A 115,343-nucleotide genomic window follows, 5' to 3' on the forward strand; every position below is an offset into this window, starting at 1 on the left:
GTCATACCGTTGCCGCTGTTCACCCATGTGAACACCTCCTTAGATATCTTCATTATCTTAATCTCTTAACGAGGTGTCCACTTTTAATTCTAGCTTCAAAATCCCGCTAAGTTACGTCGAAGAAGCATAAAGAGGAGCACTTATACCCCAGAATTGGCTAAATAGCGTTGCGGAAGCTGAAAGAGGGGTATAAATACCCCAGAATTGGTGAAATAGCGTTGCGGAAGCTGAAAGAGGGGTATAAATACCCCAGAATTGGCTAAATAGCGTCGCGGAAGCATAAAGAGGGGTATAAATACCCCAGGATTGGTGAAATAGCGTCGAAAAAGCATAAAGAGGGGTATAAATACCCCAGAATTGGTGAAATGACGCCGAAGGAGCAAAAAGAGGGGTATAAATACCCCAGAAATGGCAAATTAGCGTCGTATAAGCATAAAGAGGGGTATAAATGCCCCAGAATTGGCGGAATAGCGTCGTAGAAGTAGAAAGAGGGGCATAAATCCCCCAGAATTGGTGAAATAGCGTCGTAGAAGTAGAAAGAGGGGCATAAATCCCCCAGAATTGGCGGAATAGCGTCGTAGAAGTAGAAAGAGGGGCATAAATCCCCCAGAATTGGTGAAATAGCGTCGAAAAAGCATAAAGAGGGGTATAAATACCCCAGAATTGGTGAAATGACGCCGAAGGAGCAAAAAGAGGGGGTATAAATACCCCAGAATTGGCGAAATGACGCCGAAGGAGCAAAAAGAGGGGTATAAATACCCTAGAAATGGCGAATTAGCGTCGTAGAAGTAGAAAGAGGGGCATAAATCCCCCAGAATTGGCTAAATAGCGTCGCGGAAGCAGAAAGAGGGGTATAAATACCCCAGGATTGGTGAAATAGCGTCGTATAAGCAAAAAGAAGGGTATAAGTGCCCAAGATTTGCAGAGTCTAGCTCGTACAACCGAGAGTAGTTGAAGCTTGGATAAGGTGCTTATGAGATTATGTCTGGACGTAGCTTTTTATGCATCTGTCGAATCTAGGCGGCGGGTTAGAATTTAAACTAACTAATCATTAATCAAATCACTTGATATGATTTGATTAAGTACGGTGACTTTTTTGTTATTTTTGGAAGACTCCTCGTCTTGCGGTACAATAGATGCATGGAAGAAGATGAATCGGAGGAACATTTATGATACGTACACTTGCGGTGACGCATACGGGTGAGGTGCTGACAGAGATACCTCTGCAAGATATCCGGCGGGAGGATTATGCATGGATATGGGCAGACTTTGCTACACCTACGGCAGAGGAGACGCTGTTGCTGGATCACTATTTTCATTTCCACCCTTTGGCGATAGAGGATTGTATGCATGTATTACAACGGCCGAAGCTGGATTATTATGAGGATGTGCAGTTTTTTGTGCTGCATGCGCTGAATGAGGAGACGCTGGATGCTGAAGAGATTGATCTTTTTTTGAGCGCAAATTACCTCGTATCCTATCATCATCAGGAAAAAACAGAGATGAATGAAGCTTGGGAACAGGTGAAGCGTGGAATACATAGTCGTAAAGGCTGGTCGGGTGGTCCGATGGCGGCTGCATATACAGTAATGGACAAGCTGGTAGATAAGTATTTTCCATGCCTCTACAGTTTAGAGGACGAGCTTGCGGATCTGGAGAGCAGCGGCAGTAGTGAGTCGGTGGAGGATTTGATGAGCCAAGTGTTTAATGTGCGCGGAAGGCTGCTCAAGATGCGGCGGACGATTGTCCCAATGCGTGATTTGATGTACCGGATCGTGAATTCGCAGCATGTCCAGAGTAACGGTGAGGAACGGATTTATTTTGGCGATATTTATGACCATTTATTAAAGTTGTCCGATATGATTGAGGCTGACCGAGAAATGACCGCGGATTTACGGGATAGCTACATTTCCCTCAATTCCAACCGGATGAACTCGATCATGAAAACACTAACAGTAATCACCACCGTATTCATGCCGCTGACGCTGATCGCCGGGATCTATGGAATGAACTTCGTGGTGATGCCTGAACTCGAATGGAAGTATGGGTATTTTGGCGTTCTGCTGTTTATGCTGGTGGTGGGTGTTAGCATGTTCAGATGGTTCCGGCGCAGTGGATGGTTTAAGTAAAAATAAAAAACGTCACCGCTATTTGCGGCGACGTTTTCCGGTAGAGGGAGTAGAGCGCCGGCGTGTGGTTGTAGTAGATTTGCGACGCCCAGAGGTGGAGCGTCTTTTTTTGCGTCGACTCGGGCTGTACAGTGCGGCATCCTCTTCGGCTGCCAGTGCGCCTGCTGCTCCTTTTCCTTTGCCGAAGCTACCCATGAAGAGCTTAACCATCGGAGCCATCTGCTGGAAGCCGGACATCACCTTCTGCACTTTACCCATGGAGTTTACGATCCCGTCAATACCGCCCATTCGGTCAATGATACCTTTGATTTGCTCCATGTTCCCACCAATTCCGCCACCGCCGCCTAAGCCGCTAAGCAGTCCGGCAAGCCCGCCGCTTGCCTTTGTTGTAGCTTCAGCAGCAGGAAGCGCTAGCGCAGTTTCGGTGGCAGCTTCTGCTCCTAAAGCGGGAAGGATTCCGCTCTCTGCTGGGAGGGATGAAGGCGCATAAGGACTGAGGCCGGGGTAGGCAGAGGCATTATAAGTATTGGTCAGTGAACGCTGGTTCCGGCGGGAATGATTATAGTAATGATCAGACATAATATCACATTCCTTTGTTAGTGGTTTGCTATACTGTATGTCATGGGCGAACATACGGTATAGACTAGTGCCCGGGTTACCCGTGATAGGAGCGGAAAAGGGCGAATGCCTATAATCGAGCTTGAGAAGTGAAAAAAGCGTGTACAAGCTTGATTTTCAGCGCTTTTGTAGTACTATAGTGTAGGTGCTATTTCTTATGTAGGAAGAAACAAACGTAGTATGGTTCATATTTAGTGTGCGCCACTGGTGGACGTTTGTCCATCATTTTCGCTCTTTACAGCGTGAAATCGTTAATGCTTGAAAAATGCGCTCCAGTGCAATATAGTAGAGCAAGAAAGACACATTAGGGGATGATAATCTTATGCAGCTGAAGAAGCTAAATGATAAAAGTATCGACCAATTATTTGAAGCTATTTTAACGTTAAAAAATATGGAAGAATGTTACGTGTTCTTTGATGATTTGTGTACTGTGAACGAGATTCAATCGCTGTCGCAGCGACTGGAAGTAGCGCGTATGCTCGGCAAAGGTTCCACTTACAACCAGATCGAAGCAGAGACGGGTGCAAGCACAGCTACGATATCCCGTGTAAAACGTTGCCTGAACTACGGCAATGACGGTTATAAATTAACGCTGGAACGTTTGGGACGCTAATTTATGGTACCGGGCGTACTTATTATCAGTCATGGCTCTCGCGACGAGGCTTGGGTATCGATCGTAGAGGAAGCCGTAAGCGGATTATCGCTAGGTGAAGAGATTCCTGTGGTGGTCTCTTTTTTAGAGCTGGTAGAGGGCCGTCTGATTCAAGATGGAATAAATGAGCTGGAACACGCAGGGGTCACAGATATTATTGTGATCCCATTGTTCGTTTCCTCGGGAAGCACACATGTCGATGAGATAGAATATGCACTAGGCGCCAAACCTGAGCCTGAACGTGAGACGGATTTAGCGCTGTTCTCAGTGAAGGCTAAAGTTCACTACGGTGATCCTATCGACGATGATCCAGACATCGCTGTAATGATCTGGGACAAGCTACGTGAGCTGTCTACGGAACCGAAGCGAGAGATGATTCTGCTTGTGGGTCATGGCAGTGTATATGATGGCTTCCGTCAGCGCTGGCAGCAAGGCATATCTTCGCTGGCGGAACGTGTACGTGAGGTAAGTGGCGTAGCGGCGGCCGACTATGGTCTGCTGAGTCCGGATAGTGTAAGAAGCAAGGTAGAGTATTGGCAGGAGCTGGGTCACGAGGTACTGGTGGCGCCGCTTTTTTTGAGTGAAGGCTATTTTACTAAGTATGTGGTTCCGAACAGACTTAAAGGGTTAACCTATAAGTATTCTGGTCAAACGCTTCTGCCCCATCCCCTTCTTCCGCATTGGATTGGGAGACAGGTAGAGACACTCCTCGAACAGATTCGAAATAAACGATAAAGCACCTACCCCTGAGCACACTTAATCATAAAAAAAGTGCCCACATCCGTGGATAATACAGGATTTGTTGCATACATATATAAATAGTTGTTTTTCTTTAACTTAGTGTCATTAATTGCTGTATAATGGAATATTTGCATGAAAGGGCCTTTAACATTGATTGTAGTGGTCCGAATTAGGTATAATCAATTAGGTTATTCTATTATAAAAACAGGTGGCGTTCCGGTAATGAAAACTGCGAGATTGATTTATAATCCCACTTCTGGACGGGAAGAAATGAAGAAGCGGCTCGCCGATATTTTGGACCGGCTGGATATTGGTGGCATTGAAGCCACCTGCCATGCAACAACCGGAGAAGGCGATGCTATGCTAGCTGCTGCAGATGCAGTAGAACGCGGTTATGATTTGATCATAGCAGCCGGTGGCGATGGCACTTTAAATGAGGTTATTAATGGTATGGCGGAGAAGCCTAATCTTCCCCCGCTCGGCGTTTTGCCGCTTGGTACTACTAATGATTTTGCACGTGCAATGGGGATCCCGAAGAACTGGGAAGATTCCTGTGATCTGATCATTCGCCAAGAGACACGTACGATTGATATCGGTAAGGCAAATGATCGTTATTTTATTAATATCGCAGGCGGCGGTAGCCTAACCGAACTGACATATGAAGTTCCTAGTAAGCTGAAGACCATGATAGGGCAGCTTGCATACTATTTAAAAGGTATTGAAAAAATGGTCAGTCTGTCACCTCAGGAACTAATCATTCGTGCCAATGGGCAGGAAGTTATTCATGATGAGTTCATGCTATTCCTGATTGCAAATACGAATTCTGTTGGCGGCTTTGAAAAGCTTGCTCCTGGCGCTCGGATCGATGACGGTCTATTAGATGTTATAGCGGTTAAAAAATGCAACCTGGCAGAGTTTGTCCGTTTGGTCAGATTGGCTCTTCGTGGTGAGCATTTGAATGATAAGAAGGTTATTTATTTCCGTACGGATGCGATGGATGTAATCTCTCCAGGACATGTCCAGTTGAACTTGGACGGCGAACTGGGTGGAGAGCTGCCAGGGCGATTCCGGATTTTGCCACAGCATTTACGGATTTTTGCTGAGAATAACTGAGCTAAGAGCGATTGTAGATGATTGTGGGATATATAGTTAAGATAATGATTGAAGATATTGTGGGTTTATACAGCGATGATAATGAAAGAAGTGAACTATAAATAATGAGTAAACACCGCAGTGGACGCAGCACCAGCCGCCCAGTCGGCAAGGCGCCTGTCGCCGGACTGCCTGTGAATAAAAATGATGAGGTTATGCTCGATATCATCGGCATGACCCATGAGGGTGAAGGGGTAGGCCGCGTAGAAGGCTTTACCCTTTTTGTGCAGGGAGCTCTTCCCGGAGAGAAGGTCCGGGCAAAGGTGCTCAAGACGAAGAAGCAGTATGGCTACGCCAAGCTGCTGAATTTAGTAGAGGCGAGCAGCGCCCGCATCGCGGCGCCTTGCGAGATCTATGACCAATGCGGCGGCTGCCAGCTGCAGCATATGGAATACACTGCACAGCTGGCGTGGAAACGGCAGCTGGTGGTGGACAACCTGGAGCGGATTGGGAAGCTCCGGGTGAGTGGTGCTGGCGAAGACGCTGGAACGGAACAGACAGAGGGCATTCTCGTCCGCCCAACACTGGGCATGGACGAGCCTTGGCGCTATCGCAACAAGGCTCAGGTGCCAATTGGCGTAACGGAGGGTGGCCTTGTGGGTGGCTTTTACGCCCGGGGAAGCCACCGGATCATCGATATGGAAACATGCTTGATTCAGCATGAAGATAACGATGATGTTGTGCGCAAAGTGAAAGATATCGGACGTAAGTTTGGCATTACTGCTTACGACGAAGAATCCGGCAAAGGCTTACTGCGTCATGTCGTAGTAAAGAAAGCCTTCCGTACTGGTGAGATGATGGTTGTCCTTGTCACTAATGGCGAACGCATCCCGCATTTGGACGAATGGATCACTGAGATCCGCCGTGAAATCCCAGCTGTTACAAGCATCTGCCAGAATGTGAATACTAAGCAGACGAACGTTATCTTCGGTGATACAACACGTACCCTTTGGGGGAACGACGTTATTTACGATTATATCGGCGATGTGAAATTCGCGATTTCTGCCCGTTCTTTTTATCAGGTTAACCCGGCTCAAACCGAGGTTCTCTATGGTAAGACTGTGGAATATGCAGGACTTACGGGAAACGAGACTGTTATAGATGCTTATTGTGGCATCGGAACGATTTCATTGTTCCTTGCGCAGCATGCTAAACAGGTCTACGGTGTAGAGATCGTACGTGAAGCGATTGAGGATGCGCGGGCGAATGCCACTTTGAATAGTATGGATAACGTAGTGTTTGAGGTAGGTGCATCTGAGGATGTAATCCCTAACTGGAAAGAGCAGGGGATTACGGCGGATGTTATCGTGGTCGATCCTCCGCGTAAGGGCTGCGATCCGCGGTTGTTGGAGACGATTCTGGCGATGAAGCCGGAGCGTGTGGTGTATGTGTCATGTAATCCATCGACACTGGCAAGGGACTTGCGGGTGTTGGAGGATGGCGGGTATAAGACAGTGGAGGTGACTCCGGTGGATATGTTCCCGCATACGGTGCATGTGGAGTCGGTAGCGTGGATGACTCTAAAAAAATGATGTCATAAAGGAGCCAAACCGGCTCCTTTTCGACTTGTTATACGAGGATACACCTTTCTTCTCTTACTTATGACGGTATAAATTGTTATTCCCAATACGGAACACCTGTGAAGAGAAACGATTCATTGTTTACATAGGCATTTATTTCTCTACTGGCTAATTTACTGATATGGTTTGGTAACCACTCCTGTGAGTCGGGCAGACCCAGCCAGAAATTCATGGTTTCAAGCTGTGCTGCAACGAAAAAACCTTCCAATAGCTCAATATAGTTATCCGGTAATGAATGATACTTAGAATATGATTTCAGTAACTGTTCTCTGAATGAAGGGTGTATATATGAGAACGTCCAGCCCAGATCAACCAAATAGTAACCAAACCCGCAAGCGCCAAAATCGATGGGCCGCGCCTCGTTTTCATGAAACACAATATTACTTGGAATCAAATCGGCATGAATCATTCCCCAATTACCGGACGTTCTCTCAATAGAGTTCATCATTGTAATTACCTGCCCACCTGCAATCTGAAGAAGTTCGGTATCACTTGTATTAAGCAGACCTGCATTAGCCCACTCTCTAAGCTTGCCCAGTGATTGTAATATACGGGAACTATCAAAGACAGGACGTTCAAATAAACTTGGGATTTGCCAGTTAGAGGCTTGCCTATGTAATTTACCGGTCATTTCACCTATATATTTAGCGTCATCTATTGTAAGGATAAAAGGTTTCTGCTCACCTTCCACCCATTTCAACAAAGTGCAGCTTGTATTGTTTACGTTCGTAATCAATTCTCCGCAGGTATTCTTGTAAGGTGAAGGCAGGGTTAAATCTGTATCTAATGCTAAGGCGTGAAGCCAGACCATTTCGGAATGGATCACTTCCTGCTTACTCCAAAAACTTTCAAGAGCGTCACCCTTGGATATATGCAATCGGAGGCTATAACTTTTGTTATCCAGGTCAGTGATTTTGTAGATCGTATTTCCGCTTTGTGCAATGAAATCAATCGATTTACATGTTATTGAGTAGTTACTTAATGCTTCCTTTGCTATACTTAAGTTTTTATCCAATCGCAGATCTCTCCTCGTTATCATTGTATAAAATTACAATAACACATCTATTTTTTGGGAAAAATGTATTGGTTAATTATATTTGTTTTTGACTACTTCCTTTTTTGTAAAAAAGGTGAAAACAGCCACATCATGAGATCCAAGGCGAAAAATACGAATAGCTTCTCCTATTTTATTCTTTACCCCCCGTCCCTAAGCATAAAGAATAAGCCTGCTGGATGGCAGTGTCTTTGCCGTCCAGGGGGCTATTAGTGTTGGGAACTTTGTGACCGGTCTATTTATCTTACAGTACTCCTACTTCGACCTTTCCTTTTTTCGGATGTACATCGCCTTCGGCCGTAAGAACGCCTATATGTTTTTTGCGACTGTTGTACATCTCTACCTCTCCATGCAGGGAATCCTTATGATAAAACTTGTCACCATCCGTATAGATTCTCTCCTTCTTCCACTCTGTTTTTACTTTCATTGCACTTCTCTCCTTGAACTTGTCCCTGCGCCATGCTTCCGCAATTTGCGGAAACAAAAAAAGCCTCATATGTTAACCTCGAAGGTTCCATATGGGGCTGACTTTTTGCAGGATCATTAATAAATGAGAAAAATCCCTCACGGATAATAGGCATAGACCTACTTCGTAAGAGCTTTATTATGCAGATATGTGGTTGGCGAACGCTTCTAATTAATGGCCAGATATAATGGAAAGGCATATAATTGCCAAAATTTTTACAAATAGGTAGGACCTAAGGAGGTAAGCGCTATCTATATACCTATAAAAACGCGACGTAAAGGCCTTCATGTCAACAAGTGTATACCCAATGTCATTAATTATCTATTTGAAAGAAAGGCCACTTTTCATAATGTTACTATAAGGACATTGACATTTGTTATAAGCTTCTATGACGTGTCGGAATCTCGGAAGGAGGAAAGAGCATCGAGGTAAGCTGAAATGGAAGCACATACCATTTAGGAGATTGATGTTTCTTGACTCAAGAATCAGAAGGGAGTTAGTACGATATGAAGAGGAGTAGAAAATGGGTAGCTCTCGTCATGGTTGCGATCATGATCGTAACCATGATGCCGATCGCGCAAGCGGAAGAGGCGCTGCCGCCTACACAGACAAAGGACCAGACACCAGTGAACCCGCCGGGCGAAGCCGATCCGGTCGAGGTGACGAATCCATCAGACCTACCGGGAGCGGGTACGGAGGGTGTTATTGCGTCAGTGTATGGGGCAGTATATCACAATCTTGCAGCGGGCTTATCATATGAGTGGTCGCAAGAGCCGGAAGCTTCCTATCCGGATGAAGGCAACACACTTACGGATGGTATATATGGGGCAAGCAATAGATCCGACGTAGCATGGGTTGGACATCATTTGAGTAAGACACGCGAAGTTGTGTTTGATTTGGGGGCAAAGAAATCCATCACGGGTATTAAAGCCAATTTCCTCGAAGATTGGCCAACGAACAATGTACTCGTGCCACTCACGGTATCGATGTACGTCTCCGATGACAAGGTGAACTGGGGACTGCTCAAAGACAATGCCACGCAGAAGCTGTGGAATGACGGCAAATACACGGAGACCTATGTGTGGGACGGCAGCAAGGACGGCATTAAAGCGATCGGCCCAGATGCGAAAATCGCGTATGCTCGGTACGTCAAAGTGACGTTCTCCATGCATCCTTCGGCGATGACGCTCGTGGATGAGATTGAAATTATCGGTCAAGACGGGCAAGCAGCGGGAGCGGTAACCGTGCCGACGCAGGTGGCGAAGCTCCTGGCGCCTGGCGAAGCGACGGCGGGCATTCAGGATCTTGGACTGCTCTATAACGGACATTATGCGGATAAACCTGGAATAGGGAATTGGAAGAAGGACCGGATTATTCCGAATATCAGTTACGTGGATCAGGATAATAATCCGACGGCATGGCTCTTCGACGGCATCCTCTATCTCGGGACGAACTCTCCAGAAGGACGCAGTTTCGGGGCGGGTTCGGGTAATCCGTCCATTCTTGCAGACTGGAAATGGTATTTGGAAAAAACGTTTGCGGCAACTGGCGATATGCAGCAGTTGAATGAAGCGACAAAAGAAGTCGGTCAGAAGCTCGGCGAACCGAATCATAAGACAAAGGTTGTTCTGATGATTCCGTATCCGGATGAGGGTGTGGTCAATTTCGGAGATCTCGGTGACGGAAATCTCAACTTTACTGGCCACGATTCGCAAGCGCTTATAAATCGTGCGAAGGCAACGCAGTGGTATATCAATGAGGTGAAGTCGCTCTGGCCTGAGGGGAAATATCCGAATCTTGAACTGGTAGGCATGTACTGGCTGGAAGAACAAATCGGCATCGATGCAGCCGGTCCGGACTTGGTGAAAGCTGTAAGTGAGCAAGTGCATGCGGAGAATATGAAATTTTTCTGGATTCCGCATTCCTTGGCGTACAAGGCTTATATGTGGAAGGATGTCGGCTTCGATGCGGTAGCGCTCCAACCGAACTATTTCTTCGCGCCGATAGGTTATGATCGTTTGGAAGATGCTTCGAACATCGCGAAGCTTTATGGGATGACTAACGAGTTCGAGTTCGATGATCGGATGCTGACGGACGGTGTGTTCCGGGAGAGGTATATCGATTATTTGAACAGTGGTGTGGAAACCGGGTTAATGGAACATGGCTTCAACGCTTACTATCAAGGTAATAATGCCGTTTATGATAGCGCCGTGAGCACAGACCCGGCCAATCGGATCCTGTATGACTGGCTGCATCAATATGTCAAAGGAACTTATACAGTCAACAATGCGGCTCCGCCTGAAGTGGAAGTGCAGATGAACGGTGAGCCGTTTAAGGCAGGGGAAGTTCTAGCAGACTCCAAGAAAGTGAAATTTACATGGAACCTTAAAGATGTTGCCGATCCAAGTGTGATCAAAGTTTCTGCGATGTATGATGGAAAGCCTTACACGGTAGGGACGGAAATCACGTTAAAGAATATGCTTGGCAAGCATGTGTTGGATGTTACCGTCTCTTCGGGGAAATCGAAGAAAACATCGTTTACGTTCGAAGTGAAGACGGATGCCGCGACAATGATTGCGCTCGTGGACATTTACGTCAATGACAAAAAAATGAATAACAACGATGCAACGGCCCTTAAAGTTTACCTCGATGCGATGAAACAGGCGGAAGGCGTCAACCCAGCCGAATTCACGAAATCGCTGAAGAACTTCAATGCGAAGCTGGATCAACTGAAGCAGAACATTGCGGGCGATGCCTATACGATGTTGAAGGAAAGCGTCTATTACCTGGCAGGCAGTCTGGCTCAAGGCAAACCTGTTGAAGTATCGTCGATTGAAAATGGTGGTCCGAATTATATTCCATCCAACGCGGTGGACGGATTCCAAGCGACACGCTGGGCGAGTCACTATGATGATGCGAACTGGTTCCTAGTCGACCTGGGTCAGCCTACGGCGATGGATACAGTTCGCATCAGCTGGGAAGGTGCTCGCGCCGACACGTATAAGCTGCTCGTATCGGACGATAAGAAGATTTGGACCAATGTAATGCCGAATGACGGCATTATTAAAGCGCAGGATGGTAAAGAAACGGTTCAATTTAAGCCGGTTACGGCGAGATACATCAAATTCGAAGGCGTAAAGCGGGCGACATTCTACGGTTATTCCTTCTATGAGTTCGGTGTATATTCGCTTTATAGTCAGCCGGCATCTCTGGAACGCAATCTTGCGCTAGGGCTTCCTTATAGCTGGTCGCAGGAGCCTGAGGCAGCGTATCCGGATGATCAGAAGGAACTGACAGATGGTAAATACGCTAAGTTGGATATTAAAGATCCGGCGTGGGTCGGACATCTGCGGAAGAAAACTCGTGAAGTCGTGTTTGATCTAGGTGATAAGAAATCGATCTCGAAGATCAAAGCGCATTTCCTGGAAAGCTGGCCAACCAACAATGTGCTCGTGCCGCTGACCGTCTCGATGTATGTCTCCGATGACAAAGTGAATTGGGGATTGCTTAAGGACAGCGCGACACAAGAACTCTGGCGAGATGGAACGTACGATGAGACCTATAAATGGGATGGCAGTAAGGACGGTATCAAAGCCATCGGCCCAGATGCGAAGATCGCCCATGCTCGCTATGTGAAAGTGACATTCACAATGCATACGCGTGCAATGACCTTCGTGGATGAGATTGAAATCCTCGGTGAAGACGGCAAAGCTGCCGGAGCCGTAACTGTTCCAACGCAGACGCCGAAATTCTTGGCGGCAGGCGAAGCGACAGCGGATATCGAGCATCTTGGACTTTTGTATAACGGGCAATATGCGAATGACTTAGGCACCTGGACGAAAGAACGGATCATTCCGAACATTAGTTATGTCGATAAGGACGGCAAGATTAAGGATCGACTCTTCGACGGCGTCCTGTATCTTGGCATTAACTCTCCAAATCCAGGTCGTGATTTCGGCGGGCGGGCTTATCTGGAAGATTGGAAATGGTATCTGGATAAAACCTTTGCGGTAGGCGGCGATATGGATGCGTTAAACGCAGCGGCTAAGGAAGTATCCGATGCGCTGAACGAGTCTGGCGTGAAGGAAAAGGTTGTCCTCATGATTCCGGATCCAGGTGAATCGATCACTAATTTCGGAGCTATTGAACAAGGTGGAGAATCGCTGAACTTCAATGATTCCGTTGGCAAAGAGAAAGCCCTTGCGAACCGTGAAAAAGCAGTTCAATGGTGGCTGCAGCAAGTCAAATCGAGATGGGAAGCAAAAGGTTACGCTAACCTCGAGCTTGTAGGTATGTACTGGTTCGAAGAGCAAATCAGCACAAGCCAATCCGGACCGGATCTGATCCGTTCGGTGAGCAGCACCCTGCATGACATGCAAATTAGCGGCAAGGACCTGAAGTTCTTCTGGATTCCGCACTTCTTCGCTTATAAAGCGTTCATGTGGAAAGATGTCGGCTTCGATGCGGTGACGATCCAGCCGAACTACTTCTTCGAGCCGACGGATATCGAGCGCTTGGAGGATTCTGCGAATCTGGCGAAGCAGTATGGCATGTCCAATGAACTCGAGTTCGATGATCGGATGCTGACGGACGGCGTGTTCCGCGAGCGGTATATCGATTACTTGAACAGCGGTGCGAAGACAGGGCTTATGAAGGATGGCTTCAAATCGTATTACCAAGGCAACAATGCAGTCTATAACACCGCGGTAAGTAAAGATCCAGCGACGCGCGTTCTTTACGACTGGCTGTATCAATTTGTTAAAGGAACGTATCAGGTCAACGAGGCTCCGCCTTCCGAGGTAGACGTGCAGATGAACGGCAAGCCGTTCCAGAGCGAGATGAAACTGTCGGATTCAGAATCCGTATCCTTTACATGGAAGCTTAGAACGGATGATGGTCTGACGAAAGTGACGGCGACGTATGACGGCAAGCCTTATACAGCGGGTACCGTTATTCCGCTTGCAGGCAAGCTTGGCAAGCATGAGCTTAACGTTACCGTTACGGCGGGGCGTATGGTCACAAAGTCATATGTTATCGAAGCAACGACGAATGCATCTGGTATGAAAGCGTTAGTCGACCGCTTCGAAAAAGCGAAGCAATTTACGAATTCTGCAACGGTGCGTTCTTTGAACAACTATTTGGAAATGATGAAGCGCTATGAAGGGAAAGATGCAGCGCAAGTCACCAAGTATCTCAAAGGCTTTAACGCAAAGCTGGATGAATTCAAGAAGGCGGGTACGATAAAAGATGAGGCGTACAATACGCTGAAGGAAAGCGTCTATTACCTCATAGGCAATTTGGCGCAGAATAAAACGGTAGAAGCTTCGTCGACCGAAGGCAATAATGCGAATTATGCACCGGCTAAAGCCGTCGATGGATTCCCTGCTTCAAGATGGGCGAGCGAATACGTGGACAATACTTGGTTCCTGGTCGATCTCGGTGAAGTGAAGGAAATGGATACGGTTCGAATCGATTGGGAATATGCTCGTGCAGATAAATACAAACTTTTTGTGTCGAACGATAAGCAGAACTGGATCAATGTCATGCCAAATGACGGAATTATTACCGCGCATGATGGCAAAGAAACGATTCAGTTCAACCCGGTCAAGGCAAGATACATGAAGTTACAAGGCATAAAAAGAGCAACCGATTACGGATATTCCATCTACGAGTTTGGTGTCTATAACCTCTCGGGCGCTGTAGACGTGAAGGGCATTGAGGGCATACAAGTAAAGGTTGACGAGGAAGCGAAAAAAGTAACAATTGATGGGTTGCTGATGAATGGCGTCCTTACAAATGTGAAGTTGAAGGTGCTTGATTCGAAAGGCAAGGTTCATCTCGAAGATGAGACGAAGAGTACAGTCGCGGGAAGCTTCCAATTCACATTCAAACTTACGGGTAATTTAAAGGGAACCAATGAGGCGTATCTATCAACTGGCTATATGAGCGAGCCTGTAAAAGTGACCTTTGAATACTCAAAAGAAAACCCGGGTAAAGGTCACGATAAGTAATGGAGAAATAATCCATCCAAGCAGCAATACGACCCGCGCTGAAACTTCCTGTACCGGTTATCGAATTATCTGTCCGAGTAAGACTAATAACCGAAGTAAGAACGTTTGAGGCGTAACATAACAAGCCGATTAGGTGCCAGACCACGGGGTCTATACCTAATCGGCTTGTTTCTATGTACAGAGGTGATGACAAGACGGGATCTCTTCTTTCTTAAACGGGAGAATCATCTGTGGGAACGATCTTCAAGGCTGATGCGAACAAACTAACCAATGTTCCCGCATACGGTGCACGTGGAAGCAGCTTGTTCGTTGGTATATGAGGTTATATCAAGATATTATTCAGGTTTTAGTGGGATTGTATTATGTATTGTATAATAGAACGACTGCCTCAACAGGTATTTATAATATAGAACATAGGAGGATCCATGTCCTGGAGCAAATTGAAGCAACAACTGGAGAGTTTTCTCTGTCCTGCGTTATACGGCAGGGTTGAATATCGCGCAAGCAGTTATCGTTATTTACCTGATAAATCAGGGAATTGTTATATTTCGGTAGATAAAAAGAATGTACTCAATATGAATGATAGAACTAGCTCAATCAGATGGTATCAGACGGAGCAGGAGATTAAGAATGATTCAGATCTCCAAATTCCTGTTAACCAAGAAGAAATTGAAGCGGTTAGAAAAGATAGTAAGGGGACCATCCCGGAGGATCGGCTAATAGTAATTGCAAGAAGCAGAAAAATATCAGAAGTTGCAAAGGAGCTTTTGTCAGCACAGACATCATTAAGTAAATCAAATTTTATCGTTGTAGCTAATAAGTTTTTATCTACTTCTATAGAGGAAAGCATAGAGAGCAATGATATCTTATTGAATATTCTAGCTTTAGTGGACAGACGAGTTGGAAAAAAGCGGATTTTAAACATGAGCGAGAAGATGAAGTTAAAGCATCCAATTGTGCAATATTTTTATGAACTAAGGCGTAGTACATTATAAAAATAAATACATGATAATGAGAGGGATGTTCGCATATGGTGCATATGGAATATGAGTGTGTCGATCTACTGGTAAGCAAGGATACAGTGTGATGAATCCTTATATTTATTGGACTTTACGGTCACGTATGAGACAAAATCGTTATTGAAGAGATGGCATCGTTGCCGTCTCTTTTTTGTTTCTTTGGTCACTTTTTTTAGCATTGCCCTGACTCTGGTTTTGGTTCCTGCTGCCGCATCCTACGATCACAAGCATGAAAGACTGCACGGGAATTAGCGTTGATGCTACTTTATTTTCATGGTTAACCCCTTTCTGCTCTGCTAGGTGACGGGCATCATAGACGTACTTGCGTGAGGTTGCTACAATGTTCCATGGAAATCAAGTGAAACTAATCACAGGGAATTACAGAAGGAGTCATTTATCGTGAAAAGAATCGTAACACTGAGCACCCGCAAACTGATGGATACCGCAAAACACGGAGGATGCGGCGCATGCCAGACCTCTTGCCAGTCCGCTTGTAAAACTTCCTGCGGCGTTGCAAACCAGAAGTGTGAAAATGCAATGAACAGATAGGATTCGGAATTTTACCGCCCATTGCTCTGCTGATGGGCGGCTATTTTTAAGAAATGGACGCTACCTCTACAGGATGGCAAAGCCGTTTCTACTTGTGTGTAAAAGGAGCCTGATTAGCAAGTATGATTCATCAATATAAACTAAATGGTTACAACATCGTGCTCGATACCTACAGTGGATCGGTACATGTTGTTGATGACCTAGCATATGAAATTATAGCGGATTATGAGAAAACTTCTGCCGAAAAAATCGTGACAACGATGTTGGATAAATATAAAGATGATTCCAGCATTTCCGAGAGCGACATTCGAGAAACCATCGCGGATATCGAGGAGCTTAAAAATGATGGCCAGCTCTTTACAAAAGATGAGTATGAGAACCTCTCTCTCGATTTAAAAAAACGAAAAACTTATGTCAAGGCACTCTGCCTCAATGTTGCGCATACCTGTAATCTATCCTGCGACTATTGCTTCGCCAGCCAGGGGAAATACAACGGAGATAGGGCAATCATGAGCTATGAGGTTGGACAAAAAGCTATTGATTACCTGCTTGAAAATTCGGGCCATCATCGAAACCTGGACATCGACTTTTTCGGCGGGGAGCCGCTTTTGGCCTGGAAAGTGGTTAAACAGATCGTAGCTTATGCAAGAAGCAAAGAACAAGAATACAAAAAGAAGTTCCGCTTCACCTTCACGACGAACGGAATGCTGCTGAACGATGAGGTCACCGAGTTTTTAAATCAGGAAATGTACAATGTCGTATTAAGCCTGGATGGAAGACAAGAGGTTCATGACCAACTTCGCAAAACGGTTAACGGAAAAGGCAGCTACGAGCATATTGTTCCGAAATTCAAGGAATTCGTTCGTAAGCGCGGAGACCAAGAGTACTATGTAAGAGGAACCTACACCCGTAACAATGTCGATTTCACCAATGATATATTTCATATCGCTGACCTTGGTTTTGACAAGATCTCGATGGAACCGGTCATCTGTGATCCAAAGGAACCTTATGCACTTACCGAGGAGGATCTCCCGGAGATATACAACCAGTACGAAATTCTCGCCAAGGAAATGATCGGGCGTGGTGAGCAAGGCAAGGGATTTACCTTTTATCACTACATGCTTGACCTCTCGGAAGGACCTTGCATACAGAAAAGAATCACTGGCTGTGGTTCAGGAACCGAATATCTTGCTGTCACTCCGTGGGGAGAGCTTTTTCCTTGCCACCAGTTCGTTGGGGATGAAGAATACAGCATGGGAAACATCTGGGATGGTATCACAAAGCCTGGGTTGCAATGTCAATTTAAAGAGAGCAACTGCTACTCGAAGCCGGAATGCAAGGACTGCTGGGCGAAACTCTACTGCAGCGGCGGTTGTCCAGCGAATGCACTTCACGCGACAGGTTCTCTGGGCGGAACCTATGATTTCAGCTGTGACGTCTTCCGCAAAAGAGTCGAATGTTCCATGATGGTGAAGGTGGATGAGTCTATTAGAGCGATGGAAGGGCAATCTAGCTAGTTAACGTAACGGATGAATAAACTGTAACCGAGAAATAGACACTTTTAAATAAAGTGCTCTTTCTCGGTTTTTTTATTAACTCTAGCTTTCAGTCGGTGATGTAGGATGAGGAATTCAAGTCTAATCTGTTTTAGTGGACAGAGAGGGCTTTTTTTATGTGAAAATCCCGGATTTTTGCTTAAGTTAAAAATACATATGACAAAAGATACATTAAATTCGAAATTCAATAGTTTTATGTGTCTAAAAATAAACTTTTCTCTAAGAAATGTCGATATAATAGGATAGAAATCTGCTTTTCTGTATTAACTGCAATTACGGAAGCGTTAACAATGATATGAATAGTCATTCGACAAGGAGGAAAGCAATGTTAAAAAAGTTAGGCAAGATTGGATTGGCTTTTATATTAGTCATTGGGCTGCTGCCGATGATCTCACTCCGGGCATACGCTGCCACACCTTCATTCACCAAAACGGTGGACTTTCCCATTCAGCCTCCAGTTACAAACGCCTCGGGTAAGAATGTTTCTGATGTTGATGTTCTTCCTGACGGAAGTACCGCAGTAGTGTTGAACACCTTCGCTTATCAAGGTTATTCCTACGTTTATTCTTATTTTTTGAAGATTTTTGACAGCACGGGAGCTCCTAAAGCGGATGTTCCTCTAAGTAACTTAATGGATACCTATTACCAAATGACTGATGTGAATATGCTTGCGCTAAGTGACGGAAGGATTCTGATTACTTACCATAAAAGCGACAGTAGCCCTAATAATTTGCAATTGGGGGCCGCTAAAGAGAACACTCCCAATGCCTATTTCATGGTGCTAAACCAGTCCGGACAAAAGGTGGTCGGTCAGACACAGATTAATACATACTCTGCCGCCAGTACCCCGGCACTTACGCGCTTTGTCTCTATAACAGAGTTGTCTGACGGCAATATAGCCTTTTCCTGGCAACGAAACGACAATATTAGCACGGCTACGCGCGTGTTCACTGTTGAGGGCGACCCAGTTTCGGGAGAAACACTTCTGGTTTCCCATAATGCAAGCATGTCTTATGTATCCGCTGGAGACGGTGTATATATGGTTGCTTACAATTCGGGAGTAGGACCTCAGTCGGATAAAATTTATTTGAAAATATTCAGTAATAATGGAGATCTCATAAATACAATTGATAAAGGAATAAGAACGAATGAAAAACAGCTCTACTTGTCTACGTTGAACAACGGGAATTTCATGTTCAGCCAATATTATTATGTAACGGACTCATCAACGGTTTCTTTATATGATAAGAACGGTACGAGTAAGGGTGATTTTACAGTAAGCGGCTCTCTAGGCGAATCTTCGGCTGCTATTTATAGGAATGGTGCAAATCCGGGATTTGTAACCGTAAGTATGGACCCCACTTCTACAAACGCTATCAATGATGCGTACAACAACTTTAAAGAATGGTCGGGAACGCAGTATGCTTACCTGAATTATTATGACAATGACGGTAGTTTGGTCTTTACATCGGATCAGCCGGTGGATTCCGCTCCGGTGGCTATGCAGGGTTTCAATGAAGCAACTTGGATGTACGCTGTGGAATATTATCCAAGCTTCCGATTGTATCCCACCTTTGGCGACAAGCTTGTCTTGGTGACAACCGATAATACGGATGCTGATCATTATAGAATAACTGCCAAAATATTTGAGACAGGAGCTCCGGCACCGGCAGCCATCATTGACTATGCAGCTGAACAACTGACCGGACTGACGCCAAACAGCGCGTACTCGGTTAACAACGGTACGGCGGTAACGGCGACAGCAGATGGTAAGCTGGCTATAGACATCAGCTGGTTTGGAACGTCAGTGAGCATCGTGAAGAAAGGCGATGGCTCGACGACAACGGATAGCCCGGCACAAACGCTGATTATTCCATCCCGTCCAGGGGCGCCGACTGGTGTTACGGCGACGAATGAAACGGCGATAAGTGCTAAGGATGGTACATTGACTAACTTAACAACTGCGATGGAGTACAAGAAGGGTGTAGCGGGTACTTGGACGAATATTTCAGGTGCGACCGTAACGGGACTTGTTCCTGACATGTACTATGTCAGGACAAAAGCGACGGTGACGGCGTTTGCGTCAGAAGCAAAGAGCGTTACGGTGGCTACGTTCGTGGCAACACCGGAAGTAACACCGGCAGCCATCATTGATTATACGGCAGAGCAGTTAACTGGTCTGGCGCCAAACGGCGCGTATACGGTGAACGGTACGGCAGTAACAGCGACAACAGATGGCAAGCTGGCCATTAACAGTGGTTGGTTGGGAACGTCGCTGAGCATCGTGAAGAAAGGTAATGGCTCTACGACATTGGATAGCGCGGCGCAGACGCTAAGCATTCCGCCCCGTGCAGGAGCGCCGACTGGTGTGATAGCGACGGATGAAACGGAGATCAGTGCTAACAATGGTACATTGACGAACGTGACAACCGAGATGGAATTCAAGAAAGGTACAGCAGGTGTATGGACGAGTGTAGCAGGTGAAACCGTAACGGGACTTGATCCGGACACGTATTATGTGCGGACGAAAGCAACGACGACGGCATTTGCTTCAGAAGCGAAGAGCGTGACGGTGGCTACGTTTGTGCCAACGCCGGAAGCGGCACCGGTAGCCACCATTGATTATGTGGCAGAGCAGTTAACAGGCTTGACGCCAAGTGGCTCGTACACGGTAAACGGCACTTTGGTAACAGCGACAGTGGATGGCGAGCTAACTATTGATAGTAGTTGGTTGGGAACATCACTGAGCATTGTGAAGAAGGGCAACAGTTCTACGACTACGGATAGCACAGCGCAGACGCTAAGCATTCCGATCCGTCCAGGGGCGCCGATAGGTATAACGGCGACGGACGAAACAGCGATAAATGCTAATAATGGTACATTGACGAACGTGACAACCGAGATGGAATACAAGAAGGGTGTGGCGGGTGCGTGGAAGGATGTGCCGGGTGAAACCGTAACGGGACTAACTCCAGACACGTACCATGTGCGGACGAAAGCGACGGGGGCGGCATTTGCGTCAGCTTCAGTGCAAGTGGCGGTGGTTGCCTTTGTGGCAACACCGGAAGTGGCGCCGGCAGCCGTTATTGATTATTCGGCCGAACAACTGACAGGTCTCACGCCAAACGGCTCGTACACAGTAAACGGGGCTTCGGTCACAGCGACAGCTAATGGCAAGTTAGCTATTGGTAGCAGTTGGTTGGGAACGTCGCTGAGCCTTGTGAAGAAGGGAAATGGCACGACGACAACGGATAGTGCGGCGCAGACGCTAAGCATTCCGTCCCGTGCAGGGGTGCCGACTGGTGTAACGGCGACGGATGAAACGGCGATAAATGCCAACGATGGCACATTGACGAACGTAACAAACGCGTTGGAATACAAGAAGGGCACAGCAGGTGCATGGATAGATGTGTCGGGCACAACCGTAACAGGATTAACTCCAGACACGTATTATCTCCGGACGAAAGCGACTATGACGGCATTTGCGTCAGAAGCGAAGAGCGTGACGGTAGCTACGTTCGTGCCAACACCGGAAGCGACACCGACAGGCATCATTGATTATGCGGCAGAGCAGTTAACAGGCTTGACGCCAAGTGGCTCGTACACGGTAAATGGTACAGCGGTTACGGCGACAGCAGATGGTAAGCTGGCCATTAACAGTAGTTGGATAGGAACATCGCTGAGCATCGTGAAGAAGGGCAACAGTTCGACGACAACGGATAGCGCGGCGCAGACGCTGAGCATTCCCTCCCGTTCAGTGGCGCCGACTGGTGTGACAGCAACGGGTGAAACGGGGTTGAACACGAACGATGGTGCGCTCCTCAACGTTACTCCTGCGATGGAATACAAGAAAGGTACAGCAGGTGCATGGTCAGATGTACCTGGTACAAGCGTGACGGGACTAACTCCAGACACATATTATGTGCGGACGAAAGCAACAGCGACGGCATTTACCTCGGCTTCGGTGCAAGTGACGGTATCGGCATTCACGAAAACGCCAGAAGCGACGCCGGCGGCCGTCATCGACTATGCTACTGAACAGTTGGTGGGCCTGACGCCAAGTGGCACATACATGTTAAACGATACAGCGATTACGGTGCCAGTAGATGGCAAGCTGGAAATTGATAGCAGTTGGTTGGGCACGTCACTGAGCATCATTAAGATAGGCGACGGTTCAACAACTACGGACAGTGCGGTACAGACGTTAAGTATTCCATCTCGTGCAGCGGCTCCGGTAGGTGTGACTGTTACGGATGTAACGTACAATGGGGCTAATAATGGCACCATTCAGAATCTGACAGTTCACATGGAGTACAAAATAGGCAGCACTGGTCTTTGGACAGAAGTTACAGACACAATGATTACTGACCTTGCGCCAGACACGTATTATGTTCGGGAAAAGGCAACGGCAACAGCATTCGCTTCTATTGCTGCTCAGGTTAACGTTCATGACTCGAATGCGGTCATTCCGTACGCGCCTGAAGTCACGGCTGATGATCAGAACAATACGATCGTTGGTCTGGACACAAGTATGGAATTTTCAGTGGACGACGGACCTTACGTACGGTACGACGGAACTAACTTGCCAGACTTGAGTGGTGAGCACAACGTTAAGGTACGGGTGGTAGCTAGCGGGTCCGTTCCGGCGGGACCGGCAACTACGCTGATCTTTACAATTAATTTGCTTATCCCTGCGGGTGGCTTGAACGTGAGTGCCATCGATCCAAGTGGCTCGGCAAATAATGGCTATACGCAAATCACCGTTACGCCTACACTGGCTGAAGGACATAAGCTCTTTTATAAGAACTTTGGCGCTGGTAGCATCGTCGTACCCAATGTGGGAGATGTCCTGATTGGATACACGCTTGTAGGCAGTGAGGGATTGGTTCCTGCGGCCAATGGGGATACGATTGGGATTGCAGAGGTAGATGCTGACGGCAAGGTGGTTAAATACGGTAGTGCAACAGCAGCTGTGGCGGCTGATACCGTAACACCTGGTACTGATCCGGTCAGCCCAGGAACCGGAAGTAACTCGAATAGCGGAACAACCACCGGTAATGCGAACACAGTTGTTACCGATGTGATCGTCCTTGTTAACGGTAAGGAAGAGAATGCGGGCAAAGCAACAACAACGACCTCAGGAAACGTGAGAACAACTATTATCGTCGTTGACCCAGCTAAACTCCTAGCGAAGCTGGACGCGGAAGGTAATGGAGCGGTAGTTACCGTTCCGGTGACGTTGGATTCCAACATCATCGTCGCTGAGTTAAACGGTCAAATAATTAAGAACATGGAGAACGCATCGGCTACTCTAGTGTTTCAGACAAGTAAAGGTACTTATACTTTGGCAGCCGACGAAATCAACATCAGTGCGTTAGCTAAGAAACTTGGAAATGGCTTGAAGCTGGAAGATATCACACTGAAGATTACGATCAGTGAGACCTCGGCATCCATGAACCAGGTAGTGGCGGGTGCGGCAAGTAGAGGTGGCTTCACACTCGTTGCACCGTCACTAGATTTCGTTGTTACCGCTACTTACGGTACATCGACAGTGGAAGTGAGTCAGTTCAATGCTTACGTAGAGCGGATAGTGCCACTTCCAGGTGGTACTGATCCGAACCGGATTACGACTGGCGTCGTTGTGGAGCCAGATGGCACAGTGCGCCATGTACCGACCAGATTCGTTCAGAAGGACGGCAAATACTACGCAGTTATTAAGAGTGTGACGAACAGTTCGTATTCGGTGATCTGGCATCCGCTGACTTTTGCGGATGTGGAGAATCATTGGGCGAAGGACGCAGTGAACGATATGGGATCTCGTCTAGTGATTAATGGAGTGAACAAAACGACGTTTAACCCGAATGCAGATATCACCCGGGCAGAGTTCGCGGCGATCATTGTACGCGGTCTGGGACTGAAGCTTGGGGAAGGGAAGACAGCATTTGCGGATGTAGCGGCGAATAGTTGGTATGCAGGAGCGGTTGAAACGGCATATGAGTACGGTCTGATCACTGGTTTTGAGGACGGCACATTCCAGCCGAATGCTCCAATCACTCGCGAGCAAGCCATGAACATTATCGCTAAAGCGATGAAGTTAACCGGCCTTGCGGACCAGACTGGTACAGTGGATGCGACAAGCATACTCGCTGCCTTTACAGATGCCGGTAACATAGGTGTCTGGGCTAAGGATAGTCTGGCGCTTGCGGCCAAGGCTGGCTTAATTAGCGGTCGTGGCGACAATAAGCTGGAGGCAAAGGCTAATGTCACCCGCGCGGAAGTGGCAGTTCTGATTCAGCGGTTGTTGCAGAAGTCGGGGCTAATTGATTAAATTGAAATGAGTAACGGAAGAGCGAATTCGGTGTAGAGCTGAATTCGCTTTTTTTGTTTGGTTAGCTCATTTTCTGGGTTGTCATTATTTCTGAACTCACCGACAACACTAGAGCTTACAGGAGAATTTGTTATGCTTAATGGCGGGGAACAATCGGGTCAGTATGAAAAGCTAGTTTATATTCGTAATGAAATTATTAAGCAATTTGAAAAGATTATTTCATTTTCCGATAGATTGTCCGAAGGTAATTTTTATTTATACCATTGTGGAATATAGAGCTTTGCTTTCCATTGCATCCCATAGCGTCTTTATTTTTTCGCTTCTGGTTAGCTGACTGGAGGGCATGGCCATGAAGGTAAGGTATACCCAGTGCCGATAATCCGTTTCTTCCGCGTTCCACAGAGTACGTTATCTAATATTTTAAGCTCTGCTTATATAGAGGGAAAATATTGAAAAACGTCGAATATATAAATTCAGAAAAAAGGAGGATAATCATGTTATTTGTCAGAAAAAAACGAAATCAGGCGGTTCGCAGTCCTCGTATGCGCATCATACATTATACTGTCCTCTTCGTACTGCTATTCGGAGTTGTAAGTACAGGGTTATTTAGTGCAACGGGCAATATTGTCGCAGCAGATGCAGCCAGTGAGGGGACCGGGTACACCTCAGACCAACTAGAAGGTCTACAATTCCTCAACGAGGTGAGAACCCGAGCGGGTATTCCGCCTGTTCAACTGAATGCAGCGATTACTAAGGCGGCAATCTCACATGCTGAATTTTATAATGCCAATCAAGCAGATCTTCCAGGCCTGAATGCTCACTCCGAAATATCGGGAAATCCTGGCTATACTGGCCAGTCGGTAATGGCACGGATGAAGGCGGCGGGTTGGGTGTCGGGATCGCAGGGTTATGCAACGGGAGAGGTTATGCACTTCCAACAAAAAAGCAGTAAAGCAGCTATTCAAGGGTGGCTCGATACAGCCTATCACCGTGACATTATACTGGACCCCCGCTATACAGAGATTGGAATTGGCTTGGCTCAAGGAACTGCCGTCCTGGATGCCGGAGGTCCTGGAAAGACACAGCCTGTAGGTGGAGGCATCTCCGTGTACCCTTACGATCAGCAGACAGACGTACCTGTCGGGTTCTATGGAAATGAAATGCCGAATCCACTTAAACAATTTGATGTTGATTACTCGGGGTATATTATATCTGCGGCTACAGATAAGGATATGATCTCGCATAAAGCGGTGATTACCGATGAGAAAGGAACAGAGATTCCTTATCATGAAGAATTTAAAGGCGATGATACTCTTTTCATATATCCCAAGTCCATATTAAAGGGTAATCACAAGTACACCGTCTCTCTGGAATATCAAGCAGAAGGCGCTTTGGATACCCAGACGAAAGTATGGTCTTTCACCACTGGAAAGGGGCATGTACTAACACAACTGGTTCCAACTTATAAAGAAATCGTGATAAATGAAGGCGGGCAATTGCAGCTTCAAACGGAAGGCAAATATGATGATGGAACAACGGATGTGCTGTTAGGCGATGAGGTCAAGTATTCCAGTAACAAGATCAATGGTCTAAGCACATCTTCCACCGGAGCTATACTGGGTGTTAAAACAGGGGATTACACCATTACAGCATCTTCAGGTGCCCTATCTTCACAGTTCAAAGTGAAAGTATATCCAAAATTAAAATCAAAGGTCTACCCTGCTGTCGACCCAAGCAAGCTGACGGATATTACGGGGAACAAGGCATTACCAGCCATTGAATGGGCACTTAAAGCAGGCATCATGACTGAAGCGGGAAAAGGTCTCTTTAAACCCGATGCGACGGTAAGCGAAGCTGAATTCTGGACCATGCTCCTAAAAGCATATAAAGTTAATATTGAAGCTTACCAGCAAGCCAAAATAAAGCATTGGGCAGATGCGGCTTACCTTATAGCCAAGGAGCGTAATTTCCCGCTTAATGGTTTATCCAATCTGTCCGCAAGGGATAGTCAAATCACTCGGCTGAAGATCGCTGAGATTATAGCCGCAGCAGACGGGCTGAATTTCAAAAACTATGATGCTGTGAAGTTCGTGCTTGGGAAGGATTATGTGCGGGGCGTAACGGAGCTGTCATTGTCAGGCTATCAGGGGGATAAAGGGATTACCCGTGCAGAGGCTGCGCAGATCCTTCAGTATTTGCGGCCCAAGCTTACTGAATTGCGGGGACGGCCGATTAGTGCAACACCGAATTCAACGTTGCCAGAGCTACCGCCAAAGGTAGTGTACGTTAAGCCCGATACGTTCAATGATCGATCGTTCTTTTCGGAATTCCGCGAAGATTATACGCTTACGGTTGAAGGAAAGTTCACCCAATTCGCTGGTCAAACTCTCAAGGTGCGTGTGCAAACAGGGGGGAAGAGTCCTAAACAGATAGAAGACTTGAGTGTAACCTTAGACAGTGAAGGAAGGTTCAAAGTGGAGTCTGGTCCCTACGAACAAGCTTCTCTGAATTTATATTTGGCAACTCCCGGCGTTAGTTACTGTTTAAATGTACAGTATAACACCATGAATGAGAACCAATATACTAGTACAGCATCAGATTTTAAATAGTTAATTTATGGTAGATGCGATATAGTCGAGAGAAAAAGAGGTATCGACTATTATGAAGCAGCAAGAATTTAGGGGTTGCTTGACCGCGGATCAACATGGGGAGATAAACCGTAATACTTCCGTCAATTGAGCATCGACATGGCCAAAGAAGGATTCAAAGGTATCGATATTAATATGGGTTGTCCTGTAGCTAATGTAGCAGAGAACGGGAAGGGTAGCGGCCTGATCTGCCGTCCAGAACTCGCAGCGGAGATCATCCAGGCGGCCAAAGCCGGGGGACTGTCTGTCAGTGTCAAAACAAGGCTCGGTTTCAGCAGCGTAGACGAAAGGCGCGGCTGGTTAACCCATATCCTGAAGCAAGACATTGTGAATCTGTCCATTCACCTGCGCACAAGAGAGGAAATGAGCAAAGCAGATGCACACTGGGAATTGATTTCTGAGATTAAAAAGCTTCGCGATGAGGTGGCACCAGATATCCTGCTGACGATTAACTGGAATATCCCTGACCGCCAGAATTGCCTCAGGTTCGCTGAGCAGTACGGTGTGGATGGGATTATGATTGGGCGCGGTATTTTTCATAATCCGTTTGCTTTTGAGCAGGAGCCGAAGGATCACAGCAGTGAGGAATTGCTTGATCTGCTGTGGTTGCATCTGGATCTCTATGATCAATATTCAGGACTGGAACGTCGTTCGTTCAGCCCTCTTCAACGATTCTTCAAAATCTATGTCCGCGGATTTCGCGGGGCAAGTGAATTAAGAAATAACTTAATGAATACAAAGTCTACGAGTGAAGTGCGTGCGTTGCTCGATGAATTTGGAAATAAGGAGCCGATGGGGCCGAGGGACTTGGGGATTAAGTTGCTGAGTTTGTAGAAATCCGTGTAGAAAATAGAATAGACGCTAAAAGAGTGAGGATCGGATGAATGGAGAAGGGGCAAACCCGGAGCCAACAAGCCTGTCCTCTGTTTTGTTATAGAAGGTGGAATTACATGTCCCAGAGCAAATTGAAGCAATAACTGGAGGGGGTTCTCAGTCATGCGCTAGAGGGAATTGGATAAAATGTGAAAAATATATGCCCAGTTGTAATACTTTCACCATGTTCATTACTCCCAAAATAAGCAAATATAGATACAGAAGCTGATACGAAAATGCAGCCGCTTAAAAAATTATCGAGCTGCTCCGATTGTTATTGAAGGAATTATAGGAAGAGGTGTTGTGAACGATGGTTATTTTCTTCGATAGAGTTAAACGGCCACTTTGGGAGGGCAGACCCTCCATTTACTCCCATATTCAGGGACAAGGGGAATCCGTGGACGGATCGCTGCCGGATGACGAAGAATTCTGGTCCGGTGATAAAATCAGATGGGTAGCGGGCGGTATGGATGGAGCATTCGGACATCATGCCGAAGCTGCTAAGATGACGGATGAGGCACGAGAGCTGGTTCACCTGCTGGCGAAGCAATCCAGAAAGCCTAAGAATTCAACAAGAAAGGCCCTATATGCTAAGCTTGTGAAGACAGATATAGGAGGAATGATGGATGTCGTTCTGGATGAGGTACGCAAGCAGCCCGGGATACAGCCGGACTCCGTATTCCATGAAGCGAAATGGTTAGCGGAGAATGCGGCGCACCGAAATGTCGTCAAATTCGGGATTGCCTTACTGGGCCTTTTTCAAAATGAGCAAGTTAAGGATTTGCTTCTAACCTTGGGGAGACATGAGGAATTTACGCTTTATGCCGTGGTTGCGATTCATAATGGAATGGAAGACAGTAATCAAGTTTTATTTGAATTGGCTCAACAGGTTCATGGATGGGGGAAAATACATATTGTCGAGAGACTTGACCCTGCTAGTCAGGAGATAAAAGATTGGCTGCTGCGGCAAGGATGCCACAACAACGTCATGAACGAATATTTAGCCTGTATTTGTGCTAGAAATGGTGGCTTGCGGGAGGCACTTTCTGCTGACCAGGTAGATAATGCATTATTGGATGGGGCAGCCGATATCATTGAAGCGCTATTGAATGGCGGGCCTGCTGAGGACATAGATGATTATGAGCATGCTCCACAGGTGTTATTTGATTACGTGAGGCTCACTGGGAAGATAGGGGGAACTGCAAAGCATCTGTCAGCTATATTTAGCATTTACGATTTCCTGGCTGAGGATGAGGAGAAATGGACCGTACGGATGTCTGCAGGCTGGAGCGAGCAGTTAAGAAGCGATATCAGCGATGCTTGCCAATCGATTGTGGCTAACATCAAGTGGATGAGTATAGTTATGGATGCTGTTAACAGCGGTGATTCGCCGGACTGTTACTATGGCGTAGCTTGTGCTGAAAAGCTTGGCATTGATATTTGGGACACTCTCTACAATCAGCTTGCAGCCAACCCGCTACAGGATTTCTATTACTATCAGCTCATGAAATCGAATGATCCAGACCGAATTCATAGGTTTGTACAATTCGCCATCGAACACCTTCCCTTGCAGCAGATCGCCACTGGCCCCGGAAATGAAATGGGATTCGGTGAAGAATATGCAGCACATAGGAAGCTGGGCGCAATCTTGCAAAGCTTGGACCGGTTCGAGGGGATAGGGAGAGAATTGATCTTCACTGGTCTGAACAGTCCAGTGACCTCCAACCGGAACATGGCGATTAAGACATTGGAGAGCTGGGACGTTTCATCCTGGGGGGAGAAGCTGGTTCACGCAGTCTCTAATTTATCAGTAGTTGAGCATAACGACTCGGTAAAAGAACGGCTAGACCAACTCCGCGAGGCAAAGGGGTTGTAAGTATGAGGAATATTCATGATGGAGGAGCTGATGGTTGTATTATATAAAAAGAACGTGCTATTGTATTGAATATTCTGGCTTTGGTGGACAGAAGAGTTGGTGAGAAGCGGTTTTTGAGCATGGCTGAGAAGATAGTGTTGAAGCAACCGGTTGTGTGATGTTTTTATGAGTTGCGGGGTGGGACGTTAAGCAATAAGAGTGAAGTTAAGGACGTGGTATGCTTTCACGCCCTTTTTATTTTAGAGTGAGTATGTTAAACGAAATTGAATAGACGATGTGGTTTTCTTATTTTCGGTAATACAACTTTAACCTACTGTGGAATTCAGATTAAATTAAACACAAGGCGATTATGTCAGCCAATAGATTGTAAATACCCCTTTAGTTCCTCCCATCCCCCGGTTTCATCATTAGATTTGATGCGGATCAACTTGAATTCAGTGTATGAACATAAATCATCTTTCATTTTGTCATTCAAAATTGTTTTTGGATCCCGGCGATGATAACTTCCGTCGTATTCAATAGAGCAGAGCGGCTGCAAAGATTCCCTTTCGTAAATAACAAAGTCCATGTGACTCGAAAAGTAGAAGTTTTTTAAAGAATAGTCTAATGGTAGATTGATTGATAATACATCTTTTATGGGGACTTTAGGAAAGACAAGCAAAGGCATACCGCCAAGGAATATTAGCAGTTTATTATAAATCATCCGCTCACCTTCATGCATGAGCTTAATACGGTTTTCTTGCCGGATAATCTGGTTAAATGCAATGGATAATTCAATTGAGGGGCGATGAAAATTGCTTGCTTCAATTGTATAAATATAACGGCTCAATTTAGTTAAATAACCTTGCCCGTTATCAATTTGTGCAAGATTTCCGACAAGCATGAAATAATCAAGTGCACGGGTAAGGGCTACATTAATTAACCGGTAGCTGTTCTGTACAAAGTTAATCTGAAAAGATGTTGAACCTTGTGAAATCACTGTGCTGAAAATAATAGCCTTACATTCACCGCCTTGAAACGTATGAACAGTTCCTATTTTTATATTAGGTTTTCCGCTGAACATTTTTATGAGATGTTCTTTCTGAGCTGAGAAAGGTGTTACGATACCGATCTGATCAATGCCATTTTGTTCAAGTTTATTCACGATTGTATGGATTTCATTTAATTCATGATGATTGATCGTTCCTGATACAGAACCGTATACATTAGTAGAATATATTCCGGCTGTATAGGGTTGTCTCTCTGGTTCATGACGCATCATCCGTAAGCGGTTATGGTAAAATTGCTGATTGCTGAAGGACGCAATGGATGGAATGCAGCGATAGTGATAGTTGAGGAGGTGTGTACCCCCTTCGCTTAGTTGGCACGCCTGTTCAGCTCTTTCGAATGCAGAATTATTCAGATAACAATAAGGTTCAGGGTCTATTCCTGGCGCATGTGTTTCAAACAAGTTTCTGCTAAAAGTATCCTCAATCGAAACAATATGACTCAATTGATTGGTATCCCCGAATAAACAGGCCTTACGTGCAGACTGGAGCAAGCAAAAAATACTTGGAATCGAACACTGGGATGATTCATCTATGATAGCAAGATCTAAGGACATTCCGGCTGGAATACAGTTGCGTGCAGATAGACTGCTAACGAGGAGTACAGGGAACAGTTTAAGGAAAGAAGGAAAAGCAGACGAGCTGTTTCTAATATTTCCTTTCTCACGCAGCTCTTGAATAAGCCCTTTGATTTTTTGGAGCTCTTTCATATCTTTGAGAACAGGACTGGCACTGTGAAGCCACTGGTACTGCAAAAGGTGCAGGTCAATTTCATTTTTCTTCTTATATAAATTCTTCAGGTCAACTGAGGCATCCTGTTGTTGTTTCTTTATCGAAGCCAGCTCTTCTACAAGTTGAGAGCAGCGTAATTCAAGGTTGATAACTTTGATAATCTCCTCACAGAAGGCCAGGGATTGAACCGGGGTGCTGCTGTCAATATGCTCCCAGAGCTGTATTGCACCAATGGACCTTAGCTGCTTTTTCATACGGAATTTCAAATAGGTATGTATTCTTCCGGCTATGTATGAACGAAACCTTCTGAATATATCATTGCCGTACAGTTGCAGCGGTTTATCTAACAGTTCACGTAAACGAAACTCTATTTTTTCATTGGCGATTGAAATGGACTTTAAATCATTTTTCATAGGGATCAAGTGATTCAGACGTAATCTGTCATTTAGAACATTAATTAGGTCTTGAAGCTGATTAATTGTGCTGGTCATATCAATAATTTGGTTCTCTATTTGTTCAGCACGAGTTATTTCATCCATTAAGGCTTGGCTCTTATTTTTATAATCTGAGTAAGTCTCTGCAGAAAGCACATTATATTGATTGTTGTTCACTATCTCTATCATACGGTCTAAAGCAGACTGAAGCGGTACTGCAGCTTCTTTGTTTTTTGCAATATTTCCTAAACGGACGTAGCCAAAGAAATACTTGCTTATTCCGTTAGCATCGAGTTTCTCCACAATATTATCTACGGCCTGGTTATTTGTACTTGCAATGACACAAGTTTCTTGATGATTGACCTGATTGGCGATTAAGTTCAGAATAGTCTGTGTTTTGCCGGTGCCTGGAGGTCCTTTAACAATATTAATCGTATGATTTATATCATGCAGAACAGTATTTTGAGGGAGATTACCAGGTACAATATGAATTAGCATTTGATCGTCAGACATATTTGGTACAGCATAGCTATGGTATAGATAACTCTTTAAAACGGGACTCGGTTCAAACTTATCGTTCAAGATCCCCTGAATCTCTTGTGAGATATGGTAATTACTAAAGTCAGAATTCTTTGCCTGGAATACAGTATAGGCTGTTACGATTCTTGTTTCTTCGAGATCTGCAATCTCAAGCAGTTGTGTAATCATAGTATTGTCATCCAAAAAACAGGTAGGATTTGAGGAGAATTGTTCTTTTAGGTTAGTGAGGATGTTTAGAGACTGCTTATCAGCCAATGATTTATACACTTCCTGATGAAATCCACATTGATCAGCTTTATAAAGATTATGATCTGATAGGAATGTTGAATTACTCCACAGAATTAATGGGAGATAAATAAAGCCGCCTTTCTTATTTACTCTCAATAGAGGGTAGCCAAACATAATTGTTTGATCGTCTTTTAAATCATGGCTTAGTTTTTCATACCGTTCAACGACAAACTCTATGTTTAATGGATCTATTTGAGCCTGGTTTAGATCGGAAGGTTTGAGTTGGGTTGAATAATAGCTTTCATATTTTAAGCATTCTAAATAATACTGGAGCAGGTTCTTGGTAATCATTTAGTTCTCCTTATGGGAAATAAAGTATGTATATTTATATTATCCTATAAAAGTAATGAATTTGATATGGGGTAATCAACATACAGATTAGGAGTTGCGTGTACTACAGGTGATTTTAGAGATAATTGGCGGGAGTTGCCCAGTACGTTATTCTGATAATCTGATGATACCTGTGCCGATATAAAAAGCTGGTGAGTAGCGGGAACAGGATAGTGGAAATTATTCCGATAAAGACCTTCCTGGATTATATTATAGGTGAGGTGAGCTTAGCTTAGCGTAAGCGATTGAAATACAATAATGGGCGTTACTCCTAAAATGTGCAGTTATCTTTTTTGGTACTTTGATAGTAATACAACAGGTGGAAAAGCTCTATAGAACAGCGTAACTTATTCATGCTGGTTAACGCTGTTCTATTTTGTTATTATAAATATACGAACATTAGTTTTTATTAAGGTTAAAATTTGATTGAGGCAGGGTAACAATAATGAATAAAGCACCAACTATTTTTTCATTTTTTTCGGGAGCGGGATTTTTGGATCTTGGCTTTGAAAAAAGTGGATTTAATGTTGCATTTGTGAACGAATATCATCTGCCATTTATGGAGACATATCAGTATTCCCGTAATCACATGGGGATGTCACAGCCGGAGTACGGGTATCACTTAGGAGATATCACCGAGTTTGAGCGTAATCCTAAAAGTGAGCTCTTGTCAAAATTGATTAACCAAACCAAAAGTGAGGATCGGCTTGTTGGATTCATTGGCGGACCTCCATGCCCCGACTTTTCAGTAGGCGGTAAGAACAAAGGGCATGAAGGGGAGAATGGGAAGCTGTCTGCAACTTATATTGACTTAATTTGTAAACAATCCCCTGACTTTTTTTTATTTGAGAATGTTAAAGGGTTATGGCGTACCAAAAAACATAGGGCTTTCTATGAACTGATGAAAGATAAGCTACATTCCCACGACTATGTTACAACTGAACGGTTAATTAATTCCATTGAATATGGTGCACCTCAACTCAGGGAACGTATTATATTAATCGGCTTTAAGAAAAGCTTGTTGAATAAGCTCGGGATTGAGTTAGAAGCAGGTCAGACACTCACTGATGTGTTCCCATGGGAAGATCATCTTAAATATCACATTGAAGAAATTAATGCAATGCCATGGCCGGGAATGGAACCGTTCGCTGAGAATGGAAAACGTGAAAGACCAGCCGGCATCAGTGAAGAATTAACCGTTGATTTCTGGTTTGAGAAAAATGATGTCGGGAATCATCCTAATGCCCACCAGCATTTTACCCCACAGGCTGGATTGGCCAGGTTTTTAACCATTCCGGAAGGGGATGATTTGAAGAAGTCTTATAAGCGGCTGCATAGATGGAGACCTTCTCCGACTGTGGCTTACGGTAATAATGAAGTACACCTTCATCCCTATAAAGCCCGCAGATTATCTGTTGCTGAAGCATTGGCACTGCAAAGTTTACCAAAGGAATTTCAATTACCTCAAAACATCACGTTATCCAACGCATTCAAAACAGTAGGTAATGGGGTTCCTTATGAAGCATCTAAAGGAATTGCTGTAACTATTCTGGATTTTTTGAAGGTGGGAGAGTATGGAGAAGCTAACCGCAGCTAATCTTGTACATGAAATTGGTATGTTACCAAGGGATGGTATTTTTAATTATATTAATAGCAAAACACCAACTTTGGTTAAGATCATTAATATTGTAAGACCGCAAGGGCCGATTAAAATTCAAAGAATTAGGCCTAACAAAGGTGAAACTTGGGAAAAGGCGAAAGTTCAGTCTATATCTGTTCCAATGATTTGGAGACTAGCTAATGCCTTAATGCCAGATCATCCGATAAATGTAGACAGGATATTTGGCGGCAGCTACAATACCCGGTCTGCTCTAGAAGCTCTACTGGTGCATACACCGCAATTTTATTATTGTTATCCTGGACGCATAGAGAGTATTAGTTCAAAAAATAAGATCAAACCTGGTCATAAACACTTGATGTGGTGTCCGGATCACCCTCATGCTCCCAATATGCTGGTAAAAGCAGAAGTTGAGATGGTTATCTCGGAGGTACCAAGTACTGAGATTGTTTATGATGCTCTAGTTCTTCCGGATGAATATCATAGTCCCGGACTAGACATAGAACTGAAACGCAGACACTCCCAAATGCAAATTGCACTTATAGAAATCGGGCAGCACCTTGGCTTTAAAACATGGGTTGCCCAGAACGATAAAGGAATAATATATAAAAATCAGAAGCTTGGTGAAATGGAAGGCGTAATTGGATCATTGAGAAGAGAAGAAAATTTGATGTCGTCTTTTAATGAAGCTCAAAAAGCGGCTTTACTTATTGATTGTATCTGGTTTAAAAATGGCAGACTAATGCCAGCGGTAATGGAAGTTGAGCATAGTACAGGCGTGACGAGCGGCTTAACCCGTATGAAGGGGTTACAGGATGCACTTCCGCCGTTTCCTACCCGTTATGTTATCATTGCACCGGACGAGGACAGGGAGAAGGTTTTTAGAGAAGCATCACGCCCGCAGTTTCAGTCACTAAATGCAAGGTTCTTTCCTTACAGCGCAGTTGAAGAGATGTATGCCCTTTTTAAACGGCGTAATATTAAAGGTGTTACAGAAGAATTCCTGGATAGTTACATGGAGCCAATTCTGGTCCAGTTAGCTTGATATTGAACAAGCAATGTAAATACTCAGTAAAGTTTTCCCGGGTTTAAGTTTGGATCCATATCCATCATGATGGAAGTGATATTATGGCTGACAAAATAAGCAAGGAAAAACGAAGTGAAAATATGAGGGCAATCCGCTCTGTGTCAATGCTGGAAAATTTGGTTACAAGAGCAGTTTGGGCAAAAGGGTTACGCTTCAGGAAAAATGTTAAAGGTATGCCTGGGAAACCGGATATTGTTATAAAAAAGTATAAAACAGTTATTTTCATAGACTCGTGTTTTTGGCATAACTGTCCTATACATGGAACGATACCTAAGAGCAATACTGAGTTCTGGATTGAAAAACTTATGAAGAATAAACAAAGGGATATTAATATTAGTAACTATTACACTGGAGAAGGCTGGAGTATTCTTCGTGTGTGGGAACATGAAATCAGATCTGATTTTAACACGGCTATAGAAAAAATTACAGACTTTATAAACTTGGCTAAATCAAAGGAGTCCTTTCTGTAGGGACTCTTTTTTATTTATAAAAGAACATGAATTTTAATGTCGATAGAGAACTTATGTTCCTGTATAATCGAATTATTAATAATATCTAATTCATGTATTTAACATGTATTAATAGTAATTAGAGGGAAAACCCAAAAAAATGTCGAAGAATAAATATGGGATTTATGAAAGGGAGCACAAGAATATGCGGATAGATTTTACAATCATGAAACCGGAAATTCCGGTGTTATCCTTTTTTAGCGGTGCAGGCTTTTTAGATATCGGCTTCATGCAAGCTGGCTTTAAGACTGTCTGGTCTAATGAATATGACCGCAATTTTGTGAAGGGATTCGAATATGGTCTTAGCTCTATGACGGGACAACATCACAGAATAATAAATAATACATCAATTATCGGAATTGGGCCCAATCAAATTATGCGGGAAGCATTTCATAATACTGCAGTTCCTGATATTTTTGGAATAATAGGCGGTCCACCTTGCCCGGATTTTTCAATAGGAGGAAAGAACAAAGGGCGTACCGGAGAGAATGGTGTTCTTTCTAAGATCTATGTTGATAAAATAATGGATCTTCAGCCAACCTTTTTTTTATTTGAAAATGTGAAAGGGCTCTTTAAGACAGCAAGGCACCGTGAATTTTTCGATGATTTGAGAAAGCAGTTTTCGGAACACTATATGACTGATGTACGTATTTTGAATGCTCTGGATTTTGGAGTACCGCAGGACAGGGAACGTGTATTTATGGTGGGGTTAAAAAAGAAATGGTTAAAGAAAAAACTTGGTGTCAGAAATATTCCCAAGGATTATGAGTGGTTTCAATGGCCCGAGGATAAACATTTTGCAGGTGCAAAACAGCGGTTTGCATGGCCGCGGGAAGTGCCGTTTGGAATTACTCCTGAGAAGCCTGCCAATATTCCGGAACAATTAATGGTGGGGCCAATTATATGTAATCTGGATGAAACGGCTCTTTTGCCCAATGGTCTTGAAGGCCTAAGGCCTATGAGCGATAAATATCATGTTATACATGAAGGTGACGTATCACGGAAAAGTTTTAAACGGCTGCACCGCTGGCGCTATAGCCCCACTGCAGCTTATGGGCATAATGAGGTTCATTTGCATCCGACACAACCGAGAAGGCTGACAGTCCGGGAAGCTCTCCGGATTCAAAGTGTTCCTGATACGTACATATTGCCTGCGGAAATGCCTCTAACATATAAATTCAAAACAATTAGTAACGGTGTACCTGTAAAACTGGCTCATGCAATGGCGGTTGCGATCAGAAGAATGATAGAGGAGGAACCTAGATGACGCCAACAGTTAAGTTTTTTGATTTTACACCAGATCCCAAAGTGCTGATAGCTCTGACTCATACCCCAATGCTTCCATTAGATGCATTATGCGAATTAATTGATAATGCGATAGATTCATTTCAGGCTGCCAGACTCACAGGTATAAGGATAGAAAATCCTCTAATTTCCATTGAGCTGCCAAGAAATTCAGATCTTAATAAAAATACCGGAATAATACGTATCCGTGACAACGGACCGGGCATGACGGCTGAAATGGCTGAAAAGTCAATCAGGGCGGGATTCTCCGGTAATAATTCATATGATAGTCTCGGGTTATTTGGTATGGGTTTTAATATTTCTACAGGTAAGTTCGGCAGAGTAACCAGGCTGCTGACAGTCCGGGAAAATGAAGAGCAGGCTATAGAGGTGGTAATTGATCTTGAAAGTATTAATCAGTCTAAAAATTATCAGCTGCCTGTAAATCCCGTTGATAAACCAAGGGGAATTAGTCACGGGACAGTTATTGAAATAAGCCAATGGTGGCCTGAGGGAAATGCAAACAGCCAGTTTGTCAAACGTCTCATTCATTACGGACTTCCAAAAGTGCGTTCTGAGCTCGGCCGGCGCTATGCCACAGTATTATCCAAGCGGGAAATCAGAATAATGGTAAACGGAGAACCCTGCGAAGCATTTGAGCATTGTGTCTGGGGCTCTAACAGATATGTTGAACGGAAAGGGCATGGACAGATTCATGCCAGATATGACTTCGACCATATTATTGGGGTGCAGAGAAGATGCGGTAATTGTACAGCTTTAATTCCGGATGAAATGATTGAATGTCCATCATGTAAATCTTCAAACATCCGGAGTGTTGAGGAAAAGGTGAAAGGCTGGGTCGGTATCCAAAGATTCGACGACAGCACTGAATACGGAATTGATTTAATCAGGAATGGCAGGGCGATCCGGATAGCTGAAAAAACAGCTTTTTTTGAATTTGTAGATGAATTTAAGAAAACAATTATGGATTATCCTATTGACGGGCCATTCGGAAGAATATCAGGTGAAGTACATCTAAACCATGTCCCGGTAGACTTTCTAAAACAGGATTTTCAGCGCAGCAGCTCTGAATGGCAACGTGCCATCTCTTATTTAAGAGGGGAGAGCTCATTGCAGCCTAGTCAGCCGGGTGCGGATCAAAACAAAAGCTATATCTACAAACTGTATCAGGGGTACCGCAGAGTCAGAAAGCCGGGGAAGGCCGACTTATATATGGGATATTGGGATAGGGATTCCAATGAACCTAAGCGTATATCAAGGGATGTAGAAAAAGAATATTATCAAAAATTCTTAGAGAAATTGCCCGGATACTATGATGATTCAGAATGGTGGAAGCTGGTAGAACAAGCTGATTCCCCGCCGCTTGAAGAATTGGTTGATTGTCCGGAATGCAGCGCGCAGAATTTGAAGGAACATGATACATGCAATGTTTGCGGCTACATATTAATAGGGAAGCCATGTATTAATCCGGATTGTAAACATGAGATCCCCAAGTCAGCGTATTCTTGCCCGGAGTGTGGCATGTCCCAGGTGCCAAAAATTGAAGAACCATGGACCTGCCATGTTTGCGGTACCAAAAACAGGGCTGCTGAAAAGAGCTGTACATCATGCAGTGAGAAGAAAGGCACTGAGAATACTCTTTCAAAGGAATTCCTCTCACAGAATGCCAACAAATCTGATGATTTATCTATACCAGGCTGTTCAATTATGCTGGCTGACGGTGTTTATAGTTCACCTGTGAATGTAAATGTTTTTATTACTCAATTACCGATAAAGTCAATTCAGCAAACTGACGGGATTCCGCTGATTGTTTTTAAGGAAGAAGAAATAGATGTCTACCTGGACAAAACCCACAAATTGTTTAAATCGTTCCAGATCCGGCCTGAACAGATGATAGCTGCTGAAGTTGCACTTTACATTTATGATATGAACCGGAGACTTTCCGGAAAACAATATCACGGAAGACACGCCCTCTCAACAATTGAATGGCAGATTCTAAACAGCCGATGGTCTGATAAACTTGAGGATAGCCCGGACAAAATCCGGGAAGAAGTTTATAGATTCTTTATCCAGTTAAAAGAGAAACTTCCGGAGCTTTTAAAAGAAACAGCCACCGATATATTTGACGAGATGGACGAAGAACAGAAAAGAGCAATGGTTGATAACATGCTTAATCAAAATGCTGATATCAGCCGGCTTGGAGAGATGAAGGAGACCGGTTTATTTCTATTGTATATTGATGAGGCAGTTATTACTGATATTTTTAAAAAGTATCCGCATGTATTTTTCGATGGAGGGATATGGGAAGTTGCATACTCAAGTCCGGCGGAATTAAACGATACAATATTACACAAAGCGCAAATAAGGATCAGGAATATTTATCTTAACTGTTTAAATGATATGGTGAACTATATTAAATATCGTTCAACTGAGACAGGAATCTCTCAAAAAACAAGACTGTCATTGGAGTTTCTCCAGCAAAAGGTGATAAAGTGAGTACTTTCATCAGTGAAATAATTTTAAAGTCCGGCACATGGCAGGCATTTGAAAGAGTAGTCTCACGTTTACTGGCACATGAAGGATTTGAAGGCATAAGGCTAGTGGGTCAATCCGGTGACCGCGGGGCTGATGTTCTAGCGCACCGGGCTGGTAAACGGTGGCTGTTCCAAATGAAACACTGGAAAAACAGGGTTGGTGTTGATGTTGCTGACCAGACGCTGGAGGCTATGAGAATTTACAGAGCTCAGGTTCCAGTAATTGTAGCTTTAAACGGATTTGATGAAAGGCTGAAGGAGCATCAAAGAACTCTGATGAGCAGAGGAATTCCGCTACAGCTGTGGGATACAAAGGTGCTTATCACCAGGGCGGAAAAACTTCCGGAAATGCCCGTACTTAACAGAAATCCGCGTGAGTATCAGGAGGAGGCCATTCGATCTGCAATACAAACATTTAACGAAAAGAATAAAAAGGCCCTGATTGTGATGGCTACAGGACTAGGTAAGACTTTTGTTGCATGTGAATCTGTCAGGCGGATTAACGCAATATCTCCACTGAAATTTCTTGTAATAGCCCATACGAATGAGCTTGTTTATCAGATAGAGAAAGCTTTCTGGCCGTTTCTGTCTAAGGAACAGGAAACAACGGTATGGAACGGATATGAGCAGCCTGGCGAAGAGCGTCTTGAAAAAAGTAATGCCGTTTTCGCATGTTTAAATACAGTTGCTGATTATGTCCAGAGAGGGAAAGAACTGCCGTTTTTTGATCTCATTATTATAGATGAATGCCACCATGTTGGGGGACAAATGTATAACGCCGTATTACAAGAGACTCTGGCTGGTACGGAATGCGGACCATTTCTTCTTGGGTTGACAGCAACACCGTGGCGTCCGGATGATGTTGATCTTTCAGAATATTTTGGTGAACCTCTTGTTAGTGTGGATATTGTTACCGGTTTACGTAACGGCTTTTTATCTGATGTCGATTACAGAATGTATACTGACAATATAAACTGGGAAGCTCTAGGAGAATTAAAAGGAAGGAATTTTTCGCCGCGGCATATTAACAGGACTCTGTTTATCACTGAGTGGGACGATGCTGTTGTATTTGAGCTGAAAAGGGTGTGGCAGGAACAAAGTAAACCAAGGGCAATTGTTTTCTGCGGTACGATAGATCATGCAGCTACAATGAGAGACCGTATTAATTCACTCGGTTTCTGTAACGCGTCGGCAATATATTCACAGACTACTGCCGGCCGTTTAATGGATCCTGCAGAACGTAACCGTATACTCTGCGACTTTCAAGACGGTGTAATTGATGTTTTATGTGCAGTTGATATTTTAAACGAGGGTGTTGACGTGCCGGATGTGAACATTATTGTATTTCAGAGAGTGACCCACAGCCGGAGAATATTTATTCAGCAGCTGGGCAGAGGTTTAAGGTTGTCAAAAAATAAGGAGAAAGTTATTGTTCTTGATTTCGTATCTGATATACGCAGATTTGCAGCAGGCATTAATTTGAAAGATGGCCTCGCTGAAGATGGGCCGGCTCCGGGGAATCCGGTAAGAATTAGCCTGCCGCATAAAGTGACATTCAGAAAAGCAGGCGGTGAGGATCCGCAAACGGAGTCCTTTTTAAGACAATGGCTTGAGGATGTGGCTGCGGTAGAAGGAGCGGGCGAGGATACAAGCATACTTAAATTTCCGCCGGAATTACGGGGAGGACGAAAATGACATTTGATGAAGTCATCAATGATATTGAGAAGATGATCGGGTTAGAACTGGAAAGTATTAAGGCTGGTGCTAACATTACGCTTACCGGGATAGACAAAAGAGCTAAGAGGATCGAATTAATGACCTCGGCGGGCAAACTTAAAACAAGGCCCTTTAGTGAACTTGAAAAAATATGGAATAAACTCTGTTCTTCATCAGCTGCTCATGTAGATAGTGTTCTTGGAGGCTCCGGATCAAGCCGGAACCAGCCCGAGACTGTGATGGCTAACCTGCCGTATGTTGAATGGTTTTTTATAGATGGTAAAAAGCATCTGGCTATAGTAAAGGAGCCGGCGCATGGTTACGGGACGCTTTTAAAGATGGATGAATTAGCTGCAATTGAAATAAAAGATAAATTATTGAACGTAGCAAATACTGCATGCGAAGTGGTTGTTATTACTGAAGACATTAGGGAAACTGCTTATGCTTATGAGAAGGTTACAGGAATACCATTATACCCGGTTTCTCCCGGCGTTTATGAGCAATATAAAGATAAAGTCAGATTTATTATTGTGTCCAAAAGCAATTTGGATAATCAAGTTAAGCAGGGAACTTATATAGTGGTTTCTGGGGTGGAGAACATGAGTTCTGAGCCGAAAATACATTTAGACGGGCGGGAATTTCAAGTGTTTTCTGAGGGCGGGATTGAGGTTTTCATTTCATTATAATCATTATAACTAGCATTTAGACGCGAAATACACCCGGATTTAGGGTGTATTTTTATTATGGCTTTAGCCAGTTGAGTGCGTGAAACGCGCGAAACAAAAAACCACCCGCTATGCGGGTGGAGGGAACGAGGGTTTGACCACCAAGACCATTCCGATAGAATTGAGATGTTCAGGCTCAATGGAATGGAATGATCAAAGATGGCAAACAAGAGCTATAGTCTAGCTCACACGAAGTGGATGTGCAAATACCATATCGTGTTCACCCCGAAGTATAGACGGAAAGAAATTTATAATCAAGTGAGGAAAGATCTAATCGAAATTTTCATACGTCTATGTAAGTACAAGGGAGTTGAAATTCTAGAGGGCCACATGATGCCCGATCATGTTCACATGCTGGTGCGATCCCACCGAAAATTGCGGTCTCAACATTCATGGGATATTTAAAGGGAAAAAGTTCGCTCATGATATTCGAAAAGCATGCCCAGTTCAAGTATAAATACGGAAATCGGAAATTTTGGGCAGAAGGATACTATGTAAGCACTGTAGGTCTGAATGAGGCCACCGTAGCCTAATATATACGTGAACAAGAAGCACATGACCAAGCCATAGATAAGCTGAGTGTAAAAGAGTACGTAGATCCATTTAGCGACAAAAGGAACAAAAAGAAATAAACCCGTTTAACGGGTAAGTGAAAATGATAAATTACACTGAGCCTGAACAGAACTGCTGTCAGGCTAGCGTCTTTAGGCGCAGTTTGGCAACAAGGGGTTATACCCCAAGAGCAAACCACCCGTTGGACGGGTGGTCCTGATTTATCGACAAAAAAGAAAGGTATTTGATTTGATTATGTAGAAATATAGGAGTAATTATCTAAAAGTATGAAGGAAGAGTCTTATGTATCAGGTATACGATAAATGGAGTTCGGCGCCATCGGAATCCTGGTCGGCGATTCCCAAAAGTGGTTCTGCTTGCCCTAGTTCATGAATCTACAAGACGGCGTCCAAACCATTCTGGGCTGGAAGAAGTCCAAATGCGAAGTACAAACACCTTCCCATGTCGTTCAGATGATTGAACAGGGCTTCGAAGCCGCGAAAGGTTTCGGTCAAGCGCTGCTGCTTTTGGATCGATACTTCTTGTCGGTTCCGGCCTTGGAACGGCCGAATGCGTGCCATCTTGCTTCCGAAACCCGCATGCACCTGGTGACCAAAGCCAAATCAACGTGGTTGCCTACGAACGTCCCCCTGCAAAAAAAACGAGACGAAACCGACAACTAAAAAAGGAAAGTCAGTCAAATTAAAGGGGATATTCGTGACTCGAGCGGCCGATTCAGTTTCTGTGCATGGATCTGTTTTGGGGCCAGCGCTTGTATCAGGAATTACGTTTCGTGCTGGTGGTACATGAGGGCCACTACTCCGTTTTGGTCAGTACGGATTTGGGCCTAACAGCTACCGACATATCATCCGCTTGTACAGCTATCGCTTCAAAACCGATGTGCGTTTCGGGAAATGAAGCAGGTCACCCATGACTTCGGTTACCGCTTCTGGAGCAAGTCGATGCCGAAGCTGAACCGATATTTGAGAAAAGAGGGAACGCATCCCCTCGAAGCGGTAACGAACGAACAAGACCGTCAGCGCATCCAGAAAACTATTCAAGCTATCGAGGGATTCGTGATGTGCATGTGCATTGCAATGGGACTCCTACAACTTGTCTCCTTGCAGTTTTCAGGCCGGATGTCGGTGCTGTTTTTCCGTTATCTGCGAACGCCCTCCCATGCCGTGTGCGATTCACTGGTTTCATAACGCTGTAGAACTTCTTACTGTTAATTACAATAATATTCGAATCTACTTTTATTGTGTTTTCCCAGGTGAATTTTAGGAGGAAATAATTTAGTTTTATCGAATATAATCCATTAAATGTAAAAAAACCACAGAAAGGGCGAACGACGATAGGAACTATTAAGCATCTATGAAATCACTCGCTCTTTTGATTATGTATGATAAGTTGTACTCCTCTCTAAGATAATCCAAGGAAATGTGAGAGGTGGAGGGAAATGGAGCTAGAGATGTATTATAAAGAAGATACTGGTGGCTGGTTTCTAATTCCAGATTGGTCTACTTTTTTTATTAATCTTGGGAAAGAACTTGCTTTGAGAAATACAGGGAGTAAAAGATGGACTGCTGCCTTGACATTGCCAGCGAAGGAATATATCGCTCCTTTTATTGGTGTTGGAATCTTGTCTTCAGTATTCATAAAGAGTTCTGCCGATGATTTGCTAGAAGTTCATTTTCAAAGTTTATCCTCGCTTGAGAAATATACTCCTGTCTGGTACAGGAAAAACAAGCGGATATTAAAAGCGGTTTTTCTAGGTGTTACTGATTATCAAGGGGAGCAAAGGCTGCTCATACAAACACAATCAACAAAAGCAGGTGGCTTAACGGAGTATATATCAAAGGAAAATGCATTGGAAATACAACTAAATCCGAATGAAAACCAACGTTTACCGAATAACCAAAAGGGACGAGCTATGACTGTAGAATCTCGCTTAACAGATTCTATTTTTGGAGTGCACTCGCAAGCTTTACTCAAGCAGCCTAAAACCAGAATTTGTTTTGTAGGTGGAAAGGAACAGCTTGAGAGTGAGATTACAACAAGAATGTTTGCAATTTATGAAGATAATCAAATGATTAAAGGTTCATTAAATGATTTACTGCGGGTTAGACAGTTTCAGCACAGCGTTGACCCGTATCAATCACAATTTGTTTCCTCACTTGCGAGAAAAAATGAACCTGACTTAAATCTGACCTCTACTTCTATAATTATATACTCAGGCTCCAATGGTTTTTTAAATTGGAAAGAAGATTTTCAGTATACAAACTCCATTGTGGTTCTTGACCGTTCCGAGCCTCAATTTGAGTTTGCAGTTGAGGAAATCAACAATAAATATATTCAAAGTAATAGGACACCCTTTTCAAAATTGGACCTTGAGGCAATGCCCGGCGGTATTGAATTGTTATATTGGGAGGAGACAAGATGAATACTCTATCCAGCGTGAGCAAATTATTTGAGCTGGCAAGTAATTATAACTTGCGATTTCATGAAGTGTCTTCAAAACCGCTTGCTGAATATTCTTTATCGTTAAAAAAGCTTGAGTATCAAATTCTAAATCAGGATGAGGGCGACATTCTTCTGAATGATTTACTAACACATTTTCGTAAATTCAGATTTATACTCTCTGCTAGTCCTCTTCCTTTCTCCGCGCACAGCGAATTGATAAATAGTAAGGATTTGAACAGGTTGTCACGACAATGTCAGCTGATGTACCAGGATTTGAAAAAGGATATTGATACCGTGCTGGAGACTTATGAAGCTTTACGTAACTCTCCGGAGAAACCTGTATTGGATTTTTTACGTGAAAATTTTAAAGATAAACGTTCCACTGGTTTGGTTTTAAAAACTGCCAATGATTTGAATGCAGTAGAAGAAGTATTAAAGCGTACTTTTTTATGGGACAAGTCTTTTTCAGTGGTTACGCCTTCAAAATTAAAAAAGAGCTTTTTCTTTGACAGACTTATTATTTTGGGGCCAACCTACTGGTATCCAGATTATCTATTTCACTGCCCGCGCTCCTCGAGTATTGAAATTATTCTGTATGACTGGCAGTCATACCACACACCGAGAATGGAATATTTCACAAAATCCCATTCCCCAATTTCATCCTTGCTACAGGGATGCAATATACACATGAGAAATACAAATGATATTGATTACCGGGAATTAATAGAAGTCAGTGATCAAATTATTGATTACAAAAAAATCGAAAAAAGTATAGCAAACAGGCCTGCCCTTACTGCAACGGAATATGTCAGTGCGAAATTAATTGGTTTGGCAGATGCTAAAGGCATATTTTTTGAGGATCATTCAATAAAAAATATATGGACGATATCAATGCAGTCAAAGGAACCGATATTAAAATGTTCTGTTAATGAATTGGATACAGACAGTTACTTACTTATAAGAACTGGTACTGGGCGTGATTATATACAGATCAAAGCTGATGAATTTATCGGAAACCGTGCTGAAAAAATGCGCCACCGTCATTATGTCTGGAAAAAAAGGCTGCGCAAATATACGGCTAAATACCCGGCGGAAAAAATCTGTTTCTACCTCCGGAAGCATGGGGGAACCCGGGTAAATAAGATAAACCTTAGAAACTGGGCTTCAGACGATAATATTAAGCCGAGGGAATATAATGATTTTTTAGCCCTCATGAAACTTGTTAAATTTGAAGATCATGCAGAAAAGTTGTGGAAGGAAGCAGAAGACTTATTTCGTGCGCATCATAGGGCTGGAATGGTTATACGAAAATTACTGATTCAAGAAATTAAGAAATCGAACCTTGGGAAATTGGAACTTGAACAAAAAATGACCTTTCATTTGCCAGATTCTGAAGATGCAACATTTACGGCATATAAGATCGAATACATAAGTCAAAATGTTTTCCAGGTTGAGCCTCACCAGTTAAGAGCATTAATTGATTTCAACCATTTGGGGGGACAGTAAAGATGAATAAGAATTTACTTGCAAATTTAAAAAATCGTGAGGCACTCTATAAGAGTTTAAAAGAAGAATTTATCGGTCCTTGCGTATCAGATAAAAGCATAACTCTAAATAGCAATAAAACCGTCTTCTTCGATCGAGCTGATGACTTATATAAGCCATATAAAGATCAATTAACTGGAGAAGAAATTTTACAGCAACCACCCACACGCCGTTACGGGACAGCAGTTCTTCATCCGCTAAAAACCGAGAAAGAGGACTTTATAGAAGAAAAAGAAAATGATCCGGACCATACTGAACCTATTATTCTTGGAGATGCTTCAAAGGATTTGGAAAACATTGATAGTCGTAATGAAGTGGACGATGAAGATCCAGACCTGGATATGGTTTCAGCAAATGCCTACCAGCAAAGCAGTATGGCAGTTAGTTTTAAGGCGGATTTTCCGCATGGCAGCGAACTGAATGTCCATGTAGATGGAGGAAGATATTATCCGTTTTCCGTTAAGTTTAAAGGGGGAGATGAAGGAAGGACGTATAGATGGTGGGTGCGTGTTCCGGTACATTTTGTTGTGAAGATAAAGGCTGAAAAACTATTAGGTCCAGAAGAGGTATTGGAACACGGAGAAACTACAGATGTAATTAGTATGGAAGGGTTGGATATTCAAGCGGATATACTTTCACGCCCGATCAAAGACACTGAACGACTTATTACGGTTAGTCTGATCAACCGGACTCAAGCATTTGGGCATATTCCTTTAGACAGCATTTGTCTTTTTCAGGCTTCATTTAAAACTGAAATTATTTCTCCAGATTTTAGCCCGTCAATTTTGCCCTATCCTGAAATGGCGGATCTGGATGCTTTAGATGAAGAAGAGCTTTCCATTACTTTATTGTACCGGAAAACTAAAACATATGCTGTTGGTCATGGATGTTCAGCTGATTGGAGCGAAGTTATAGACGACAAAGCCGCTTTTGTACAAACCAGTTTTTTACCATCTTATGAAACAAAAAGTATGACACCAGATATAACAAGAGATGACGGGACAGATATAGTAGTATCCATGAGAGATTTGGCGGGCATAGATTCGACAAATAATGGAATGAATCAATTGGAGGAAATTGTCCGCCTTTATGAGAAATGGATAAAAAAACGATGGGAAGAAGCAAGGAAACTAGACTCAACATTGACTCCTGCAGCTGAAAGGAATTTGCAGGAATGCGACAAATGTGTAAAGCGAATGAAACAGGGGCTGGAGTATTTAAAAGATCCGATTGTATTAAGTGCATTCAAGTTAGCCAATGAAGCAATGCTTTTGCAACAAGTGACAGGGGGCGCTATCCGGGAAGCTGAAATAGCAGATGAGACTATTTCTTTTTCTTTACCTTACAGGACACCTGATTTGACCGTAATCCCGGAGAGTAGAGGTAAATGGCGTGCTTTTCAGATTGCATTTATCCTGATGACAATGGAATCAGCTGCTGAGTCTGATTGCCCAGAGCGTGAAACGGTGGAACTCATTTTCTTTCCTACAGGTGGGGGCAAAACAGAAGCCTATTTGGGGTTGTCCGCATTCTCCATCTTTATGCGAAGATTAAAGAACAAAAATGATTCAGGTGTACATGTACTGATGCGCTACACATTGCGTTTGCTTACGGCTGATCAATTCCAGAGAGCTTCTAGATTAATTTGTGCTATGGAATCAATCCGGCGTCGGCATCAAGAACAACTAGGTAGTGATGAGTTTTCTATTGGGATTTGGCTTGGCGGTGATACAACACCAAATAACCATGTAATTGCCAAAAAACAATTAATGGAATTGAGAAGCGGCAAGAGTAATGTCAATCCCTTTTTGATTAACTCTTGTCCTTGGTGCGGTGCGAAAATGGGGAAACTTCGATTGAAAGAGATTAAGTCTGTTGCAGTAAAAGGAAAAAAAGCAAACACTAAAGCTAGATCACAGCCTAATTTCAGTGTACATGGGTACAGGCTGGCGGATGGCAAGGTGGAGATTCATTGTACGGATAATAAATGCCTATTTAGTGAAAAGTTACCCGTTTATGTTGTAGATGAAGACATTTATGATAAACGACCAACATTTATTATCGGCACTGTAGATAAATTTGCTCAACTCGCCTGGAACTCCCGGCCGCGTTCTATTTTTGGAATCGGCAGAGATGGAACCAGGGACAGTTCTCCTCCAGGCTTAATTATACAAGATGAACTGCATCTAATATCAGGTCCTTTGGGTTCTATGTCCGGAATATTTGAAGTTCTAATAGAAGAATTGTGTACCGATTATCGGACAAGCAATGGAGTAAAACCGAAAATTGTTTGTTCAACTGCTACGATTAGGAGGTATCAGAAACAAATTCAAGATATCTACGACCGTACGAATGTAGCGTTATTCCCGGCATCCGGATTAGATGCAGATGACTCGTTCTTTGCAACTTATGCACGTGATAAAGAAGGGAAGCTACTGCCAGGAAGAAAATATGTAGGACTGAATGCACCAGGTCTTGGGTCTATGCAGACATTACAGGTACGTTCATTAACATCCCTTCTGCAAGCCCCAATGAAAATGGACGAAAAAGAAAGAGATCCATGGTGGACGCTGCTTATCTTTTTTAACAGTTTGAGGGAGCTTGGCACGACAGTGTCTTTGCTTCAATCAGACATACCTAACCATCTAAAAGTAATTAAAAACCGAGGAAATCTGGATTTTAAAGAATTAAGGCATTTGAATAAGATTAAGGAGCTTACCTCACGGTTATCTAGTGACGAAGTTGCCTCAGCAATCAATGAACTAAAAATACAAAAAGGTGTAGGGACTGTGACAGACGTTTGCCTAGCCTCAAACATCATTGAGGTTGGGGTTGACATTGATCGTCTTTCATTAATGACTGTTATAGGCCAACCTAAAACCACAGCTCAATATATCCAAGTTACAGGACGTATAGGTCGGCGTTGGTATGAAAGGCCGGGGTTGGTCGTAACTTTGTACAGCGCATCAAAACCCAGAGATCGCTCTCACTTTGAGAAATTCCGGAGTTACCATGAAAAACTGTATGCCCAGGTGGAGCCGACGAGCGTCACGCCTTTCTCTCCTACAGTAGTAGACCGAATGCTGCACGCTGTTATGGTAGGTTATGTGCGTCAGTTTGGCCATTTGAATGAGGTTGATTCTCCTTCACCAGTGCCAGAAGAACTTTTGTCTCAGCTATGGCAAAGAATCTGTGAACGAGTTAAATCAATTGACCAGGAAGAAATGAATAACGTTCAGAAGGTTTTTGAACGCCGTATATCACAATGGAAAACATTACGCCCGTCCGAATGGTCCAAAAAGAGTACTACTGATGAGTATCCGTTGCTTTATTCAGCCGGTTCTTATGTGGACCCAACAACCAAAAGAATATCCTGGGCTACACCGAATTCCATGCGGAACGTGGATTCTTCATGTTTAGGTGAAATCAGCACGTTATACGTACTTCAAGATATAGAGGAGTTGGAATCATGAAGTATCCGATACGCAGAGCCCAATTAATCTCACCGTTCGGTCCTGGAGCAATGTCAATTTCTAAGAATGGAATCTCGTCTGTATGTAGCGGACTGGATCATTGGTTTAAAGATCGACATGGGAAAATGGATTCTACAGATTTGTCCCAGTATAAAATTAAAGAGTGGCGTTTAGAACGGTTGCTAGGCGTGGATCATTTCCGGCTACCGCCAGACTTTCGGACAAGAAGTAGCGGTGATGAGGATATGAATATGTTCTTAACTGTACCTTTTCTGCGCTTTCCAAAATGGCATTATTGTACTTTTTGCGGCCAAATGAATGAATTGCAATATTATGAAAAAAAGAATGAATTGTGCAAAGGTTGTGAACAGAAAGGATATAAAAACTATTTAGTACAAGCACCATTCATTGCTATATGTGAAAGAGGCCATTTGCAAGACTTCCCTTGGAGGGAGTGGGTCCATAAACAAAAGACCCCTTCATGCAAAAAAACAATGTACTTGGTAAGCACGGGAGGAGGGGCGCTCACCTCTATGCAAGTAAAGTGTGAATGCGGAGTTGAGCCTCGAATGCTGTACGGTATAACGTCTGCAAATGACGAAGGTAAAACAGAACTAAGTGAATCATTATGTGAAGATGGAACAGTTTTCTTATGCCAGGGTAAGCGTCCGTGGCTTGGTACTGACGAAGGGGTAGATTGTACCTGCCATCTTAGGGCTTCTTTGAGAAGTGCCTCTAATGTTTATTTTGCACAAGTACGCAGTGCCATTTACATTCCTGGAAACAGCAATAAACAAATATCTGAATTACTATCATATTTTGAACACCACCAGGTTTTAAGTATTATAAATTTAGCCAAACGTGCAAGTTTGAGCTTAGACGAAACAGTCCAACAGTTAAAAGGTCAATTTCTGGTTGAACTAAATGGATATTCTGATTCTGATATCCGTCGGGCATTACTTGTGAGAGAGTCACGAGATGAAGATCCAGGTAGTGAAGAGGAACTGCCTATTGACATGGAAGCAGTCCTTCGACAAGAGGAGTATGAAGTATTAAATGGTGAAATAAATCAGGAAGAATTAAAAATCAAACCTGTTCCCGTCGGCTTATACAAAAATAACTTATTCGAGATATCAAAGTATTTTTCCAATATTCACTTAGTAGAAAAATTAAAAGAAACACGCGTTTTAACCGGATTTACCCGAGTTTTCAACGACCAACAAAATGATATTGAGGATTTAAAATCTATGCTCTGGCGCAAACAACCGGAAAATAAAAATGACGAATGGCTACCGGGCTATGTGGTATTTGGGGAAGGGGTTTTCTTTAATTTCAATGAGGAGTTTGTAAGGGAATGGGAAGGAAGAATACAAGTATCTGAAAGAAGTAAGCCCTTAAGTTTACGATATAGGCATTTAGTAGCTAACCGCCGAACCAAGGAGAAAAAAATAACACCGCGCTTCATTATGGCCCATACTTTTGCGCATTTACTTATCAATCAGCTCGTGTTCGAATGTGGATACAGCTCGTCTTCGTTAAGGGAACGACTGTATGTTTCCGACAACGAATCTAATCCGATGTGCGGTGTCCTTATTTATACAGCTGCAGGTGATTCCGATGGGACCATGGGCGGATTGGTACGAATGGGAAAGCCAGGTTATCTGGAGGCAGTTATTCGTAAAGCATTTAGTAATGCGGGATGGTGCTCTGCCGACCCGGTTTGTACTGAAATTGGCTTGCAAGGGCCTGATTCATGTAATTTAGCCGCTTGCCACAGCTGCTCGTTGATACCAGAAACAGCTTGTGAAGAATTCAATCGTTTTTTAGATAGAGGACTAGTTGTTCCATTGCATGGGGTAGATCCGTCAACGGCTTTCTTTAATTAATATTAGATAAATGAAGGAGGGGAAGCCCCTCCTTTTATCCTTTGTAGGATGAAGCAAGCTAATAATGGAGAGCTAAACAAAAAATCAACTTATAAATATGTATTAATCCTGACCCAACAAATCCCCAACAGAAACCTCCAGCGCTTTTGCAATAGCCACCACCTCATAATCCTGCACAAGCCTATATTGACCCTCCAATCTCGATAAACTAGTCGGACTAATATCTAAACCGAAGGTTTGCAACCTGGCAAGGAAATCCTTTTGCTTCATTCGTTTAGCTTTTCGAATAGCTATAACTCGGGTCCCGATGATGTTTTTGTCACCTGGGGGCTCTTTGCGATGTCTCATTTCCGTGTCACCTCACAATTTAACCAAATTGTATGCGAGGTAACTGTTGTTTTAATGCGAATATCGAATTAAAATAAAATAAACCGATAAACGCATTAAAAATTCAATACATCGTCTACAGACATAGCTTTGCCAGGAAGGAGGGGATGTAATGCAGCATCTGACGCAGAAATATGAGGAGGAAAAACGTAAGCTGAATGAACTTGGTCAGAGATCACTTGAGCAGGGGATTCCACTCAGTGGAAATGAAGCCGTTCAAGCCCAGAGTCGTAAAGTAGATGAACTCATTAACCAGATGTATCAAGAGAAGAACGAATATCCAGAGGCTTTTCGTTTATACTTCTGTCTTGGGGGAGATATAGTGAGCTTTCCAGCGTGGTTTACACAAACGATTCAGGGTCGATTAAATGAGGTAACTGCACAGATAGAATATCAATCTGAGTCTAGACATGCTTTTGAAGAAGAGAGCAAGGCGTTTGAGGCATTGTTTGACTCCATGGATATTGCACGCATGCCAGAGTTCGAGTATTGGGAGGATAAGCTTCAAATGAAGCAATCCATTCTTAATGAACGTCTGTATCTGCAAGGACTACAAGACGGTATGCAGCTTGCAAATGCCTTAACTACTCCTTCTGGTCCCTCAGATTAAATCTTAATCAAAGAGCATATGTATACTCCTGTTTAGGCTGTCAGCACGGCAGTCTTTTTTCTTGTGTTTATTTTTGGAAGGGATACATTCCCATATTGTCGAATTACCATACATATTGTAAATCCAGTTGATACGAGGTTTTGCTATGTTTAAAGCCCTAATGTCTCTCTTCAAAAAATCAGATCCTAAGCAGCCGCTGGCGGTGCAAAAGGTACAGACTTCTAAGCCAAAGCCTAAAGTTGCCTCCACACGAATTGGAGAGCTAGGCGAACATAAAATCAATATTCAACTTGATCAACTCCCCAAGGAGTGTAAATCGTTAAGCGATCTGCTGCTCCCTAATCCCAAGTCTCGAACAGGATATGCCCAGATTGATCATATTGTTATTTCTCCGTATTGCTTATTTGTCATTGAAACGAAGAACTACAATGGGGAAATTAAGGGTGGGCGGACGGATCAGCAATGGTCGGTGAGCAATCGTTACAAGATGTACAATCCGCTGAAGCAAAATTATGGACACATAAAGGCCGTTGAAAGTCTTCTTAAGGGCATTCCTAAAGTGAAATCTGTATCGATTATTTCATTTACTATGAGATGCCGCTTTAGCATAGATCCAGAGCTGCGGCAAATTAAATCAGATGAGCTTGTTATTTATGATGTGGAGTTGAGTGAGTTTATCTCTAGAAAACTACTTCGACTAAAGGCGGAGAATCCTGAACCACTATTTTCACAAATACAAATTCAATCTATTTATGACCAACTGAGCCAAGCTAATATTACAGACCTAGCGATCCGAAAGCTTCATGTAGAGAAAATTACTTCGAATACTAAAAATCGTTAACGACCTTGGAGGACTCCATGCCATTACTAGATACAATCAAACAGATTTTCAAGCGTAAACAAAAATCATATAAGATGGTCCTAATCCTATCTTTAATCGAAGAGCTACGAGGCTCTCATCGGGAGCGTGTATCGTTTGATCGCATTAAGGAACGGTTTCTTAACTATTTCGTCACTGAGCAAGATAGAGGAAACCGGGTAGATCATCCTCCAGGACGGGAAAGCTGGGCAGAGGTTACTCCGAGCCAACTTAAGGATATTATTAGTAGTCCAGTTAATGCGCTATCAAGTATTATTTTCTTTAACACACAAGATAACTCAATGGGTTTTCAAAGCACTATTATTAGTCAGCTAGGTGAAGAAGGATTAGTTGAACTTAAAGAGTTAGCACAACAAGAATTAGAAAACTATAACACAGCATTAAAAGAATTCTCTATAAAGCAATATTTAGACGAAATTATGGATAGGTATGTTCTGGCTAAAAAAGATAGCTCAGCCAGCCATCCTTTAGGTTTCCTGTTACGTCAGGCAATCCCTAATGAGTTGAAAGCCTTGCCGTTCCTATCAGAAGATTATTATATTATTGAAGGTTCTATTGGAAAAGGAAGATGGGCTGCCATCCCTTGGCTAGCAATTTTGGACAAGCGTGTCACGCAAACTATTCAACGCGGAGAATATGTCGTTTATCTTTTTGCAGAAGATATGAGTACTGTGTATTTAACACTCGCTCAAGGAGTGACGGCTCCAATAAGAGAAAAAGGCCGTAAAGAAGCATACGTGTATCTTCGCGCAAAAACGAAAGAAGTTCGAGAGTTCATACCGCTTGAAAACATGAATAAGGATGAAAATATTCATCTAATGGGTCGAGAACTGGGAAACGATTATCAAGCATCGACGATTGCCTATGTGAAGTATGAGCGTGGAAAAGTTCCGTCTGACGAACAATTAGTAAGAGATCTTCAAAATGTAATGGAAAACTACCGTTTGTATGTGGAACGGCGTGTGCTTAACGAAACGGCAAGCACCTTGGAGGTAGAGCCAGTGACAGAGTATATGGAATCGGTACCTGAGCCAATTAACGACGTCGAAATCCCCTCTATCCTCCACCAAATCCAATCCCACATCCGTCGCAAAGGTTTCTTCTTCCCTCAGCACCTTATTGAAAACTTTTACCTCTCGCTAAAGACTAAGCCTTTTGTCATTCTGGCAGGCATATCCGGAACAGGGAAGACTCGGTTGGTGAAGCTGTTTGCAGAAGCTCTTGGTGCAACGGGGAATAACGGTCAGTTTACCTTGATCCCAGTGCGGCCGGATTGGAGTGATCCTGCGGATCTGCTGGGGTACAAGGATCTTTCGGGCAGGTTCAAACCGGGTCCGCTTACGGAAGTATTAGTAGAGGCGCGGAAGCCGGAGAATGGACATAAGCCATATTTTATCTGTATGGATGAGATGAATCTGGCGCGGGTAGAGCATTACTTCAGTGACCTGTTAAGTGTGCTGGAAACGCAGGACTGGCGGGAGGGGAAGATCCAGACTCAGGATCTCATATCTTCTACCATGCTGGATACGTCTGAGGATCAAGTGAAGTTTGGCAGCCTAGGTGTCCCGGAGAATGTGTTCTTGATCGGGACTGTGAACATGGACGAAACGACACATCCTTTTAGCAAAAAGGTACTGGACCGAGCTAACACACTGGAGTTCAATTACATCAATCTGCAGCAGTATCCGGACATGAGTGAGCAGGAAGAGACGGAAGATCCCGCTGATCTTGCCGAACTGAACCATCTTTTTCTGCGCTCCGATTATTTGCAGCTAGTGGATGCCTATGATGCCAACAAAGAGCTAGTTGTCCGGACGACAGAGAGATTGGTTAAGATCAATGCTTTGCTTGAGGATGTCCATGCTCATGTAGGTTTCCGGGTACGCGATGCGATTTGCTTCTATATGATCTATAACGAACGGTACAAGCTGATGAGTGAGGAAGAAGCTTTTGACTGGCAACTGCTGCAAAAGATACTGCCGCGCATTCAAGGGAGCCATTCTTCGGTTCGCCGGGTATTGTTGAACTTGATGAAAGGGGCTCTTGGTACAGGATCTGGTGTGACGGTAAATATTGAAGATCTTATGGACAATGATGCTTCTCCACTCTACCTGAGATGGGCTGCTGGACAAACTCCCCCTACAGCCAAACATCCACAAAGTGCGCGTAAATTGGCTTTTATGCTTAGGAGGCTGGAGGAAGATGGATTCACCTCATACTGGCTCTCTTAATCAGGCGGTAGAATTGCTCCGTGTAGAAACGGAGCTTTTTACGCTTTTTCTTCAAGGAAGGCCATATCATCCTACTGTGGAGACCTTGCAGCTTCATCGTTCTTCTAGTCAGGAGTGGGTAAATGCTCAGTTTGGGATTACATGCTCCGAACGGCTTGGTAATGTTCAGATTAAAGTGTTTTCTCCTGAAGCTCACGGGATGGTGGACTGGCAGCCGGGGGAGTCTGTTTTTCCTTGTTTTTATGAGACACAGTCGTATGAGCTGGTGATCCAGAGGAAGACCGCTGCTAACCTCTCTTTTTATCATGAAAATGTGCTGCTTCGGCAGGCAATTAAGCCCCTAGGTGAGTCTATTCTTGCGGGTGTGCTGAACTTTGGGAATGAGGTCGGTTTGACGGAATGGGAGATCCGCAGTTCGGGACAGGCTTTGCTGCGGGTAGAGATGGAGATCTTCCCCTCTAAAATGGATTACAAGCTGGATTACCAGAATATTTTAAATGAAGTGAATGAGCAGATTTATAACTTGGCTTTTGATTTTTTGCGCAAAACCTACCAACTAACAGGCTTGCGGGAGACGCAGCATCAGAGCCTGACGGAGTTTTTCACCATACTTCAGCATGTGTTTAGACAGCTCTTGGATGCCGTTGAGCGGATTAACAAGAATCCCAATTACGCTCTGCTTCAGGACCGCCGACTAGTGGATGCCAATCGGGTCAAAAAGGCAGGAAGAGAGAACATCCGCGAGCTCGCGAAGCATCCCGAACGATTAAGAGAAGACATGAACCATGGATTCTTGACCATCGGCAGCCGAAATTACACAGCCACACATTTAATGGAGACACGAAGACGCCTCGCCTATGATACTAATGAGAACCGGTTCATCCGCTGGATGCTGGAACGCATTCATGGAAAGCTGAAAGAGCTCAAGGGTCGCTGGAAGATTAAAAACCGAACCCCAGATCCATTACTTATAAAAAGGTTAGACAACATGCTCACTCAACTAGAGCGGGTGCTCAAGATGGATTTTTTGCGTGAGGCTGGAGTAATGAGGCAGATGTCCGTTACACTGGTGCTGCAGATGGCCCATGGATACCGCGAGGTCTATCGCTGTTATCTAATGCTGCTCAAAGGCTTGTCGATCCAAGGTGATCTGCTGCGACTGTCTATGAAGGATGTCGCGCAGCTCTATGAGTATTGGTGTTTCTTGAAGCTGAATCAGCTCCTGGGGCAGAAGTATAAACTGGTGAAGCAGGATATTATTAAGGTGAATCGAAATGGTATTTTTGTTACCCTTGACCGCTCGCAGAGCGCTAAGATGGTGTACGAGAATCCAGTTAACGGAGAGCAGTTCATCCTGTATTATAATGCGATTCCTAGCTCGGATAAGGCACCGACGCTCAATCAGCGTCCGGATAATGTGCTGACACTGAAGAAGAAGGATGCTGGCAAAATCAAAGAGTATAAGTATGTTTTTGATGCGAAATATCGGTTAAATCCGGCTTATGAAGGGACTTCCTATCACCGCACTTATAGGCAGCCTGGTCCTGAAGAGGATGACATCAACACCATGCACCGTTATCGGGATGCCATTGTGTATCAGGAGAAGGGATCGGGAGAATATGAGCGAAGCATGTTTGGCGCCTATGTGTTATTCCCCTACCCGGATGAGGAGCGGTATAAGACCCACCGATTCTATAAAAGCATCGAGCTATTGAACATTGGCGCTTTGCCATTCCTACCGAATTCTACGAGCCTAGTTGAGCGATTCTTGGAAGAGATTATTCAGGATAGTCCGGAAAAAGCTTATGAACGCTCGACTCGTCCGCGCGGCACGAAAGAATACTATGCCAACCAACTCGCGGGTAAAAATGTTCTTGTTGGTTCTGTCCGGGGACCCGAACAAGTCGAGGTGGCGAGGCAGCATTCTTTTTACCATGTACCTTTGAAGAACCTTGCAAGCCAGAAGATAATAACCCAAATCGAATATGTAGCGATGTGCCAATCCAGAAGGAAATTCATCGATCCTGCAAAGACAGGGATTCATTGGGTGGGTAAAGTGGTAGATTGGGAAGTGGTGAAACGGAAGGAAATAAAGGAGATCGTCCCTGAGCCTCATAAGGAAGAGAAAGATTATGTTAGATTTACAGTCGAGGAATGGATACCTTTAAAGCCTCACATTGCTTTAGGGGGACAGGGAATAAATACGGTCCTTTACACAAGCAAATATGTCCTAGACCGAGCGCTGGAAATCGCGGAGCTTCGCTTAGAAACGGAGGGAGATCTTCGTGAATGGCGTGAGAAACGCCGAAAGGGCAGAGTGAAGGTGAAGGTCGATCATGAGCAGTTTGTGGATTTAGGAAAGGTTGTGGAAGTTCGGAATATTTAAAGTTAGTGAAAATGAAGTAAGGTTATTGTCCTGCCATTTATCAAGCATCCCGCTGGATAATGGCAGGATTTTTAAATTGGGCAAATACAAAACATCCTGTTAATAGGCGGTACTTGGAATGAACATGTTATGATAACAGTTATATAGAAAGAGATCACATGGAAAAGCTTATAGATGAACTGGATGTACAAGTGTTTTGTATAGATTCTGAAAGTCTTGAAGTACATAATTATGAAATCATTGAATTGTAGCGCTGAGCTTCTCTCCTTCTCTCCCTCACATATATCCACCCCGCAACTCAAGTATCGCCGCTTTCGCAGATTGTGATCTTTCACCCGTTTCCCACCATCCCACAATTATCAAAACATTTGTTAATGGTTTGGGCTTTTCTACGTATTAACTTATGTAAGTTTCTTCACAACAAATTGCGCAATTTGTTTAGCTTTTCGATGAAGGTGAGGTGGAAGGAGGGTGAAGATGGAAGTTATCCAGGGTACTGCGGACCGTTACAAGAATATCGAAAGATCACGTGGTGCCATGATGTCAAAAGAGGAATTTACCCGGATGTACGATACGTACTACAAACGTGTTTACAAATATATTAGTTATCGTATTAATAACCACCACGTGTCAGAGGACATTTGCAGTCAGGTGTTTGAGACGGTGATGTGTAAGTATTATAGCTTTTCAGAAGAAAAATCGAATTTTGAGGTTTGGCTGTTTGCCATTGTAAGGAACGCTGTGACGGATTACTTCCGGGGGCAGAAGAAAAGAAGCTACACCTCACTAGATTCTTTACTGGAGCTCATATTTCCCAAGCCGTCTCCGGAGGAACTGGCGATTCGTGAGGATAATAATCAAGCACTGTTTAAGGCGCTCTCCAAGCTGCGTGAGAAGGAACGTAATATCATTGCAATGAAATATGGGGCTGGGCTGAAAAATTCCGAAATCGCACAGATCATGGGAGTCAGTGAGTCCAATATTGGTGTCGTTTTGCATAGAAGTCTGAAGAAACTGCATATTTCCTTAAAAGCAGGAGGATTCAACCATGAATAAGAAAAATGATGATCTCACAAAATTCAGCAAAACCATAGAACTGCTTGAGAATGTTGAACAGGATAACACTGCCACCAAAGAAAGAATTTATAACCGTTTAGTATACAAGCTGGACCACGGAGCTCTTGAACTCAAATCAGAGAAAAAGGACGGGATAACGATGAAAAAAAGCAGCTGGAGAAATGCAATAGTGATTGGTAGTGCAGTAATTTGTTTGGGTGGAGCATTCTCTGCAACCTCCTATGCACAGGATATGTTCCAATCGATCATGGCAAAGTTTGAAGTAGGAAATCTCGAAATCACGCAATACGATAAGGAAATCCCTTCGGCTGCACAGTCAATGACTCCATCTGAAGAGACTAAAGGCGGGGAGAATGTTGCCATTGAATTGCCAGTTGCAGCTAAGTTAACCCTGGATGAAGCACGTGCAGAGCTTGGAATGAACTTCCCGGCACCAACCTGGATGGCAGACTATGAGTTTGTGAATGTTGTTCTTCAGGGGACCAGCATGGTTGAAGTGCAGTATAACTCCGGGGATAAAGCTGTTAATTTCCTAATCTCCAAGGGCGGTGACAATGGGATCAGTACTACGGAAGAAGTGAAGACAGAAGTAATTAACGGGACTAAAGTTTATTTTGCAAATGGAATTGTGATTTGGGAAAAAGATGGCTTTACCGTTGAACTGTATGCCCAAGAAGACTTTGACCAAGCCACTCTTGGGAAGATCATCGACAGTTTCAGCATCGGTGCTCCTGTGAAGTCCTTAGGGGCAGAACAAGTGAAAGAGAACTTGCAGAAGAATGAAGGGGTAGTTGCAGCTCCAGCTTCGGTTCCGGTTGTAGATTCAAAATAATTGGCCTACTTAGGGTAGTAGATGCCCAAAGATACACATAAGTAAGACGCGAGGGGATTTCCCTGAGCGTCTTTTTTTGAGCGCACTCTACATTAAATCCCAAGTTCTCATACAGCAAATGTTGCCTTGGATGCTCACAATATCAAATGATAAAGTTGTGTCTGGCAGGGAATATAGGGAATAGCAATTCGAATCATGTGTATGCTATGCTACCTTGGATGTAGTTGGTAAAATGGTAGTAGCCAATACTGAAATACCAGCAGGAGTGATCGTGGCTTTAATCGGTGCTCCATACTTTTTATACTTATTAATTAAAAGTGAATAACTGAAGGGACTTCGGACATGAAAAAGGTTATTGTAATTGGTGCAGGGATATTAGGGGCTTCAGCGGCATACCAGATAAGTAAGTTAGGTGCTGAGGTCATCATTATAGATCGTAAAGATGTTGGACAAGCAACAGATGCAGCAGCAGGGATTATTTGCCCATGGTTGTCTCAACGCAGAAACAAAGCATGGTATCGCCTTGCTAAAGCGGGAGCAAGCTTTTATCCAGCACTTATTCAAGAGTTGGAAGAGGCCGGAGAAACCGAGACTGGATACGCAAAGGTGGGAGCAATATGTATTCATGATGATTTGAAAAAATTACTCGCGATGAAAGAAAGAGCGGAGCTGCGCAGAGAGGACGCCCCTGAAATAGGGGAACTTACGATGCTGACGGATCTTGAAGCGCAAGAGAAGTTTCCATTATTGTCGGAAGGTTATCATGCGCTGCATGTATCGGGTGCAGCAAGAGTGGACGGACGTGAATTACGTGATGCTTTGCTAAGAGCGGCACAGCGTAACGGTGCGCAGTTGATTGAGGGCGATGCTATTTTAGAGCATGATAATCATGAAATTAAAGGGGTTAGTGTAGGAGAACAGACACTCACAGCGGATGAAGTGATTGTGTGCGCAGGGGCTTGGTCTAACGCTGTGCTTCATCCGCATGGGATCATGCTCCAGGTGCGTTATCAGAAGGCTCAAATTATGCACTTGAAGCTTGCTCAACAAGCGAGTACAGAGCAATGGCCTGTGGTAATGCCGCCTACAGATCAATATATACTTGCATTTGCAGATCAAAATATCGTGGTAGGTGCTACTCACGAAAATGATGTCACAGGTTATGATACCTCAGTAACCGCAGGTGGAATGCAAGAAATCTTAAATAAAGGTCTTCAAACGGCTTCCGGTCTTGCAGATTCCAGCCTAAATGAGATTAGAGTAGGGTTCCGTCCTTTTACTGCGGATTTTCTTCCCGTGTTAGGAAGGGTTCAAGGCTGGAATAAACTAATTGTTGCTAATGGACTAGGATCATCCGGATTAACGATGGGACCCTTTCTTGGTGAGCAGCTAGCCAAGCTAGCCATGGATCAACAGGTAGATATTCAGCTTGAAGATTATGCATTAGAGCATGCCATTAATTGATTAGAAGCAACACGTAAAAAACCTTCTATATAAGTTGAACTAAAAGCATTCTAAAAAGGAAAAGTGATGGAGGGGAAGTCCAAACATTCACCGCAGTCACGCACTTACCTTAATAGAAAAATTTTAAGTTCAACTAATATAGCGAAGGTTTTTTTTATCATTTATACTGATAAGACCAATTTATCTTCCTAGGAGTTGTCTAACGAATCATGATAAAAAAAGAAGTCGCGCATATACGCAAGCAATTTAAGCTGGATCACGATTTAATGAATATTTACGATATTCTCAATGTGTATATTATGAAGGAAAGCAACGAGATCTATCATTGGGAGCGCCTGCCGTTTGGAATGGTGGACAGAGAGAAGCAGGAGCTGTACATGGGCAATTTCAAAAAACTCATAACCGGCGAACTGGACCAGAAATTGTTCGAGTTGAAGTTTCAGGCGGAAGTGGAGGAGCCAGCGCAGGTGATGCTTCACCAAGCTTTGGTGACTGGGGATCCGGATGAATGGCAGGACCTGATGCTGCTGTTGGTGGACAGAATGATGGCGGATACTCATTATGAACGCGATACGGTGATCACTTTCGTTCGCGGACAATATTACCGCCCAACCAAAGATAGAAACGATGAAGCCGAGGAAAGTGAGAAAAACGAACTATTCGCACATCCGTTTATTCTATGCAGTGTGAATTCCACGGAGAAGCAACGTAAGGCTCTCTTATTTGATTATGTGGAGCGGGAATTCAAGTACAATGTCATTGTAGATCCGATCGTCAAGCTAAGTACGCCGGAGCAGGGCTTCTTTTACCCAAGCGTGACGGACAATTATTCCGATGTGAACCGCATTTTGTATTGTACGGGAAAATCGAACTTTCCAGATCCCCATTTCATCGGGGAGGTCTTGAATGCCGAAAGATCCGTGACGGCACTGGAAGAGAGAGCTATATTTGAAGACATCGTGAAGGAAGTGGCGGGTGAACAACTTGACGCGACCACCATTGCTCAGCTGTACGAGGAAATCCATCAGGTCATCGAAACCAACGATGATAAGGAAGAACCTCCGAAGCTCGATTATAGAGATGTGGAACGCGTGCTGAAGGTAAGCGGCGTTGAAGACGTGACGACGGAAAAAGTGGAACGTGCGTTTGAAACCATCGTAGACGATAAGCACTATGAGATGAAGGCAAGCAGCGTGATGCCGAAATTCACTACAAAATCGATAAAGATCGAAACAAAGGTAGCTACGATTTCGGTCAGCCCACAGGATTTAAAATATGTGAAACAGGTAAATTATCATGGGAGACGCTGCATCTTGATCGAGGTCGACGAAGATGCCGTGATCGAAGGGTTCACACTTACAACAGAGACGCTTTAGACTCTTTTTTAATAGCGGGCTATCCTTAAAGTCTTTGATCAAGACTTGGGATAGCCCATTTTGTATTGGTATTAACTATGGAAAAAGGAAATACACACAATGAAGTAAGATGGTTACTTCGAAGTGCGTACTAGACTCACGAAAAAATAAATGCAAATATAAAATTTTGGGTAAGTTTAATTAGATCAGCATGAACGAGGTGTTATTCTATGAAACAATATAATCTGGGTATAGAGGCAACATAGGTTTGAACTTCACTTAGATCAAATTGATTTTACAGAATTGTTATCAAACTATTAAAAAAAAGTAGGGTTGTTCAAATCCCGTGATATAGCTAATGAAAGCGTTCTCGTTAATTTCGCAACCGCTCTCCTTTAAATGAATTGGCATTATTTAGCGCTTGAAGTTCCTCTGATTTGGATATTTTATTTAGGTATTGTTTTATTTCAATAGGATAATGTTACCTTGCCGTAACACTGTCCTAGGTTTGTAGGAATATAATAAGTCTGTATTCGACACCAACCTTAAAAAAAACATCGGAGGTAACACAATGAAAATAAAGAAAACATTATCCGTTGCATTATGCGTAGCAGCAGTTGCATCTTTTTCATCCCAAGCAATGGCCAATCCTGCCGCAACACCAACCAGTTCAACAGTAGCACCATCCACTAATCAAGTGGGACAAAAATTTACACTAGCTGGAGTTCAGACGAACGCCAAGACAGTATTGATAGCAACAAGAACGGTTGATCTTGATTTGGATGGCGTGAAAGACACTTTATATCTTATTGGTGATAAAAATGAATCTCCTGACTTCAGCAATATTAATCTTATCGTTGTAAACGGAAAAACAAATAAAGTGTTAAACGCAGGGATTAAAGGCTTCGATGGTTTGAACGCGAAAATCAGCTATGTGAATGATTTCAATAATGACCATGCACTTGATGTGATGATTACTGCGTATTCCGGTGGTAACCAAGGTTCTACCAATGCTAGAATCGTAACTTTCAAGAATGATACGCCTTCTATTATTCTGGGTGGGGATTTGAAGGTGAAAGGCGAACGGGCATTATTCAGAACATTAGAAGCGGTTGATGTGGAAAATGATGGCGTGAACGAACTTCTTGGAATCAGAATCCTCCATGGCGAAGCTACTTCAGTGGTAACAGGCTATGAAAAAGTATGGTTCGCTTACAAAAACGGTGAATTCCAAGTTAGCAAATCAGAAACTACTAAAGAAGACCCATTTAAGCAACCTGCACTAGGTGAACAGACTGTTGGTCAACCTTTCGCATTGCAAGGGGTTAAGACAACAGATAAAACCATTCTTATCAGAAAACAAGTTAACGATGTGAACAAAGACGGCGTCGAAGATAAAATCTATCTGATCGGTGACAAAGCAGATGAGCTTGGTTATGTAAGCAACATCAACCTGGTTGTTGTGGATGGCAAAACAAACACATTGAAAGACGCAAACATCAGTGGTTTCGATGGCTATAAACCAGAAATTCAATGGATTGGTGATTTTAACGGGGATAAAGCAAATGATGTAATGTTTACAGCATTCTCCGGTGGTAACAACGGTACGACAGATGCCTACATATTGTCTTTCGCAGGTGATAAGGTACAACCCCTATTGAGTGTAAAGCCTGTTGTAGAGGGTAAACCAGCATTTTTCAACACTTTAGAGCAAGTAGATCTTAATAAAGATGGTGTATATGATCTGGTAGGGACTAGAAAAGTTCGCGGTGACGCTGAAGCTATAGTTCTAGGTGAAGAAAAAACAACGTTTACTTTCAAAGACGGTGCTTTCAAGGTTGTAGGTACAGAAACCATAAAATCCGATAGCAAGCCAGCGACTACACCAACTACAACTACACCAACAACTACAACCAGTGATTTCACTGTTGGCAAACGCTTTGAGCTTAAGGGAATTACAACAACAGCAAAAACGATTTTGCTGGCGAAACAACAAGTGGATGTAACTGGTAATGGTGTTGCGGATAACGTTTTATTGATTGGTAACAAGGATGCCGCTAATGGTGATCTGGTAACAGATATCAACATCGTCGTTCTAGAAGGTAAAACTAAAAAAGTGATTAACAGTAATATCAAAGGCTTCACGGGTTACCAACCAAAGATCAACTTCGTTGGAGATTTCAACGGAGATAAATCTAAAGATGTCATGATCACTGTATACTCTGGCGGTAACAGCGGCAGCACTAATGCTTATGTAGTATCCTTCAAAGACAGTGGTGTTAAAGTCCTTCTTAACGAGTACGTGAAAGTGAATGGCAAACGTTCGCTCTACAATACTATGAAGGCTTCTGATGTAGATAAAAACGGAGTCTATGAAATTGTTGCAACAAAAACGATTCGTGGTGAAGCTACTTCCGTAATTAAAGGTGTAGAAACCTCTGTTCTTGCTTACAAAAACGGAGCATTCCAAGTTAAATCGACAACTGTAAAGAAATCTAAATAATCTTATAGCAAAAACCTAATTGTGAGGGAGTCTCCCAGTAGCTATAAAATGTGGCTAACGGGGACTCTCTTTTGTATTTTGATCTGGGTTAGCTGAACTTGGTGAGAATATCTATAAATAAACTCTCCCTTGCATACCGTGACTTGCCTCATCCAATATTAATAAGTAGTCCTTTCCCCTATAGAGCACAGCTTAAGCTTATATCCAAAAAAGGAGAGAAAACAATCTTATGGAACTGAAAAAAATAAATGAATCTATTTATTACTTAGAAAATGTTAGGGAAACAGACAGACCTGTTTTGGGATATGTTGTAGGTGAGAACTTTTCAATTATGATTGATTGTGGCAATTCAAAATCGCATTTGGATGCCTTTATAAAGAGTTTGGATGATCACAATCTACCACGTCCCAAATATGCTTTGATTACGCACTGGCATTGGGATCATACCTTTGGCATGCATGCTTTTGAGGGGGAAACCGTAGTATCTTCAGCAACGAATGAGGTACTAAAGCGATTGAAAGCGTGGAAATGGGATGAAGAGTCCGTTGTAAAACGTTTAGAGACAAAAGAAGAAATAGAATTCGCTTATAACTGTATGAAAAAAGAATATGATACGTTCGATAAGATTTCGGTCAGCACAGGTTCGATTATTTTCGAGGATTCTTTAACGTTGGATTTAGGGGGCATCACTTGCCAAATCCTCAAGGTAGGAGGGCCGCATGAAGCAGACTCTTGTGCTGTATATGTTAAAGAAGCGGAGGTTTTATTTGCAGGTGATGCACATAGTGGAGATTATTATCATGGAGAAGGTAAGATTGATCCCATAAAAATGAAGGAATACGTTGAGTTTTTAACAACTCTTTCATTCACTACGTATATCCCAGGGCACGACGCCCCTATGAGCAAGGAGCAAATCATTCATGTGTTAAGTAGATTTTGCGAAGTGAAGTAAACAGTTCCAATTCAGCTTTGAGAATACAAGATTGCTGCTGAATTTGATTCGTTTTGCGGGTAATGAGTTCAGGGAAACAAAATACATTACGGATAACTTATATACAGAGTGTGCTTATTATCCGGCAAGTAAAATCCTCGTAGTCATTAACAATAGCGATCAGCTTCAAAAAAACTATGATTCATACGGAATATGGACAGCCAACCCTGGAATTAGATCCTTTTGACACGATGATTAGCACTATTGGTGACTAGTAAGATTGAACAAAAAGCTCAAGCTGTGGCTATCCTGCCGTTGCTTATGTTCACAATATCCCTCGCAACAATGACTATAACTAAACTCTCCCTTGCTGAGCGTGGCCTATATCATCCATTATTTAACTAATAAATCATTTGCAGCACTACCAAAGATTGGAGACGATGTTTATTCATGAGGGACTTTGTAATTCGAAATCCGAAGGATGAAGATGCGGAGCAAATTGAAAGCATGGATTTTGTTCTAAAAATGCTATATCTGTATCATGGCGATCTGGATAAGCGAAATATGTTCTGCGCAGTGAGTGGGGACGGAGAGGTTCTGGCCGTTGCTCATTTGATGGAGCATGATACCTTTCATGCGGTTGGGCATGACGAAGACACAAGTTTCAAACGGTATCTTAATTACGAAATCATATTTGCTGAGAACGCCGAGGATGAAGGTATCAAAGCTGCACTGATTGAAGCATTAATCGGACGGGCCAGAGAAATTAAAGCTGGGTATCAAGAGAAGCGTATTATAATGGCTCAATATCTTGACACAGATCATCTCGAAGAGCTGAGCTTCTGTCTAGCACGCGGATTTACGATTTACGATACGATTGTCGTGTTTAAATTTGACCTGAGTAGAGAGATTCCTGAGTATCCTTTACCAGAAGGTGTTCTGGTGAAGCCAACTGCACTGAACAATAGTGAAGCTCAGGAACAATATCGTCAAGCTGAACTCGCTTCCTTTGACGGTGTGGCGTGGAGTCTAAACCACTTGGGATGGATGCAGGGATCCCCCGAAATCGTTAATTTTTGCGCGTTTTATGGCGACCAATTGATTGGCAACACCTCAACCTGGAGAATCACCGACGAGAGAAGTGCAACGGAGAATGTATTCGTCATTCCTGAATGGCAGAAAAATGGTGTCGCTCGTAACATCATCTGCACTGCACTGGACTATTTAAAGAAACAGGGCAAACCAATCGCCACCTTGGGCACGCATGGAGATAATAAGAAAGCTATTAGGCTATATACTCAGATCGGCTATGAGTTGTGCGGTTCTAGATTTACTGTTGGCTATGAAATCGATTAATAAGCATTTACTAGACGACTTCGGTCGTCTTTTTTTATTTACAAGGACAACTGATCTTCTTTATTGAATTATTACTAATAAGGTATTATTTTCAAAATAATGTGTTTATTTAAAAAGGGAGTTTAGAGGAATGATTAGAATCTGTATTTGTGATGACGAGCAATTGCATAGTTCCAAGTTAGAGAAGATTATTATGGATAGTGCAGGTTTGTATCAAAACATAGAGCTAGATATAGACATTTATGAATCTGGAAAATCATTGTTGAAGGCTTTAAAAGCTAGAAACGAGGAGTATCAAATATTATTCTTAGATATTGAAATGGGGATATTAAATGGTATCGAGGTCGCTAGGGAAATTAGAAAAATAGACAAAAATATGATTATTATTTATGTTACCAGCTACGATAATTACACCATGGAAAGCTTTGAAGTTTCGCCTTTTCGATACATACTAAAACCTATAAAAGAAGAGCAAATAAGTAAAGTTTTACTTCACGCCATTGATGAGGTTAGAAGGAATAACCAGTATCTATTCTTCAAAACTCAAAATCTTAACTATCAAATCAAAAGTGAGACGATTCTATCCATTTCATCTGAGAAAGGTAGGATTATACATGTTGTAACCGTTGCTGACGAGTTTTCCTTTTATGGCACGATAAAAGAGATTGAAGAAATGCTTGATCCCTTGTCCTTTATAAAAGTAAATCAAGGCACCATTTTAAATCTGAATTATGTACATATTGTTTCGGGAACTGATATTATTCTCACCAATAAAGAAAATTTCGCAATTAGTAGAGGTCAGAGAAAGGTAGTTAAAGATGCTTATAACAACTTCATAAAAAGGAGGATTGGCTTTTGAGAAATTTTGAGGTTATGAGCATTGCGGTGCTAGCTATTCTCTATACGCTAGTTCAGGTAACATCTATTTCTATTTATTTCAATGGATTCCTTAACCTCAGAATTTCAAAGTATAAATTTTATTCCTTAACATTTCTCGCTATGGGAGTAATAAAATTATTGTCTAGTGATACAAACTCTATGGTTAAGTTGTTTTTATTTGTTGTTCTTTTGAGTATCTGTATACTGTATTCGTTCTACGGATCAATGGCTCAAAGGATCTACCACATTATCTTTTTTACGCTGATCACTACACTTGCAGACTTGGCGTTGTCTATTATTACATATAATTATGATCAAAAATTTGAAGGCCAGTTATTTATTATGCTAGTTGTATATTTTAGTGCAAACTTTTTATCGTTGTTAATTGTGATGTTGTCGGCAAAGTTGTTACTCTATTTTAGATCTGATAATGAGGTAGGATTAAGTAATAAGGAATGTTTGTTATTAAGCATTGTGCCCTGTCTATCCTTATTGAGTATTTATTGGATTTTCCAATATAAAGATATTAATCAATTCGTTCCATGTATTTTTTTGTTAATTGTGAATGTTTGCATCATGCTGATTTACAACAGTTTAGAAGGGAAGAATTTTCTTATACATAAGTACTCCATAATGGAAACACAAAATAAATATTATGAAGAAAGCTTAGAGAACCAAAGGGAAATGTCTAAGCTAAAACATGATTTGAAAAATATTTTATTAAATATAGCCTATGGATTGGAGAGGAAAAAAACAGACGAGGTAAAAGAGGAGCTACAGGAGTTATTGAAAACCAATGTATTCTCATATAGATTATTAACCGGGTGTATACCCATCGATGCCATTCTTAATAGTAAGCTAGAACAAACAAAGAAGTATAATATAGAATGCACTTTAGACCTCCAAGTTCCTCAGGACTTATTTATAGAACATACCATTGATCTAGCGGCCATTTTAGGGAATCTTTTAGATAATGCAGTAGAAGCAGTACTTAGATTAACAGAAGAAATAAAAAAGGAAATTACAATCAACATAAAGTTTAGTGAGGATAAATTATTCATAATCATTGTAAACTCATCGAATCATGTGAATATGGACTTTTCCTATGGGCGACTAATTTCTGAAAAGGGAAAAAATAGGTACGGCATTGGAATCAGTAGTATCAATGAACGAGTCAAAAAGTTAAAAGGATACTCAGATTTTTCGTACGATGAGGGCTATTTTAGTTCAATCGTGGTCTTACCAATTCCATAAAATAAAAAGGGCGACTTTCCATTCAAAAATTGAATGAGAAATCGCCTTTTTATTTTGCAAATTACAACGAGTATTGTGCGGATTACAACGAGCACCAAAAAACAAAAAAATATTGGTTTATGATTTCAATGTAGGTTATCAAGGGCATGAATATTTCAAAGTACAAAAGAAAAGTGAAATAGGGGGGAGCAAAGAGTCGCCATTGCGCGGGCTTTCATTATGCAAACTGTATCCATTTCTTTTTTGGGACATGTGAATTCTAAATCAAATAGGAAAGGAGGGAGAACGTTATGATTCCATTAGTTGTATTAGTGGTTGTATTTGCTTTATTGACTATAACGCTATCATGTCTATGGCTTTACAACGATTGTTTGTATCGAGGGATAAATCCTTGGATTTGGGTATTCTTAATGATTGCGACCACTCCCATATTGGGATTCATTTTATATTCTCTTATTGGAAAAAGAGGAATATCAATTACGGGTAAGCCTAGAAAGAATAAGTATATAGGATCTGCGGTTTTTATTACCATACTGTTGCTTATCTTTTCAAGTATCGGATTAGCATTTTATTCAGTGACATAGGTATAGAAGTTAGATTCAAGCTGACAGTGCTCTGTAGAGTTTCTACAGAGCTTTTTATTATTGTTATAGTTCATTTCAATATTTTACCCTCTATGTTACTATGTCTACGATCAGAAAAGGAATAATTTAGAAGAGTAGGTGGATTCCATGGAAATCGGTGCGATCACTTTTTTTGTAAAAGATATGGAAAAGATGGTTACATTCTATCGGGACGTCATGAATATGGCTATAGAATGGGATGGTGGCGTATTTACCGGTGTCCAGCTAAAGAGTGGTGTGTTTTTTAATTTGTGTCAGCGGGATGCGCTGAGTATTTCAGGGCTAGGTTATCCTAATGAGTTAAATGGGACAATGGAAGTTTCTTTTGGCGTTCCCTCACCTGAAGAGGTCGACAAGGAATTTGAGCGACTGGTAAAGGCAGGTGCTACTTCTATAAAAGAACCTATCTCGCAGCCCTATGGGTTGCGTGAAGCTGTTGTGGCTGACCCCGAGGGCAATCTGCTTGAGATCGTAGCGGGCATTCCGGAAGATTAACAACCGAGCGGAAGGTGGGACACTTTTGAGAACCCTTATAACTAACGTAAACTGGCTGGAACACCATGAACTCATGAATGAGCTACTCTATCAAGAAGCCAGCTTAACCACGCATCCGATGGATGATGGCTTTGAAGCTGAGGTTCTAAGGATCAGTTTAGATCAGGAAAGCTATGTCCTGAAAACATGGAGTAAAAGCTCCAAACCAGATGTTCAGTTTCAATATCGTTTATTGGAGGCCCTGTCTGAACGAGGAGTTGCCGTCTCTGAACCAGTGGGCTGGGGGATCAATCCGGACGGGGATAAGGTGTTGTTAACAAGCTTTGACGGAACGCCAATTCATAAAGTGAATGTTAAGACAATGAAGGAGCTCGCGAGCATTTTAGCCAGAATTCATCAAATAGATATCGCTGAGCTTGAACATATACAACTACCTAAGTACGATTTCATCGATTACTTTTTTCCAGAAGCAAGAGAGCACGCAGACCTTAATCAAGCTGTAATTTCTCTAGTGGAGCAAACTCCAATCAAACAGGATCGTATCATTCATGGAGATTTTCATTTAGGAAATATAGTAGAAGAACAACAGCGATTTACCGTCATCGATTGGACGAACGGCCAGTTGGGAGACCCTAGATATGATTTTGCATGGTCATTAATTCTGCTGAAAATCCACATCTCCGAGCGTTACGCTGATATGTTCCGTTCTGCTTATCTATTGGATAATTTTATGGAGCAGGAAGAGCTTGAGGTCTTTGAAGCTTGGGCTTGTCTTAGATGGATCTTGCTGAATAGACGAGGCAGTACACCTAAAGGGCCTAATGTAACGAAGAGGGTAAAGAGCATACTAGGAAGTAATCGCTTCCTGAAAGATTCGGATTTCCAAGGGTTTAAATGAACTTCATCTTAAAAAGAATTACATTACAGACCGCAACCCTTTGCGAGGGAGGCGGTCTATTTACGTTTGTTCGCTGCGAGATTTCAACACATCGGACGTTCATATGATTTTCAGTTTGGCTACACTAACGCTGCTACGGATCTATTTAAGAGGGATTTGAGCTACGTGCTAGGCTTTATCCGATTCTACCTTTTGTGGGAGATCGAGTCCTGGTATAATTACCCGGTGTATCCGCTGCTGAACAAGAAGAAACGGCAGCCAAGGTGCGGATGGAGGAGTTATCGGGCAAAGTGGGCGAGAGTGAACAAATTTCATGAACTTGCCCCAAGCCTACGAAGATTAAGTATGATAGGATAAGGTTACATTTAAATTCCCCGCGGGGGTAAGAAAAGAGAAAAGGGAGCAACATGAGAATCATTATATCGCCTGCCAAGAAGATGAAGATGGATACGGATTTCTTGGATTGCCGCCAGATGCCGCAATTTATAAACGAGTCGCAGACTCTTCTGGCCTTCTTACAAAAGTTGAATTATGAAGAAGCCAAATCGCTATGGAAATGCAATGATGCCATCGCCACGCTGAATGTGGAACGGATTCGGGATATGGATGTAACACGGAATCTTACACCGGCTATCTTTTCCTATGAGGGTATCCAGTACCAGTACATGGCACCTGGGGTACTTCAAATGGAGGAGCTGGAATATCTTCAGCAGCATTTAAGGATATTGTCCGGGTTCTATGGAATCGTCCGGCCATTTGACGGCGTTGTTCCGTACAGGCTGGAGATGCAGGCTAAGCTTAGCAGACCTGGTTTCAAGTCTATCTACGAGTTCTGGAACAGGAAGCTGGCGGATCAGCTATTTTCGGAGAGTGACATCATTCTAAATCTGGCCTCTAAGGAATACAGCAAGTGCATCTCCCCGTATGTTGGCGGGAACGTTCGAATGGTTAGTTGTGTATTCGGGCAGGAGATTGGTGGTAAGGTAGTGGAGAGAGCAACCCTGGTCAAGATGGCCAGAGGTGAAATGGTACGCTTCATGGCTGAGCGGCAAATCAGCTGTGTGGAGGATATCAAAGGCTTCGACGGATTTGATTTCAGCTTTGCTGATGAGCTGTCGGATGAGAGTACGTATGTGTTTATACAAAAAAAGTATGAATAGAGTAAGTAGTATATTATGGGTAATCTTGAAGACGGTTGAACGACCAGCTTCAGGGTTACCTTTATTTTTTGGTCAACGAACGAGATGTTAAATTTTAGGATTATTAAAGGGGAAAGATTGCGGTATAGAGAATAAAGTTCGGATGGAATAAGAACAGGTTAACGAGGAGGAATTATGATTTTCAAAAGAGATCCATTAGACAAACAGAGCTTACTTAAGGAATTGGATTCCCTAGGCTATTCCAACAGAGTCAAAAAAGTAGCGATCTTAGGCCGTGATCATCTTGAATCTGTCCAGTACTCCCAATTACTAGCCTCCTTGCTGGAGGATGGCGTTTATGAAGCACGTCTTGCCTTAATCGGTGCCATTGCAACACAGGATGCCTCTATAATTCTGTCAGCACAACGGCATCCCATGGCAAGTATCAGAAATACGGCTGCGGGCCTTTTGGCAAAGGTGGCTTCAGATGCTGATATTGAACGTGAGCTCCCCCATTTATCATATGATTGTCGCCGCAAGCTACTGCACAGTATTTCACATATTAACCGTCAGGAATTGGCGGAACGTTTATTACCTGTAGTGTACGACCGATGGGGAGCAGAAGAGGCAGCTATTGTACTGCAGGCCTGTTATTCAGAAACGGTTAGTAAATGGCTTGTTGATATCGGATATGCTATAAAAGACTGGAAGAAACTAGCCAGCAGGCATCTTGACGTAGTAGCGGAATACTTTGAAACAACGCTAGAAAGCACACCACCCAGGGAAAAGAGGTATGTCTGGTGGAGGTTCTCATCAGCTATGGAGATCCTATGCAATCTGAAGGCGGATCTGGTGCTTGCGTGTGCGATGAATCATGGACCCGAGGGTGTTATACATCCTGCGATAAAAGAACAACTTGGCACGCTTGTACGCCTAAATCCGAATAAGGTGTATCAGCTGCTGACTCGAACGGAGTCGCGGAGCGATCTGATTTCTTATGGTGTACCTGAAGGGGTTCTAAAAAGAAAAAAATATTTATCCATGGATCAATGGATTGAGATAGCGAAGTTACTCGCAGATTACCCTATGCATATAGCGAAGCTGCTTCATAATATAGCACCTTCCAACCGCAAAATAATTTTTGATGCCGTGTATGAAGAAGATAAACGCCAAGAACGCATTTTTCCGGAAAGATTACTATATGTATTACCGCATGCCTTGCGTGACAAGGAAGCCACCCGGATGCTTGGCCTTCGTGAAATCAATGATGACCAGGATAGAACAGTCAGATATACCGCTTGCCGCTCTATTCTTCATTCAAGAGATAGGCTTGAACAAGCAACTAAGGTATCCAGTGCAGACGAACGCGCCACGGCGCTTATGCAGTTGATCAGAAGTACGGTTCTGTCGAGACAGGGTATGCATGAGACTTTGGTATTTTTGGGCCGGATTAGAAATGAGCAAGATCCTGTTCGAGGTTTTGTATTTAAAGAGCTTTCAGAAAGTCCTGCGTCTGTATTTACGGATGCCCATGTGCAAGAACTTACTGGGCTTGTTGATAGTGTTATTGATGCCCGAGATACTTCATATGGTACGAAGTTTTCTGTTCAACAACTGGCATTTGCTATTCTCCGGCATAACGCGTTGCATCCGCAGGGTGAGCTATTCAAGTTCTCTTTAAATACGATTCAGAAACTGGCCAAGCAGAATGGGCAGCTTTCACTTCCGTCATTGGAGAAGAATTTACCCCAAGGAGTAGAAGAGATTATCTTCGACGAGATTTATACATTAGCTGTACAGGCCAACAAAAGAGAAGACTACAATCTGGTGCTTAGCCTGGCTAACTCATTCGGTAAAAGAGGTTACGGCATTGTAAAACTTCAGAATCTGTTAAAGGAAGCATCGAGAGCAAAGGCAGATTCTACAGCCATACAAGCGGTCAGACATTGGCTTTCGCCTCATACAACGCGTGATGCCAGGGTTAAGGAACTATTAGCTTTGGATAAATCGTATATTACGATCCATGAAGTATTCCAGCATCTGCATCTAAAACGTCAAGAATGGCTTGATCTCTTTATTTCTGGGGCTGCCATTAAAGGTAAATTCTTATCAGGTAAAACGATCTATCTTGTGCCAGCTACGGACGGATTCAACAGGTGGCTACCGCGCCAGCAGCAAGCATTAAGTTCCTTATTAGAAAAAATCGCATTTGATGCTAAGCGCAGCCATTCGGAGCGTTCAAGAGTTATTAAGATCATGGCAAGTATGCCTGATCTTGGTTCGGATAAGGTATTGGAGCTGCTGCAGGATAAGGAAGTAACTGTAGTAGAAGCTGCACTTCATGCCCTTTCACTCATGGAAGAACCGGAGAAGGCACTTCCCGTTCTGTTGGAGAATCTGGATGGGGACCGGGCTCGTGTAGCCATGTACTCAATACCTAGATGCATCCGTAGAGTGAATCCGGTGTTGCTGGTTTCCATGCTGAAAGAGCTGCTAAATCGGGATAAGCTGAAGATCACTGTTAGAAAAGAGGCTATCCGCTTACTGGGTGCTTATAGAAGCAGGGACAGCATTCCACTATTGATGAATGAGTTTGAAAAACCAAATGCACACAAGGATGTAATCATTGCCATAGGGCATGCTGCGAAACAGCTTTTAGATGATGAACGCGCTTGGGAGATTTTAAGTGCAATGGCCGCTTCATCAGAAAGTGATATCGCAAGAAGCTTATTATCCCAACAGCCTAATGATCTTCCGCAAGATTATAGACTTCGCTATTTAGGACTAATCATTGAAATCGGAAATCATCCGGATGGGTTTGTTGGCAAATATGCTTTCAGTTCTATGATGTGGTGGACCAATGGAAATGAAGGCATTGTTGCAGCTGCCACCGCTCAGGCTATTACGGATTTGGAAGATAGCACCAGATGGGAATTTGCTATGAACACGCTGATACAAACATGCCGCGATGGTAAGATCAATGAGGTTGTAATCGGCCTTTGTCAGAAATTAGCTAGTGCGGCGATAAGGGATGAATGGAATGCAACTACCAGAAGAGATTTGCCTCATCGGCAACGTCTCCTGAAACTTATCAACCAGCTGAACGCTTTGCCAACAATCACCCGGATGCACCTTAAACCTTTGTATACGGGACTGATTGACTGTCTAACATCGGATGAGACTTTACAGCAAGTTGTGATGAAATTGTATGTAGCAGTAATAGACTGGAATAACGTGCAGGAATCCGCCGTCTATCTGAATCGGATGGTTAACTGTATTTCAAATCAGCCGCAGCTATTGAGCGACGCCTACAAGCAGGTCACGCATAACTTAAAAGACAGCACAGGCTACTGGAGTCCGGAGACTTTATTGGAAATTGTAGATGTGCTAGGGTCTGAGGGTAGTTACGAATCTCAGTATATTGGACTTTCGTTACTTGAAGTTGCCGGAAGTGCTCTACTCTGGAGTCCAGAGCCTGCAGAGCGTTTGAGGGTGTACAGAAATCACACGAATATTGCGGTTCGCTCACTTGCGCTAAATATTTGGACGGTGATAGATTAGTTTTTGATGTTTTTTTAAAAATATAAAGTAACAAAAAAGCTCAGGCTGTAAATAGGCCTGAGCTCTTTTGTTGCTTTTTTAATTAAGCTTCCATCTTCTGCGCCGTATAAAGGCGGTGGTAAAGCCCCTTTTGTGCGATAAGCTCATCATGTGAGCCGCTTTCTGCGATGCCTTTGTTAGACACATACATAATGCGGTCGCAGTTTTTTACGGTGGACAAGCGATGCGCGATAATGAATGAGGTACGTCCTTTAAGGAGCTCATTCAGACCTTTTTGCAGCAAACGCTCAGTCTTCGCATCGATCGAAGAAGTGGCTTCATCCAGTATGAGAATTCTAGGGTCTGCCAAAAGCGTTCTTGCGAACGAAATGAGCTGCCGCTGTCCCTGAGATAGCTTGGAGCCACGCTCGTTGACCTCTGTCAGATAGCCTTGATCGAATTCACGGATGAATTCGTCGGCGCAAACAGCTTTCGCCGCAGCGATCACTTCTTCCTCGGTGGCATCGAGTTTACCGTAACGAATATTGTCCAAGATCGTACCGGAGAAGATGAAGCTGTCCTGTAGCATAATTCCCATCTGGCTGCGCAGGGACTTCAGCGTAACCTGCGAGATATCCTGATCGTCGATAAGAATCTTACCGCTTGAAATATTATAGAAGCGCGAGATCAGATTGACGACCGTAGTTTTGCCTGCACCTGTTGGTCCCACCAGCGCGATGCTTTCTCCCGCTTTAATCTTGAAGGAGATATTCTCCAGAATATTGAGTCCCGGGTCATAGGCAAAGGTCACATCGTCGAAAGTGACATGGCCCTCTACAGGTCTCAGTGTCTTCGCATCCGGAATATCACTGACGGTAACGGGTTCATCCAGCGTCTCGAAGATACGCTCAAGATAGGCAACGGCATTGATGAAGTTATTGTACAGGTTCGAAAGGTTCAGAATCGGCTGCCAGAAGCGGGCAGCGTAGCTGCTCATCGCCAGAATGACACCGAGGGTCATGTCTTGAGGACTGAGTGTTAGTAGGCCAACAAGGAAAATCAATGATGTAACGATCGTAGACAAGTTGTCTACGGAGAACGGAATAAGTAAGTTGTAACGTTGAGCCTTCATCCATTCTGTACGGAAATTACCCGCGAGACGTGTGAAGATTCCTTCGTTACGTTGTTCCCGGGAGAACATTTGCGTCACACCAATACCGCTGATGCTTTCTTGCAAATAGGCGTTCAGGTTGGAGCTTTTGTTGGACACTGCTTGCCAAGCCCGGCGTTGCCGGGTTTTGATCAGCATCATGATGACAAAGAATACTGGCAGCCCTGCAAGGATGACAAATGATAGACGTACGTCAACAGCGAACATGAAGGCTGCGATAAAGAGCAAATTCACGATTTCTAGAATAAAGTTGATAATACCATTGGATAACACATCTGAAACGGCGTTAACGTAGTTTACGACCCGGATGAGAATCTTGCCCTGCGGACGGTCGTCATAATACTTGAAGGGCAACTCTTGCAGATGCTTAAACAAATCTGTACGGATGTCAAAAATAATATCCTGCCCAACACTCGTCATGATACGTGAACGTATGGTAGCGAGATAAACGCTGACCACAATGGTCAGAAGCATCAGACCAGCCCAGCCCAGCAGCGCAAGCTTCGCTTTTGCCGGAATGGTCACGTCGATCACATGCTGCATGATCAGTGGAGCTGATAGTGAAATGGCCGCAGAAAGTGCACTGAGTATAAATGCAACAATCATTGGCGTTTTCTTTCGTTTGATGTATACCATCGCACGCCGGAAGTGTCTTATATTAAACGGCGATTCCAGATTCTCATCGACGTCGAATTTATTCCTTGCCACTTGCGGTCACCTGCCTTCCAATACCCTCGTTCTGCAGTTTAAACACATCGTAGTAGTAGCCCCTTTTCGCTAGCAGTTCGGCGTGGGTGCCTTCCTCAACCAGCTTCCCGTTATCCAGAATGAGAATACGGTCAGCCTGCGCGGTCGTAGATACACGCTGCGCGATAATAATCTTCGTGCAAGGATAATCCAGCTCGCGTAGACTTTTCTGAATATGCTCCTCCGTCTCAAGATCGACAGCAGAGGTCGTATCATCCAGAATCAGGATCGGACGGCGAACTGCCAAGGCACGTGCTAAAGCGATACGCTGTTTTTGACCTCCGGATAAGCCGACTCCTCGTTCTCCGACAACGGTATCATAACCTTCAGGCATTTTGGTAATGAAGTCGTGTGCGGCTGCGAGCTCGGCAAAGCTTATCGCATCTTCTTCCGGAAGATCAGGATCACCATAGGCGATGTTTCCATCGATAGTATCAGAGAACAAGAGCACATCTTGGGTCGCCATGCCGATATTATCGCGCAGCTCATCGAGCTCGAGCTTTCGGACATCGACGCCGTCGACGAGTACACGTCCTTCGGCTACGTCATAGAAGCGAGGAATCAGGTTGATGATTGTTGTTTTGCCTGATCCGGTTGAGCCCATGATTGCTATGGTCTCACCAGGTTCAACGGTAAAGCTAACATCGTCAAGTACGATAGCGCTGTCATATTTGAAGCGGACATGATCGAACTCAATACGGCCTTCGTAACGGCGTTTGTTAGTAGACGTATGCTCGTTTACGATATTAGGCTTTGCGTAATAGATATCAATGATTTTGGACAAGCTCGCAAAAAAGCGCTGAATGTCGTTGATAATAATACCAATGTTGCGCATAGGGTTGGATATAGCCCAGATTAGTGAAGAGAAAGCTGTAAATTCACCGAAGGTGATCCGGCCGTTCATCAGGAACAAACCACCTGCCAGCATTAGAATGACGTTGAAGCCCTGAGCGAAGGATTCCAGAAAAGGAAAGTAATCAAGCCATACAAGGGCGGCCTTTTTGTTCGCTGTAGAGTAATTGACATTCTTCTCCGTAAATTTTTGAACCTCGAACTCTTCGCGGGCAAAAGCCTTAACCACACGGTTGCCTGAAATATTCTCCTGAGTAGTCGTGTTAAGCTGGGACAGCCGCTCACGCAGGTCAATATACATAGGACGGACGCGTTTAGCGAATATGTAAGCCACGATAAAAATGGGCGGTGACAGGATTAGCATCCACAGCGTTAGCTGAGCATCTATGGTGAAAAAATAGATAACAGCAGCAATGAAGATCGTTAGCGATTCAATGATCGTTTTGAAAATCCATGCCATCGAGTGCCGAACCATGTCCAGATCCCCGGTCATCTTGGTCATGAGATCCCCGGTTCGGTTACGGTCGTAATATTCTCTGTCCTGTCCCTGAATCTTGTTGTACAAAAAAATACGGATGTTGTACATCATGTTTTGCGAGGACTGTTCATACTGCATGGTTGTAAAATAAGCAAGTCCCGTGCGCAGTAGAGAAAATCCAATCATGCCTAGGCAGAGCATAATCAATAATTGCCGTTCTTGTGTAAGATTCTGCAGGGCACTGTCACCCGCTATAAACGTATCGACAATGCGCTGACTGATGTACGGGTTCACAATCGTAAGACTTGAGCCCACTACCGAGAGGCAGAGCGCCAGAATATACCGTGTTCGGTTGCCCTCTAAGTTCTGCCATAGCCATTTCAGTTCGAACATTTGATCACCTGTTTCTGTTTGTTCTTTCACTCTTGCCTGAAAAGAATGAATAAATCAAGGTGATTATAACACTATCAAATGACTAAGTATCGTTTACAGTAAAATTTCCTTGTTACATTATTGTTACAAAAAAATGAATTTATTAATGATGTGAATTTAACCTTGAGTAATGAGGGTTTGCCATTCGGGCTTGGGCGTTCTAATTATGATAAACTGAAACAATGTAAGTGATTAGGCTTGCTTTGGATAGAGACAGGAGGATGAAAAATGAGCTTTGTTGCTGTAAAAAATGAGTATAAGCGTTACAAAATGGGTGAAAGTGTGATCGTAGCCAACGACGGAATTGATTTTGAGATAAATAAAGGTGAGTTTGCAGTGATTGTCGGTCCCAGCGGTGCAGGCAAATCGACGGTGCTTAATATTCTTGGCGGGATGGATTCTGCTGACGAAGGCCAGGTCATTGTGGACGGTACGGACATAGCCAAGTTCAGTGCCAAGGAGTTGACGGGCTACCGCCGCAATGACGTGGGTTTTGTGTTCCAGTTCTACAACTTAGTACCGAATCTTACCACACTTGAGAATGTTGAGCTTGCTTCTCAGATTTCCCCGCGTGCATTAGATGCGCGTAAGGTGCTGGAGGATGTGGGACTGGGAGCACGGCTGGATAATTTTCCGGCTCAGCTGTCTGGTGGCGAACAGCAACGTGTTGCTATCGCCAGAGCATTAGCTAAACAACCGAAGCTGCTCCTATGCGATGAGCCAACTGGTGCGCTAGACTACAATACTGGTAAGCAGGTGCTCAAGCTCCTTCAGGATACCTGCCGCAACACAGGGACCACGGTCATCGTAATCACGCATAATTTGGCGATTGCGCCAATGGCAGACCGGGTTATTGAGATTAACAATGCTAAGGTACGGAAGATGGTAACCAATCCTTCGCCAGTATCCGTTGAAGATATCGAATGGTAAGGAGAAGTCACCTATGAAAAAGAGAGCATTGTGGAAAGATATTTTTCGTGAAATTAGGCATACCAAGGCCCGATTCATTTCGATTTTTGCAATCATTATGCTGGGTGTTAGTTTCTTTTCTGGCATCAAGTCAGCCGGTCCAGATATGCTGGATACAGCCGGAACCTTTTATCAAGAGACGAGACTGATGGATCTTAAGGTGCAGACCAGCTATGGTCTGACCGAAGATAACATCGACCTGCTGAGCGATGTACCGGGGATCGATGAAGTCCAGCCGGGTTACAGCGCAGATGTGTTCAGCGGCAATAATGCTTTGATACTCAAAGTCCATTCTTACGATTCAGATAAACCTCTTAACCAGTACAGTATGATTGAAGGACGTCTTCCAGAGGATTCCGGAGAAATCGTATTGGATGACAAGCTGGCTGGAAAGTATGCGCTGGGCGACAAAATCACGTTCAGCGGAGCTGGAACGGATGCGGAGTTGTCGAACAACTTTGAAACATTGAATTATACTGTTGTGGGCTTTGTGCGAAGTCCGCAATTTATAGAGAAGAGCACCCGGGGCACCAGCGGAATTGGTAAAGGGACGGCGGATGCATTCGCAGCGATCCCGGAGTCAGATTTTAAGCTCCCGGTCTATACGGAAGCCTATCTATCCTTCAAGGATACAACCGGAGTGAAGGCTTATTCACCAGAGTATGAGGGATTGATCGAACAGCATACCAAGGCAGTAGAGCAGGCGATGTCCAGTGTGCCGGAAGCTCGTCTTGCGGAGATGCGCGCGGAAGGCGAGAAAGAGCTGTCCAGTGGACGAGGCAAGGTGGCCGCCGCCGAGAAGCAGCTCGCCGATTTAAAGCGCCAGCCAGAAGGGGTGCAGCAGGAACAAGCTGCAAACATGAAAGCCATTGCCGATGGACTGGTCTCTGCCAAGGCAGAACTGGCTGCAGGGGAGCAAAAGCTTGCAGAACTGGGGCTCCCAAAGGTCTATGTTACTGACCGAAGTGCCAATCCGGGATATGCCGAATATAAAGACAACGCTGATCGATTGTCGGCAATAGCGAGTGCGTTCCCGGTATTCTTTTTCCTGATTGCTGCGCTGGTCAGCTTGACGACTATGACTCGAATGGTCGAGGAGCATCGTTTGCAGATCGGGACACTTAAAGCGCTTGGGTATGGCAACCGTGACATTATGGCCAAATTCTTGGTTTATGGTACGCTTGCCAGCTTGACGGCTTCGGTTGCGGGACTTGCGCTCGGTTTTACCATGTTTCCAACCATTATCTATAATGCGTACAGTTCGCTTTATAATCTGCCTGATCTTATCAAAAGCTTCTATCCGTCGTATTCCATCATTTCCATTATAGTGGCGCTAATCTGCACTACATTGACGGCTTGGATTGCGGCACGTGTGGAGCTACGTAGCAATGCTTCTGTGTTGATGCGTCCGAAGGCGCCAAAGAGCGGACAGCGGATTCTACTGGAGAGAGTTACGTTTGTATGGAAACGGTTGAGCTTTGTTCAGAAGGTTACCGCACGGAATTTATTCCGCTACAAGCAGCGGATGTTCATGACTGTGTTCGGCGTGGCCGGCTGTACGGCGCTGATTCTGACCGGGTTTGGTCTTAAAGACTCGATCGGCAGCATTGCCCCCCAGCAGTTCGGCACGATTATGAAATATGATGCACTTGTAGCGCTACATGAAGATGCGTCTGCTGATGTGCGGGATGCCTACGAGCAATTGATCACTGGCGAGTCCACTATAACTGGATCACTAAGTGTGGCACAGGAAACGATGAAAGCGCACAGCAGTGCTGTAAATGATCAGGATGTGCATATGTTCATCCCTGCATCAGTTGATGCGATATCCGATTATGTGGAGCTGCGGGATCGAGTGAGTGGAGAAAAACGCACGCTTTCGGACGAGGGCGCTATAATCTCGGAGAAGCTGGCTAAATTATACGGGCTTGAGCCCGGTGACCAGTTGAATGTGGTGGACAAGGATAATGAGACGTTCAAGATTAAGGTCGCAGGGATTACAGAGAACTATGTAATGCACTATGTTTATATGACACCTGTGTATTATTCTTCTATATTTGGACAAGAACCGGCGTTTAACACAGAGTTGCTGAACTATACCATGCATGATAAGGCATGGGAGGACAAGTTCGGCGAGAAGCTAACCGCCAATGAGGGAGTGGCTGCGGTCAGCTTTTCCAGCAGCGTAGGCACTGCCTTTGATGACACTATGAAGAGTATGGATGTAGTAACCTTAGTACTCATTGTGTCAGCGGCCGCTCTGGCTTTTGTCGTCCTCTACAATTTGACCAATATTAATGTCTCTGAGCGGATCAGGGAGCTATCAACCATCAAGGTATTGGGATTTTATGATAAGGAAGTAACGTTGTATATTTACCGCGAGAATATGCTGCTAAGCTTACTCGGTATTGTAGCCGGATCGGGTCTTGGTATTATATTGCACAGCTTCGTCTTGAATACAGCTGAGCTGGATGCGACGATGTTCGCTCCGATCATCAAGTGGCCAAGCTATGTGTATGCCGCACTGTTAACATTGCTGTTCTCAGGTATTGTCATGGCTTTCATGCATATTAAGCTCAAACGGATTCATATGATTGAGGCGTTGAAGTCGGTAGAATAAGCGTTTGTGGATTAGCAAATACCCTTCCAAATAATTTGGAAGGGTATTTGCTTTGAGAAGCGAACGAATCTTTTAAAGTGAGTCGATCGATAACTTCATATGCAGGATAGGGAATGGATTCCCTTGTTCATCGAGTGCAGAACGATCAAAAACTTGAAAATCCATATGCTTATAGAAACCTAAGGCCTGAGGATTTTGTTCATTTACATCAACGTAGTGTACGTTCAGTGCCTGTATAGCATAAGCTACGAGCGATTTTCCAATACCTTTTCCCATTGCAGTAGGTTCTACGAACAACATTTCAATCTTGTTATTCTGAACCCCAATGAAGCCAAGCGATTGGTCATGGTCATCTATAAAAGTAAGCAGATGACTTATATGCTCCATCCCCTGTAGAACCAGTGGCCGCAACGCATCAATGTCCTGTTCAGACAGGAATAGATGTGTATGCCGCACAGAGGATTCCCAAATATTCAGTAGAGGGTATAAACATTCTTCATTTCTAGTGGTGATTGGTTGTATCGAGTTCATGTCTTCCCTCGCTGTTCATTTAATTTGACGAAGAAGCTATAGCCGCAGCGGATGCGGCCGCAGCAGCCCCGGCAAGAGCAGCCTGCTGCGCGATCACAATATTGGTGATACTGGTGGAGAGCATCGAGGTTACGATGCCATTCTGCACATCCTCCACATATTTGAAGGCTACTAGCGCAGCTGACAGCAGTAGCAATTCCTGCTTTACAATGGACCAGTTGCCAAAGCCTTTTTTGGTACGCAGTAATTCGAAGGTCTCTGAGACTTCCGTAACCATGTCCTTATTGTTGGATGGGAGCAAGGATAGCACACCCAGCGAGGAAAGGGTGAATTCCTTATCTAATCGAATGCCTTCTGCACGGAACGCATCTCGTAAAGCCAGTACACGGTCCGATGCTTCAGGAGCTTCTTTTCCAAGAACAAGTACCTGTGTCAGAGCTTGCACGCTGTTGCCCGACATAAATTCGGGCTTAAGTGCAGTATAAAGCTGCTCCATCCGGTCGATGCCGCTGTCCACATCAATATCGGAAAGGCCGAGCATAGCAGAGAAGATATAATCATCATGTCCGGTAAGGAAACGATGCTTCGCTTTCATACTATCGTAAAACATCTTTGCGCGTTCTACCGTACGCTGATACTGATCTGTTGTCGTATTAGCGGCGATTTGATAAGCGGCAACGACAAGATAATCAGAGGCTCTAAATTTGACGTCCTTCAATAAGTCATACACGGTCAGCGTGTTTGCAAGCTGTTGTTCCTTGTCAGCAGAAAGAGAGAGCATAGTAGCAATACTGATTGCCGAGTTACCCCTAAACGAAGAAAACATTCCGGTATTTTCTTTAATGAGCTCTTGGCTCGCGCGAATCGCATCCTCATCTGCACTTTTATTCTCTGCTGTGTACAGTAACCCCGCCAAACGGCTAACCATTGGATTTTGCCAAGGAAAAGCCTTTTTGATCCTCTGCGCGTTCTCTGCGAACAATTCAACCCTTGCTGCATACTGCTCGTTCATTGGATACACCCCTCAGTTATCTATAATTCATAATATTACGAAAATTTTCTGAGTTGGATTCATTTGTTTGGGATGTTTATTGTTTTTAGATCATAACCAGCTCTTTAGCATACCGTTTGCCTGATGAAAGAAGGCTGTCGCTCAGTTCAGGATCATTTACAGTCCGTGCAAGAACAAGAGAGCCAACCATGGTGCTGAACAGTGCGCTACCTTTGGACACTTCAATTCCAGCCAGATCGGAGATAAAAGCAATCATCCGCTCCAGTTCCTGCGTGAATACCTGCCGAACTTCTTCTGAGGATCGGGCTATTTCGGCAGAAAGGGCGGGGATAATGCAGCCCATCTCTGTTTTGTCACGGTGATACGGACTTAAATAGTAATCAATGACAGCGTTGATTTTGGGATTCTGTTCTTCCTGATCAGCGACTTCCTGCAGAAGTGCGATGGTATCGCTGATGGCATACCGGCAGGCTTCGGCGACCAGCTGTTCTTTGTTGTCAAAATGTGAATAGAACCCGCCATGTGTCAATCCGGCTCCCTTCATAATGAACGGAACACTTACATCGTGAATACCATGAGAGCGAAAAGCCTGGGCAGCACTTTCAACAATCTTATTCCGTACTTTTATTTTATGGCCTTTGGGATAGGGCATTCTAATCACTCCACAGCTTCATAATCATACTTTTAAAATATTATAATCATCATAATAAAACCTGTCAATTTAGCGATTCTGGAAACGGGTAGCTCTGTTAATAGGAGGTTATTTGATTTGCATCACGCTCTACATAAGGAAATGAATAAAGGGCTTCATCGGTTTCTACAGAGATATGACTCAGATGAATTGTTACTTCTGATCCAAGCGTTCGAGGATACTTTAGAAGCATCCTGGGTTCATTCGGAAGCGGTTGCTGAAGAAGAACTATTAAATGCTGGAGAATCTATTGAAGCAATGGAAAACGATGAAATGGGTCAAATCATAGACATGCTTAACCAACTGGATACACGCAACCTTGAAAAAGCTAAAGCCATTCTCCAAGACGTGTTTTTTACCTCCTTTGAGTAGTTTTATATTTTTTGATAATGATTCAAGAGTTTCTCTATTTTATGTTGAATCATATGTTTCAAGGCTTCAGGCTTCACGGATTTAACAGCATGACCATATCGCATAAAATAATTAGCCAAGAAATCTTCTTCGCCTGGATTATAGAATCCCTTTATGACTGTTTTCGGGCCAGCTTCTATTTCCATAGAGGGATAATGCTCTTTATAAAAAATATCTTTGGCTTGCTCCGCAATCTCAACTTCAAAGTGAATACTGTTCTCGGATTGATAAAATTCTAAGGAACGACTAAGAAGTTCTTCTATAGTATAGCGGGCTGTGCTGTCCTCTTCTTCAATAAAGGTGATCCGATCACATCTAAACACCCTATATGTATTCGTATTTAATTCTATTCCAGTGGCATACCATTGACCAAACTTCGCGGAGATTCTAAAGAATTGAACAAGGTAGCTTTTTGTCTGCCTGTTTTTTGTATATTCAATGTTACAGGCACTCTCATTTAGAATACTTGCAAGGATTTTATCTAAAAAACGACTGACATGCTTATGCTGATACATTTCGAATTGCAGAACCTTTTTCATTTTGTAAATCTGGTTGATTTGTGTATTCGACAGACAGTGCTCGAACTTTTCGTTTAGCTTGTTAACACTTAGATGAAAAGGTGTAGATTGATAAGATTCTAGCGTCAGCATAGCAAAGTACAGTGCATAGACTTCATCTATCGTGAAAATAATAGGGGATAACAATCTATTTTTTAAAATACCATAACGTCCGTGTCTGCCATGTTCTGAATAAATAGGCATCCCTAATTGTTCTAATGAACTAATATCACGTAGCGCTGTGCTTTTTGAAATATTGTATTTCTCCATAAGGTCACTTAGATTAAAAAACTCTCGCCCGTTTAAGTATCTCATCATGTCATTTAATCGTTCTGATTTCTTCATATAAAAAGCTCCTTATTAAGGTGTCATGTTTTGATACCTTTATATATGATAATAAGTTTAAGATCACATATCAAATATACGAGGGAGATTTATACGATGAGTACAACACTAGAAGTAGCTATTTTCTTATCGATGAAGGGAAGAGCAAAGGAAGCTATAGAATTTTACAAAAAGCATTTTAATGCAGAGGAATTGTTACGTGTCACCTATCAACAACTGGAAGAACGTGACAGCTCTATACAGCTTACGGATGAAAATAAGGACTACATTACTCACTCTGTCCTGTTAATCGGAAAAACAAAATTAATGATAGCAGAAGATACTATGAATACTAGTGAAGAATATACAGTGGGTAATAACACTTCATTATGTATTCAAAGTGCTGACTTAGAGGAAATTGAATATTTCTATAGTAGCTTAATCACAGACGAGCGCGTGAAAATTATTGCTCCTTTATCTAGTAATGTGTTTAGCAAAGCCTATGGTATTATTGAAGATCCGTTTGGTATTCAAATCCAATTAATGTTCGACGAAAGATTACACTAACAACTTTGCTTATAAAATAAACCAAGTTCACCGTTCAGCTGACCATAATTCAGGGATTAACCTGATGTTGGTCGGCTTTTTTGCAGAAAGGGTATTTAGAATAGCTGTCGAAGTGGGTTATGTACATATTTTAACGATGGGAGAGAGGACAATGAAAGTGATTAGCACATTAGAGATCGTAGATGTACAGACAGGAGAACGAACTCCGCTCCGCTCATTTGATTACTTAATCGAGGCACCCAATTGGACGAGCGATGGTAAGCGTCTTATTTATAATAGTCTAGGTTGTCTCTATTCGTTCGACATAGCAACCTGTGAGCTTGTTCAAATTGACTCGGGGTTTGCTACGGAATGTAATAACGATCATGTTCTATCTTTTGACAACACTAAGATCGCAATTAGTCATCATACGAAAGAAGATGGTAAATCTCGTATATATACTCTTCCGATGGAGGGTGGCGAACCGGTTCTAGTTACACCGAATGCTCCAAGCTATTTACATGGTTGGTCTCCAAATGGTGCCGAATTGGCCTATTGTGCAGAGCGTAACGGTCAGTATGATATTTATACCATTCCAGTAGACGGGGGAGTAGAGGTACAACTGACGGATTCGCCTGGGCTGGATGATGGGCCTGAATATTCACCAGATGGGGGACATATATGGTTCAATTCGGTGCGTACAGGGCTGATGCAGGTATGGCGAATGAATGCCGATGGCAGTGAGCAAACACAGATGACTATTGATGAGAGTAACAACTGGTTCCCGCATGTATCGCCAAATGGCCAGACGATTGCCTACCTTAGTTACCGCAAAGGAGATGTAGATCCTGGCGATCATCCTGCGAATAAGGATGTTGCGATCCGATTGATGGCAAGCACAGGAGGAGATTATCGCACATTAGTACAATTGTTTGGAGGACAAGGTACGATTAACGTGAATTCGTGGTCCCCGGATAGTAAGCGATTGGCGTTTGTAAGTTACGGGGTTGAGGAATAGGCATAAATTACCGATAAAAATTATAGTGTTATTATTTATACATAAATGGGGGAAAAGTTGGATGAAGAGGATTTTTAGTGTTTTGTTAATTGTAATACTGGTTATACCAGCGCTCGGCACTACAACCTTTGCGGGCAATGCGCTGAAGGCTAAGGTGACAGAGAGCAGTACATATTTTGACGGAGAACAAAGGGATTTGAACGGGTTCAATATCTCGAACAATAATTATTTCCGGCTGCGCGATGTAGCGGAGTATTTCTCGGGAACAGCCAGTCAATTTGATATCACTTGGAATAAAGCAAACAATGCGATAGAGATCATAACCGGGCAAGCCTATACTCCCGAAAAGAAAGCTAGCAGCAACTATTATAGTCGCAATAGAAATTATTCAGCTACGCTGTCGACCTCTAAAGTGCTAGTGGATGGGCAGCTGCAGTCGATTACGGCGTACAATATTGATGAGAATAACTATGTTCAGTTGCGAGATTTGGCGGGAAAGATTCCATTTGATATCGAATATGATGTTCAGTCAGATCGTATATCGTTGTTCTCCAAAATTCCAGATCACGCTTACCGGGTGAAGACGGCGGTGGGGACCGAGAGTAACGCTGTATCTTCTTATTTTCCCAGATGGAAAAGTACGGATACTTCCTATCTTGTGAATAATAATGATGGGACTGTAAGTGTCCTTGAAGCGAATAAGGAAGTTACGATTGAATCATATAATGAGAAGTTTGAACTGACTGGAAATAAGAGTATTCCGTTTGAGCTTCCGATATTTGGCGGTTTCTATAGCGGGGAGAAGTATAACTATATTGCTTTTGGACAAGAGAACCGTGAAGAGAATGATAGTAAAGAAGTGATTCGTATTGTCCGTTATGATAAAAGCTTCAATAGAGTAGATAGTGTCTCCATTAAGGGTGGCGAGAGTTATACGGTTAGCCCTTTTGATTCTGGCTCCGGTAGTATGGCTGAGTCTGGTGATACGCTTGTATTCCACACCTCTCGAACTAGATACACGACAGAAGATAAACTAAATCATCAATCTCAGCTCACCATTATCGTGAATACCCAAACTATGACCGTGACGAATGATCTGGGAAGATTCCAGAAGAATCATGTTAGCCACTCTTTTGATCAATATGTATTGTTTGATGGTGCTACGCATGTTCTAGTGGATCATGGTGATGCCTATCCTCGTTCGATTGTGCTGAATAAAGGAAATGGAACCAGCTATAACGAGGTAGACCTGTTTAATATCCCCGGCAAAATCGGAGCGAACACCACCGGCGTTTCTATAGGCGGATTTGAGATGTCTTCGGCGAACTATATTGTCGCTATGAATACGATTGACCATTCGCTTGTCAAAGAATATACGTCTTATGAGATGGTGGGACTGGAGAAGGACCAGAGAGATATCGTTCTTAGTGTTCTGCCAAAAGCCAACCTGTCTAGCACATCAGTGAACCACATCACCTTGGCTAAATATGTAGGTACAAATCAGATCGCTTCTATTCCTAAATTGGTGAAAATAACAGATGACAAGCTGATGGTGCTGTGGCAGGAATTTGATAAGGAGAATCATCTGGGCGACCTGAAATATGTTCTTATTAATGGAGAGGGAGCAGCCTCTGGCGGTATCCAAACGATTAAGAATTTCGCACTATCAGAAAGCAGTCCTATCATTAGTGGGGATAAGATTGTCTGGTATACCAACAATAAAGGATCCCGACTGTTCTACTCCATCCCATTAAGTTGATTCACAATCGATCCAACCGTACCAGGATGTCAACATTGCATGCACGAGCGATTTAATTCACATGACCGGCAAAAGGTTATCCCGTTAATGCCTACATGAGGTATTCCGGATAACCTTTTTTTCTACCAAACTCATAGCCTTTTCCCTATTCATATGCTCGTTTACAAAGACGTGCTAACATTTGTACCCCTGATCATCTAACAAAAAGACACCCGTGTACGCGTCAGACTCCTCACTCCAACAATATGACTCCCCATCGCTAACACCTGTCTGTTCCGCATTTCTGACGCCTTGGATAAAATGAAGGCGCATACTTCCCTTGAAAAGGAGTCCAACGATATGAACTTTAATCTTAACACGGTACCCTTCAGCCGAAGAGGCACCTTTCTGGCTATTTCTGAACTCCCTGAATCGGGTGTCAGGGCGGAGGGACTTTACTTACGGACTGTGCGTGGTGGGGATGATAAATTTGGTGAAGCCTTCCAAATTGAACTGTTAGACGAGAGCAAACAGTATATCCCGTATGAGGCTAAAGCCGAGCCTGCTTTACTTCGTTTGAATACGGATGCCGAAAACATCTATGCGGAGATCTGTATTACAGATGGCCGTACGGTCCGGTTTAAGAGCAAAGGATGCGGCATCCGCCTCACTTTCCGTACCTCAGCCTACGATTATGCTTATGAACACAGCGCAGGCAGCTTTGAAGTAAACAGCTTCACTCATGAATGCAGGTTCATGCTCACCCGGTTAACAGGGGATCTCCGGATGGAGGTACCTTGGGACAAAATCAAGAGCTCTCGCATTGTGGCGGAGTTCATTCCTGAAGACGGTACGGAAATTGCCGAGTTCGCGGTGGAAGAGTTTCGCACGGTATGGAAACAGCGTGATGCCTGGACGTCATGGGAGGAAGCGGTACAAGAGGTGCAACACGAATATAACCAGTGGCTGGGTGCAAGCTTGACCGTTCCCGAACGCTGGCAGGAAGGCCGTGAACTGGCGGCTTATATTACCTGGTCCTGTTTGGTTCCCGCGGAAGGATGCCTGACCCGGCCAGCTATGTATATGTCGAAGAACTGGATGACAAATATTTGGAGCTGGGATCACTGCTTCAATGCGATGGCACTGGTTAGGCATCATCCAGAGCTGGCCTGGGATCAGTTTATGATCTTCTTCGACCGTCAGGATGAGAGCGGTCTAATTCCGGATTTTATCAATGACAAGTATGAGCTCTGGAACTGCAACAAGCCGCCTATTCATGGCTGGACACTGGCCTGGATGATGCAGCGGACGGATTATATTAAGGAGTCCCATCTTCGTGAAGTGTATGGACCCTTGAGCAAGTGGACGAACTGGTGGTTCCGTTTCCGGGATAACGACCAGGACGGTATACCACAGTACAATCATGGAAACGATTCGGGTTGGGACAACAGTACTGCCTTTAATAACGGGATTCCGGTGGAGAGTCCGGATCTGGCGGCATTTTTAATCCTGCAGATCGAACTGCTTGCCGAAATTGCTGGGCTTCTGGGACTTACCGACGAAAGCACCGCATGGAGAAGATTAGGCGAGGAAACTCTGGAGAAAATGCTACGTCATTTCTGGAAGGATGGAAGGTTCACAGCTTGCCGTTCCGGAACTCACGAAGTATCTGACGGCGATAGCCTGCTGCTCTTCGTGCCCATTCTGCTTGGCAAGCGGCTGCCGGAGCCAATCTTGCGCTCACTGCTGGATGGCCTGCGGGATGAGAGCCGCTTCTTGACGCCGAACGGCTGGGCTACTGAGAGTGTGAAAAGCCCTTACTACACGCCGGATGGCTATTGGAGAGGTCCAATCTGGGCACCATCGACGATGCTGCTCGTGGAAGGTGTGGCCGCGGCGGGGGATATCGAGCTGGCAAGCGAGGTAGCCGGCCGATTCTGCGAAATGCTGAACAAGAATGGCATGGCCGAGAACTTCGATGCCCTGACGGGTCAAGGTCTTCGTGACAGGGCATTCACGTGGACCTCAAGTGTCTTCTTAATACTGGGGCACGAATATACAACTTAACAACATACGGGCACTTCCTCCTGGTCAAGACCGGCGTGAGGGGAAGTGCTTTCCCATTTTTCGAGATATTCCCGAGTGTGCCAGTCCATGCTACACTTCAACTATAAAAATGAAATATATAAGGCGGGGATGAGAAGTCATGTGGAGTCATTTCTTTAAGAAGGTATATCATCGCTTCTCTATTCGCTCTTATTTCAGCATCCGGACCAAGCTGCTCTTTTGCTTTCTTATTGTCACGATTATTCCGCTGTTGTCACTGGGGGCCTTGAACTATTATCAATCCGCTATAGTCATCAACTCCCAATTCGGGAAATACGGGGAGAACACCGTGGCACAACTTGATCAGCAGATCAGTTCCGCTTTGAACCGGATGAGCCAGACGACTGGAACGATTTATTCTTATCTCCTTGATCCTGCACGGGGAGGACTAGGTGACCATGTTCCGACCACGTATCAGGAGATTATGGATAAAGATGACTTCGAGGCGCTGCTAAAATCACTTAAGACGGATCTGACGAGAGGTATTTATCTGATTACCCGCTCTGGTTATTACTATGGGGAGAATAATCTGGATGTCAGTAAGCTTAACAATATTCCCGCCTGGCAGTCCATCACTTATTCATCCAAAGGCCCCTATTGGCTGGGCTTCTATCCTATGAATCATGGCATGGGAGATTCGGATACCGAGGAGCCTATACTGGGGCTCGCCGTACGGATTAATAATCCGGCTGGAACCCAGCATGGGAGCACTATTTTAATTGAAGAGAATGCGGAGGTTCTTCTACATATGTTCCATATGTTTGAGGAGGATACCAAAGCGCATTTGATGATAACTGATTCCGAAGGGCAGCCCATTTACCAGTCAGAATCTCCGTTTACCCCAAACGAGAGTGATGTGGTGTGGAATAGGACACTAACAGCCAACGGATGGAAGATTGAAGCGAGACTATCGTCCAAAGCATTCTATTTTTCCTCGAGCCTTATCCGCTACAACACAGTACTTGTAGCCATTGTTTCTTGTCTGCTTGCCTTTGGGCTAGCTTATATATTCTCATCCAAATTTACAGCTCGAATCCGCAGGCTGAAAGACTCGATGCAGAAGGTCAGCTTTGGTAAGCTGCATACGAGGACCCTGGTGGAAGGCAAAGATGAACTCGGAAGCCTAGATACCAGCTTCAACCGCATGGTGGGGGGAATTCAATCCCTAGTAGAGGAAGTGGAGCAGAGTGAGCGGCTGAAGAAGGAAGCCGAGCTCAAGGCATTCCATTACCAAATTAATCCACATCTGCTCTTCAATACGCTAAACTCTATCCAGTGGAAGGCAAGGCTCCAAGGGGCTGAGGATATCCGCCAGATGCTCTATCATCTGACGATGGTGCTCGAAGGTAATCTGGATATCTCTCAGGAGTTGATCACTCTAGGCCGTGAACTCCGCATGATTGAGCATTTTCTGAAAATACAGGAGATCCGTTATGGGTCCGCATTCAGTTATGAACAGACCTGTGGCGAAGAGCTTAAGCCGTATCTGATTCCCCGTATGACCCTTCAGCCGCTCTTCGAGAACATCTTTTTTCATGGATTTGAAGACGGGAAGGGGAACATTTCATTAAGTGTACAGGAGGAAGGCGAGCATCTGTTGTTAACATTGTCTGATGACGGTGCAGGGATTACAGAAGAGAAGCTGAGGACGCTTATGCTTGCAAAGCCGGAAAGTAAACCCCAGGGACGTGGAGGACTCGGCGTTCAGAACGCTAACCAGAAGTTCAAGCTTCATTTCGGACAGCAGTATGGATTAACGGTTCAATCCACAAAAGGTGAAGGCACTACTATCATAATTCGGTGGCCCAAGAAGGAGGAGAGTCCGCATGGAGACAACCAAGACCATTAAAGTGTTAATTGCAGATGATGAGAGTATCGTGCGAAAAGGGCTTCGCTCCACAATACCTTGGCATAAGTATGGGATGGAAGTGGTGGCGGATGCGCCGAACGGTCTTAAAGCCTGGGAGGCCTATCAGATTCATCTGCCTCAAGTAGTGATTACCGATATTGTCATGCCGGAGATGAATGGGATTGAACTGTTACGCAAAGTTAAAGAAGTGGATAAAGACACCCGGATTATTCTGCTGAGCTGTCACCGTGATTTCGAATTCGCCCAGCAGGGAATCAAGCTGGGGGCTTCAGGATATTTGCTTAAGACGGCCTTTGAAGATGAAGAACTGGAAGGAATGCTGGAGAAGTTCCAGAGGGAGCTGACATCGCAGACTTCCGTAGCGGAGGATACTGAAACAAGCGAAATCTATGGAGAACGGCTGGGCTCTCTCTTGTTTGCCTGGCAGAGTGGACACAGCAGCAAATTTGTTGAAGAAATGGATAAGCTCATTGGGGAGAAACTGCCGCTGAACAGGGGACCCTTGTACATTTATCTGGTCAAGACCTGCCGGTGTGATCGTACCTATCTGGATCTCGTCAAGGTTAATGAGGATGGGAATCGCCGGATGCCCGACAGCGCATCAGTTATTATCCCTTACGGTGAGGACCTATGCTATTGGATTGTACCTGGTGAAGAGCTGGAGACTGCGGGTAGCCTGCTCGTTCAGATGAAAAGCCAAACGGAGAAGCTGAATTGGGCCAAGAGAGGACCGCTAGCCAACACTGAAGATTTAAGCAAGGCCTTCATGGCGCTTCACAAGGAAGCAGAAGTGGAGAAGCTGCATGGTATTTCGTCTCAGGACTGGCCTGAACCGATCTGGAAGGCCGTAAAGCTTCTGCACGATAACCCTGGGGCGGATTGGTCGGTTAGCGACTTGGCGAGCCAGGTGGGGCTTAGCCGAAGCCATTTCTCGATCCTGTTTAAGAAGACAGTGGGCGATAGCTTTGTAGCTTTCCAATATAAACGGAAGCTTAAGCTGGCCAAAGAATTGCTGCGGGATACGCAGTTGACGATGCAGGACATTGCGGAGCGGACTGGGCTGGGAGACAGCAAATATTTCAGCAAATGGTTCAAGCGCTGCACAGGTCAGACGCCTAGTCATTACCGCATACAACAAAAAGACGCCGTGATCCGAACAGATGGACACCCCGGACTTTAAATCGAACAAAAGTACGCAAACATTCGAATAGATATCGGTTTTGAACCGCTTTCATAAAAGTTAAGATGAAAGCGGTTCAATTATTATTACCTCATTCAAAGGGGAGGCTGCCACAGTGAAAAAGAAAATTTCTCTTATTGTACTTGCCACAACGTTAATGGCAACTATGGTCACGGCTTGTGGGGGAAACAGCGAGAGCTCATCATCCACAGGCGCCGCGGGCTCAGGGGAGACGAAGACGCTTCGCTTTGCGACTTGGGATACCGGGGACGCGCTCAAGATTGAGCAAGACATCGCCAAGAAATTCGAAGCAGCCCATCCGGGCACAAAGGTTCAGGTAGAGGCTTATGCAGACGGTTTTGATCAGAAGCTTGCCGCCGGATTCGGGGCGACCAATCCGCCTGATGTGATGTATATGTGGGATTTCCCAACCTATCATCAATCTCTGGAACCGCTGGACAGCTATTCGAGCAATGATAAAGAATTGAACATTGAAGATTTCTATCCTGGATTGTTCAATTACGGAAAAATTGACGGCAAGCTTTATGGCATTCCGGCAGGGTTCACCACACGCGTAGTCTATTACAACAAGAAGTTGTTCGATGAGGGAAAGGTCCCTTATCCGAAGGATGGATGGACATGGAAGCAATTCCAGGACATCGCGGCCAAGCTCAGCGATAAGTCGAAGAAGCAGTACGGGTTCGGGGTTCGCGCAGAGAATGATACGTATGACCTGCAGAGCTTCGTATGGAGCAACGGAAGCTCATTCATCTCCGATGACGGCAAAACGATTGAAGGATTTATGAACAGCAAAGAGACGGCTGAGTCCATCCAGATGCTCGGCGACATGGTTAAGAACGGCTCGGCTGTGCTGACCGGAGGCAAAGGCCAACAGAGCGGGGATGACATTTTTAAAGCAGGTAAAATCGCTATGTGGGAGAGCGGTATCTGGCCGCTGGAATCGTTCAAGACTGCAGGCATAGATGTAGGAACGGTCGAAATCCCAGCCTTCCCGGGCAAACCGGTCAAAGGGGTGCTTGCAGAGTCCGCCTTGTCCATTGCCAAGGATTCGAAGCAGAAAGATCTGGCCTGGGAATTCGTGAAATTCTATGTGTCCAATGATTCTATCAAGATGCGTGTCGCGGATCTGCCTGTAAGGGTCAGTGTCGTAAACGAGCTGAAGAAGGATCAGGACCCGCTCTATAAACCTTATTACACGATGCTGGAGCGTTCCAGCAACACACCGGCGTTCCTGCTCAATCCGAAATGGAATGAAGTGAACCGCCAACTCTCTGCAGCGGTGGAAGCGGTTATGCACGGCGAAAACGCCCAGGAAGTACTGAATCAGGCTGTTAAAGATAGTGAACGTTATTTGAAATAACACATTTACAGAAAGAAGGTTAAGAGATGGCTCAGACCTTTCTGCATCAAGCAGGGGAACCTATAGCCCAGCTCAAGCCTACACGAAAACGTAGATGGGGTGGGGTTGTTCCCTACCTCTTCATTTTTCCCTGGATCTTCGGATTCCTCGTGTTCACCTTGGGGCCATTGTTATTTTCCCTTATCATCTCTTTTTTCGATTGGCCGATTGTCGGCGAAGTACGCTTTATCGGGTTTGGCAATTATGCGGAAATGTTTACGGATGACCCGTTATTCTGGACCTCACTAGGGGTCACGCTCAAATTTGCGGCATTGTTCGTTCCATTGAACATCATTGTGGCGCTTGGGCTTGCAATTCTCTTGAATCAGAAGACACGGGGGAGTGCTATATTCCGAACCGCCTTTTATATTCCCTCCGTTATATCCGGTGTCGCTCTGGCTATGATCTGGTCTTGGGTATACAGCGGTGATTACGGGATTCTGAATTACTTCCTGTCCCTGATCGGCATTCAGGGCCCTGATTGGCTCAACGATAAGCAATGGTCATTAGTTGCGATGGTGGTCGCAAGTCTCTGGGGACAAGGCTCGATGATGCTGATCTTTCTGGCTGGCCTCAAAGGGATTCCGAAAGACCTTTATGAATCCGCTTCCATTGATGGGGCAGGTAAGATCAGACAATTCTTCAGTGTGACGATTCCGATGATCACACCGACGATTTTATTCAACTTAATTACTTCCATCATTGCAGCCTTCCAGCAGCTGACCCTGGCTTTATTGCTGACCGGAGGCGGTCCAATGAAAGCAACCTATTTCTATGCCATGTACATGTATGAGAATGCGTTTAAGTATTTCAAAATGGGATATTCGGCAGCTAACGCCTGGTTCATGTTCCTGATCGTGCTCAGCTTGACCTTCATTGTGTTCAAATCCTCGGAAGCCTGGGTGTTCTACGAAGGTGAAATGAAGAAGAATCCTCAGGAGAAGCTGAAGGGTCAAGGAAGGAGACGTTCTTTGTGAAGAAAATACTCGTTTACGTGCTGCTGCTCTTTTTTTCACTGTTGTTCATGGCTCCGCTGTTCTGGGCGGTTACGACTGCACTCAAGTCACAGTCCGAGCTGTATCTGTTTCCACCAAAATGGATTCCTTCTGTATGGAAGTTCAGCAATTTTGCAGAGGCGTGGAACATTCAGCCCTTCAATTTGTTTCTGAAAAATACACTGTTGATTACTGTCCTGTCGACGCTCGGTCAATTGATTTCTTGTACGCTCGTTGCTTATGGATTCGCCAGATTCCAGTTCAAGGGCAGGGACTTTCTGTTCCTAGTTGTGCTGGCAACGATGATGATACCCTGGGAAGTCACCATGATCCCGCAGTATATGTTGTTTAACCTTCTAGAATGGATTAATACGCTTAAACCCCTTATTGTACCGTCCTTCTTTGGGTCTGCCTATTTCATTTTCCTACTGCGGCAGTTCATTCTCACCATCCCGCGTGAGCTGGACGAAGCAGCTACAATCGATGGAGCCAGTAAGTTGACCGTATTGACGCGTATTATTGTTCCGTTGATGGGTCCCTCGCTGATCCTGGTCGCTGTGTTCCAGATGATGGGCTGCTGGAACGATTATCTTGGTCCGCTTATTTTTCTTAACGACCAGACGAAGTACACATTGACGCTGGGACTATCGCAGTTCAAAGGGATGTTCGGTGTGGATATGCAGTCTATTATGGCCATTACTTGTCTGATCTCGATCCCACCGCTGACGATCTTTTTCTTCGCTCAGCGCTACATTGTTGGAGGCATTGCGACTACGGGCATTAAAGGTTAGTTGGCTGTAACGGGTACACGAAGCTGATAGAGAATGACACATTTGACAAGGAACAGAGAACTGAACAGAACAGATAGCAAAAGTGCAGAGTAGAGAAAAGAGAGGAGAAATGAGCCATGACACAGCAAACTAACGGGAGGGATTGGGATGATCTTGACGTCCTTCAGCGAGGGCGGTCCAAAAGCCGGGCCTACTTCATCCCCTATTCTGACTCGTCAGGGGCACTAACTTACAATAGGGGAAGCTCACCCTGGTTCAAATCCTTGAACGGCATGTGGAAGTTCAACTATGCAAAAGGTCCAAAGTGGGCTCCGGAACACTTCTACGAGGAAGGGTATGATTCTTCCGGCTGGGATGAGATTCAGGTGCCGGGGCACTGGCAGTTACAAGGGTACGGAACTCCACATTATACGGACTTATATTATCCGTTCCCGGCAGATCCCCCGCATGTGCCTGATGAGAATCCGACAGGCAGTTATGTGAGAGCGTTTATGTTGCCCGAATCGTGGAAGGGGCGGAATGTCGCCATTAAATTCGACGGGGTGGATAGTGCGTTTCATATCTGGGTGAACGGCAAATCGGTCGGATACAGTCAGGGCAGCCGTCTGACCTCAGAATTCGATCTCACTCCTTATGTGAAACCGGGACTCAATACCTTAGCCGTTAGAGTGTACCAATGGTCAGACGGCAGTTATCTGGAAGATCAGGATATGTGGTGGATGAGCGGGATTTTTAGAGATGTGTATCTGCTCTCCGAGCCTGCTTCCCTCCGTATTGCCGATTATCGGATTATAACGGAACTGGATGAATCTTACCGAGATGGGATCTTGTCCGTTCTAGTGAACATACAAGGGGAAGCTGCTGTACAGGGCCGTCTGCGGCTTGAGCTGCTTAAACGGACTGGTGAATCTGTTGCCTTGGCTGAGGACCAGGTTACTGCAGGAAGAGATGTAAAGTTTGTAATACCGGTAGGGCAGCCGGAACTGTGGAGTGCGGAATCCCCCAATTTATATCATCTGCTGATCACTTTGCAGGAAGAAAGTGGAGAGATGGTAGAGATAGCAGCCCAGCGGGTTGGATTCCGCACAATTGAGGTGCGCGGCGGCCAGTTCCTGGTGAACGGAAAGGCGATTCAGCTCAAAGGGGTCAACCGTCACGATCATCATCCTGATACCGGTCGCACAGTCACCGTCTCCGACATGCTACAGGACATCAAGATGATGAAGCAGCACAATATAAACGCCGTAAGAACCGCGCACTATCCGAATGATCCCCGGTTCTATGAGCTGTGTGATGAGTACGGCTTATATGTTATGGAAGAGACCGATCTGGAGACACACGGGTTCGAACTACTTGGCAATATTTCCAGACTCAGCGACGATCCCGCCTGGCAGGAAGCCTACGTGGAGCGCGTTCAGCGAATGGTCGAGCGCGACAAGAATCATCCTTCCGTGATCTTCTGGTCGCTTGGGAATGAGTCCGGCTTCGGCTGCAATTTCCGGGCGATGGCGCAGTGGTGCAGAGAAGCTGACCCGACACGGCTTATTCATTACGAAGAAGACCGAGAAGCTGAAGTCTGTGATGTGGTAAGCACGATGTACTCCTCCGTTGAGAAAATGGAAGGCTTCGGTCAGTTGGCTGACCATCCGAAGCCGCATATTCTGTGTGAATTCGCGCATGCCATGGGCAACGGACCCGGTGGATTAAGACCTTATTTTGATACTTTTGACAAGTACGATAGACTGCAGGGCGGTTTTGTGTGGGAATGGATTGACCACGGATTGAGCTGGAAGACGGCAGATGGGAAGGCTGATTACGCTTATGGCGGGGACTTCGGGGATGTACCCAATAACAGCAACTTCGTCATAGACGGTCTGGTCCGGCCGGACCGAACGCCATCACCGGGTCTACTTGAATACAAGAAAATTATCGAGCCGGTTCGGGTCGAGTATATAAGCAGGAACAAGGTTAATGTGATTAACCGCTATGATTTCCTGACATTGGATCACCTATATGCTGATTGGAGCATTACCATGGATGGACGTACCGTTCAAAGCGGAGTTCTTGCACTGCCAGAGATTGAAGCGGGCGGACAGGCGGAAGTGGAGATTCCTTATGACCACAGTCTCGATGCTCTCCTTCACAGCACGGATGCGGAACGGTGGTTAAACATCCGCTTCTCGATCGCGGCTGATTGTCTTTGGGCGGAGCAGGGTCATGAAGTGGCTTGGGTCCAATTTCTAATGCAGGATGAGGTAGAGAATAAAGTTAGCGACAGTCATACAGGGCATTCAGATGAGCCCTCCAGTGCTGCTATCCGGATGGGAAGTCAACAGATCAGGCAGAATCTTCACTGTACAGAAGCTGCTGGGCAAATCATTCTCACAAATGATGATTTCCGTATGACCTTTGATACGAGGAGCGGGCGAATTGGTTCGCTTCGTCTAAATGGCAAGGAGCTAATGAAGGCCGGACCGCGGCTGAATTTCTGGCGTGCGCCGATCGACAATGACATGTATGTGCTACCGGACTGGCGCAAAGCGCATCTGGACCGACTAACAGAACGCATTGATGAGGTTAGCTGGACCCGGCTTGACGAAGGAACCATCTGCATTACTGTAAGCTCCAGGATTGCTCCGCCAGTTTTTGATTGGGGTTTCCGGTGTGTAACTACCTATACCGTAACCAGCATAGGGCAAATCACTATGGATGTGCAGGGCACACCGGAGGGCAAGCCGCCAGAAATGCTGCCTAAGATTGGACTCCAGATGGAGATTCCAGGCGATATGGATCGGGTGAAATGGTATGGCCGGGGTCCCGGTGAGAATTACTCAGACAGCAAAGAGGCATGCCGTGTTGGAGTGTATACAGCTTCAATTGATGGACTATTCACTCCATATATATATCCGCAGGAGAATGGGAACCGGATGGATGTTAGATGGATATCCGTTACAGATGCATCCGGACTTGGTCTACTTGCTGCGGGGGTTCCGACTCTTGAATTCAGCGCGCGCCGTTATACGGACAAGGATCTTGAAGAGGCACAACATGCAAGCGAGCTTGTTCCGCGTGACTTCGTTACGCTGAATCTGGATTACCGGCAGAATGGGCTGGGCAGCAATAGTTGTGGACCTGCTCAGATGCCGAATCATAAGGTAACATCGGAAGCTTTTACATTCTGTATTCTGCTCATTCCGTTTTTATCAGAAGATACCACGCCAGAGTGGCTTGCTAGACAAATGCTGAACGGGTTACCACAACCACAATAATGAGAGGAGGGGACAGCATGCTCCACACACAGGATGTACTTAATTTAAGCGGAAAGATAGCTGTTGTTACCGGAGGTGCTTCAGGTATTGGCCTTGCTACGGCCGGACTGCTTGCAGATTTCGGAGCACATGTTGTTGTGCTGGACATCAATGTAAGGCAAGGGGAGCAGGCTGTTCATGAGATTAAAGGGCGGGGAGGGGCGGCTAGCTTCCACCGCTGCGATGTTTCCTCTTCGGAGGACTGCAAGCGTGTAGCCTCGGAGATTGAGAACATATACGGCAAAGTCGATATTCTGTTTAACAATGCGGGGATTATCCGCCGCAAGACCGTTGTCGAGCTTGAGGAAGCCGACTGGGATCTGGTGATGAATGTATCACTTAAGGGAGTCTATCTGCTCTCCAAATATATGATCCCGGTGATGGAGCGTGGAGGAGGAGGCAGCATCATTAATACCGGCTCTGGCTGGGGCCTTAAAGGCGGGGACCGAGCCGCTTCCTATTGCGCAGCCAAGGCGGGTGTGGTTAACCTCACCCGGGCTATGGCCATTGACCACGGCCCCGCGAACATTCGCGTGAACTGCGTGTCCCCAGGTGACACGGATACGCCGCTTCTGCGCGATGAGGCCAAGCAGCTTCAACAGGACGAAGCGGCCTTCCTGGTAGCCTCTGCTGGAGGGCGTCCACTGGAGCGATTGGGTACGCCAAGTGATATCGCGAATGCGGTATTGTTCCTAGCCAGCGATCTGTCTTCCTGGGTCACTGGAAGTGTACTTGTTGTGGACGGCGGAGGCATTGCCTAACGACTAAGAAATGATGAACATTTAAAATCAACCTTTTAAGGACGGAGGCGTTAACCTTGTCTGAACACAGAACTTATGCCCATCCCTATATCCCGAATACAGCACCGGAAGTCCGGGAGGCAATGCTGAAGGAAATCGGCCTGAGCTCCATCGATCAGCTGCATGATGCGATTCCGGATAGTCTGAAGCTCAAGCGGGTGATGAGTCTTCCTCCAGCTATGAATGAATATGAGCTTCGTCGACATATCGAGGCTCTGCTTGCGAAGAACAAGCATGGCGCCGATTATATCAACTTCCTCGGAGCTGGCTGTTGGCAGCATTTCGTTCCGGCTGTATGCGATGAAATTAATCAGCGCTCGGAGTTCGTGACGGCTTATGCAGGAGAGCCTTACGAAGATCACGGCCGATTTCAGTCCTTGTTCGAATATCAAAGTCTGATGGCCGAACTCGTCGATATGGACGTCGTTAACGTCCCTACCTTCGACTGGGCACAGGCGGCCGCCACGGCCATCCGAATGGCAGGTAGGATTACAGGCCGCAGGATTGCGCTGATCTCCAGATCCGTCGATCCGGATAAAGCCAAGATCATAACCAATTACTGTACACCTGTAATGGAAATTAGGTACGTGGAGATTGATCCGTTGACAGGAAAGATAGATCTGGATGATCTGCAAGGCAAGCTTGAGGAAGGAACAGCGGCGTTCTACTTCGAGAATCCGGGTTACCTCGGCGTTATTGAGGATCAAGGCGCTGAAATATCTGAGCTTGTCCACGCGGTGAACGCTATCTCTATTGTCGGCGTTGATCCGATCTCCCTTGGCGTACTGGAACCTCCAAGCCGTTACGGTGCTGATATTGTCTGTGGGGATTTACAACCACTTGGCATGCACATGAACTATGGTGGGGGTCAAGCCGGATTCATCGCCACCCGGGATGAAGAAACTTATGTGATGGAATATCCGTCCCGCCTGTTCGGTATTGTTCCTACTGAGGTGGAAGGCGAGTATGGCTTCGGCGATGTGGCCTATGAGCGTACGTCCTTTGCTCTCCGGGAGAAGGGGAAGGAGTCGGTGGGAACACAGACAGCACTGTGGGGAATTACCGCCGGAGTCTATCTATCCTTGCTTGGACCAGCGGGTATGCAGGAAGTCGGGGAGACCATTATGCAGAAATCCCAATACGCGGCGAATAAGCTGTGTGCCATTCCCGGGGTTTCATTGCGATTCAAAGATACAGTCTTCTTCAAAGAATTTGTCTTAGATTTCAATGAGACCGAATTGTCTGTTGCTGAGATTAACAAGCGTCTTTTGGAAGTAGGGATTTTCGGAGGAAAAGATCTGTCCTCCGCTTATCCCCAGTGGGGACAATGTGCCCTTTATTGCGTAACTGAAATTCATCTGCAGACAGATCTGAACCGGCTTGCGTCAGCTGTCGATAGCATTGTCTGCAAGAATCAAAAGACAGAAGAGTAGGAGGAAAGCCATGAAACGGATTCGTAGAGACCACAAGGTGCGCCGCTTTCACCAGGCCAAATGGGATGAACCGGTGATCTTCGAGCTTCACCGGCCGGGTGAGCGCGGAGTAATCCCGCCAGGCACCGAGGCTGGGATTGCCGAGGCTGTAGGCGAAGGCTCAGCCCGAATTCCATCAGCCATGCGGCGAAAAGAAGCGCCGGCGCTGCCCGAGATCGGTCAGGCCAAAGTTCTTAGGCATTATTTAAGACTCTCCCAAGAGACTTTGGGTTCGGATCTTAACGTTGAGATCGGACAGGGTACATGTACGATGAAGTATATTCCCCGTATCAATGAAATGCTTATACGTAGCCCAAATCTGATGGAACTGCATCCACTGCAGGATGCCGGATCCGTTCAGGGAATCCTGGAAATCTACTATAAGCTGGACCAGGCGATGCGTGAAATATCAGGGATGGATGCCTTCACGTTCCAGCCGAGCAGTGGCACGCAGGCCTTGCTGGCCATGGCTTCCATAGTCCGCGCATATCACGATTCACGCGGTGAGGGAGACCAGCGTGACGAGATCATTACGACCATCTTCTCACATCCGTCCCAAGCAGCGACCGCAGCGGTTAAGGGATATAAGATCATTACACTGCATCCTGACGAAGACGGATTCCCTGATCTGGAGAAGCTGAAGAATGCCATTTCCGAACGCACGGCTGGTTTCGTCGTGGCAAATCCGGAAGATACAGGCATATACAACCATCGTATCCGCGAGTTCACGGACGTGGTTCATGAAGCAGGAGGAATCTGCTTCTACGATCAGGCGAACGCGAATGGACTGCTCGGTATCACCCGGGCTAAGGAAGCCGGGTTTGACATGTGTTTCTTCAACCTGCATAAGACCTTTGCCGCACCTCACATGTGCGGAGGGCCGGCTACAGGCGCTCTTGGGGTAACCGATTCCCTTAAGCGTTTCCTGCCCGGTCCGCTTGTTGACTGGGACGGTAGTCGTTATGTCCTTGTAGAGCAAAGCGGTGATAGCATCGGCAAAGTCCGCAGCTTTCACGGCGTGGCCCAGACTGTACTTCGTTCCTACGCTTGGATTATGAGCCTGGGGCCAGACGGTCTTAAGAATGTGGCCCAAATCGCTGTACTGAATAATAACTACCTTTATCACAAAATTCTGCAAATCCGCGGAGCCAGCGCTCCTTACATCAAAGGTCGACGTCTTGAACAGGTAAGATACAGCTGGAAGCAGCTTACGGATGAGACTGGGGTAACGACAGAAGACATCACCCGCCGGATGTGTGATTTCGGCCTGCATTACTGGACATCCCATCATCCGTACATCGTTCCGCAGCCGTTCACCCTGGAACCGACTGAATCTTATTCGAAGGAAGATCTTGACGAATATATCGAGGCGCTGACCCATATTTCGAATGAAGCTTACACGCAGCCGCATATCGTCAAATTAGCTCCGCACAACAGCACCGTTCACCGGAATGTGGAATCTTCTCTTGATGATCCTGCAAAATGGTGTATCACTTGGCGGGCTTACTTAAAGAAGACGCAGCCGGAATAGGGCTTGATCCCTACTATTAAAATTCACATTTGAAAGTAGAGGGGCTCCGTTTGGAGCCCTTCCTATTTGACTGTTTCACCAAGGAAAGGGGTTATGGGTATGTCTGGGTATATGAGGAACTTGCTGCGCCTGTCCGTCGGCGTACGCCGGTTTCTTATGACCGAAGCCATGTATGGCATCGGCATCGGTATGTATTCGCTAGTTCTTAATTTGCATTTGCTGTCCAAAGGAATGAAGGAGGATGAAATCGGGCTGCTCATGTCCATAGGTATACTGATCATGGGGGCATTGGCTATTCCTGTATCCATATCTGCGAACCGTATAGGCCGTAAAAAGCTGCTGGTATCCGGCATCATGTTTATAGCGGCAGGAAGTGCACTTTATGCGATTGGCAATCATTCCGGCATATTCTATTTGGCTCAAACTTTGGTCTCGATTGGCCTTACTCTTGTGGAGACGACGGAGGTGCAGTTGCTATTCCACTATTGTGCCTCTCGTAAGGAAGAAGCAAGTGCTTTCTCCCTGATGTTTGCCGTGTTTACGGCATTTACCGGGGCAGGAACCCTGGCTGCCGGATACTTGCCGAATTCGGCTGATAGCGGGGATGGATATGGGCTTACGCTGCTGCTTGCTGCACTGGTTTTCGTTGTTCACAGTATGATTAGAGGACTCTGGCTTCCCTCTGAGGGGGGGGGAAGAGAAACGGTTAGAACCTCTGAAGTTCTGGAAGTGAATCGTGAAGTCTCTAGCCTGAGGAATAAGCTGCCTTCCGGCACACTCTGGTTGTTCTCGGTATTCATGGCGCTGCTCGGAGGAGCGATAGCCATCACGGGGTCATTTCTTAATGTAATTGTGAAGTACAGACTGAACTGGATGGATGATAAAGTGTCCGTTCTGCTGGCGGTAAGCGGAGTTGTTTTGTTTGCAGCTTCTTTAATGACGCCTTACGTATTAGAACGTTTCGGTCACCATGTGGCCATCGTATCTGTCTTTTTGGTTAATATACTCGTGTTCGCCTCTTTATCCTGGGCCATGCCGGTTTGGATGTTCACAATCATGTTTCTGGTTCGTGGGGGAGGGCTTACGATGCTGTCCAATCTGCTGGACAGCCAGTTGATGTCTGCCTTTAAGGAGCAGGAGAGGAATCTCTACGCAGGAATGAGATCCGTATTTCGGAGCCTCGGATCATCCGGTGCTGCTTTGCTTACAGGATGGATTTTGATCGGACAGGATTACGAGTTGCCCTTCTTTCTGACATCAGCAGTATTGCTTCTCTGTCTGTTTTATTACATTTGGTTCATACGCCCAATTCTAGATAAAAGGCTGAAAGAATAAGAATGAATCACTCAGTACAAAGTTCATAAGAACAATTATGACATAAAGATTGTTTATTTGGCATTCATTCCATCGAATCCCCTATGCAAGTCATCCCGGTATGGCTTCCATAGGGGATTCTTCGTATGAAATTTAAGGTTGCAACGTACCGCAACCATTTGAATAAAAAAGTTATGCAAGTTATACTTTGATGAGAAAAACGGACCCGCTTATCCTTTAACAGATCCGTCCTTTATAAGGTACGGATCTTATTTTTCGTAGGCATAAATTCATTCAGATATGGAGGCGTAACCTTGCAGCTAATCAATCAATCCGAAATACAAGAGAGGATCGACCTGCTTAAAGATCAGGATCTATATATCCATCTTGAGATGACAACGGGAGCATACGCTGCCCATTTCGATAGTACAAAGCATCCGGCTGCTACTTTCATTACCAATGCTGTGATCCGATATTCCCATGGTTCAATTTCCGGAAATGGACCTTATCGGGTCGGCTTAAAAATGTTACAGGGCTGGGTGTACTCCGAAGGACTAACTCACTATGAAGAGAGTGAGACAGAAAGACTGATTCTGGCCGGGCATGACAGCCAAGGCAAACTGGTCGTATCTTTACAATTAAGCCGGGAGCCGTTCTAATGGTAGAGGAGATGAAGAGTTCAGTGGAAAGTCATATTCTAGTTATATTACCGCATCCGGATGATGAGGCTTTCGGTATTTCTGGAACGCTTGCCAAGCATGTGCAAAACGGCACCCAAGTTACCTACGCTTGTCTGACACTTGGAGAAATGGGACGGAATATGGGCGTTCCTCCATTCGCGAATCGGGTAACCCTCCCAGAGATACGCAAAAAGGAGCTGGAAGAATCCTGCCGAGCGATTGGAATACAGGATTTGAGAATGCTTGGTTTCCACGATAAGACGATTGAATTTGAGGATCAAGATCTGCTTGATGGCCATATTAATGCGCTTCTGAAGGAGCTTAACCCCTCAGTGATCATTACGTTCTATCCGGGGTACAGTGTTCATCCCGATCATGATGCCACCGGAGCTGCAGTGATTCGAACCGTTGGAAGAATGCCTAAGGCAGAGAGACCTCCTGTTCACTGTATAGCTTTTGCCAATAATATTGAAGAGATTGGGAAGCCTAAGGTTCTCAATGATGTGAGAGATTTCCTGAAGCAAAAGATGGCGTCCATTCAGGCGCATAAATCTCAGTTCCAAGCTGCTGAGCTGTTAGGTAGCAAACCGCTCGAGGATAAAGAAATCCAAGATCGTTTTGGAACAGAACATTTCTGGATCTATCCATTTGAATGATACTAAGTCCGAGCTAATACGCTCGGACTTTTTCTTTGTGGTACATTGCTTTATTTTCTTATATGAGGCATGAATATCTGTGTCTTTTTTCAAATATATGGTAAGGTTTAGGGGGTTGATCAACCAAACCGGTTTCGTCAGGCCAGGAGGTGTATTCGCTTGAAAAAATCATACTTCATTCTTTGTGGAATAATCATTCTTTCGCTGTTATTTACTGCATGTAGCAAGGATAGACCTAAGTATGCTGAGCTTTTCACACATGTGGAAGAGCATCGGGCTGTGTTCATGCAGCCGCGTGAAGAAGGGCTTGCTGCTTTGCAAATTGCGGATGCTGTGGGTGAATACGATACAACCTTGGGTACAATCATGCAGGATGATGTCTTAACCGTTAATCAAATGGAGTTCATACAGCAGATAGTGGTAGATGTTAAGACCAATAAAATCATAGGTTACCGGGTAGGAACAGTTTTCCCCAGATCGGAAAGCGGCTATCAAGATGTAAGAGAGCTGGTACGTGCTTTTTTGGACCAATATAAACCTGCGGAAGAAGAAGAGGCTGGCAAAGTCGAAGAATCGATCCTAACGATTGACAGGATGGCTCTTCCGCTAAAGCCATTAACAGGCTCTATCGAAGAATCATGGTCATACGGCAAGGGCGAGGATAAATTGTATATAACCTACAGGATGTCGAACAGTTTTCAAAGTGATGATGAATTGCCGTTGAACCTATATTTCAGCTATGAGGGGAAGTAAGGAACGAAGAGACAAGATGTGATTTACAAAAAAATACACAAAGATTATGATATTTCTACACGTGATTATATCCTTTTTTTTCCTGTACTCTTGTTTGGACTAAATAATTGGAGGATCAAATGAAAAAGCACGACAAAATCATTTCCTTCATCTTCATACTTTTTATGATGGTGACGGCTACTTACTGGGCAATTAAGACTGATACTTGGACCGTGATGGGCACCCTTGCATCCGTGATCTGTTTCGTACTTTTTGTATTATTGGGGCTTCGCACGATCCCTGTTTTGACAGCATTTGTGCTGGCGAATCCGGCCCTTGAAGTGACTCGGGAAAGTAAAGAGCGGGATAGAAGGCAGGCCTGGCTACGTATTATCGGCTGGATATTGGCGAGTCGTATCTTGCTTATGCTCATCGGTTATGGATTTTTGATTATACAGAATGGTTATTCAGGGGGGATGTTTAGCAAAATAGCCGACACCTGGCATATATTCGGGATCGACGCTTCACATTATTTGGGTATTGCTGAGAACTGGTATCAGACGGAGGGAGATCCGAGGTACCATATTGTGTTTTTTCCTTTTTTTCCAAATCTAATCAAAGTAGTTCAGGTATTCGTAGGGAACTATCTTGTTGCTGGATTCATCGTTTCAAATATCTCTTCCATTGTCGCCGCTTTGGTCGCTTATGAACTTGCTGCACTAGACATGCATCGAAAGAATGCCATGCGAGTCGTGAAGTATATTTTCATATTCCCGGCTGCGTTCTTTTTCTTCATTCCAATGACTGAAGCGCTATTTTTGGCTTTATCTTTGATGTGTTTATATTTTGTGCGAAAAAAAGAATGGCTTATCGGATGCTTATGCGGTGCACTTGCAGCGTATACACGTTCTCCGGGGGTGCTTCTGATTGTACCGGTTGCGATTGAATTTGGACGGGATCTGATAGGTAACTATAAATTATTAAACAAAAAAATGTTTATACATAGAATCACTACCGCCGTCGGCTGCCTCGCTATTATATCAGTAGGTTTACTGGCTTATCTGTATATCAATTACTACGTGACGGGAAATGCGTTTCAGTTCAGTATTTACCAGAGGGAGCATTGGTCTCAGCGGTTTTATCTCTTTTTTGATACCGTAAGATATCAGATGGAATACGCTGTGGGCACATTTAAGAGCGGAGATCATCGTTCTTTCCTTGGGATGTGGCTGCCCAATTTAGTCGCTATATTCTCAGCACTAATTATCATGTTCATGGGTGCGAAAAAGATACGACCTTCATACACCGCCTATTTCATCGTGTATTTTGCGTTCGTAGTGGGAGCTACCTGGCTGCTGTCAGCCCCGCGGTATTTGCTTGTTGCTTTTCCACTAGCTTTTGCTGCTGTCGCGCTCACGGAAGAGAAATCAAAGGATGCTATCCTTACTGTAGTTTCTGTTGCGGGGAGTCTTTTGTATTTAGCGATGTTTGTGGCAGGATATCCAGTGTATTGATGAATCATGTTAAAATAGGAGGAACGCTTAAACGCGTTCTTCTTTTTGTTGCGAATAACCTTATAGAAACGATGGTGGGTATGAAGATTGAGTACGACAATCAGCTGATCGAGTTTAATGTTCAATATGGAAATGGCAAGAAAATCTCCATTCATATAGATTCTTCAGGGCGTATAACGCTCAAAGTTCCCAAGAAAACAAGTGAAGAGACGATCAAAAACGTGGTAGAGCGTAATGGGAAATTAATAGTGGAGAAGCTGAATAGCATTGCGGCGATGGCAGCGGAAAGCCCTAAGACCGGAGAGTATGAAGACGAGGGTAAGTTCCTGTATCTAGGCAAATATTATTCGCTACAAGAGCTGATAGAGACAGGAGATTTAAATGAGGCAGAACTTAAACTTAAACTGAAGAAATTCTATTTCGCAAGCTGTAAGAAGATTGTAGGCGAACGGATCAATAAATATCAGGCACAGCTTAGAGTAAAGCCTAAGACGATTGACATTGTTGAATCTAGAACCAAGTGGGGAAGCTGTAGCTCGGATAAAAAGCTAACCTTTAACTATCGCCTAGCGATGGCTCCAGTGGAAGTTATCGATTATGTAATCATCCATGAACTGTGTCATTTGCTTCATATGAATCATGATCGCTCCTTTTGGCGGCGTGTTGGCAGCCTCATGCCTGATTATAAGGAGAAGGAAGAGTATTTAGCTAGATATGGGCGTGCTATGACGCTGTGATAATAAGGGTGTAATTCAGATAGCCCATTTTCTGGTGAATAAAAGGAAGATAAGAGGTAAAACTATGTTCACTAATTGAACTGGTAAAAATTAAAATGCGGAGGTAAATGATGACACAGAATAAAGGAAATACACAACGCCAGATTCGAGCTTCAATTCTTTGTTTGATCTGTGCCTGCACTGTCCTATTAAGTGGCTGTTCTAAAGCTGCCAATGAAACCACACCAGTAACAACTGAGGCGCCTACAACAGAAGCCACTGCACCTGCAGCTACAAACCATGCAACAGAACAACCCAATACTTCGTCCGGTACAAATACAGAGGGAATTCCGGCGGGTGTTAGCGTTCAGAGAGTGATTAAGGAAGTCACTTTAAAGGATGGCTATCATAAAAAAATTGAGCTGCTGACAGACGGCGGCAAGCGGGTTACCATTGCGGATTCGACTCAAAAGATTGTTTTGCAGCAGATTGAATATGATGGGAAGATTAGCACAGTTAATGGTAAACAGGTTACCGTTAAAGTCGAAGGTGGGGGAGAGCAGACCATAACCATTCCCGATCATGTAGTGATCGATGATGAGGACAAGCTTGGATGGATGCCAGGTGTTGAAATCGAGTGGACAGTGAATGCCGAGGGGCAAATCGAAAGTGTTGAACTGGAGGATTAAAGAGATACCGAGGGGGCTGGCTGGATGAGATTTCTAATCGTATTTGGCAGTATAGTGGTTCCCATCGCCATGCTAATGATACAACGGAAATGGATAAAGTGGCGTATTGCTTTCAATGTAGCTTCTGTGTTGTCTACGCTTATCCTAGGTAATATTTCTGCCCTAGCCATATATGAAATATTAAGAGATAACACGGTATTTATGACCTCGATTCACGCGATTTTTCTGAATCCGATGTTTCTTTTGACAGGAGCCTATCTTGGAGTATATCTGGTCTATCGTTTGTTGTTGATGACGTATGAAGAGGTTTATGTATGATTTAATTAAAAATTCTTTAATCAGCGTGTCGCTAAGTGTGCATTTTTAGAAGCATTTGGCTCCACTGAGAAAGTTTTAAATCAAGTATGGGGTGCACTAATTCAAAGCCATTGATCGATGCTATCAAGGTCGGAATTCATTGGAAGTGGATGGACCTATTTGGCATTCCAGCTTCCGTTTCGTAAAGAGTTCTATAGCGCAGAAAGATCCAAGTGGTTATAGCGATTTTGAAAAACTTAGTACTGTTGCTATAGTGTACAACGAAAAGGCAAAGACTCAAATTATTATACATTTAAGGACGATACTTGTGAGGTATATATTTACATAAATCATCAGAATTACATTATCGGTGTGAAGATTGTCTTTATAAAGGTCTTCAGAGTTCTAAGGGTATTGAGAACAAAAGTCCATCAACTATAAGATGGACTTTTGTTCTTTTCAAAAAGTATAGTTACAATTCACCCTTTACTATGCTTGGAAAAGTATATTTCAACAGGTCCGTTTTTAAATCGACGTATTACTACTGACTTCTACTCTTTCAATAGATATTTCATTGTTTTCTATTTGTATTTGATACTCAACAATTTCTCCTTTATTAAATACTTCACTAAATTCTTTACTTACCGAGTAGTTTCCTTTCGGATTGAGTGTAATTTTAAACAAACACTTTCCGTTTTTCACTCGGAACTTCGCTACCTTTCCAAAAGTAATATTACTATCAATCAAAGATTCAATTAGAGTGTCATCTCCTTCTTCAACAGTAACAACTACACTTTTTAAATTTAACGGGCTGTTATTAGTAATCATCAGATTATATTCCTCATCATCTGCTACATTAGTATCATTTATTACATCTGAGCTATTTCTTTCGCAACCCGTCAAAAAGACTATAAACAATATGAATAGTAATAACCATTTTTTTTCAGTCAATATGCTCGCCTCTCAATTTTATAATTTATTGTGCTGTCAAAAAATTCAAAAAAGATATTGGCTCAAAAGGGGCTAAACTTAGTTCTTTTTTATCAAAAAGAAGCTTTATTTCTGGTTGAAAAACTATGTTTCCCTTTTTCTTTAGAATATAAGTACATTTTATTCCATATACTTTTATTTCGCTTAATTTTTTTTCATCTATTTTATTCTTGTATTCTTTCTTAATTTGTTCCTCTGTATATTCATCACGATTAACTTCTACATTAATTATTTCAATAAACTCCTTTACATCTTCAGGATAAATCAATTCCGCATGTATATCACTAGTAATAATATGATTTGAATCTAAAATTTTATATGAGTAAGAATACTCTTGTTCTAGTGCAAAATATCTTTCTTTAAATTTGATGCTGATCCAAATAACAGTAAAGAAGAATCACTATTTTCTGAATCTTCTAAATTAATAGTATAGATCCCGACTGCTTGGTTAAATTCTAGCCTATTTAGGATATTACTTGTCACTCCATTTCCAGTTATACAAATGAAAAAATGGGAGTGAATAGTAAGTATCCACACCCATTTTTTAGTTAAACTAAATCATAACCCATTTTCTGGGGTAATGACGTATCTTTGATATAACACCTATAAGGCTAATGCAACCTGTTGTAATGCGTAATATTGGTCATATGCCTGAGTAAAAGCACTACCTGGATATTTAACGCCTGACGTAGTGATATCATACGTATATTGATCCTGGGAATACCTTAAAACAATTCTCCCTCTGTAGCCTTTAGTAGTTGGGTAGGAGATAGTTTGTGTCGTTGTGAATGCAGCACTTGTGCCGACTGCTGCTGAGATATTGGTCTTCAAAAACTTTAAGTCTACCGCAGCTACAAGCTATAATTCCTTTTGGATGACATCGTAGATCTTTCTCATTTAAGAGATAAGGACTTTCTTGTATATGATTCGGAAGAAGATACAGCGGGCATTTTTTTAGAGGAACTTGGGTATTGGAGCGGTGAGATTCGCAAGGATTTTCGAGTCTGTTTGTGTACCGGATTTCAGCTAGTACTTTAAAAATAGGGGTACCCCCTTAATAGGGTACCCCTATTCATGTTGATAACAGAAAGGTTATGAAGACTTTCCTACAACGTTTGTTCCACTTTTCGTGATTTTGTACGTAATAATTTCGCCATTCCAGAAGTGGAATTTAAGAGTCACTTCTCCGTCTTTCACATCTTTAAAGAACGCTGGAAGCAGCTTGATTTCTTTCGTGTTATAAGAGGGTGAGAAAGTATTGCCGAACTCCTTGAATGGAGTCCAGTCTTGAGGGCCTGCATTGCCACCAG

84 protein-coding genes and 3 pseudogenes (1 of these 87 running past the window's edge) are annotated in these 115,343 nt (G+C 44.1%); 72 read left to right on the forward strand and 15 right to left on the reverse strand.

Annotation, left to right across the window (positions count from 1 at the left end; genetic code table 11):
• The first annotated feature begins 1,169 nt into the window (after positions 1-1,169).
• The gene (gene corA / locus UQ64_RS29185) at positions 1,170-2,129 is read left to right on the forward strand and encodes a magnesium/cobalt transporter CorA (RefSeq protein WP_060626933.1); all 960 of its coding nucleotides are present in this window, start codon (positions 1,170-1,172) and stop codon (positions 2,127-2,129) included.
• 18 nt (positions 2,130-2,147) lie between these two features.
• On the opposite strand, the gene UQ64_RS29190 is transcribed toward corA, so the two are convergent.
• Complete coding sequence (locus UQ64_RS29190; protein WP_060626934.1) at positions 2,148-2,708, reverse strand: hypothetical protein; 561 nt, start codon at positions 2,706-2,708, stop codon at positions 2,148-2,150.
• Between the two features lie 361 nt (positions 2,709-3,069).
• Here UQ64_RS29190 and UQ64_RS29195 point away from each other — a divergent pair, with 361 nt between their 5' ends.
• From UQ64_RS29195 to rlmD, 4 genes are all read left to right on the forward strand, one after another.
• A complete protein-coding gene (locus UQ64_RS29195; protein WP_019913624.1) occupies positions 3,070-3,360 on the forward strand; it encodes a YerC/YecD family TrpR-related protein in 291 nt (96 codons plus the stop codon).
• A gap of 3 nt (positions 3,361-3,363) precedes the next feature.
• Positions 3,364-4,134: a sirohydrochlorin chelatase gene (locus UQ64_RS29200; RefSeq protein ID WP_060626935.1), complete on the forward strand. Its 771-nt coding sequence runs from the start codon at positions 3,364-3,366 to the stop codon at positions 4,132-4,134.
• Positions 4,135-4,362: 228 nt separating this feature from the next.
• A complete protein-coding gene (locus tag UQ64_RS29205; protein WP_060626936.1) occupies positions 4,363-5,253 on the forward strand; it encodes a diacylglycerol kinase in 891 nt (296 codons plus the stop codon).
• Positions 5,254-5,357: 104 nt separating this feature from the next.
• On the forward strand, positions 5,358-6,824 hold the full coding sequence (rlmD, locus tag UQ64_RS29210; protein WP_060626937.1) for a 23S rRNA (uracil(1939)-C(5))-methyltransferase RlmD: 1,467 nt from the start codon (positions 5,358-5,360) through the stop codon (positions 6,822-6,824).
• A gap of 85 nt (positions 6,825-6,909) precedes the next feature.
• On the opposite strand, the gene UQ64_RS29215 is transcribed toward rlmD, so the two are convergent.
• Both UQ64_RS29215 and UQ64_RS29220 read right to left on the reverse strand, forming a co-directional pair.
• A complete protein-coding gene (locus UQ64_RS29215; protein ID WP_060626938.1) occupies positions 6,910-7,887 on the reverse strand; it encodes a phosphotransferase enzyme family protein in 978 nt (325 codons plus the stop codon).
• A 283-nt stretch (positions 7,888-8,170) separates the two neighbouring features.
• Positions 8,171-8,353 (reverse strand): colicin E3/pyocin S6 family cytotoxin, encoded by a 183-nt coding sequence (locus UQ64_RS29220; RefSeq protein ID WP_060626939.1) that lies wholly within the window; start codon positions 8,351-8,353, stop codon positions 8,171-8,173.
• Between the two features lie 545 nt (positions 8,354-8,898).
• Between UQ64_RS29220 and UQ64_RS32495 the strand changes: the two genes are divergently transcribed.
• The 9 genes and pseudogenes from UQ64_RS32495 to UQ64_RS33070 all read left to right on the forward strand — a co-directional run.
• Positions 8,899-14,403, forward strand: coding sequence for a DUF4855 domain-containing protein (locus UQ64_RS32495; protein WP_060626940.1), 5,505 nt, complete (start codon positions 8,899-8,901; stop codon positions 14,401-14,403).
• A 425-nt stretch (positions 14,404-14,828) separates the two neighbouring features.
• Complete coding sequence (locus UQ64_RS29230) at positions 14,829-15,398, forward strand: SF0329 family protein (RefSeq protein WP_060626941.1); 570 nt, start codon at positions 14,829-14,831, stop codon at positions 15,396-15,398.
• Between the two features lie 423 nt (positions 15,399-15,821).
• The gene (gene scfA / locus UQ64_RS30545; RefSeq protein ID WP_076098734.1) at positions 15,822-15,971 is read left to right on the forward strand and encodes a six-cysteine ranthipeptide SCIFF; all 150 of its coding nucleotides are present in this window, start codon (positions 15,822-15,824) and stop codon (positions 15,969-15,971) included.
• Between the two features lie 122 nt (positions 15,972-16,093).
• On the forward strand, positions 16,094-17,488 hold the full coding sequence (gene scfB, locus UQ64_RS29235; RefSeq protein ID WP_060626942.1) for a thioether cross-link-forming SCIFF peptide maturase: 1,395 nt from the start codon (positions 16,094-16,096) through the stop codon (positions 17,486-17,488).
• Positions 17,489-17,852: 364 nt separating this feature from the next.
• Positions 17,853-23,855, forward strand: a complete 6,003-nt coding sequence (locus UQ64_RS29240) for an S-layer homology domain-containing protein (protein ID WP_060626943.1) — start codon at positions 17,853-17,855, stop codon at positions 23,853-23,855.
• A gap of 494 nt (positions 23,856-24,349) precedes the next feature.
• Positions 24,350-26,464, forward strand: a complete 2,115-nt coding sequence (locus tag UQ64_RS29245) for a CAP and S-layer homology domain-containing protein (protein ID WP_060626944.1) — start codon at positions 24,350-24,352, stop codon at positions 26,462-26,464.
• Between the two features lie 96 nt (positions 26,465-26,560).
• Positions 26,561-27,337 (forward strand): annotated as a pseudogene (locus tag UQ64_RS29250) (tRNA dihydrouridine synthase); the annotation flags it as partial.
• 349 nt (positions 27,338-27,686) lie between these two features.
• Positions 27,687-29,252: a hypothetical protein gene (locus UQ64_RS29255; RefSeq protein ID WP_060626945.1), complete on the forward strand. Its 1,566-nt coding sequence runs from the start codon at positions 27,687-27,689 to the stop codon at positions 29,250-29,252.
• A gap of 59 nt (positions 29,253-29,311) precedes the next feature.
• Positions 29,312-29,410: pseudogene (locus UQ64_RS33070) on the forward strand (SF0329 family protein); the annotation flags it as partial.
• A gap of 194 nt (positions 29,411-29,604) precedes the next feature.
• Here the strand turns inward: UQ64_RS33070 and UQ64_RS29260 are convergent.
• Positions 29,605-32,583 (reverse strand): AAA domain-containing protein, encoded by a 2,979-nt coding sequence (locus UQ64_RS29260; protein WP_060626946.1) that lies wholly within the window; start codon positions 32,581-32,583, stop codon positions 29,605-29,607.
• Between the two features lie 484 nt (positions 32,584-33,067).
• Between UQ64_RS29260 and UQ64_RS29265 the strand changes: the two genes are divergently transcribed.
• From UQ64_RS29265 to drmB, 14 genes and pseudogenes are all read left to right on the forward strand, one after another.
• Positions 33,068-34,219: a DNA cytosine methyltransferase gene (locus UQ64_RS29265; protein ID WP_060626947.1), complete on the forward strand. Its 1,152-nt coding sequence runs from the start codon at positions 33,068-33,070 to the stop codon at positions 34,217-34,219.
• The gene (locus UQ64_RS29270) at positions 34,197-35,285 is read left to right on the forward strand and encodes a hypothetical protein (protein WP_060626948.1); all 1,089 of its coding nucleotides are present in this window, start codon (positions 34,197-34,199) and stop codon (positions 35,283-35,285) included. The genes UQ64_RS29265 and UQ64_RS29270 overlap by 23 nt, the downstream gene beginning before the upstream one ends.
• An 83-nt stretch (positions 35,286-35,368) precedes the next feature.
• A complete protein-coding gene (locus UQ64_RS29275) occupies positions 35,369-35,797 on the forward strand; it encodes a very short patch repair endonuclease (protein ID WP_060626949.1) in 429 nt (142 codons plus the stop codon).
• A gap of 205 nt (positions 35,798-36,002) precedes the next feature.
• Entirely contained in the window at positions 36,003-37,103 is a 1,101-nt protein-coding gene (locus UQ64_RS29280; RefSeq protein ID WP_076104171.1) for a DNA cytosine methyltransferase, read from the forward strand.
• Positions 37,100-39,637: an ATP-binding protein gene (locus UQ64_RS29285; protein WP_060626951.1), complete on the forward strand. Its 2,538-nt coding sequence runs from the start codon at positions 37,100-37,102 to the stop codon at positions 39,635-39,637. The genes UQ64_RS29280 and UQ64_RS29285 overlap by 4 nt, the downstream gene beginning before the upstream one ends.
• Positions 39,634-41,370, forward strand: coding sequence for a DEAD/DEAH box helicase family protein (locus tag UQ64_RS29290; RefSeq protein ID WP_060626952.1), 1,737 nt, complete (start codon positions 39,634-39,636; stop codon positions 41,368-41,370). The genes UQ64_RS29285 and UQ64_RS29290 overlap by 4 nt, the downstream gene beginning before the upstream one ends.
• Positions 41,367-42,077, forward strand: coding sequence for a hypothetical protein (locus tag UQ64_RS29295; RefSeq protein ID WP_060626953.1), 711 nt, complete (start codon positions 41,367-41,369; stop codon positions 42,075-42,077). The genes UQ64_RS29290 and UQ64_RS29295 overlap by 4 nt, the downstream gene beginning before the upstream one ends.
• Before the next feature lie 198 nt (positions 42,078-42,275).
• A pseudogene (gene tnpA, locus UQ64_RS30550) lies at positions 42,276-42,748 on the forward strand (IS200/IS605 family transposase).
• Between the two features lie 309 nt (positions 42,749-43,057).
• Positions 43,058-43,351 carry a hypothetical protein gene (locus tag UQ64_RS31845; protein WP_060626954.1) on the forward strand — a complete coding sequence of 98 codons (294 nt, stop codon included), beginning with the start codon at positions 43,058-43,060 and terminating at the stop codon, positions 43,349-43,351.
• A 231-nt stretch (positions 43,352-43,582) separates the two neighbouring features.
• Positions 43,583-43,876 (forward strand): hypothetical protein, encoded by a 294-nt coding sequence (locus UQ64_RS31850; RefSeq protein ID WP_209445905.1) that lies wholly within the window; start codon positions 43,583-43,585, stop codon positions 43,874-43,876.
• 251 nt (positions 43,877-44,127) lie between these two features.
• Positions 44,128-45,111 (forward strand): hypothetical protein, encoded by a 984-nt coding sequence (locus tag UQ64_RS29310; protein ID WP_060626956.1) that lies wholly within the window; start codon positions 44,128-44,130, stop codon positions 45,109-45,111.
• On the forward strand, positions 45,108-46,637 hold the full coding sequence (locus tag UQ64_RS29315) for a DrmE family protein (RefSeq protein WP_060626957.1): 1,530 nt from the start codon (positions 45,108-45,110) through the stop codon (positions 46,635-46,637). Before UQ64_RS29310 ends, UQ64_RS29315 begins: the two co-directional genes overlap by 4 nt.
• A 2-nt stretch (positions 46,638-46,639) precedes the next feature.
• Positions 46,640-50,149: a helicase-related protein gene (locus UQ64_RS29320; RefSeq protein WP_060626958.1), complete on the forward strand. Its 3,510-nt coding sequence runs from the start codon at positions 46,640-46,642 to the stop codon at positions 50,147-50,149.
• Positions 50,146-52,035, forward strand: a complete 1,890-nt coding sequence (gene drmB / locus UQ64_RS29325) for a DUF1998 domain-containing protein (RefSeq protein WP_082651380.1) — start codon at positions 50,146-50,148, stop codon at positions 52,033-52,035. The genes UQ64_RS29320 and drmB overlap by 4 nt, the downstream gene beginning before the upstream one ends.
• Positions 52,036-52,137: 102 nt before the next feature.
• Here the strand turns inward: drmB and UQ64_RS29330 are convergent, their stop codons facing one another.
• Positions 52,138-52,383, reverse strand: a complete 246-nt coding sequence (locus UQ64_RS29330; RefSeq protein WP_060626959.1) for a helix-turn-helix domain-containing protein — start codon at positions 52,381-52,383, stop codon at positions 52,138-52,140.
• A gap of 151 nt (positions 52,384-52,534) precedes the next feature.
• Here UQ64_RS29330 and UQ64_RS29335 point away from each other — a divergent pair, with 151 nt between their 5' ends.
• The 20 genes from UQ64_RS29335 to UQ64_RS29430 all read left to right on the forward strand — a co-directional run bounded on the left by UQ64_RS29335 (position 52,535) and on the right by UQ64_RS29430 (position 76,896).
• A complete protein-coding gene (locus UQ64_RS29335) occupies positions 52,535-53,032 on the forward strand; it encodes a hypothetical protein (protein WP_060626960.1) in 498 nt (165 codons plus the stop codon).
• Between the two features lie 145 nt (positions 53,033-53,177).
• Positions 53,178-53,873, forward strand: coding sequence for a nuclease-related domain-containing protein (locus UQ64_RS29340; protein ID WP_060626961.1), 696 nt, complete (start codon positions 53,178-53,180; stop codon positions 53,871-53,873).
• Positions 53,874-53,890: 17 nt separating this feature from the next.
• On the forward strand, positions 53,891-56,143 hold the full coding sequence (locus tag UQ64_RS29345; RefSeq protein ID WP_060626962.1) for an MrcB family domain-containing protein: 2,253 nt from the start codon (positions 53,891-53,893) through the stop codon (positions 56,141-56,143).
• Complete coding sequence (locus UQ64_RS29350; protein ID WP_060626963.1) at positions 56,115-58,529, forward strand: restriction endonuclease-like protein; 2,415 nt, start codon at positions 56,115-56,117, stop codon at positions 58,527-58,529. The genes UQ64_RS29345 and UQ64_RS29350 overlap by 29 nt, the downstream gene beginning before the upstream one ends.
• A 477-nt stretch (positions 58,530-59,006) precedes the next feature.
• The gene (locus UQ64_RS29355; RefSeq protein ID WP_060626964.1) at positions 59,007-59,585 is read left to right on the forward strand and encodes a sigma-70 family RNA polymerase sigma factor; all 579 of its coding nucleotides are present in this window, start codon (positions 59,007-59,009) and stop codon (positions 59,583-59,585) included.
• Entirely contained in the window at positions 59,578-60,438 is an 861-nt protein-coding gene (locus UQ64_RS29360) for a hypothetical protein (protein WP_060626965.1), read from the forward strand. The genes UQ64_RS29355 and UQ64_RS29360 overlap by 8 nt, the downstream gene beginning before the upstream one ends.
• Positions 60,439-60,652: 214 nt before the next feature.
• The gene (locus UQ64_RS30560; RefSeq protein ID WP_280818272.1) at positions 60,653-60,763 is read left to right on the forward strand and encodes an iron chelate uptake ABC transporter family permease subunit; all 111 of its coding nucleotides are present in this window, start codon (positions 60,653-60,655) and stop codon (positions 60,761-60,763) included.
• Positions 60,764-60,780: 17 nt separating this feature from the next.
• On the forward strand, positions 60,781-61,902 hold the full coding sequence (locus tag UQ64_RS29365) for an NAD(P)/FAD-dependent oxidoreductase (protein WP_060626966.1): 1,122 nt from the start codon (positions 60,781-60,783) through the stop codon (positions 61,900-61,902).
• 209 nt (positions 61,903-62,111) lie between these two features.
• Entirely contained in the window at positions 62,112-63,278 is a 1,167-nt protein-coding gene (locus UQ64_RS29370; RefSeq protein WP_060626967.1) for a DUF4317 domain-containing protein, read from the forward strand.
• 550 nt (positions 63,279-63,828) lie between these two features.
• On the forward strand, positions 63,829-65,760 hold the full coding sequence (locus UQ64_RS29375) for a hypothetical protein (protein WP_060626968.1): 1,932 nt from the start codon (positions 63,829-63,831) through the stop codon (positions 65,758-65,760).
• Positions 65,761-65,989: 229 nt separating this feature from the next.
• Entirely contained in the window at positions 65,990-66,712 is a 723-nt protein-coding gene (locus UQ64_RS29380; protein WP_060626969.1) for an MBL fold metallo-hydrolase, read from the forward strand.
• A 43-nt stretch (positions 66,713-66,755) separates the two neighbouring features.
• Entirely contained in the window at positions 66,756-66,938 is a 183-nt protein-coding gene (locus UQ64_RS29385) for a 1,3-beta-galactosyl-N-acetylhexosamine phosphorylase C-terminal domain-containing protein (protein ID WP_245238310.1), read from the forward strand.
• A gap of 203 nt (positions 66,939-67,141) precedes the next feature.
• Entirely contained in the window at positions 67,142-68,047 is a 906-nt protein-coding gene (locus UQ64_RS29390) for a GNAT family N-acetyltransferase (protein WP_060626971.1), read from the forward strand.
• Between the two features lie 130 nt (positions 68,048-68,177).
• Entirely contained in the window at positions 68,178-68,906 is a 729-nt protein-coding gene (locus UQ64_RS29395) for a LytR/AlgR family response regulator transcription factor (RefSeq protein WP_060626972.1), read from the forward strand.
• Complete coding sequence (locus UQ64_RS29400; protein ID WP_060626973.1) at positions 68,903-70,180, forward strand: sensor histidine kinase; 1,278 nt, start codon at positions 68,903-68,905, stop codon at positions 70,178-70,180. Before UQ64_RS29395 ends, UQ64_RS29400 begins: the two co-directional genes overlap by 4 nt.
• Positions 70,181-70,470: 290 nt before the next feature.
• Positions 70,471-70,764 (forward strand): hypothetical protein, encoded by a 294-nt coding sequence (locus tag UQ64_RS29405; protein WP_060626974.1) that lies wholly within the window; start codon positions 70,471-70,473, stop codon positions 70,762-70,764.
• 147 nt (positions 70,765-70,911) lie between these two features.
• Complete coding sequence (locus UQ64_RS29410) at positions 70,912-71,298, forward strand: VOC family protein (RefSeq protein WP_060626975.1); 387 nt, start codon at positions 70,912-70,914, stop codon at positions 71,296-71,298.
• Positions 71,299-71,323: 25 nt separating this feature from the next.
• Positions 71,324-72,196, forward strand: coding sequence for an aminoglycoside phosphotransferase family protein (locus UQ64_RS29415; RefSeq protein WP_156417720.1), 873 nt, complete (start codon positions 71,324-71,326; stop codon positions 72,194-72,196).
• Between the two features lie 407 nt (positions 72,197-72,603).
• Positions 72,604-73,356: a peroxide stress protein YaaA gene (gene yaaA / locus UQ64_RS29425; protein ID WP_060626977.1), complete on the forward strand. Its 753-nt coding sequence runs from the start codon at positions 72,604-72,606 to the stop codon at positions 73,354-73,356.
• Between the two features lie 174 nt (positions 73,357-73,530).
• Positions 73,531-76,896 carry a HEAT repeat domain-containing protein gene (locus tag UQ64_RS29430; RefSeq protein ID WP_060626978.1) on the forward strand — a complete coding sequence of 1,122 codons (3,366 nt, stop codon included), beginning with the start codon at positions 73,531-73,533 and terminating at the stop codon, positions 76,894-76,896.
• A gap of 82 nt (positions 76,897-76,978) precedes the next feature.
• On the opposite strand, the gene UQ64_RS29435 is transcribed toward UQ64_RS29430, so the two are convergent.
• Together UQ64_RS29435 and UQ64_RS29440 are read right to left on the reverse strand one after the other, a co-directional pair.
• The gene (locus UQ64_RS29435) at positions 76,979-78,754 is read right to left on the reverse strand and encodes an ABC transporter ATP-binding protein (RefSeq protein WP_060626979.1); all 1,776 of its coding nucleotides are present in this window, start codon (positions 78,752-78,754) and stop codon (positions 76,979-76,981) included.
• Positions 78,741-80,546: an ABC transporter ATP-binding protein gene (locus tag UQ64_RS29440; RefSeq protein ID WP_245238304.1), complete on the reverse strand. Its 1,806-nt coding sequence runs from the start codon at positions 80,544-80,546 to the stop codon at positions 78,741-78,743. The genes UQ64_RS29435 and UQ64_RS29440 overlap by 14 nt, the downstream gene beginning before the upstream one ends.
• Positions 80,547-80,783: 237 nt before the next feature.
• Here UQ64_RS29440 and UQ64_RS29445 point away from each other — a divergent pair, with 237 nt between their 5' ends.
• Complete coding sequence (locus UQ64_RS29445) at positions 80,784-81,485, forward strand: ABC transporter ATP-binding protein (RefSeq protein ID WP_042184895.1); 702 nt, start codon at positions 80,784-80,786, stop codon at positions 81,483-81,485.
• Between the two features lie 13 nt (positions 81,486-81,498).
• Entirely contained in the window at positions 81,499-84,144 is a 2,646-nt protein-coding gene (locus tag UQ64_RS29450) for an ABC transporter permease (protein WP_060626981.1), read from the forward strand.
• A gap of 72 nt (positions 84,145-84,216) precedes the next feature.
• Here UQ64_RS29450 and UQ64_RS29455 read toward each other — a convergent pair whose 3' ends face one another.
• The 3 genes from UQ64_RS29455 to UQ64_RS29465 form a co-directional block, all read right to left on the reverse strand.
• Positions 84,217-84,675 carry a GNAT family N-acetyltransferase gene (locus UQ64_RS29455; RefSeq protein ID WP_060626982.1) on the reverse strand — a complete coding sequence of 153 codons (459 nt, stop codon included), beginning with the start codon at positions 84,673-84,675 and terminating at the stop codon, positions 84,217-84,219.
• Positions 84,676-84,694: 19 nt separating this feature from the next.
• Positions 84,695-85,687 (reverse strand): DUF4003 family protein, encoded by a 993-nt coding sequence (locus tag UQ64_RS29460; RefSeq protein WP_060626983.1) that lies wholly within the window; start codon positions 85,685-85,687, stop codon positions 84,695-84,697.
• An 85-nt stretch (positions 85,688-85,772) separates the two neighbouring features.
• A complete protein-coding gene (locus UQ64_RS29465) occupies positions 85,773-86,339 on the reverse strand; it encodes a TetR/AcrR family transcriptional regulator (RefSeq protein ID WP_060626984.1) in 567 nt (188 codons plus the stop codon).
• Positions 86,340-86,456: 117 nt separating this feature from the next.
• On the opposite strand from UQ64_RS29465, the gene UQ64_RS31855 reads away from it, so the two are divergent.
• On the forward strand, positions 86,457-86,750 hold the full coding sequence (locus UQ64_RS31855) for a hypothetical protein (RefSeq protein WP_060626985.1): 294 nt from the start codon (positions 86,457-86,459) through the stop codon (positions 86,748-86,750).
• 2 nt (positions 86,751-86,752) lie between these two features.
• Here UQ64_RS31855 and UQ64_RS29475 read toward each other — a convergent pair whose 3' ends face one another.
• Positions 86,753-87,691, reverse strand: coding sequence for a helix-turn-helix transcriptional regulator (locus UQ64_RS29475; RefSeq protein WP_060626986.1), 939 nt, complete (start codon positions 87,689-87,691; stop codon positions 86,753-86,755).
• A 96-nt stretch (positions 87,692-87,787) separates the two neighbouring features.
• Between UQ64_RS29475 and UQ64_RS29480 the strand changes: the two genes are divergently transcribed.
• The 21 genes from UQ64_RS29480 (at position 87,788) to UQ64_RS29580 (ending at position 113,064) form a co-directional block, all read left to right on the forward strand.
• Positions 87,788-88,237: a VOC family protein gene (locus UQ64_RS29480; protein ID WP_060626987.1), complete on the forward strand. Its 450-nt coding sequence runs from the start codon at positions 87,788-87,790 to the stop codon at positions 88,235-88,237.
• A gap of 151 nt (positions 88,238-88,388) precedes the next feature.
• Entirely contained in the window at positions 88,389-89,234 is an 846-nt protein-coding gene (locus UQ64_RS29485) for a TolB family protein (RefSeq protein ID WP_245238306.1), read from the forward strand.
• A gap of 61 nt (positions 89,235-89,295) precedes the next feature.
• Entirely contained in the window at positions 89,296-90,993 is a 1,698-nt protein-coding gene (locus UQ64_RS29490; protein ID WP_060626988.1) for a hypothetical protein, read from the forward strand.
• Between the two features lie 339 nt (positions 90,994-91,332).
• Complete coding sequence (locus UQ64_RS29495; protein ID WP_060626989.1) at positions 91,333-93,039, forward strand: amylo-alpha-1,6-glucosidase; 1,707 nt, start codon at positions 91,333-91,335, stop codon at positions 93,037-93,039.
• Between the two features lie 139 nt (positions 93,040-93,178).
• A complete protein-coding gene (locus tag UQ64_RS29500; protein ID WP_060626990.1) occupies positions 93,179-94,927 on the forward strand; it encodes a cache domain-containing sensor histidine kinase in 1,749 nt (582 codons plus the stop codon).
• Positions 94,905-96,128, forward strand: a complete 1,224-nt coding sequence (locus tag UQ64_RS29505; RefSeq protein WP_060626991.1) for a response regulator transcription factor — start codon at positions 94,905-94,907, stop codon at positions 96,126-96,128. The genes UQ64_RS29500 and UQ64_RS29505 overlap by 23 nt, the downstream gene beginning before the upstream one ends.
• Before the next feature lie 157 nt (positions 96,129-96,285).
• Complete coding sequence (locus UQ64_RS29510) at positions 96,286-97,509, forward strand: ABC transporter substrate-binding protein (protein ID WP_167348539.1); 1,224 nt, start codon at positions 96,286-96,288, stop codon at positions 97,507-97,509.
• 26 nt (positions 97,510-97,535) lie between these two features.
• On the forward strand, positions 97,536-98,525 hold the full coding sequence (locus UQ64_RS29515; protein WP_060626993.1) for a carbohydrate ABC transporter permease: 990 nt from the start codon (positions 97,536-97,538) through the stop codon (positions 98,523-98,525).
• Positions 98,522-99,334, forward strand: a complete 813-nt coding sequence (locus tag UQ64_RS29520) for a carbohydrate ABC transporter permease (protein ID WP_060626994.1) — start codon at positions 98,522-98,524, stop codon at positions 99,332-99,334. The genes UQ64_RS29515 and UQ64_RS29520 overlap by 4 nt, the downstream gene beginning before the upstream one ends.
• Before the next feature lie 116 nt (positions 99,335-99,450).
• On the forward strand, positions 99,451-102,603 hold the full coding sequence (ebgA, locus tag UQ64_RS29525) for a beta-galactosidase subunit alpha (protein WP_060626995.1): 3,153 nt from the start codon (positions 99,451-99,453) through the stop codon (positions 102,601-102,603).
• A gap of 17 nt (positions 102,604-102,620) precedes the next feature.
• A complete protein-coding gene (locus UQ64_RS29530; RefSeq protein ID WP_060626996.1) occupies positions 102,621-103,403 on the forward strand; it encodes an SDR family NAD(P)-dependent oxidoreductase in 783 nt (260 codons plus the stop codon).
• Positions 103,404-103,459: 56 nt separating this feature from the next.
• Positions 103,460-104,875 carry an aminomethyl-transferring glycine dehydrogenase subunit GcvPA gene (gene gcvPA / locus UQ64_RS29535; RefSeq protein ID WP_060626997.1) on the forward strand — a complete coding sequence of 472 codons (1,416 nt, stop codon included), beginning with the start codon at positions 103,460-103,462 and terminating at the stop codon, positions 104,873-104,875.
• A gap of 10 nt (positions 104,876-104,885) precedes the next feature.
• Positions 104,886-106,445, forward strand: coding sequence for an aminomethyl-transferring glycine dehydrogenase subunit GcvPB (gene gcvPB, locus UQ64_RS29540; RefSeq protein ID WP_060626998.1), 1,560 nt, complete (start codon positions 104,886-104,888; stop codon positions 106,443-106,445).
• A gap of 99 nt (positions 106,446-106,544) precedes the next feature.
• The gene (locus UQ64_RS29545) at positions 106,545-107,780 is read left to right on the forward strand and encodes an MFS transporter (protein ID WP_060626999.1); all 1,236 of its coding nucleotides are present in this window, start codon (positions 106,545-106,547) and stop codon (positions 107,778-107,780) included.
• A 293-nt stretch (positions 107,781-108,073) separates the two neighbouring features.
• Positions 108,074-108,418, forward strand: coding sequence for a YojF family protein (locus UQ64_RS29550; RefSeq protein WP_060627000.1), 345 nt, complete (start codon positions 108,074-108,076; stop codon positions 108,416-108,418).
• A gap of 23 nt (positions 108,419-108,441) precedes the next feature.
• A complete protein-coding gene (gene bshB2 / locus UQ64_RS29555) occupies positions 108,442-109,095 on the forward strand; it encodes a bacillithiol biosynthesis deacetylase BshB2 (protein ID WP_060627029.1) in 654 nt (217 codons plus the stop codon).
• A gap of 159 nt (positions 109,096-109,254) precedes the next feature.
• Positions 109,255-109,848 carry a hypothetical protein gene (locus tag UQ64_RS29560; protein WP_060627001.1) on the forward strand — a complete coding sequence of 198 codons (594 nt, stop codon included), beginning with the start codon at positions 109,255-109,257 and terminating at the stop codon, positions 109,846-109,848.
• A 119-nt stretch (positions 109,849-109,967) separates the two neighbouring features.
• Positions 109,968-111,341 carry a hypothetical protein gene (locus UQ64_RS29565; RefSeq protein WP_060627002.1) on the forward strand — a complete coding sequence of 458 codons (1,374 nt, stop codon included), beginning with the start codon at positions 109,968-109,970 and terminating at the stop codon, positions 111,339-111,341.
• Between the two features lie 80 nt (positions 111,342-111,421).
• Positions 111,422-112,078 carry a M48 family metallopeptidase gene (locus UQ64_RS29570; RefSeq protein WP_060627030.1) on the forward strand — a complete coding sequence of 219 codons (657 nt, stop codon included), beginning with the start codon at positions 111,422-111,424 and terminating at the stop codon, positions 112,076-112,078.
• Between the two features lie 107 nt (positions 112,079-112,185).
• Positions 112,186-112,746, forward strand: coding sequence for a hypothetical protein (locus tag UQ64_RS29575; protein WP_156417721.1), 561 nt, complete (start codon positions 112,186-112,188; stop codon positions 112,744-112,746).
• A gap of 24 nt (positions 112,747-112,770) precedes the next feature.
• A complete protein-coding gene (locus tag UQ64_RS29580; RefSeq protein WP_060627004.1) occupies positions 112,771-113,064 on the forward strand; it encodes a hypothetical protein in 294 nt (97 codons plus the stop codon).
• Positions 113,065-113,568: 504 nt separating this feature from the next.
• Here UQ64_RS29580 and UQ64_RS29585 read toward each other — a convergent pair.
• From UQ64_RS29585 to UQ64_RS29595, 4 genes are all read right to left on the reverse strand, one after another.
• Positions 113,569-113,994 (reverse strand): hypothetical protein, encoded by a 426-nt coding sequence (locus UQ64_RS29585; protein WP_060627005.1) that lies wholly within the window; start codon positions 113,992-113,994, stop codon positions 113,569-113,571.
• 25 nt (positions 113,995-114,019) lie between these two features.
• Positions 114,020-114,301 (reverse strand): hypothetical protein, encoded by a 282-nt coding sequence (locus UQ64_RS29590; RefSeq protein ID WP_060627006.1) that lies wholly within the window; start codon positions 114,299-114,301, stop codon positions 114,020-114,022.
• A gap of 335 nt (positions 114,302-114,636) precedes the next feature.
• The gene (locus UQ64_RS31470; protein ID WP_167348538.1) at positions 114,637-114,864 is read right to left on the reverse strand and encodes a hypothetical protein; all 228 of its coding nucleotides are present in this window, start codon (positions 114,862-114,864) and stop codon (positions 114,637-114,639) included.
• Positions 114,865-115,125: 261 nt separating this feature from the next.
• On the reverse strand, positions 115,126-115,343 hold the final stretch of the coding sequence (locus UQ64_RS29595) for a cellulase family glycosylhydrolase (RefSeq protein WP_060627007.1). Its footprint extends 1,504 nt past the window's final position; the window shows 218 of its 1,722 coding nt (coding positions 1,505-1,722); its start codon lies beyond the right edge, outside the window; the stop codon is at positions 115,126-115,128.

This window comes from Paenibacillus etheri (assembly GCF_001012825.1).
GTDB classification, from domain to species: domain Bacteria; phylum Bacillota; class Bacilli; order Paenibacillales; family Paenibacillaceae; genus Paenibacillus_AQ; species Paenibacillus_AQ etheri.

Coding starts and splice junctions, on each gene's coding strand:
- drmB (WP_082651380.1), top strand. CDS start 50,146: ATGAAGTATCCGATACGCAGAGCCCAATTAATCTCACCGTTCGGTCCT.
- UQ64_RS29545 (WP_060626999.1), top strand. CDS start 106,545: ATGTCTGGGTATATGAGGAACTTGCTGCGCCTGTCCGTCGGCGTACGC.
- UQ64_RS29350 (WP_060626963.1), top strand. CDS start 56,115: ATGGATTCACCTCATACTGGCTCTCTTAATCAGGCGGTAGAATTGCTC.
- UQ64_RS29370 (WP_060626967.1), top strand. CDS start 62,112: ATGATAAAAAAAGAAGTCGCGCATATACGCAAGCAATTTAAGCTGGAT.
- UQ64_RS29270 (WP_060626948.1), top strand. CDS start 34,197: ATGGAGAAGCTAACCGCAGCTAATCTTGTACATGAAATTGGTATGTTA.
- UQ64_RS29495 (WP_060626989.1), top strand. CDS start 91,333: ATGAACTTTAATCTTAACACGGTACCCTTCAGCCGAAGAGGCACCTTT.
- UQ64_RS29265 (WP_060626947.1), top strand. CDS start 33,068: ATGAATAAAGCACCAACTATTTTTTCATTTTTTTCGGGAGCGGGATTT.
- ebgA (WP_060626995.1), top strand. CDS start 99,451: ATGACACAGCAAACTAACGGGAGGGATTGGGATGATCTTGACGTCCTT.
- UQ64_RS29455 (WP_060626982.1), bottom strand. CDS start 84,675: ATGAACTCGATACAACCAATCACCACTAGAAATGAAGAATGTTTATAC.
- UQ64_RS29245 (WP_060626944.1), top strand. CDS start 24,350: ATGTTATTTGTCAGAAAAAAACGAAATCAGGCGGTTCGCAGTCCTCGT.
- UQ64_RS31850 (WP_209445905.1), top strand. CDS start 43,583: ATGAAGCAGGTCACCCATGACTTCGGTTACCGCTTCTGGAGCAAGTCG.
- UQ64_RS32495 (WP_060626940.1), top strand. CDS start 8,899: ATGAAGAGGAGTAGAAAATGGGTAGCTCTCGTCATGGTTGCGATCATG.
- UQ64_RS29480 (WP_060626987.1), top strand. CDS start 87,788: ATGAGTACAACACTAGAAGTAGCTATTTTCTTATCGATGAAGGGAAGA.
- UQ64_RS29460 (WP_060626983.1), bottom strand. CDS start 85,687: ATGAACGAGCAGTATGCAGCAAGGGTTGAATTGTTCGCAGAGAACGCG.
- UQ64_RS29530 (WP_060626996.1), top strand. CDS start 102,621: ATGCTCCACACACAGGATGTACTTAATTTAAGCGGAAAGATAGCTGTT.
- UQ64_RS29335 (WP_060626960.1), top strand. CDS start 52,535: ATGCAGCATCTGACGCAGAAATATGAGGAGGAAAAACGTAAGCTGAAT.
- UQ64_RS29345 (WP_060626962.1), top strand. CDS start 53,891: ATGCCATTACTAGATACAATCAAACAGATTTTCAAGCGTAAACAAAAA.
- UQ64_RS29490 (WP_060626988.1), top strand. CDS start 89,296: ATGAAGAGGATTTTTAGTGTTTTGTTAATTGTAATACTGGTTATACCA.
- UQ64_RS29430 (WP_060626978.1), top strand. CDS start 73,531: ATGATTTTCAAAAGAGATCCATTAGACAAACAGAGCTTACTTAAGGAA.
- UQ64_RS29340 (WP_060626961.1), top strand. CDS start 53,178: ATGTTTAAAGCCCTAATGTCTCTCTTCAAAAAATCAGATCCTAAGCAG.
- UQ64_RS29500 (WP_060626990.1), top strand. CDS start 93,179: ATGTGGAGTCATTTCTTTAAGAAGGTATATCATCGCTTCTCTATTCGC.
- UQ64_RS29260 (WP_060626946.1), bottom strand. CDS start 32,583: ATGATTACCAAGAACCTGCTCCAGTATTATTTAGAATGCTTAAAATAT.
- UQ64_RS29380 (WP_060626969.1), top strand. CDS start 65,990: ATGGAACTGAAAAAAATAAATGAATCTATTTATTACTTAGAAAATGTT.
- UQ64_RS29310 (WP_060626956.1), top strand. CDS start 44,128: ATGGAGCTAGAGATGTATTATAAAGAAGATACTGGTGGCTGGTTTCTA.
- UQ64_RS29275 (WP_060626949.1), top strand. CDS start 35,369: ATGGCTGACAAAATAAGCAAGGAAAAACGAAGTGAAAATATGAGGGCA.
- UQ64_RS29315 (WP_060626957.1), top strand. CDS start 45,108: ATGAATACTCTATCCAGCGTGAGCAAATTATTTGAGCTGGCAAGTAAT.
- UQ64_RS29220 (WP_060626939.1), bottom strand. CDS start 8,353: ATGAAAGTAAAAACAGAGTGGAAGAAGGAGAGAATCTATACGGATGGT.
- UQ64_RS29410 (WP_060626975.1), top strand. CDS start 70,912: ATGGAAATCGGTGCGATCACTTTTTTTGTAAAAGATATGGAAAAGATG.
- UQ64_RS29330 (WP_060626959.1), bottom strand. CDS start 52,383: ATGAGACATCGCAAAGAGCCCCCAGGTGACAAAAACATCATCGGGACC.
- UQ64_RS29230 (WP_060626941.1), top strand. CDS start 14,829: ATGTCCTGGAGCAAATTGAAGCAACAACTGGAGAGTTTTCTCTGTCCT.
- UQ64_RS29360 (WP_060626965.1), top strand. CDS start 59,578: ATGAATAAGAAAAATGATGATCTCACAAAATTCAGCAAAACCATAGAA.
- UQ64_RS29445 (WP_042184895.1), top strand. CDS start 80,784: ATGAGCTTTGTTGCTGTAAAAAATGAGTATAAGCGTTACAAAATGGGT.
- UQ64_RS29395 (WP_060626972.1), top strand. CDS start 68,178: ATGATTAGAATCTGTATTTGTGATGACGAGCAATTGCATAGTTCCAAG.
- UQ64_RS29485 (WP_245238306.1), top strand. CDS start 88,389: ATGAAAGTGATTAGCACATTAGAGATCGTAGATGTACAGACAGGAGAA.
- yaaA (WP_060626977.1), top strand. CDS start 72,604: ATGAGAATCATTATATCGCCTGCCAAGAAGATGAAGATGGATACGGAT.
- UQ64_RS29190 (WP_060626934.1), bottom strand. CDS start 2,708: ATGTCTGATCATTACTATAATCATTCCCGCCGGAACCAGCGTTCACTG.
- UQ64_RS29580 (WP_060627004.1), top strand. CDS start 112,771: ATGAGATTTCTAATCGTATTTGGCAGTATAGTGGTTCCCATCGCCATG.
- UQ64_RS29295 (WP_060626953.1), top strand. CDS start 41,367: ATGACATTTGATGAAGTCATCAATGATATTGAGAAGATGATCGGGTTA.
- UQ64_RS29255 (WP_060626945.1), top strand. CDS start 27,687: ATGGTTATTTTCTTCGATAGAGTTAAACGGCCACTTTGGGAGGGCAGA.
- scfB (WP_060626942.1), top strand. CDS start 16,094: ATGATTCATCAATATAAACTAAATGGTTACAACATCGTGCTCGATACC.
- UQ64_RS29575 (WP_156417721.1), top strand. CDS start 112,186: ATGATGACACAGAATAAAGGAAATACACAACGCCAGATTCGAGCTTCA.
- UQ64_RS29285 (WP_060626951.1), top strand. CDS start 37,100: ATGACGCCAACAGTTAAGTTTTTTGATTTTACACCAGATCCCAAAGTG.
- UQ64_RS29320 (WP_060626958.1), top strand. CDS start 46,640: ATGAATAAGAATTTACTTGCAAATTTAAAAAATCGTGAGGCACTCTAT.
- UQ64_RS29450 (WP_060626981.1), top strand. CDS start 81,499: ATGAAAAAGAGAGCATTGTGGAAAGATATTTTTCGTGAAATTAGGCAT.
- UQ64_RS29505 (WP_060626991.1), top strand. CDS start 94,905: ATGGAGACAACCAAGACCATTAAAGTGTTAATTGCAGATGATGAGAGT.
- UQ64_RS29200 (WP_060626935.1), top strand. CDS start 3,364: ATGGTACCGGGCGTACTTATTATCAGTCATGGCTCTCGCGACGAGGCT.
- UQ64_RS29515 (WP_060626993.1), top strand. CDS start 97,536: ATGGCTCAGACCTTTCTGCATCAAGCAGGGGAACCTATAGCCCAGCTC.
- UQ64_RS29280 (WP_076104171.1), top strand. CDS start 36,003: ATGAAACCGGAAATTCCGGTGTTATCCTTTTTTAGCGGTGCAGGCTTT.
- UQ64_RS29240 (WP_060626943.1), top strand. CDS start 17,853: ATGTTAAAAAAGTTAGGCAAGATTGGATTGGCTTTTATATTAGTCATT.
- UQ64_RS29475 (WP_060626986.1), bottom strand. CDS start 87,691: ATGAAGAAATCAGAACGATTAAATGACATGATGAGATACTTAAACGGG.
- UQ64_RS29510 (WP_167348539.1), top strand. CDS start 96,286: ATGGCAACTATGGTCACGGCTTGTGGGGGAAACAGCGAGAGCTCATCA.
- rlmD (WP_060626937.1), top strand. CDS start 5,358: ATGAGTAAACACCGCAGTGGACGCAGCACCAGCCGCCCAGTCGGCAAG.
- UQ64_RS29205 (WP_060626936.1), top strand. CDS start 4,363: ATGAAAACTGCGAGATTGATTTATAATCCCACTTCTGGACGGGAAGAA.
- UQ64_RS31845 (WP_060626954.1), top strand. CDS start 43,058: ATGAATCTACAAGACGGCGTCCAAACCATTCTGGGCTGGAAGAAGTCC.
- gcvPB (WP_060626998.1), top strand. CDS start 104,886: ATGAAACGGATTCGTAGAGACCACAAGGTGCGCCGCTTTCACCAGGCC.
- UQ64_RS29365 (WP_060626966.1), top strand. CDS start 60,781: ATGAAAAAGGTTATTGTAATTGGTGCAGGGATATTAGGGGCTTCAGCG.
- UQ64_RS29195 (WP_019913624.1), top strand. CDS start 3,070: ATGCAGCTGAAGAAGCTAAATGATAAAAGTATCGACCAATTATTTGAA.
- UQ64_RS29565 (WP_060627002.1), top strand. CDS start 109,968: ATGAAAAAGCACGACAAAATCATTTCCTTCATCTTCATACTTTTTATG.
- UQ64_RS29375 (WP_060626968.1), top strand. CDS start 63,829: ATGAAAATAAAGAAAACATTATCCGTTGCATTATGCGTAGCAGCAGTT.
- UQ64_RS29405 (WP_060626974.1), top strand. CDS start 70,471: ATGATTCCATTAGTTGTATTAGTGGTTGTATTTGCTTTATTGACTATA.
- UQ64_RS29355 (WP_060626964.1), top strand. CDS start 59,007: ATGGAAGTTATCCAGGGTACTGCGGACCGTTACAAGAATATCGAAAGA.
- corA (WP_060626933.1), top strand. CDS start 1,170: ATGATACGTACACTTGCGGTGACGCATACGGGTGAGGTGCTGACAGAG.
- UQ64_RS29465 (WP_060626984.1), bottom strand. CDS start 86,339: ATGCCCTATCCCAAAGGCCATAAAATAAAAGTACGGAATAAGATTGTT.
- UQ64_RS29390 (WP_060626971.1), top strand. CDS start 67,142: ATGAGGGACTTTGTAATTCGAAATCCGAAGGATGAAGATGCGGAGCAA.
- UQ64_RS29570 (WP_060627030.1), top strand. CDS start 111,422: ATGAAGATTGAGTACGACAATCAGCTGATCGAGTTTAATGTTCAATAT.